Genomic DNA, 113,890 nt, shown 5'->3' on the forward strand with positions numbered 1-113,890 from the left:
GCTCCGCTACGCAGCCCATTGCTTCAACCGCGCTCATGCGCAACAAAACGGCTCGGCTCTAATCCCAGCTGGAGGAAAGCTGGGGGTCACGTCAGTTCCAAACCAACGTCTCTGCCAAATCAAATCCTAAATCCCGGCGCGCATGGTTTCAGCCATGCCGCATGTCTTCCGGCGAGGATGGGTTCTGTCGCAGAGTCAGGGAAGAGGCAGGACTACCCGGGGGCCGCGTTCACGATCTACACGATACGTGTGCCAGCCACGCGGCTATGAAAAAGAAACCTTGCCAATGATCGGGCGTTTGCTTTGGCCATGCCAACGTGCAGACAACGGCCCGCTGTCCTTAATGAGATGCTGGGCACTTGCTCGAAGTTATCCAACAAGTAGGCGACGCGATCGAAGATAGCCTCGGTCATTCATGCGCCGCTTAAAGCGAGCGCGATCTGACGAACGTTTGGATGGACGAAACCCTCGTTCAATTTTTCGATTAGCAACTCTCGGAGTTGGTCTTCGCAACCGTCTGCAACGAGTTTAGCTGCGCATTCGCCAAACGTTCGATAACGAAGTTCCAGCTCAACACCATCGGCTTGGAGGGCGTTTGGCAATCCTTCGTCAAATGCGTGGGCCACGAAGGTCACGACAAACGACCACCCCGGTAACGGGGCGATTGAATTAAGGTCTTGAATTCTTGCGGCAAGCACTGATCGAAAGCTGTCGATGTGATCTAGGACATATGGTTCTGTCAGACGGCCACCGTGAGACTCAAACGCCGCAATATTCGGATTATCTCGGTCAGCCTTTTCGAACTCGATGTCACCAAATTTCTTTCGAAATGTATTCGCTGCAAACACTGAGTCTCCCAACCCTCTTTGGCTCCATCCGTTTGCTGCCGGATGCAACGCAATGCCCAAGCAGTCGACCAACCTTTGCTCAAGTATGCCCGTTGTACCGGTATTTCCAACACCAATCGCGGTGACGAGGTCTCGCACCTGTGCGTCAGTGAGCACAGGAATAAGGTGCGGTATTGCGCCTTGGTTTCTCTCGTGCTCGACCCGCATGTACCTGTGCAGTAGGCCTCTGATTTGACTCGCTAGCTCGTCCTTGGCCAGGGCCCCAAGGTTCTCCAACGCACCAAGTATGTTCGCCAGAGCAGTGGCGGATCGAAGGTGGTCGGCCCGTCCCGACACCCAAACTTGGTCAAACCGCAACGTCGCCTTTGCGTTATTCAGGAAGGCGCTTTTCGCTACAGGGATGCCGTGGTCGATATAACACTGCGTCAGCCAATCGCCAAGTTGACCGCGTGGAGCGAACTCATAGGCGTATGTGACCGCGTGATCGTATTCAGCTTGGACCAGCAGTTGGTAGTGTAGCAGAAGCAAATAAGGCGGATGGAGGTCATTGATAAAAACATCTTCGAGCCAAGCGCTGAAATCTCCGATACAACCCAGTTCTTTAGCGATTTGCCCAATTCGTTGAATTGAATCGAGCAAGTCTAGATCGCCCAAAAGAAAAGGTTCTGCTTCGGTGTCAGAAGCAAATATCAACTGCGCTCTTTCGCGAGCTAGAGTCGGTGCGCAGCGGGCCACTTGCAGGATCGCGCGTACAACTCGCCAGTTCAGCGCGAAACGATTGTCGCGGGCTGCCGCAAGCCTACTGATCTCGGATGCAGTCATTCTCTCTTCGATGGCCAACCGAATAATCATCCCCGCGTGCGAGATAATCTGCCGTGCTTCGTCGTGCGTTAGCAGATGCTGATCGACCAGGTTGGCATGAAGATTGAAAAAGCGGCTAGCCAACCCATTGGCAGCATTCCGATAGGTATCCCCGTTTGGTCCCGCTAAATTCTCAAATACGAATGTCGGAGGTTGACGATTGTTATTGAAAAGAAGATCGCGAACGACACTCTTTAGCGCATTTGATGGTCTTCCATCTGCTTCCCATCGACGAAGCTGGACCGACAGCCATGAGGGTTTGTCATCCACAATTCCAATCTGATCGAGCGTAGCTTCAACTGCTGCGAAGTATTCCTCTTCCCGTGCAGGAACGACGGGAAGCAAGAGTGCACGAACTGCCGCGCGAAATTCGAAACTCATTCGGACCTCCGCAGGAGAAGGTCAGCCTCGATCTCCAAAGCATTTGAGAGCTTCTCTACAGACACGAGAGAAGGGTTCCGGGTTCCACGTTCACATCCGCTTACGTAAGTACGGTCCAAGCCTGCTTTTAACGCAAGGTCCTCTTGAGATAAACGAGCTCTATGCCTCGCTTCGCGGAGATTCCGCGCGAAGATTCCCACTAGTTCCGATGGCAGTCGCCCCATTTCAGCCGTCTAAGCCTGTGGATGATTATAAGTCTACGGACTATAAGTCACAGTTTGCTCTAGCTTTGTTCTTGTTGTTCAGCTACCGACTCAAGTTGAGCTGAAGGTAGCGTAGGTGCCAACGTGCAGGGAAACACACTCAAAGCGGTATCGCTTTTCTCGGGCGCAGGCGGGATGGATGTTGGGTTTCATCGCGCTGGATTCCGAACCGTTTATGCCAACGATATCGACCCGGATGCCTGCGCAACGTTTCTGAAAAACGATCTTGGCGACATCGCATGTGGCGGACTCGATCCTTCGAAGGCCATCGCGAGCGGCAAAGGGGTGGACCTAGTTTTCGGTGGACCGCCGTGTCAGGGGTTTTCCATTGCCGGAAAAATGGACCCAGACGACGAAAGAAGCGAACTCATCAACACATTCTTTGATGTCGTTGATGGCCTCGAACCGTCTGCGTTTGTCTGCGAGAACGTAAAGGCACTCGCCGTGCTTTCGCGTTGGTCGAAGGTTCGGGATTCTCTCTTCGAACGCGCCCGAAAAAAGTATCGTGTTGCAATGCTCGTATTGAAGGCTTCGGATTTTGGAATACCTCAAATTCGTGAGCGTATGTTTTTGATAGGAATCCGACGGGACGAATACTGGGGCGACGACGATGATTTGAGGTGCGACCTCGAAGCCCATATTGCATCACGCGAAGCGGAACCAAAAACTGTAGGCCAAGTTGTTCGTGAGCTTGGTCGCGCAGGCACGAATGGGAACCCGCGCATCTGCAAAGCGAAAATAACCTTTGCCCGCTCACCTATATTGCGGAGATCACCTTACGCGGGGATGCTCTTCAATGGCGCAGGGAGACCACTACCAGCCGATGGTTGTGCGACAACTTTGCCTGCGTCAATGGGAGGCAACAAGACCCCGATCGTAGACGAGAGCGTGATTTTTGAGAATGCTCCAAGCTTCGTCGAAGAGTACCACGGCCATCTTTGGAATGGTGGGAAGCCGCGTAGCGGGCTTGCTCCTGCCCAACTCCGGAGGCTTACAATCGATGAATGTTTGGCGATCCAGACCTTCCCGAAAGGGTATAGACTTGCTGGTTCGCAAAGCGCGCAATACCGCCAGATTGGGAATGCGGTCCCTTGCGATCTAGCCGAAGTTGTCGGCGCCTCTGTCCGAGGAATCCTAGCGGACGAAATTCCGAACGCACTGATCGCGGCAGAGTAGCGCCTCGCAACTGGTTCTCGGTTACTGGGGGAGCTTCGCTCTTTCTTCTGCGACGATTTGATCAACGCGCGACCGATTTTCAGTGTTTTGTTGACCCTCTAACTCACGAAGCATGAGCAGCCGCAAATTATCGAAGATGGAAGGTGCGGGATCGACGTCCACGGCGAATTCCTCAGACTGGATTAGTTGTTCGATTTCTGTCTGACGCGTCTGAGTGAGGCTCGCCCATAACGAGGGCGGCAGATACCAATGATCGGTGCCGTGTACCATCCACTGCTCGATCAAGTTCAACCCACTTAGACCAAACTTGAATTTGTTGTACCACCCGATCAGGAACTGTCGATGATTGCTCAGACTTGAAAGATAGACGACCGTCCTCCCGTTTTGTGGGATCACGCCAACGGCGATGGGCGCCGTGCGAATTTTCTCACTCCGCTTACGATACATTGGCAGCAAGGCTCCCGACAATGCTACCGGGATTTCGAGCGGCAAGTTCCAAGCGAGAATGTCGGCTTGCGCTTTTCGTCCTTCGATGATGTCAGCCAACCGCGCCTTCAAACTGCTCAGCTCGATTATCATCTCCCGAGCCTGTTTTAGAATTCGGAGAGGCTCTTCTTCTCTCGTGTCTCCTTCAATCGAAACCGATTTTAGTTCTGCACCAGGTATCGCTGCTTGAAGTCGATCTCTAAAAAACCGTGCGCGCGTCTCGTGATAAGCTGCTAAATCCTTTTCACCCTCTTCCATCGAAAATTTTCGGATAGCGATCTCACGACAGACGGTACGAAAGGCCTGTTTGGCAACGTGCTGTTCCTGAGAAATCTCGCCGACTTCCTCAAAATCGGTGAAGATTTGTTCGTGCTCTTCGCAGAACCCTGCGAAAGTCGAAGCCAAATTTATTCCCACCTTACCGACTCTAATGGTGCCATCTGGGCCGATCGCTGGAGCCACCACATGACCATTCTCTGCGATTAGTGCTAATGGCCCGTTGCGTTGTAACGTATGCGACTTAGGAATGCTCGCTTGAGTGCAACCAGGGTAGACACAGGTACCACTACGTTTCCACCCTTTGAAGCGACGATTGCGGGACGCATGGAGCAATTTTTTGCGCTGTTGCTCGGTTCCGAAAATGATCGAACTATCCGCTTCCCAATCGCCTGATATTTCATCGACGACCTGACGAATATGCTCCTCTTTTGAAGTCATCTATTCGCCGAACAGGACACTGAAGAAGGCTTGGTTGCGCTTCTTCGCATTTGCAATAAGCGTGTCATATCCCATTGCTTGAATAAAAATTTCTTCATTGTCGCGGTAGCGAACATAGATGCTCGGATTCCAGTCGTTCTTGAAGTCGTGCAGTGACAGCACCTTGGCAAGCGAAGGCTTTATGTCTGCAATGATATAGCCAAACCGGCGCACCACGCCGGAGAAGGCGAAGTGTGTTCCATCAGTTCGTGCTATCCCGCCCGCTGCAGTAGCGTCGTCCAAAGTTTTGAGCACCTGCATCACCGGGTCATGCTTGATGTCGCCAAATCGGTAGTCGTCGCGACTTGGCCTCTTGAACTCGACAATCGTAATTGTCGTGCCGTCATTGTCGCCGAGCACCAGGCTTTCGTCGAAGAAGGCCAGATCAGGGATCTTGTCTCCTTTCTTCCTGCCTTTGCCATGCATCGCGCGATCGCTCGAGATATACGGTAGAAAGGCGAGCGCATCGTCGATCAGCCAGAGGTTGTGTTCGAAATAGTCGCTCTCGACATTGTCGGAGAACCGCTTGAAGACGAGATCGTGGATGGTGTCTTCGGGGGCGTGTGTGCCCGAAACACCGTATTTTCGGGCCGCCTCGATGAGTTCGATCACCTTCTTTCGATGGACAACATATTCGGCCAAGGCCTCCTTATTATTCTCATCAATTTTATCGACGATCTCTTTAATCCTCGACATATAATCCTCGGGATTGTTCGCCGCGATCGTGATCGCTTTGGTGAGATCGCGCGATGCCCGATACCGCTCGATGGCCAAGTTAGAAACGAAGTCCTGGGCCTTCCAATTGTTTGGTTTCCCGGCAACGTATTCCGAGATTGAGCGTCCCTTTAGCCCGATCCTCAGGATCGGGTTTTCTTGAAGCGCGGCCTGCAATTCCTTTGACTGGGCCCTTTTGATCTTATTTATTTGTTCGTTCTCGGCCGACTGAATGACCGATCCGACCTTCCCAACGATCTCTTCAATTGTCGCCGGCGAGATATTTATTCCAGTCCGCGCATCGTTGAGGCGGGTTTCGAAGGCTGCCGAACGAACCACGGCGATCACAATATAGGCTTGGTTATTCTCATCGGGAAAAGCCGACTGGCCAAGCAAGTTGGTCAAGTCTCTCGGGTGACCAACGATGCGGTCGCCGGCAGCGAAAAGAAGGCAGTGATTTTTGAACGAGCGCGTGCGAGGAACCTTTGTCAGCGAATACTCTATCGCCTCACTCTTCCCGTCGATGACACAGTCGAAAGTTCCAGATTCCGACTGGACGAAAACGTCTTTGAAGTGGCTGGTGATGCTCTCCGGCTCACCGCCGTCGAAGCGCAGCGTGATCTCGGGAAGCCACTTGTACAAGAAATGTGGGAGGAAATGGCTCCCGATGTGATCGGCAATGTCGTTGCGATCGAGTCCGGCTACGAGTTCCGACCATTCCGGTAGCGGCTCGTCATAATCGACTCGCAAACCCAAGTGCTCAAAATCGGGTTCTCCATCATGGAAGATGAGTTCGTTTTCCCGCTTGATATCGAAACGGAACGTGCGTTTCGCTGCCTTTGGGAAAGAGTCATATCGGCTCGAATAGAGGACTCTGTTGAAAACCTTGAATGCGATAAAACGACCAAAGCCACGGCCATTCTGTTTAAGCTTATGACCGGAAAACGGCGTCTTGAACCATGTGTAATTTTCGTCATCGAGTCCGACGCCATTGTCCGTGACTGAGATCATGATCCGCGTCGGGTCGTTGATATTTTCGATGGAAATCTCAACTTTCCCATCATCCCTAGCGGTATCTGGGAAGCGGGCTTCGATCCCATGCATGGCGTTAGACACTGCTTCCAAGGTCGGAAGCAAAAAGCCATGTAGGTCCTTGCTCACATGTGTGCGTTCGAGAACCGCCACCATGTCAGGTTTGACCAGTGTATCCGTCTCGTTCGCCATTATCTCTTGATGCTCTTTTCGGGTATGTTGCCGTTTTTGTGGCTAACGGAGTTGGGACATACAAGCGTCCACCATTGATGGCTATGTGGTCCTCATTTTAGAACAAATCGAAAAATCGTACCCTCTAAACAAGCCTGAACTTGCACTAAACTTGTTACTCAATTGCCGTTTAGCGCTGCCATTCCTCCATGAAAAGAAAGCAGTTGTGCGGAAGAACGATTGTGTCAAAACGCTGATGCGCGACACGCATGTGAGAATGGGCTTGACCCCAGCACACCGTACGCCATGGTTGCCACCGACAACCACAACACCGCGATCCTGCTCAAGCTGGCCCTAGCCTAGCGCCCCTCGATCTGGTCGATGCGATCGTCCAGGTCGTCCCAGCCTGCTTTTCCAATTTGGCCTCCTGTTCGAACTGTCTTCATGGCTGCGCTACTCGCTCCGAAATACGCCTTGCTGACAATATGGCCAGCCGCGCTGGTGACGAGGAACATGACCACTCCGAAGAATATCTGAGTGCGCCGGCTCCAATTAGCGGAGGCTTCGACGCGCGGCAAAGCCTGAGTGTATGCGAAGCTCGCTAGGGAGCCAATCACGAATGAGGCGATCCAGATTTCCGTGTCAGTCATAGCAATGGCCCTAAGCCGCTCCTCCCTAACGTCCTGTAAATAGAGATATGAAGCCAAGACTCGGTCTTTCGCCTTTGCCCCCGCCCGAACGCACAGTGCACGAGCTGCGAGAAGGCGCGCACGCCGAGTTAGCACAGCACGTCTATTCCTCGCTCTTCCAGCCGATCAGGCTGTCCCTTCAACTTTAAAGTATCGGCCCGATTAAGAGCCTGCGCGAGCTAACGCGCCACGGACGCTATGAGGGCGCAAAGCTGCCGTCGCGCAAAGAGACTAAGAGCGCTGCGAAAGAGCGATCACAAGTCTGGCGGTTAGAGCCTCTTCCGCCTTCTCACGCCTCTCCTGCACTTTCGAGACGAGGTGGCGTTTGGAATGATCTGGCATGCTGACGATGGCAGCAAGTACGACAGCTTGCAGGAGGTCAGGGTGCGCGGTCATCATACTGTGCTACTTGCCTGCTTGGCGTCGGGACTTCGCAGCCGTTCCACCAGCGAACGCAGGCTGGCTGTGAGGACGAGAGTGGCGGCTCCCATTTTGATGACCTCGATCTCGCCTTTGCCGATAAGCACATAGAGTGTGCTGCGCCCAATACCGAGATAGCGACAGGCGTCTGGTACACGCATGACGATCGGTTCGATAGCCGGGCTCCCACGCTGCTCGCGAAGATGCTCTGTCGTGCCTGCAGTTGGCATACCGGTCGATCCTTTCATCTGTCGGGTGATGACGGACCGACCTAGGGAGCAGGGGAGGGGACAGACCGGCCCGCCATCGACACCGAGTATCGAACGAACAGGCCATTCAACGCCACATGACGTTCTTACGCTTTCGTTGCCGTTCTTACGCTGCAGCGCCGATCCTTAAGAGCGAGCTCACCATTCGCATGCGCCGAAGTTCAAGCGAACGGTGAGGGACGCGCACTTCAAGGCGGATTGTTTAGAAAAGTTGATATCCGAGGGTAAGTGCCGTCGCTAAGACAGTTGAGAACAAACGGAATTTCAACGAAAGCGCCGCGGGGTCAGTTCGAGTGCCGTCGCTTATTGCTCAACGAAACCAACCACCTGCAGCATGGCCGACGGCGCTGCTTTTATCTCGCCATCCTAAATTGCTAAATAGGTCAGACACCTACGGACAACTCTTGCTACGGCATAATGATAACTTACCAGATGCACTGCCCCTGCAATTCGATTGCAATAGCTCTGCAAACTAAATGTTATAAGGCTGCCTACGTGAGCGTTAAAACCTGCGCCAATCTCGTACTGATTTTGTCGCTGGGCAACATTGATGGCACGGTCAAACCGTCGACGGTGATCTTTCGCAACATCAACAACTGCGCTTGCGCGTGTGCCGAAAAGGTTGAGTCCGGTCTTCATAAACAGCAGCGGAGTAGTGCGCGAGCAGCGCACGAGGCGGTGCCCATCCTGATGCATCCTGGGCGGCAAAATTAGAGCAAAAGCAAACGAATTGTTATCGCGGTTGATTTCGCAACTGCTCCAAGGCTGCTCGAATGTCACAAATGCAAGATTTGCTTTCGTTTAGAACCGCGCCATGACGCAGCAGCTTTGCGCCCCAAACTCGACGATTCAGGTTATCCGCGGGCTTCCTGAAAGCGGACATCGTTCCACTTTAGGAGGGACGTTGTGGTGTGGTAGTTTGCGCTCGGTCGGCGTTGGAACGTTTGCGATTGGATGGCGGACCTACCTTACTAAGGGTATTGATCTCAGATCCCACCCTGATCACCATTTGATACTCGGGCGATAATGCCTGAAGGCAGTCGTCAAACTATACCGGTCTCGTCGGCCGAGGTTGGGACGTGGCTGCCCTACTCCAAGCATGCACTGTACGGTGTGTTCGGACCTGCGTCTCAACCAGTTTCATCGTCCTAATTTCTTGACCGTTTGTTAGCTTGTGCATACTTGGCTCAAGGCTTGCAGGCAGAATTGTTGCCCGGTTTCGAGGCATGTGATTCAACGTGGTGAGGCGCTTGTGCTCCTCAACATGCTTAATGCGATCGGATGTTACATGATGATCGACTGTTATACGCGTAGGAGTGCCTGCAAGCCGCTTACCAAGGCGGGGGCCATGTGTCGGTATTACAAAAGCTAAAAGAAGCCACGGCACTACATCAGATTGCAGATCTACTAGGCTACTCCGCTAAAGGGCTGAGCTATGTCCTGTATCAGCTCCCGATGTCAGAGAAGTATAAGGCCTTCCCGATCAAGAAGAAGGATGGCACCGACCGGATAATCAAAGCTCCAACGCTTCAGTTGAAGAAGCTTCAAAAACACCTTGCGAACCTCCTCTATGCCTGTCGTTCCGAGATGGAGAAAGAGGGTTTTAAGAACACCGTGTCACACGGATTCCGGCGCGGGCATTCTATCGTAACAAATGCGGAACAGCATCGGCAAAGCCGTTTCGTATTCAACCTCGATCTTCAGGATTACTTCCCTACATTCACCTTCTGGCGCGTTCGTGGTTTCTTCATGAAGGACAAGCAATTTGCTCTCCATGAGAAAGTTGCAACTATAATCGCGCAGATCGCATGTGATGGCACGGCTCTACCGCAGGGGAGTCCCTGTTCGCCAGTGATCTCGGACTTAGTCGGCCAGATCCTCGACCAGCGTTTGGTTCGCTTGGCAAAAAAATATCAGGTCACGTACTCAAGGTACGCGGACGACATAACCTTCTCCACGAGGCAGAAGGAGTTCCCTTCTGCGATAGCCTGCGAGGAGCCAGCGGGGAGTGGGGAGTGGCAAATCGGACTCGAACTGCTTGATCGCATCGAGAACGCTGACTTTGAAGTGAATCCCGAAAAAACGCGAATGAGCGTTAAAACATCCCGGCAGTCGGTCACCGGACTGGTCGTGAATTCCAAAGTAAATGTGCCCTCAGAATATTTTCGGAATGCGAAAGCGATGTGTCGAAACTTATTTAACGAGGGTAGGTATTACCGCTCACATCTGCCTCCCGAGGTCGAAGGAGGGGAGCCACAGCCGGAATGGACAACCAATACGAAGCCGCTACATGGGATCATTGGCCATGTTCACTATGTCAAATCCAAGGCGGTACGTCGCGACCTCGGCAACATTAAAGACTTGGGACCAGCGGACAAAAAGATAAAGCCGCCCGCCGCCCGAACCTTATTTCGAAAGTTTCTGTTTTATACGACGTTCGTCGCTCTCGACCGCCCTCTGATTGTAGCAGAAGGAAAGACAGACATCGTCTATCTACGGGAAGCGATAAAACGCTTGCCGCAATACCATCCAGTTCTAGGCCAATTTGTCGACGGAAAATTTGAGTCAGCAGTCAGGCTGTTTCGCTATCCGAAAGATAAGCCGAAACATGAACCAATAAACCGCATGAACGAGATACTGGAAATAACCGGAGGAGCGGCAGGTTTGCGTTCTATCGTGCTCGACTACGACCGCATTCTCCCAAAGATCATACATCGCCCTATGGCACATCCGGTCATTTTGCTTCTCGATAACGACGATGGTCTTAGTCATATAGACAAGGCGATTAAAAAGCATTTTGACGTGCAAATCTCTAAGAAGACGACGCTCCCATCATACCATCTCGCCCACAATCTCTATGTCGTGAAAACCCCAGAATCAGGCGAAGATGACACTTTCATCGAGCAACTCTTCCCGCAAGAATGGCTCGAAAAGCCGCTAGGCGACAAGAAGTTCAACCCCAATAAAAAACACGGCGCAGGGGGCGAGTATGGGAAGGCAGAATTTGCGGAGAAAATTGTCAGGCCGAACGCGAGCGATATTGAGTTCGGCGGCTTCTCCCCCCTTCTTGATCGCATTGTGGATGCCATCACGCATCATTACAACAAGTAAGTGTCAGTAGCGTCGACTCGCGGCATGCGCCCAGAAGGTGGTGGGTGCATTACCTTCGACGGGTTCGACGATCACGGTGTAGAGCATAGCACGTTCTCCGTTTTCAATAACGTGAGGAAAGATGTCGAAGTCCGGGATCGTTCCGCACCGATTGGGCGGGTAGATCGATGGTCCGCGCCGACCGCGCGATCGCCGATTACGACGCTCTGTTCGATCCGATCCGCGAAGCGCGTAAGGAAAAGGACGGCAACCAACTCGGCGATCCCAACAAGCTGGGGCAAGCGGTCTTGACCCTGGTGGCGTCGGATGACCCCCCGCCGCAATTGCTGCTCGGCAGTGATGCACTGACTTTGGTTCGCCAGCGCTTGTCGGCGATTGAGGCCGAGATTTCCAAGTGGGAACCGCTTACTCGTTCAACGGATGGCTGCTCCTCCTGACGGGACTGGGGGTGCCCTTTGGATGTGCGACATTGGGTCGTCTGCCGAATATCCGTTTTTTGTGACCGGTCCCCCAAGAAGAGACAGTCCGCAAATGCCCCCGGAGCTGTCGGTAGATTAGGATTGCATCGAACGGCTGAAATGGTGTTAACTTGCCGGACCGCTTTCAGCATGTTCGAAGCGCAAGCTGCTAAGCTTCTGCAGCAGAGATTATTGCTTGTCTGGTCTCGCGCGCGCTTCGGCCCGAAGCTTCTCTAGCCGTTCCGAACAAAGTTCGTGTACGACGCGACCAAGCTCTTCGACCTGCTCGCCAAGCCATTCAAGCTCTTCCTTCGTAATCCGGTAGTGCTTCGAGTAACGCGCTTTGACGTAGGCTTCCCTAAGCTTTTCGAACCTTGCGCGATCCTTGCGATTGTCGCGCGGCCAGACGAACGTCAGGCGATAATCGATCCGCTCAGCCTGCGTGCGTAGGAAACCCAGATTGTGCACGTGAGGCGTGTAAAAGGTGCAGACGAGAAGGACTGTATGATAGAGACGCTCGCACGCTTGATGCAGGTCGAACGCGGCCTTTTTTAGGTCGCCATCATTAACCGCATGGCTGTAGCCGCGCATGAAACTCTGAGCGCTCGGCAACCAGTCGTCAAAATACTCCTGCGCCATGGCGAGCGCCTGCGTCGGTGTCTTGGGCTTGGGCGTGTGTAGTTCGGTGTCGTCGAACTGGTAGAGCGCGACCCCGTCCTGTTTAACGTCCATGAAGAAGTAGCGGCCATGGGCAAGGCCGTCGTTCACTTCCTGCAATGTATGGACGATGAAGTTGACCGGCGTCTTCAGCGTTCCGGTCACACCGTATTCGCGCATCAGCCGGTCATCGAGCCTGGACCAGTATTTGACCCGGTCCGCCAGCCGCTTGTCATTGACGATGATCAGCAGATCGTAGTCCGACTGATAGCCCTTGGCGGTATGCGGCTCGTCGACCCAGGTGCCGCGGGCATAGCTGCCGTAGAGGATGACCTTGAGTATCCGTCCGGCCTTCTTCCACTCGTGCTTTGCAAGCGCGAAGGCATCGTCGAACTCTTCGAAGATGAGCTGCACGACGCGTTCGATCTCGCGCTGCTTTTGCGGGGGAAGATGATCGAGGTCGGTCTTCATCACTTAAGTTCTAGCAAGTTGCTGGGATGGTTGCACGCCCACATCCTCAATCGTTTGGATTCCGTATTCAGGTGCATCATCGATTCAGCACTGGTGGGCCGCGTCAATACCAAGAACTGGTGAGGAAGCAGCATCGCCTTTGCTCGGTCCGAGAATTTAGGTTCTAAACCATATCAGGCAGTGCCAGCACATGACCGATGCTGGCCTCCATCGCCCTCCAGAATCGCACACATCGCACCTTGAAAAATGCAACTATATTCATCTTTTTTGACGAAAAGATTAATCGAACTAGGCTTATATGAACAAAAATGTGGGGAGGGGTGTGGGGAAGATAGTTGGGCGACAAAGAGTACATCATTGAATTCAAAATGTTATTTCTTAGGTTCGAATCAAGCCCTGCCACCACCGCCATTTTCATTCTCGTGTAGAAGTCCAGGGGGCGTTGGGCCCTTTTCTTCGGGCCGGCCTATCCGGCGATATCTTGCAGTTCTTCGATCATATCGATCCTGATCTCGCGCCGAGATGAAAGCGTAATGATGCCTTTCGCCCGCAACTGGGTCAGCTGCCGGCTGACGGTTTCCACTGTCAAACCGAGAATATCTGCAATCTGCTGCCGCGAAAGTGGCAGGAGGACGGTCGTCGATCCATCTGCTTCACTCGTTCCAAGGCGATCTGCCATCTCGAGCAGAAAGCTGGCGAGTTTCTGTTCTGCGGTCATGCGGCCGAGTAACAGCATCCACCGGCGAGTCCGGTCCAGTTCGCCCAACGTGCGTTCCAGAAGCTTGTGTTCCAGCCGCGGATGTTCGCGGGCGAAGCGTTCGAAATCCCTTCGTTCGAACACGCAGATGTGGGAATCGGTCAGCGCCTCCACGCCATAGGGGGATGTTTCGCCGAATGGCCTGCCCAGGAAATCGGATGGATAGACGAGGCCGAGTATCTGTTCCTTCCCGTCTGCCGAATGGGAAGAAAGCTTCAAAATTCCCTCGATCACATTTGCGACGAGGACCGCTTCATGGCCCTCCCACATCAATTGCTCGCCCGCGGCAAGCCTGCGCCGACGGCCAATGCCGTTGAGAATGGCGATTTCCCGTGTATCGAGATCGGAGCAGATCGCCTTGTTGCGAATGGCGCAGGCCTGGCAAAGGTCATGTCGCGACGATGCGGGCGCTTCCTCCATAAATGCGGGGACTATCCGTTGTCGCATGAGATGCCAAGACATGGTGCAAGGCATCGGCGGGAGAGCTTGTCGGGATTGGCCAGTCGGCCTAGTCAGCTGCAATGACTCAGAGCGAAAAGCTGACCGGGCGTCCTGTCATCTCTGCCACAGGGCTGTTTACGCCATCCGACACCATCACGAACGAGGAGCTGGTTGAAAGCTTCAACCGCTATGTCGAGCGTCACAATGCCGACAACGCTGCTGCGATCGAGGCAGGGGATGTGGAAGCGCTGCAAACCAGTTCGGTGGAATTCATCGAAAAGGCGAGCGGGATAAAGGCGCGACATGTCATGGCGAAAGGTCCGATACTGAATCCGGAGATAATGGCGCCCCGCTGGCCGGAACGGTCCAATGAAGAGCTCTCGATGCTGGCAGAGATCGGGGTAAAGGCTGCCCGGCAAGCGCTAGAGCGAGCAGGGCGCGATGCTGCGGACGTCAATGCCGTCCTTTGCGCTGCCTCCAATATGGAGCGGCCCTACCCGGCAATGGCGATCGAAATCCAGCAGGAGCTGGGCATCGATGGTTTCGGTTTCGACATGAATGTCGCTTGCTCATCGGCGACGTTCGGCATCCAGACGGCTGCGGACTACATCCGCTCGGGCAACGCACGAAGCGTGCTGGTGATCAGCCCCGAAATAACCAGCGGCCACCTCAACTGGCGCGATCGGGACAGTCATTTCATTTTTGGCGATGTGGCAACGGCGGTGCTTGTCGAAGATGCTGGGATAGCACCGGCCACGCATTGGGACATTCTCGGTACGAAGCTGAAGACCGTCTTTTCGAACAACATCCGCAACAATTTCGGCTTTCTCAATCGTGCCTCTCCCGACGGCGAGGGAAAGGCGGACAAGCTCTTCGTTCAGGAAGGGCGCAAGGTGTTCAAGGAAGTCGTTCCAATGGTTGCCGAGATGATCGTGACCGAGGCGGAGAATTTCGGACTCGATCCACAAGGACTGCGGCGCCTTTGGCTTCACCAGGCCAATGCCGGGATGAACCGTCTTATCGCCCAGCGCGTGCTGGGACACGAGGCGACCGCCGATGAAAGCCCAACGGTACTCGATACCTACGCCAATACGTCCAGTGCCGGTTCGATCATAGCTTTCCATAAGCATAGCGACGATCTGGAGGCAGGCGATACGGGACTGATCTGCAGCTTTGGTGCCGGATATTCGGCAGGCGCGGTCTTCGTGCGCAAGGTGGCATAACACCTTGTGACTATTGGCCGTAGTCCCTAGGTGTTGAACATGCCTGGTGATCTTCTTGACAATCGTGGCCGCGGCGATGCTCGCTGGTCATGGCCCCCCATCCATCCCGAAGGACGCAAGTTCGGGATTATCGCAGTAATCGTTAGCCTCGTTTTCCTGCTCGGCCTCGACTGGGAAATCATTGGCTGGCCTCTGTTGCTGCTTTCTCTGGGCGTGTTCGCGTTTTTTCGCGACCCACAGCGCGTGGTGCCGCAGGACGACAGGTTCATCGTCGCGCCGGCCGATGGACTTGTCTCGCTGATTGCCGAAGTCGAACCCCCGGCAGAATTGATTGTCGATGATGGTAGCGAACATGCCGGGCTGGAAGCGGCCAAGGTCACGCGGATCTCGATCTTCATGTCGGTCTTCGACGTCCATATCAATCGCACGCCGATCGCGGGGACCATCCGCCGAGTCGTCTACATTCCCGGAAGCTTCGTGGACGCCGGCCTTGATAAGGCGAGCGAGGAAAACGAGCGTCAGCATATTCTGGTCGAGCGGACGGATGGGTTGAAGCTGGGTTTCACTCAGATAGCTGGCCTGGTTGCGCGGCGGATCGTTCCCTTCGTCAAACCGGGCGATACCGTGGGCGTAGGGCAGCGGATTGGCTTGATCCGGTTCGGTAGTCGGGTCGATGTCTACTTGCCGGCAGGTACCGATTCGAAGGTTCTGCTGGGTCAGAAGGTGATCGCAGGCGAGACCGTTTTGGCAGAAATTGGAACGCAGACGCTGATCGAGGGCGTTTCCCAGTGAGCATACTCCCGCCGCAGGCCCCCGCAGAGCCGGAAGAGCGCGCACGTTTGGGCCCGAAGGCGGCGGAAGATGAACGTCCGGTAATGGGCCGCTCGCGTGCATTGACGCTCAAGGCGATGGTACCCAATGCGATCACGGCTGCTGCTCTGTGTTCCGGCCTTACCGGCATCCGCTTCGCCATCGGCGGAAATTGGGGTGCGGCGGTTGTTGCGATCATTCTGGCGGGCCTGCTTGACGGGATCGATGGACGAATAGCGCGTGCCCTCAAGGCGCAATCGCGGTTCGGAGCAGAACTGGACAGCTTGGCAGATTCGCTGAGCTTCGGCACTGCGCCCGCGATCATCATTTACCTGTGGTCGCTGTCAGCCGAACCGAGGCTCGGCTGGTTCGCAGCGCTGGCTTTTGCGATATGTTGCGCTCTCAGGCTCGCACGGTTCAATGCTCAGATCGACGTGAAGGAGCAACCGCATAAATCTCTCGGTTTCCTGACCGGCGTTCCTGCGCCTTTGGGCGCGGGGCTGGCCTTTGCGCCATTCTATCTTTGGATGGCTACGGGGCTTGAAGAGCTTCGTCATCCGCTTCTGGTCGGCGTCTGGCTGGTCGCAGTGGCATTGCTCATGATCTCGAGCATGGCCACACCCGGTTGGACGTCACTGCGGCCACGGCGCGGAATCAGGCTCGAGATAATCGCCTTAGCCGGACTTCTGTTTGCCGCTCTGCTGGTCGAACCATGGTGGACCTTGAGTGCGATTTGCGTCGGCTATCTCTTGCTGCTGCCTTATACTCTGCTCCGCTATTCCCGGATCAAGCGGCGCAGTTAATTGTGCCCTTCGCGGCGCGGCCCGCGGCCGATCTATCGAACGCGGTATGACCTCCCAGCGAGATTCCCGGACGAAGTGACGGCAGAGTGGGGACGTTTCCGTTCTTCAAATCGCGGTGCAGTCTGCCGAAAGCGGACCACCACCGTAGACCGCTATCGGCGAGAACGCCCACTGCCGCCAGAGCGGTAGCGGCGAGAAGGATGACAAGAAACAGTGCGAACATTGCGATATCTCCAACCCCGGCTGCTGCCAGCTATGTTGACAGACTGGGGAAATCAGGTGGAAAACCCGTACTGACCACCGTCGGTTCCGGTGATTTGGGCAATGTTCTCTTTTTGTTCTTGCGAGTCAACTGCTTTTCGCGTCCGGATTCCCTTTTTTAGCGGTGAATCGAGGCTGGATTTCCTGCCCGAACAGCGCTAAGGGCGCCCGGTTCGCATCGGAATCGGTCGTTTCAATGACTGTTCTGGTCGGGCAAATCCACATGGAAGGCACACCATACCGGTGCCCTGCGCGGGACATGACCGCATTCGGGTTCCAGCTTTCCAGAGGCATAACCGGAAAGGAATATGATTATGGCGGCTCCTACCGTCACGATGCAGCAATTGATCGAAGCCGGATCGCACTTCGGCCACCAGACCCACCGTTGGAACCCGCGCATGAAGCCGTATATCTTCGGCGCGCGCAACGGCATCCATATCATCGATCTGTCGCAGACCGTACCGCTGTTTGCGCGCGCGCTTGACTTCATCCAACAGACCGCGCGTTCGGGCGGCAAGGTACTGTTCGTCGGTACCAAGCGCCAGGCGCAGGACGCGATCCGCGACGCCGCGCTCGCTTCGGGTCAGCACTTCGTCAACCACCGCTGGCTCGGCGGCATGCTGACCAACTGGAAGACCATCAGCGAACGCATCAAGTACCTCAAGACGCTCGACGAGCGCCTGTCGGGTGACACGGCTGGCCTGACCAAGAAGGAAGTGCTCGACCTTACCCGCAAGCGGGACAAGCTCGAAATGTCGCTTGGCGGCATTCGCAACATGGGCGGCATTCCGGACGTTATGTTCGTGATCGATGCGAACATGGAAGATCTGGCGATCAAGGAAGCCAATGTTCTCGGCATCCCCGTCGTCGCCGTGCTCGACACCAATGTCGATCCTGAAGGCATCGCTTTCCCGATCCCGGGCAACGACGATGCTGCACGCGCCATCCGTCTGTACTGCGATGCAGTCGCCAATGCAGCCAAGAGCGGCAAGGGCGAAGGCATCCAGGATTCGGGTGCCGACGTTGGCGCGATGGAAAATCCGCCGGAAGAAACTGCGGCGGCCTAAGCTCTTTAACGACCGGGCGCCATCACGCGCTCGTCACAAAGCGGAGTTACGCGCCGGGCCGCTATCCAGCTGGCCCGGTGCCCGCACATCATCTCTAGAAGGAAAATACCATGGCTGCATTCACTGCCGCTGACGTAAAAGCCCTCCGTGAAAAGACCGGCGCGGGCATGATGGACGCCAAGAAGGCACTCGAAGCCGCAAACGGCGATATCGAAGCTGCGGTCGACGCACTGCGCGCCAAGGGCCTCGCCACTGCTCAGAAGAAGTCGAGCCGTACCGCCGCCGAAGGTCTTGTCGGCATTGCCGTCGAAGGCACCAAGGGTGTTGCCGTCGAAGTGAACTCGGAAACGGACTTCGTTGCCAAGAACGACCAGTTCCAGGATTTCGTCCGCAAGACCACTCAGGTCGCGCTCGGCACGGCTGGTGACGACGTCGAAGCGCTGAAGGCTGCCGACTATCCGACCGGTGGCACCGTCGGCGACAAGCTGACCGACAATGTTGCGACCATCGGCGAGAACCAGCAGGTCCGCCGCATGAAGACCGTTTCGGTCGCCGACGGCGTCGTCGTGCCCTATATGCACAATGCAGTCGCTCCGGACCTCGGCAAGATCGGCGTGCTCGTCGCGCTTGAGAGTGAAGGCGACAAGGACAAGCTGGCCGAACTCGGCAAGAAGCTCGGCATGCACATCGCCGCCGCTTTCCCGCAGGCTCTGACCGCTGACGGTCTCGACGCCGAAGTGATCGAGCGCGAGCGCGCGATCGCCAAGGAAAAGGCTGCCGAAAGCGGCAAGCCCGAGAACGTCCAGGACAAGATGGTCGAAGGCGCTGTGTCCAAGTACGCCAAGGAGAACGCTCTGCTGAGCCAGGTCTTCGTCATGGATAACAAGACCCCCATCGCGCAGGTCGTCGAGCAGGCTGCCAAGGATGTCGGCGCCAAGGTCGAGCTGGTGGACTATGTCCGCTTCCAGCTGGGCGAAGGCATCGAGAAGGAAGAGAGCGACTTCGCCGCCGAGGTCGCCGCTGCCGTAGCCGGCTAAGCGTAACCGCTTCCTACAGGATTGGGCCGCCGGACCGTGCGTTCGGCGGCCTTTTTCGTGGGCGGGGTGCCGGGGTGGGCGGCATCTTGGCCAAGTTCATGCATGGGCATGCGGGTGTGGCCGAATCGGGGTTGGAGTGGCCCGCCGCGAAGTTAGCGGGACGGCGACGTGTAGGAAATCGGTTCGATCGAGTGGGCCGGCGCTAGAATTGCAGGCCCATTGTCGCGCCGCCCAGAAAGTAGCAGAACAGCGTTATCAGCACGACCCCGACGAGGTTGAGCACCAGGCCGCCGCGCGCCATTTCGGCGATGGTAACGGCGCCGGTACTGAACACGATCGCATTGGGCGGCGTCCCCACCGGCAGCATGAACGCACAGGTGGCGGCGAAGGCGGCAGGGACCAGAAGGCCCATCGGATCGACCCCGATACCCAATGCGACCCCGCCGAGGATCGGAATGAAGGTGGCTGCAGTCGCCGTGTTGCTGGTGACTTCGGTGAGGAAGAGCACGATCGCGACCACTGCCGCGATCAGTAGGATGAGCGGCAGTGCGCCGAGGCCACTGGCCTGCACGCCGAACCACGCGTCGAGACCGGTGGCGGCGACGGCGCTGGCGAGACTGAGGCCACCACCAAACAGCAGCAGCACGCCCCAGGGCAGACCGTCTTCCGCGTCTTTCCAGGTCAGCACCATTTCGCGCCGGCCCCGTCCGGGCAGGATGAACATGGCGATGCCGGCGGCAATGGCGACGGCGGTATCGTTCATCTGTCCGAACCAGCCGAGATTATCGCCAAGACCCGGAACGCTGGAAAGGAGGCCCGGTACGACCCACAGAAACGCGGCGCCGACGAAGACGGCCGCAACCATCTTTTCGCCCTGCGAGACAGGTCCGAGCTTGTGGATTTCCTTTTCGATCATGTCGCGGCCGCCCGGAATGTCGCTGAGATCGAAGCGATAGAGCAGCCGGGTCATCAACAGCCAGCCGACCAGGATGAAGGCGAGTGCAGTCGGCACGCCGAGCATCATCCAGTCGAGAAAGCCGATTTCGATACCCAGTTCCGTGCTGGCATAGCCGGCGATGATCGCATTGGGCGGGCTGCCGAGCAGCGTGCCCAGGCCGCCCATGCTGGCTGACCATGCGATGGCCAGCATCAGACAGATCGCGAAACGACGAATGTCGGAATCTTCCCCCAGATCCACGTGCCCGGGCCGGGGCAGGGCGGCGGTATTGTCCGCCGCGTCCGACGCCGTATTCGCGCGGTCGCCCATGAGCGCGATGACCGACAGGCCGATCGGCAGCATCATGAGCGTGGTGGCGGTGTTGGAAACCCACATGGAAAGAAAGCCAGTGGCGAGCATGAGGCCAAGCACGATCTGCTTGGGCGACGTGCCGACCCGGCGCAGTGTCCACAGCGCAATCCGCCGATGCAAGTTCCATTTTTCCATCGCGATGGCGATGAGGAAGCCACCCAGAAACAGAAAGACGATCGGGCTGGCATAGGGGGCAGTGCTGCCTGCCACATCCAGATCGGTAACCATCGGCATCAGCACGATCGGAAGAAGCGAGGTGGCGGCGAGCGGGATCGCCTCGGTAGTCCACCATACAGCCATCAATGTCCCAATTGCGGCAACGGCACGGGCATCCTGGCTCAAGTTCTCAGCGCCGCCGAGCGCCAGCCAGACCGCCAGCGCGGCAATCGGCCCCAAGGCGCGAAGCATCCAGGTCAGCCGTGCGGGGCGCAAGCCCGGCGTGGCCGGTGCGTCATAATCTTCGTACCGGCCCTGGTGGCGAATTTCATCCGACATGCATTCTCCCAATCCCATGCCCGCCATATCGACCCGATCCCCCAAGATCGACGTTGCCGGGCTGTCGGCCTTATCCGACACATTGCACGGCGTCACTAGGGTGGGTGGCTTTCTTGCCTGAGATTGCCGGGTCGGCAGGCGCACGGCTTTCCCTTTGCGCCTGTGCCCCTTCGCGGCTAAGGAGCCGCAACCTCTTGCGCAACACGGATTCTCCGCCTCCATGCCTCTTAAGACGATGAAGCGTGTCCTCCTGAAACTATCGGGCGAAGTCCTGATGGGCGATCAACAGTTCGGGATCGATCCTGCTTTCGTCCTTGAACTGGCCAAGGAAGTGAAGACTGCGCGGGAGACGGGCTTGGAGATCTGCCTGGTCATCGGCGGCGGCAATATTTTCCGCGGTATGGCCGGGGCGGCACAGGGGATGGACCGGGCGCAGGCCGATTACATGGGCATGCTGGCAACGGTGATGAACGCGCTGGCGATGCAGAGCGCGCTGGAGCAGCTTGGCGTGCAGACCCGTGTGCAGAGTGCGGTGCAGATGGATCAGGTGTGCGAGCCGGTGATCCGCCGCCGTGCGGAACGACACCTCGAAAAAGGGCGCATCGTGATTTTCGCCGCGGGCGTGGGCGCACCCTATTTCACCACCGACAGCGGCGCCGCCCTGCGCGCAGCCGAAATGAACTGTGACGCGCTGCTGAAGGGCACGAGCGTCGACGGGGTATACGACAGCGATCCCAAGAAGAACGCCGAAGCGAAGCGGTTCGACACCGTTACCTACGGCAAGGTTCTGGCCGACGACCTGAAGGTCATGGATGCCAGCGCGGTCGCGCTGTGCCGCGACAACAATATTCCGATCGTCGTTTTCTCGATCCGCGAGAAAGGCAATCTGGCCCGCGTGCTGAGCGGGCAGGGTGTGCAGACGATCGTCACGAACGAAAAGAAGTAAGAGGAAGCCGCCATGGCAAAGTACGACAAAGCCGACATCGAGCGCCGCATGAATGGCGCAGTGGAAAGCCTGAAGAGCGACCTTTCGGGTCTGCGCACGGGCCGCGCCAACACCAGTCTGCTCGACCCGGTCGTGGTCGAGGTTTACGGGGCGATGATGCCCCTGAACCAGGTGGCCACCGTCAGCGCACCCGAACCGCGCATGCTGAGCGTGCAGGTGTGGGACAAGGCCAATGTGACCGCGGTCGAGAAGGGTATCGCGAAGTCCAACCTGGGCCTCAACCCGATGATCGACGGTCAGAACGTGCGTCTGCCGATGCCCGACCTGACCCAGGAACGCCGCAAGGAACTGGCCAAGCTGGCGGGCGAGTATGGCGAGAAGGCGAAGATCGCCATTCGCAACGTGCGCCGCGACGGCATGGAAGCGCTGAAGGACGACGAGAAGAAGAAGGAAATCTCCGAGGACGACCGCAAGCGGTCCGAGGACGAGGTCCAGAAGCTGACCGACAAATACGTCGCCGATACCGATGCGGCGGTCGAAAAGAAGGTTCAGGAAATCCTGTCACAGTAAGCTGGCAGGACGGGGAGCGGAAAGATGAACGGGGAAGGGCAGCACGCCCGGCATGTAGCCATCATCATGGATGGCAATGGCCGCTGGGCGAAGCGCAAGCACCTGCCCCGGGTCATGGGCCATCGCAAGGGCGTGGAAGCCGTACGCGAGTTGGTACGCAGTCTGAAGGACACGAGCATCGAGTGCCTGACGCTCTATGCTTTCAGCAGCGAAAACTGGAAGCGGCCCGAGGAAGAAGTCGACGATTTGATGAACTTGATGCGCAAGTTCATCAAATCGGATCTGCCTGAATTCATTGCCAATGACGTGAAGCTGCATATTCTGGGCGACTGGAAGGGGCTGGCTCCCGACATCGTCGGCATGCTGGAAGACGCGCTGGCGCAAACGGCCAGCGGATCGCGCACTCTGGCCGTGGCGCTCAATTACGGATCGCAGGCCGAGATCGCCCATGCGGCGCAAGCCGCCGCGGCAGAGGGCGAGATCACAGAAGAGAGCATTGCGCGCCACCTTTACAGTGCCGGATTGCCACCGCTCGACCTGCTTATTCGCACAAGCGGCGAGGTGCGGTTGTCCAATTTTCTCTTGTGGCAGGCGGCTTACGCGGAGATGCTGTTCCTCGACGTGCTATGGCCGGACTTCACGCCTGACCATCTGAAGAGCGCGCTGATCGAATATGGGGAACGGGAGAGACGTTTTGGCGGGCGGTGAACCGCAGGTTGAATTGCGCAAACGCGACCGGATGAAAGCGACCGCAAGGCGTTATGTCCGCGTGCCTCTGGCGGTGCGCACATCCGACTTGCCGAAACGCGCCGCGTCAGCGGCAGTCATGCTGGCCGTGGCAGGCGGCGCGCTGTGGGCCGGCGGCATTGCGCTGACGCTGTTTATCGTCATCGTGGCGGCGGCGACCTATGCCGAACTGGTCAGGCTGGTCGTCAGGGCGACCGTAAGGCCGGGGTGGCGGGTCGCAGGGCTGATACTGGGCGCCATCTATATCGGCTTTGCCGCCTATTCGCTCGTCATCATGCCGCGTTTCTATCTCTATCTGGTGATCGGATCGGTCATCTTCACGGATACGTTCGCCTATTTCACCGGACGTACGATCGGCGGGCCCACCATCGCCCCGCGGATCAGCCCATCCAAGACGTGGGCGGGGCTGGGCGGCGGCATGGCCGGCGCGGCCCTGTTCGGCGTCATCCTGCTGCAGGCGATCGTACCGATGTCGGATAGCTGGCATCTGGGGATCGATGCCTATCCCTGGTCGTCGCTCGCCGCGATCGCGATCGGTGCGATTGCGGCTATCGCTGCACAATCGGGCGATTTCCTGGAGAGCTGGCTGAAGCGCAAGGCGCATATGAAGGATTCGTCCAATCTCATTCCCGGACATGGCGGGGTATTCGATCGCACCGACGGGATGCTGCCGGTGGCCGTGGTGGTCGGTCTGCTGGTAACAGGCATCGCATGACCCGCACGATTTCCATCCTCGGTGCGACGGGTTCGGTCGGCGAACAGACGCTAGATCTTGTCCGCCGCAACCGCGACGACTGGCGTGTGGTCGCGCTGACGGCGAATTGCCAGGTCGCCACGCTTGCTGCGGCAGCGCGCGAGTTCGGGGCCGAGATTGCCGTAGTGGCCGACGAGAGCTGCCTTGCCGATCTGCGCGAGGCGCTGGCGGGTAGCGGCATCGAGGCCGCGGCGGGCCGGACCGCCCTGTGCGAAGCGGCGGCACGCCCGGTCGATCTGACGGTGGCCGCGATCGTCGGCTGTGCCGGACTTGGCCCGACCATGGCTGCGATCGAGCAGGGCGGCACCATCGCACTGGCCAACAAGGAAGCGCTGGTTTCCGCGGGCGAGGTCATGACTGCTGCAGTGAGCCGCCATGGCGCCACGCTGCTGCCGGTGGACAGCGAACACAATGCAATTTTCCAGTGCCTTCAAGGCGGCCGGTTCGAAGATGTCCGCTCGATCACGCTGACGGCCAGCGGCGGACCCTTGCGGCTGGTAGAGGATCTGTCCGAGGTCACGCCCGAACAGGCGATCGCCCATCCGAACTGGGACATGGGCGCCAAGATCAGCGTCGACAGTGCCACCATGTTCAACAAGGGGCTGGAGCTGATCGAGGCGCATCATCTGTTCCCCGTCGGGCTGGAGCGGATCCGGATCGTCGTGCATCCGCAAAGCGTGATCCATTCCATGGTTGAATATCGCGACGGGTCCACGCTGGCGCAGCTTGGCCCATCCGACATGCGCGTACCGATCGCATCGTGCCTTGCCTGGCCCGCGCGGATGGATACGCCGATGGCGCCGCTGGATCTGGCGGCGATCGGCGAACTGTCCTTTTTTGCGCCGGACGAGAAGCGTTTTCCCGCTACCAGACTGGCGCGCGAGGCAGCCGAGGCGGGGGGAGCGGCCCCGGCCGTGCTGAACGCGGCGAACGAAATAGCAGTAGAAGCTTTCCTGAAGCGTAAGATTGCGTTCAGCAGGATCGCGGTATTGGTCGAGCGTGTTCTTGCGGACGGGAATCACCCCGATGCGCCGCGTTCCCTCAGCGACGTGCTGATGGTGGACGAGGCTTCGCGCAGACGCGCCACCGAAATGCTGGAGCTTGCCTGACCCGTGGAATTAAACCTGCCTCTCTGGCTTTACTATGTCATCGGTTTCCCGCTGCTGCTGGGCCCGCTGGTAACGATCCACGAGCTCGGCCACTATCTGGTGGGGCGCTGGTTTGGCGTTCACGCGGAAGCCTTCTCGGTCGGTTTCGGCAAGGAAATCTGGGGCTTTACCGACCGGCGCGGCACGCGCTGGAAGCTGAGCGTGCTGCCGCTGGGCGGTTATGTGCAGTTCAAGGGCGACATGAACCCTGCGAGCATTCCCGATCCGCAGGCGGCCAGGCATGCCAGCGTCGAGGAACGGCAGGGCAGTTTCCACCATGCCGCGCTGTGGAAGCGCGCGCTGATCGTTTTTGCCGGGCCGGCGACCAATATCCTGCTGACGCTGGCGATTTTCGCCGGCTTTTTCGCCTTTTACGGCAAACCCGTCCCGGCCGATGCCGAGCAGCAGCTGGCCGTGGCGGAATTTGCCGAGGTGTCCCCTGCACGCGAGGCGGGCATCGAGGTCGGCGACCGGATCGTTGCGGTCGAGGGCGAGCGGATGGACGATTTCCGCGATGTGCAGGATTCGATCATGCTCTATCCCGGCCGGACGCTCGACATAACGGTCGACCGCGACGGGACGGAGCGGACCTTTGCCGTCCCCGTCCGCAGTGTGGAGATGGAGGATCGGTTCGGCAATGTGTCGAAGGTGGGCCTGATCGGCATCGCCTCGGGCGCATCGGCCTTCGAGTTCGAGCCGCAGGGCGTGATCGCCTCGCTGGGGCTGGCCGTCGATCATTCGATCGGGATCGTCGACATGATGGTCACGGGAATCTGGCAGATATTCACGGGCGAACGGTCGGTTCAGGAACTTGGCGGGCCAGTGAAGATCGCGAAATTTTCCGGCGAACAGCTCAGTCTGGGCGGGATGGCCTTCATCAACTTCGTGGCCCTGATCTCGCTTAACTTGGCATTCATCAACCTGCTGCCAATTCCGGCCCTCGACGGCGGGCACCTGGCTTTCTATGCGGCTGAAGCGATCCGCCGGAAGCCGGTGGGCCCACGTGGAACCGAAGTGGCGTATCGCGCCGGTGTGGCCCTCGTGCTCATGCTGATGGTATTCGTCACGATCAACGATCTGGTGCACCTCCCGGTATTCGGGAATTAGCCGGGGAAACGGAGCGGGATACCGGCAAATCGCAGCAGCAAAGCTTGATTGGCGAGGGCGCTTGAGGCAGGGGGACGATTGGTCGCTCCGCACACGCGGCCCGATGCCGGATCGGGGACTGCGCCTGCCGGGTCTTCTGTAAGTGTAACGAGGACGGGAATCTCCTTGTCGATGACTGAATTTGCTTCTGCCGCTACGCGTCGCAAGAACTCTGCTGCGCGGCTGGCGATCGGCCTGCTGGCCGGGACCATGCTTGCCGGGATGCCCGCTGCGGCATTCGCGCAGGACGAAGATGCGGCAACGCCTTCCCCCGCGCCCGCTCCGGCGACGTCGCAGGACGGCGAGGCCTTCGTGCCGACGCTGGCGCCTGCAGCAACCGCGCAGCAGGACGTCGTCCAGACGATCGCGATCAGCGGTGCAGAGCGTCTCGAGCCGAACACGATCCTGTCGTATATCAAGCTGCGCCCGGGCGATGTGTGGACGCAGGCGGCCGGCGACCAGGTCCTCAAGGACCTGTCCGCCACCGAGCTGTTCTCCAATTACAGCGTGACGAACGATAACGGGAACGTGGTTATCACCGTGGTCGAGAACCCGGTCATCAACCGCATCATTCTCGAAGGCAACAAGCGGATCAAGAACGACAAGATCCTGCCCGAAATCAAGCTGTCGCCGCGCCAGATCTTCACCCGTTCCAAGGTGCGCGCCGACGTTGCCCGCATCATCGAGCTCTACAAGCGGCAGGGCCGCTTCGCCGCGACGGTCGAACCGAAAATGGTCGAGCTGTCGCAGAACCGCGTCGATGTCGTGTTCGAAATCAACGAGGGGCCCAAGTCCAAGGTCCGCCAGATCAACATCATCGGCAATGAAGCGTTCTCGGACGGTGACCTGCGCGGCGAGATGATCACCAAGCAGGCGCGCCTGACCAGCTTCCTGAGTTCCAACACCAGCTACGATCCCGATCGCCTCGCTTTTGACCAGCAGAAGCTGCGCCAGTTCTACCTGACCGAAGGCTATGCCGATTTCCGCGTGGTTTCGGCTGTTGCCGAGCTGACCCCGGACAAGCGCGACTTCATCATCACCTACGTCGTCGAGGAAGGCGAACGCTACAAATTCGGCGACGTCGGGGTCGAGTCGCGACTGCGCGATTTCGACGATAGCGCGATGACAACGCGCCTGCCGATGAAGACGGGCGATTGGTACGATGCCAAGCTGGTCGAAGACACTGTCGAGCAGATGACCGAACTGGCTGGTACCTTCGGTTACGCCTTCGCCGATGTCTCTCCCGAGTTCCGCCGGAACCCGGAAGATCATACGATGAGCGTTACATTCGTGATCCGCGAAGCGCCGCGCGTTTATGTCGAACGTATCGACGTGAACGGCAACACGCTGACGCAGGATAAGGTCATCCGCCGCGAGTTCCGTATTGCGGAAGGCGATGCGTTCAACTCGCTTTCCGTCGCGCGTTCGACGGCGCGCATCAATTCGCTGGGCTATTTCCAGGAAAACTTCGAGATCAACCAGGTCGAGGGCAGTGCGCCCGACCGCATCATTCTCGAAGCCAACGTGGAAGAGCAGCCGACCGGCGAACTACAGCTTTCGGCTGGTTTCTCGAGCATCGAGAACTTCATCCTTGCCGGCTCTATCCGCCAGCGCAACTTCCGCGGCCGCGGCCAGACCGTCGGGCTGAGCCTGAACTATTCGCGCTTCTCGAAGTCGGCTCAGGTCAGCTTTACCGAACCGTACGTGTTCGATCGCAATATTTCGGCCGGCGTCGATATCTATCGCCGCGACATCAACAGCTTCAATTTCCGTAACAATCAGCGCAACACCACTTTCCAGCAATCCACCACCGGTGCATCGCTGCGGGCCGGTGTGCCGTTGACGGAATATATCTCTGCGATCGGCAGCTACACCTTCAATTACGACGACGTGTCGCTAGACGAGTCGCTGTATTTCTCGGATCGCGATGGTGATGGGGTTGCGAGCTGTGACCCGCTGCTCGCCAGCCGTTATCTGTGCGAAGCGATCGGCAAGCGCGCCAGCTCGATCCTCGGCCTGACAATCAATTACAACACGCTCAACAGCCGGCTGCGTCCAACGCGCGGGGAAACGCTCAGTGTCACGGGCGAATTCGCCGGTCTGGGCGGTGACGCGAAATACGTGCGCGCGCGCGCCAAGGGCAGCAAGTTCTGGCCAGTGGGTGCCGGCTTCATCTTCTCGGTAACCGGTGAAGGTGGCTGGATCCACAGCTTCGAAAACAATGCCGTTCCCGGACAGGACAATGTGCGCCTGACCGACCGGTTCTTCCTCGGTGAGCCACAAATGCGTGGTTTCGACATTCGAGGCGTAGGCCCGCGTATTGTCCGTCTGCAATATCTGGATGACGATGGCGACGACAGCACGCCCCGCGTACTCCAGACGATCGACGAAGCGCTCTCGGGCGACCGGCGGGTCGACGATTCGCTTGGCGGGCGGGCCTATTATCTGGGCCGCGCAGAACTGGAAATCCCCTTGGGCAGCGGCGCCCGCGAGATGGGCCTGCGTCCGTCGATCTTCCTCGACGTCGGTTCGCTGTTCGACATTACGCAGCCGGTTCTTCAAGATTATCCCAACGGCCTCCAGGCGACCGACGGCAGCGGAAATCTGCTGTTCGTCCAGTCGGGCGTCGGCGCCGACGGGAACCCTACCGTCGAACTCGTGACCAGCCCGGTTGCGCCCGATGGCACCGTCAATCCTCCAAGCATCATTGGCGGGACCTACTTCAGGGAGGTCTTCGTTGGCGACAGCCCGTCGCCGCGTATTTCAGTGGGTGTGGGCGTGAACTGGAATTCGCCCTTCGGTCCGTTCAGGATCGATGTAGCTCACGTGCTTAAAAAGCAGGTTGGAGACGATACCAAAGTCTTCACCTTCAACGTAGGAACGCAATTCTGATGAAAATTTTCGCAAAAACCATCGTTGCCGCCTCGCTTGCCAGCGTGGCCGCCATCGCGACTCCTGCTGCGGCGCAGGTTGCAGGCATTGCCACCAGCAGCCCGGAAGCCGTGATCGTTCGCAGCCAGGCGCGCATCAACGCCTATCAGCAGATCGACCAGCAATTCGCGAGCCAGATCACTCAGCTCCGCACGATGCGTCAGGAAATGCAGACGCTTCAGCAGAGCCTCGATACGGACAGCAACGGTCAGATCAGCCAGGCCGAAGCACAGGCCAACCAGTCCGTGGTGCAGCAGCTGCAGCAGAAGGAGCAGCAGCTCCAGCAGGCATCGCAGCCGATCGTCCTCGCGCAGACCTATGCCATCGAGCAGCTGATCAACGATTATCAGAACGTTCAGCAGCAGGTCGTCCAGCAGAAGAAGATCCAGCTCCTGCTCAACCCCGATGCGATCCAGTGGGCGCCTGACGCAGTAAACGTGACCGACGATCTCGTCGCCGCGCTGAACCAGCGCGTTCCCAGCGTGCAGACGACACCGCCTGCCGGCTGGCGTCCGCGCCAGGAATCGCTGGCAACGCAGCAGACGGTTTCGCAGGTCCTGCTAAATGTCGCCCAACAGCAGGCAGCGCAGCAGCAGCAACAGGCCGGCCAGCAGCCTGCACAGCAGCAGCAGCCCGCACAGCCTTCGGGCCGCTGATTTCGGAAAATAGGGGCAGGGTGATGAGCGATTCCGGTTTCGACGTGGTCGAGGTGCTCAAGCGCCTTCCGCATCGCTATCCCCTGCTTCTCGTCGACCGGGTGAAGGAGCTCGTCCCTGACGAGCGCATTCACGCGGTCAAGGCCGTCAGCTTCAACGAAGATTTTTTCCAGGGCCATTTCCCCGGTGCGCCGATCATGCCCGGGGTTCTGCAGATCGAAGCCTTGGCACAGGCCGCCGGTGTTCTTGCGGTGGAAAGCCTCGGGCTCGCCGGATCGGGCAAGCTCGTGTATTTCATGGCCATCGAGAACGCCAAGTTTCGCGCTCCGGTGACGCCGGGCGTCCTGCTCGATCTGAAGGCCGAGTTCGTACAGAAGCGCGCCCGGGTCTGTAAATTCGCTGGCGCGGCATCGGTCGAAGGCAAAGTAACCTGCGAAGTGAGCTTCACAGCGATGATTGCCGACGCACCCGAATAAGGTTGCCAATATCGGTGCTCGCCGCTATGCGCGCGCCTTTCCCATTCACAGCTGGACCGGTCGGAACCGTTCCGAAGCTAGAAGGACGATTACCATGAAGGCCGAAGGTCACCCCGATTACCACATGATCACGGTCAAGATGACCGATGGTACCGAATTCCAGACGCGCTCCACCTGGGGCAAGGAAGGCGACACGCTTTCGCTGGATATCGATCCGACCAGCCACCCGGCATGGACGGGCGGCACCAAGCAGATTCAGGAAGGCGGCCGCGTCGCAGCCTTCAACAAGCGTTTCGGCGGCCTGTCGCTCAAGAAGAACTGAGCGAGGCGAGCCTCGAGGCTTTACGAAAGGGCGGTCCGGCAGGGCCGCCCTTTTTCATGCGCGATCTCGGCCGCCGGTTCGTTCGAACCGCATCATGCCTGCGTAAGTGTATTCTCCACCATCGGCCGGGTGGTCCTGTCCATCGAATACGGGGACTTCGGCCAGATCGTAGATTGTCATTCCATCGATGCAGGCAAGATTGAGTCCGTAGTGATCGGGTTCGGATCGTAACTGGTGAAAGGGATGGATGCCGCATCGAGCGCAGAACCTGTGCCGGGCCTGTCCGCTGCCGAATGTGTAAAGCGTCAACACATCCTCACCCGCCGTGATTTTGCAATCTGCGATCGGCACATCGAGCATGACGACGCCCTTCATCGCGCAGATAGTACAATTGCAGCGCCGGATCACCGGATCGGCGGGCATGGTGAAACGGAACCGTACCGTGCCGCAATGGCAACCGCCGTGATGAATCTTACCAGCTTCGATCATCTCACCACCCCCAAGGCTTTTCCCGGTACCATTTGGTAATCACGTATTTCAGCCCCTTCCTGACCTTCATGCCATGGTGGATCGTGTTGGGGTTTTCGCGCAGGTCGGGGCGGCGATTGTTCCAGCACACCAACTTCCCGGCTTCGGGCTGGAACATCTTCTTGGCAGCCTTGAAGCGCGTCGCGCCGCCGGCATCAACATCGTTGAGATAGATCATGAAGGTCCAGGTGCGCTGCCCAGCTACGGAGCAGTATCGCGTCCAGTCCTTGCCGCCCGGATTGAAATAGTCGCAGTGCGGCTTGAATTCCTGCCCCACATCGTAACGCTGTCCCTGCAACGGTTCGCCATGAGCCGGATCGATACCGTTCAGTGCATGGAGCAGGGTTTCCATCCGCATCACGGCCGGTAATCCGGCATCGAGATCGCAGGTCTCGCTGGTGCGGAAATAATTATCGTCGCCAGCATCGGCCAAGGTCGAGGGACGGCGATCCTGTTCAATCAAGGAAATCAGTTCCTGGCACAAATCTGGCGGCACGAAATCGCGTAACTGGAACAGTTCCAGCTTTTCGCTCGGAATGCGCTGCACGCCGTCCCGCGCAAGAAGTTTATCGGCTGAAGATTCGCCCGGATTCATCATCGGCGGAACATTAGCGTCCGAAAGTGCGGCATCAACCGCGAAAGATAATTGCGTGCAATGTGCGCAGGCGCGTTTTTCGCTTCCCAATTCCCGTTCATTGTGCAACAGGCACGCGCCGTTGTGCAGGGCCGCTTGACGCTGGCCCTTGCATGCGTAACAGGCCCCCTTCCCGGGCGGTTCCGGGGGCATGTGGCGATCGTAGCTCAGTTGGTTAGAGCGCCGGTTTGTGGTACCGGAGGTCGCGGGTTCGAACCCCGTCGATCGCCCCATTTTCTCCCGCTATCAGCCGTCCATAACACCTCTCTGGGGGCATACGGCGCATGACGGCATTCTGGACCGAAGCGGATTTCGACGACCACGAACTCGTACAGGTTGTACGTGACGCGAAAAGCGGTCTGACAGCGATCATCGCGCTCCATTCCACTCACCTCGGGCCGGGTGCCGGCGGCACGCGTTTCTGGCATTATGCCGATGCGTCCGACGCCATGCGCGATGCGCTGCGCCTGTCGCGCGGTATGAGTTACAAGAACGCGATGGCCGGTTTGCCCATGGGCGGTGGCAAGGCAGTAATCCTGGCCAACCAGGACAAGGCCAAGACGCCCGAAATGCTCGCCGCTTTCGCCGATGCGGTGGATGCACTGGGCGGTAAATACGTTACGGCCGAGGACGTCGGCATTTCGGAAGCCGATATGGCAGCCGTGGCCGAGCGCACGCAGTTTGTCTCCGGCCTTCCGGTCGAAGGTGATGACGCTGCTGGCGGCGATCCCGGTCCGTTCACCGCGCTGGGCATTTTTCTAGGCATCAAGGCCGCGGTCAAGCACAAGCTTGGCAAGGACAGTGTCGAAGGCGTGCATGTCGCCATCCAGGGCACGGGAAGTGTGGGCGGAGGCGTTGCCCGCCTGCTCGCCAAGGACGGTGCGAAATTGACGCTTTCCGATATCCACATGGACCGCGCCGAAGCGCTGGCCACGGAAATCGGTGCCGAAACCGCCGCGCCCGATGCGATCATGTCCATTGCCTGTGACGTATTCAGCCCGAATGCGCTGGGCGCGGTACTGGATGACGAAGGTATCGCCCGGCTCGACTGCCAGATCGTCGCCGGCGGTGCGAACAACCAGCTGCGCCGGGCCGAACACGGACCGATGCTGGCCAAGCGCGGTATTCTCTACGCGCCGGATTATGTCATCAATGCAGGCGGGATCATTTCGGTAACGCTGGAATATCTGTGCCGCAACGACAAGGCGCCGTGCGACATCAACGAGGTGCGCAAGCGCATCGCGCTGATCCCGGGCCGGCTCGAGCAGATCTGGCAGGAGAGCGACAGTTCCGGGGCCTCGCCCGATCAGGTCGCGGACCGCATGGCACAGGAACTTATCGGCCGCTGACACTGCGCCCTTGCGGGGGAGGGGCCGCGCTGTCAAAGCGGTGCCGGACGGTAAAATTCGATGCACGGCTTCGCCAATCCCAAACGCTTTCTGTCGCTTGCCAGCTTGCTGACGCCGATCTTCCTGATCGGTGGACTGCTGGTGAGTGCGGGAGCTTTGTGGTGGGGCCTTACCCAAGTGTCGCCCGATCGGCTGATGGGCGAAACTGTCCGCATTCTCTTCCTTCACGTACCGGCGGCATGGCTGGGCATGGGCGGATGGACGGCAATCGCCCTTTCCAGCCTGGTTTTCCTCGTCTGGCGGCATCCTCTGGCTGCGCTCGCCGCTCGTGCCGCGGCGGTGCCGGGGCTCGTCTTCACCCTCATCTGCCTCATCACCGGATCGATCTGGGGACGGCCCACGTGGGGAACATGGTGGGTGTGGGACGGCAGGCTCACCAGCATGCTGGTACTGGCCTTCCTCTATGTCGCTTATATCGCGCTGGCCCAGGCGGCCGAGCGCGAAGGCGTTTCCGCGCGCATTCCGGCGATCTTTGGTTTGCTCGGTGCAATCAACATTCCGATCATCAACCGCAGCGTGGTGTGGTGGAATTCCCTCCACCAGCCGCCCAGCATCACCATGGGCCAAAGCGCGATCGACGCCGAATTCCTGGTGCCGCTGCTCGTCGCGGTATTCGGTTTCTCGCTGCTCTTCGCGGGCGTCGTGCTGGCCCGGATGCGGGCGCTGCTGGCCGATGTTCAGGCCGAAGCCCGCCTGCGTCGCAGGGCGATGGAGGCAGTTTGATGCGCGAAGCGTTGGATCAGTGGGATTTCGTCGTAGCTGCCTATGCAGTCGGCATTCTGGGCACACTTGCCATGGTGGCATGGGCCTGGATCGACATGAAGCGTGCTGAAAAACGCCGCGAGGAAAGCAGACGCAAATGAGTGCATTCAAGCCAAAGCATCAGCGGCTCGTGCTGGTGGTGCTAGCGCTGGTGGCGCTTGTGGGGGCGGGCCTGCTGGCTGCCTATGCGCTGCGCAATCAGGCCAGCTATTTTTACCTGCCGGAACAGATGCTGGAGAATCCGCCTGCACCGGGACAGGCAGTCCGCCTCGGGGGCATGGTAGAACAGGGTTCTCTGCAAACCGCGGCGGACGGCGTGACGCTGACCTTCGCAGTGACCGGCAAGGACGATGCCCGTGTGCCCGTGCGTTTCAGCGGAATCGCACCGGACCTGTTCGTGGAAGGATCCGGCGTAGTGGCGGAAGGCCGGCTTGGCGCGGATGGCACCTTTATTGCGGACAATCTCCTCGCCAAGCATGACGAAAACTACGTACCTCGCGAATTGCAGGAAATGACCGAACATCAGGCCGCCAAGATGGCCGAGGAAACGACGGTCGGCCTGGAATGATTGCCGAACTGGGTCTTGCCGCGCTGTGGCTTGCCGCCGCGCTTGCCGCGACGCAGATGGTGGCAGGCTTCCTGGCGGTGCGCGACAATGGCACCAGCGAACTCGCCAAGCTGATCCGGCCCGCGGCCATCGCGCAGGGCGTGCTGGTCGCATTCTCCTTTGCCATGCTGGTGTGGCTCTTCGCGATTACCGACCTGTCGGTCAAACTGGTGGTGTCGAATTCGCATTCGATGAAGCCGCTTATCTTCAAGCTGTCGGGCACGTGGGGAAATCACGAAGGCTCGATGCTCTTGTGGGTCATGGTGATGGGTTTTGCCGGCGCCTTGATCGCGCTGGTGGAACGCCGCCTGCCCGAGCGCACGATGAATGCAACGCTCGCTGCGCAGGGTGTTGTATCCCTGGGCTTCTATGCCTTCCTGCTCCTGAGCTCGAACCCTTTCGAACGCCTGCCGACGCCGGCTGCGGAGGGGATGGGCCTCAATCCGTTGCTGCAGGATATCGGCCTCGCGTTTCATCCGCCTACGCTCTACCTCGGTTACGTCGGCCTGTCCGTTGCCTTCAGTTTCGCCGTGGGCGCATTGCTGACACGGCAGGTCACGCCGGAGTTTGCCCGCGCCATGCGGCCCTGGGTGCTGGGTGCATGGGTGTGGCTGACTGTCGGGATCACGGCAGGGAGTTACTGGGCCTATTACGAACTGGGCTGGGGGGGCTGGTGGTTCTGGGACCCGGTCGAAAATGCCTCCCTCATGCCCTGGCTGGCAGCGACAGCGCTTCTCCATTCCGCCAGCGTCTTGGCCAGCCGCGATGCGCTGCGGACGTGGACAATCATGCTCGGCGTCGTCGCCTTTTCAATGAGCATGGTCGGCACATTCCTTGTGCGTTCGGGTATTCTGACCAGCGTGCACGCCTTTGCCGTCGACCCGGAACGCGGGACCTTTATCCTTGTCCTGCTCGGCATATTCATCGGCGGCGCGCTGCTGTTGTTCGCCCTGCGCGCCAATACCATCAGCGAGGGCGAGCGCTTCCGGATTGCCAGCCGCGAAGGGGCGCTGGTCTTCAATAACGTGATGCTGAGCGCCATTCTGGCGATCGTACTGCTCGGTACCCTCTATCCGCTGTTGACCGAAGCTTTCGACGTGCGCGTGTCCGTGGGGCCGCCTTACTTCAACCCCGTGGGGGCGATCTTCGCCATTCCCATGCTGATTGTCATGGGGGTGGGGCCATTGCTGCGCTGGCGGCAGGACCGTCTGGACCGGATCGGCAAGGAAGTCGCGCTGTTCGGTGCTCTGGTGCTGGCCGCACTGATCCTCGCTAGCGTTCTCGCCGACATTGGCATTCTTCCGTTGCTGGGCTTGGCATTGGGTCTCGGCCTCGCCGTGGCGAGCCTGTTGCCACTGCGCCGCCGCAAGCTGTCGCGCACACCGCTTGCGACTTGGGGCATGGTGGTCGCGCATTTCGGGATCGCCGTCGCATTGCTCGGCATGTCGAGCGAAAGCGCGTTCACACAGGAACGCCTGGCCGCGCTCGAGGAAGGTGGTCGCACGACCGTGGGACCGTGGAGCATCGAGTTACAAGGGGTCGAGCCCATAGCTGGGCCGAACTGGACGGCCATGCAGGCGCGGATTTCGGCGCGTTACGATGGCGGCAAAGCCAACGTGCTGACACCGCAGGCACGCAATTTCTGGGCGCCGCCGCAGCAGACCACCGAAAGTGCGTTGCTGACGCGCTGGAATGGCCAGCTTTATGCAGTGGTCGGCGACCGTACCCCTGACGGCCGTTGGCAGCTCCGCCTGTGGTGGAAGCCCTTCGTGCCGCTGATCTGGTATGGCGGACTGCTGGTGGCACTAGGCGGTGTGCTCGCGCTGATCGGGCGGGTCATAACCGATATTCGCAACCGCCGCCTTGCCGTCCGCATCGCCGAGCGCCGGGCCGACCGGGAGGCACTGGCATGAACTGGCGCCTGTGGGTTCCCCTGTTCGCCTTTGCGCTGTTTATCGGCTTGGCGGCGTATCAGTTGACGCAGCCGAGGGACGATTTCGTCGAAAGCCGGATGGTCGGACAGGAGCTTCCCTATTTCGACCTGCCGCCGGCGATGGAGGGGGCAGAGGGCGTCGCCAATGTCGATTTCGCCGACGGCACGCCGCGCCTGCTCAATATCTGGGCGAGCTGGTGCCTGCCCTGTATCGCGGAAGCGCCGCATCTCGAAGCGCTGAAGGAGCAAGGTGCTGAAATCGTGGGTGTTGCCATTCGCGACCGGCCTGAGGACGTGGCGCGTTTCCTGGCACAGCATGGCAATCCTTACGTGCGTATCGGGCGGGACGACCTGTCCGAGGTGCAGCTGGCGATCGGGTCTTCGGGGGTTCCCGAGACCTTCGTGATCGATGGCAAGGGCGTGATCCGCTATCAGCATATCGGCGATATCCGCGAGAGCGATGTGCCGGTTCTGCTCGAACAGTTGGCGGAGGCACGTCAATGAGACGTATGATTTTGCTGCTGAACACCGTTTTACTGTTCGGCATGTTCGGTCCCGCGGTAGCTCAGGATTCCCTGCCGCCGGCGCCCTATGCCTATCGCCAGCTCGACGATCCGCAGCAGGAGGCCGCAGCGCAGGACCTGATGGAAACTCTGCGCTGCCTCAAATGCCAGTCCCAGTCCATCGCCGATAGCGATGCGCCGATGGCGGGCGACATGCGTCACCAGGTCCGCATCCGCATTGCAGCCGGCGAAAGCCCGGAAGAGGTGCGCGGCTGGCTGATGCAGCGCTATGGCGACTACGTCAGCTACAAACCGGCGGTCAGCGCCACGACCTGGCCGCTGTTTGCCATTCCCGTGCTGTTGATACTGCTGGCAGGGGGCATCCTGATCCGCCGCATGCGGGGCCGCGCATGAGTTGGTTGCCGATCCTGATCCTGACGGCGCTGGTCTTTGCGCTAGCCGTGTTCGTACTCAAGCTGCCACGCACGCTGTGGACGCTCTTCGGCTCGGCGCTGCTGTTCGGACTGGCGGGCTATGCGGCACAGGGAAATCCTGGCCAGCCGTCCGCCCCTGCATCGCCGGTACGCGACGATGCGGCGCAATCCGGCGAACTGATGGTCGAGGCGCGCCGCGAATTCTATCCCGAGGGACGGCTTCCGTCGCGGTTCGTGGTCACGGCCGACGCCTTCACCCGCCGTGGCCAGCACGATCAGGCCGCGAATTTCCTGCGCAATGCGGTTGCCGAGAACCCGAAGGATGGCGAAGCATGGCTGGCTCTTGGCAATGCATTGGTGGAGCATGCCGGGGGCAGGCTGACCGCCGCGGCCCTCTATGCCTATTCGCAAGCAGAGAAAGTCAGCCCGGAAAATCCGGCGCCGACCTATTTCCTCGGCCTTGCCTTCCTGCGCGCCGGCGAACCGGCAAATACGCTGACCCTGTGGCGCGAATTGCTGGAAAGCGCACCGGCAGATGCCGAGTGGCGGGGGCCGCTGGCGGCGCGACTCGAGCGGCTTGAGGCGATTCTCGGCGTGACCGAGCAGGAAGGCTCTGTAGAAACCGAAGAATAAACAGCATGTTGCGTCCCTTGTTGCGGGTGCGAATACATGCTGCTAATCGCGGCGACTTCGCCATACAGGCCGAGTGACACGAAGTTGTCGGAAACCCAATCCAGCATGAATGATCCCGTTCCCGCGCCGCCACCGCTGAACGAAGGAGTGCCGCCTGCGGATTCGCATGGCGGCCATGGCCATAGCGGATCGCGCACGGCGCTGGCCGTGGGCGCCATCGGCGTCGTCTTCGGCGACATCGGTACCAGCCCGCTTTACGCCTTTCGTGAAACCTTCGCGGGCGCTGCCAGCATCGCGATCGATCGCCTGCACGTGCTGGGCGTGGTCAGCCTGATCTTCTGGTCGATGCTGATCGTGGTCGCATTGCAATATGTCACCATCCTGATGCGCGCGGACAACAAGGGGCAGGGCGGTAGCCTGGCGCTCGTCGCACTGCTGAGCCGCCACATGGGCCGATCGAGCTATGGCTGGCTGGTCGTGCTGCTGGGCGTGTTTGCGACATCGCTGTTCTATGGCGACAGCATGATCACCCCGGCTATTTCGGTGCTTTCGGCCGTCGAAGGCCTGACGGTGGTCAATCCGGGGCTGGATCCGCTGGTCATCCCTATAGCGCTGGTGCTGCTGATCTTCCTGTTCTTCCTGCAGAGCAGGGGCACGGCCAAGGTCGGCGCACTCTTCGCGCCGGTGATGATCGTCTATTTCGTGACCATCGCCGGCCTCGGCCTCAATCAGATCATCCAGCATCCCGGCATCCTGTGGGCGCTCAACCCGTGGTACGCGGTGCAGTTCTTCCTGACCGACGGTGCAGTCGCATTCTTTGCGCTGGGCGCCGTGGTGCTCGCCGTGACCGGTTCGGAAGCGCTTTATTCCGACATGGGCCACTTCGGACGCGGGCCAATGCGCCTGTCCTGGTTCGGCTTCGTCATGCCGTGCCTGCTGCTCAATTATTTCGGGCAGGGCGCCATGATCGTGAGCCTGCCGGCCGAACAGGCCGCCGAAGTCGTGCGCAACCCGTTCTTCCTGCTGGCTGCCGAGGAATTCCGCCTGCCGCTGGTGATCCTTGCCACTCTGGCGACCTTCATCGCCAGCCAGGCCGTGATTTCCGGTGCGTTCAGTATCACGCACCAGGCAATGCAACTGGGCTTCATGCCCCGCCTGTCCATTCGCCACACCAGCGAAACCGAAGCGGGCCAGATCTATATCCCGGTCGTGAACTGGGCGCTGATGGTGGCTGTGATCATCCTCGTCCTGACGTTCCAGAATTCGTCCAGCCTCGCCAGCGCCTATGGCATCGCGGTGACCGGTGCAGTCACCATCGATACGCTGCTGATGGGCGTGCTGTTCGTGGGCGTCTGGAAGTGGAAATGGTTCCTTGCCCTGCCGGTGGTGCTGTTCTTCCTGATCGTCGATGGCGCCTATTTTGCCGCCAACCTCGCCAAGGTCCCCGACGGCGGCTGGTTCCCGCTGGTGGTTGGGCTCGTCGCCTTCACCCTGCTGACCACCTGGTCACGCGGCCGCAAGCTGATGCGGGACCGGATGAGCGAGACCGCGCTGCCGATCGAGATTTTCGCCAAGAGCGCGAAGAATTCCGCCACCCGCGTGCCCGGCACAGCCATTTTCATGGCCAGCCAGACCGCCGGTGTTCCCAGCGCGCTGCTGCACAACATCAAGCATAACAAGGTGCTGCACGAGCGGGTCGTCATCCTGACCGTGCTGATCGCCGATGCGCCCTATGTCGATGCGAACAAGCGCTGCGAAATCCACGATCTGGGCGACGGTTTCTACCGCGCGATCCTGCATTACGGTTTCATGGAAGAAACCAATGTGCCGCTGGGACTGAAAGAAATGTCCCGCTGCGGCGGCGCATTCGACATGATGCACACCAGCTTCTTCCTCAGCCGGCAGACGCTGCTGGCCAGCGACAAGCCGGGCATGCCCATATGGCGCGAGAAGATCTTCTCCTGGATGCTGCGCAACGCCGCGACCGCCATGGATTTCTTCCGCTTGCCCACCAACCGCGTGGTGGAGCTTGGCAGCCAGGTCGAGATTTAAGCCTGGGCAGGCGGCCCGGACATGTCGAGTTGTGCGCCCCGCGTGTGGCGCCTTAGTTACCAATGATCGCCGCGTCGCAATTTCATCTGAAGAGGGCCTGCGTCACCGGAGAGTGACACGGAATACAGCATTCTCTATCACGCTGTGATGAATTCGGATTTTTCCCGCGATGTCGAAGTGGTCGGCGCTATCAGCGTCGTACCTTCCATCCTCGAGGTGGTCTGTCAGTCGACCGGGATGGGTTTTGCCGCGGTCGCGCGGGTGACCGAAGATCGCTGGATCGCCTGCGGGGTTCGGGACGAGATTGCGTTCGGACTGGAGCCTGGCGGAGAGCTTCAGGTGGAAACGACGATCTGCAACGAAATCCGGGACCATCGGGACCCTGTGGCCATCGATGACGTCGACAACGATCCCACATATCAAAACCACAAGACACCGCAGATTTACGGCCTGAAAAGCTATATTTCCGTCCCGATCCTACTTTCGGACGGCAGCTTCTTCGGCACGCTTTGCGCAATCTCGCCAAAACCTGCGAAGGTCAGCGAACCCAAAACGCTGGGCATGTTCAACCTGTTTGCCGAGATGATCGCCTATCACATCGAGGCCGGTCACGCCGTAGAGCAGACCAACAAGGCGCTGCTGGACGAACAGGAAACGTCGGCATTGCGGGAACAGTTCATCGCGGTTCTCGGTCACGATTTGCGCAATCCATTGGCCAGCATCGCCAGCGGGATGCGGCTGATTGGCAAGGAGCCATTGAGCGAGAACGGGAAATCGATTGTCGGCCTGATCGAGGGAAGCGTGGCACGTATGGCGGGGCTGATCGATAATGTCATGGATTTCGCGCGCGGCAGACTGGGTGGCGGCTTGACGCTGACGCGGTCGCGAAAAAATATCGCGGAAACGCTCGATCAGGTGATTTCCGAGTTGGCAGCCAGTCATCCGGATCGCATTATCCATAAGTCCGAATGGACCGACCTGGAGGTGGATGGCGACCATGATCGCCTTGGTCAGGTTTTCTCCAACCTGATCGGGAATGCCCTGATGCACGGCGATCCGAACGAACCCGTCAGGATCGCCCTGGCCAGAGATGGCGAGAACCTCGTATTTCGAACTGTGAATATGGGAGACACCATTCCCCCCGAAGCGATGGAGCAGCTATTTCAGCCATTCTCACGTGGCGAGGTGCGCTCGAGCCTCCAGGGTCTCGGGCTTGGTCTTTATATCTCTGCCCAGATTGCTGCCGCGCATGACGGTACGCTAAGTGCCGTATCAGCGAATGGCAAAACCACGTTTACCTTCGAACTTCCGTCCATGTGAGATGGCTTGGCCCAAACGTCAGCAAGCCAATCCCGTCGGTTTGTGAAATCGTTGGCGGGGATCGCTCCTGAACCCTGCGACTGACGGGGGCCCCGTTTTACTGAAGTACGCTCGCCGGACACTTCCCATCCGCTACGAGCTTCGCCCGGTAGCTGTGACCATGTTCGGCGCGCCAGGCATCTGCGGCAGCCTTGCCGTTTGTCCGTAAGCGGTTTTTGTATTCCGTTTCCATGGCGCGCCGCTCGGGCCCTGGCCCGGAATCGGCGAAACAGCGGGGGGAAATGGAAGCGGCTGACGAGTTACCATCCGCGATGTCGCCTGAGATCTTGTTGGCCATGACGCTGGTTACAGCATTGCCCATAGGTATCGGATCAGTCGGCGCATATTGGCCAAACGCCGGCACGGCGCTGGAGAGAAGAACCGTTACACTGAGTATGCCAAGACCGGTGCGTCTCATTGCCATAAAAATCCTGTTCTGCAGCAGGCACGATAGCCCCGGGGGTGATGAACGTCCAATTTATCCCGAGACGGGTTCACCAATATCCGAGGTCGACGGGATGTCCATCGAATGATCCAAGACGAAGAGAAAGGTCCCATGAACTCTTGCCACGTCGTGCTGTCCGGTTGCTCAAGCGGCGGGAAATCGACGCTTCTGGCAGAACTCGGGCGGAGGGGCTTTGCGATCGTGCCCGAACCGGGTCGCCGGATCGTCGAGGAAGAGCTGCGAGGCGACGGGAGCGCGCTTCCATGGGTCGATCTGAAGGCCTTCGCCAATCGGGCGTTGAGCCTTGCCGCTAACGACAGGCACGATGTGCCAGAGGAGGCCGGCTGGGTCTTTTTCGACCGCGGTCTCGTGGACGCAGCGGTCGCGCTGCAACATGCGACGGGACGAACTGCCGCCGGGGTGCTGACAGCGTATCGGCGCTATCATAAACGCGTATTTCTGGCGCCTCCCTGGCCCGAAATCTTCGAGACAGATGGCGAGCGCCGCCACAGTCTAGCGGAGGCGAGCGCCGAGTACGATCGCCTGCTAAAGGCCTACCGCGAACTGGATTATGACACAGTCATCCTGCCGAAGGTGAGCGTCGAAGAACGAGCCAATTTCGTTCTTCGAACGCTTCGCTGATCGCGCCGAGACTGCGCTGACATTGGTGCTCCAAATCGTCGGCAGACGGGAAGGTGGCCGGTTACGCCATGTCGTCATCATCGCGACTGTATCCAAACAGCTCGCCGGGCACACAAACACCTCGACCTTTACGCGTCATTCCCGCTACGCAGGCGGCTATTGGTTCAGGACGGTGATGGGGTTAGGCTTCCGGATGCTCTTTACAGATTGTGATGCCCTGATTTTCGATAGCGACGGTGTGCTGGTCAATTCGGAGGTGATTAACATCGCTGTCGAGCAGGAGTATCTTGCCGAACTCGGGCTCACGTATGATTACGCTACCTATGTTTCCCGGTTCGTTGGCCTGGCGAATGCGGATTTCCATGCACAACTTGCGGCGGATTTCAACGAGCGCGTCGGGGGTGAATTCCCGCAGGACTTTGGTTCGCAGTTGGATGATCGCATCTGGCCCAGGATCGAAGCCGAGCTGAAGCCACTCGAGGGCGTGGAAAAACTGGTGGCTGCATTTGGCGGGCGCGTGGCGGTCGGTTCTTCGGCTTCAATCGATAAGCTTGTCCGGAAACTGGAACTTACCAAGCTCGACCGTTTATTCGCCCCTCATATCTATTCAGCCGATCACGTTCAGCGAGGAAAGCCAGCTCCCGACCTTTTTCTTTACGCGGCGAGACAGATCGATGTGCAGCCCGAGCGGTGCGTTGTCATAGAGGATAGCGTGAATGGGGTGCTGGCAGCGCGAGCGGCGAACATGACGGCTATCGGGTTTGTCGGCGGAGACCATGCGGACTCCGGACTGGCCGAGCGTTTGAAAGCCAGCGGAGCTGCAACGGTGGTTTCCAGTCACGCCGAGATTCTGGGAATGCTCTGACCGCCGCGTCAAAGACGGATCGTCCCCCTCCGTCCTCAGGCGGTTGGCGGTTCGTCCTTCACGACTTCGTCCCTGTCTTCCAGCGCCAGCCCGTGTTTCAGCAGCATCGGGATCTGGGTGAAGGTGAAGATGAAGCTGAGCGGCATGAAGACCCACAGTTTCGCCCACAGCCAGCTTTCGAAGGTGAGCTGCATGCGCAGCACCTCGTTCAGGACGGCCATGAAAACGAAGAAGAAGCCCCAGTTGCGCGACAGCTTGAGCCAGCCCTGGTGGTCGACACCTTCGAAGGCCGCTTCCAGCAGGATCTGCAACAGTGCCTTGCCGCGGAGCCAACCGCCGATCAGCAGGGCGCCAAACAGGAGATAGATGGCCGTTGGCTTGATCTGGATGAATTTCTCGTCCTGCAGCCAGATGGTCAGCCCGCCGAAACCCACGATCAGTGTTGTCGAGAGGATCAGCATCGGGCTGACATGACCGAATTTCAGCTTGCTAAAGACCAGCGCCACGACGGCTGCGACCATGAAGGCGATCGTGCCGTAGATCACTGCCGCGATCTCGCCGAAGGTCGATGTCTCGGGCGGCTGGTAAAACTTGTAGACGCCGAGGAAAACCAGCAGCGGGCCGTAATCGACGAGGATGTTGAGCCAGCCGGATTTGGGCTTGGGTTTCGCTTGTTCGTTCATCAGGCCACTCCCGCGATCACGCGCGCCACAAGATCGGGATCGAAGGGGCGCAGATCGTCGATCTTTTCGCCGACACCGATCGCGTGGATGGGCAGGCCGTATTGTTCGGCCGCCTGCACCAGCACACCGCCGCGCGCCGTGCCGTCGAGCTTGGTCATGACGAGGCCGGTGACGCCTGCAACCTCTTTGAACACGTCGATCTGGGACAGGGCGTTCTGGCCATTGGTGGCATCGAGCACCAGCACGACGTCATGCGGCGCTTCGGGATTGAGGCGGCCGAGGACTTTCCTGATCTTGGCGAGTTCGTCCATCAGTTCGCGCTTGTTCTGAAGGCGGCCCGCCGTATCGACGATCAGCACGTCGGTGCCGATCTCGGTTGCCTTCTTTACCGCATCGAACACGATCGAAGCCGGGTCGCCGCCTTCTGGCCCGCGCACGAGCGGCACTCCGACCCGCTCCGCCCAGGTCTGCAGCTGACCGATGGCGGCTGCGCGGAAGGTATCGCCCGCCGCCAGCATCACGGCGTAATCGTCTTCCTGGAAGAGGTGCGCGAGCTTGGCGATGGTCGTCGTCTTGCCGCTGCCGTTCACGCCGATAACCAAGAGTACCTGGGGGCGGGGAAAGGCAGTGATTTCGAGCGGTATGGCAACGGGACGCAGGATAGCGGCGATTTCCTCTGCCACGGCTTCCTTCAGCTCCCGCTCGGTAATCTCGAGGCCGAAGCGCTTTTCGCGCAGCTTTTCGCGAATACGCGCGGCTGCCGACGGGCCGAGGTCGGAGAGGATCAGTGCATCCTCGACATCGTCCAGCGTGGCATCGTCCAGCCGCGCAGTGCCCACCACCTCGGTCAGGTTGCTCGTCAGTTTCTCGGAAGTCTTGCGGAAGCCCCCGAACAGCCGGTCGGTCCAGCTTTGCTTGTCACTCATTGCAGAAGGCCATTCTCGAAACGTGTCGGCGATACGGTGATCACGCTGCCGGCGGGTGTGCCCTCGGGTAGGGATACCCGGGCGAAATGCGGCGTGTAGCCGGTCCCGTCGCGTTCGGCGAGGACGGCGTGCGGATTTTCGACGAGCGATCCAAGCCATGCGTCGCGCGTCGAGCTGGCCAAGGCACGCAATTCGGCAGCGCGGCGCTTGACCGTTTGACGCTCGACCTGCGGCATGCGGGCGGCGGGCGTGCCGGGGCGGGGCGAATAGGGAAAGATGTGACCATGCACGATGCCAAGTTCGCGGACGATCGACAGGTTGGCCGCGTGATGGTCCTCGGTTTCGGTGGGGAAACCGGCAATCAGATCCGCGCCGATGGCGCAATCTGGGCGGAGGTCCTTGAGCCGCGTGACGAGGTCCATCGCATCGCGGCGCAAGTGCCGGCGCTTCATGCGCTTCAGGATGAGATCGTGACCGTGCTGCAGCGAGAGGTGAAGGTGCGGCATGAGACGCTGTTCATGGGCGAACAGTTCGAACAGCTGCGGATCGATTTCCACCCCGTCGAGCGACGACATGCGTAGCCGCTGAAGGGTCGGGAAGCGATCAAGCACTGCGCGCACGAGTTGGCCGAGGGGCGGCGTATCGGGCAGGTCGTGGCCCCAAGACGTGACGTCCACGCCGGTCAGCACGATTTCGGGCGCGCCGTGGTCGAGATGCCGTTCCACCTCGGCCAGAACCTCGGCGATCGTCAGGGAGCGGCTGGGCCCGCGTCCCTGCGGAATGACGCAGAAGGTGCAGGCATGGTCGCAGCCGTTCTGTACTGCGATAAAGGCGCGGGTGCGATCCTGCGGGGCCGGGGCTGCATCGGCCGGGACGTTCCAGGCGCGTGCATCAAGCTTGGCCGTATTGGCAACAAGCCCGTCGACCTCGGGCATGGCGGAAAGCTGATCACGCTCGATATCGGCAGCGCAACCGGTAACCAGCAGGCGGGCATCGGGATTGGCGCGACGCGCGCGGCGGATCGCCTGCCGTGTCTGGCGTACCGCCTCGCTGGTCACTGCGCAGCTGTTGACGACCACCAGGTCCCGTTCCCCGGCCAGCATGGCGCGGATCTGCTCGCTTTCGGAAATGTTGAGACGGCATCCGAGTGAAATGACCTGCGCTTCGCTCACGCGAAATCATCCCATTCGAAGCTTCCGCGATAAGCTTCCGTGGCGGGACCGGTCATGCGGATGCGGTTGTCTTCGCCCCAGGCAATGGTGAGATCGCCGCCGGGGAGGGTCACGGTGACCTCGCGTTCGACCAGCCCGCGGCGCATGGCGTGGACGGCGGTTGCGCAGGCACCAGTACCGCAAGCCTGTGTAAGTCCGGCGCCGCGTTCCCAGACGCGCAGGCGGATGTGGTCGCGGTTTTCAATGGTCGCGACATTGACGTTTACACGCTCGGGAAAGAGCGGATCGTTCTCGATTTCCGGACCCAGCACATCGAGCGGCACGGCACCGAAGTCCTCGACGAAAAATACTACGTGCGGGTTGCCGACATTGACCGCGCCGGGCTGGTCGAGGCCATCCCAGCCGACCGGCATCGCAGCCGTGTCCATGCCATATGCAAGCGGGATCGCGTCCCATTCGAAACGGGGTTCACCCATATCGACACTGGCGCCGCCTGCCGCCGGTTCGATGCGGATTGTGCCACCTGCCGTTTCGACATCTGCTGGCGCGCCATGGAGGAGCGCAACGGCGCGGCTGGCGTTGCCACAGGCTTCAACCTCGCTGCCATCCTGATTGAAGATCCGCATGCGGAAATCGGCAGCACTGCTTGGCTGCAGAAGGATCAGTTGATCGCACCCGATCCCGGTGCGACGGTCGGCGAGCGCCCGGGCGATGCTGCCATCGATTTGCGGCAAGTCCTTCGCACGCGCATCAAGCACGACAAAGTCATTGCCCAGTCCATGCATCTTGGTGAAATCGACGCGCATCGTGCGGCGCATCTATGCATTTGGCGCCGCAGCGTCCAGTGCATGCGTCAGACGGCGCGAGTGCCGCCTTCGCGACCGGGCTGACGCTTGCCGAAATCAATCTCCGTCACATTGGCTGGCAGATCCTTCGCGAGGAGATCCTGCTCCTCCAGTCGGCGGAGAACGTCGGCAGCCGGTTCGGGTCGCCCATAGTGGTACCCCTGGCCCTTCATTTTCCCCATCCGCTTCAGCGTTTCGAGAATGATTTCGTTCTCGATGCCTTCGGCCGTCACCGGAAGTTTGAGCCCATCGCTCATGGCGAGGATGGCATCGACCAGCTTGGCGCCGTTTTCCTCGTTCTTGAGTTCGGCAATGAAGGCACGGTCGATCTTGAGATTGTCGAACGGGAGGCTGCGTAGCTGGGCCAGACTGGAATAGCCGGTTCCGAAATCATCGAGACTGATATGGACGCCCTGATTGCGCAGAGAGGTGATCATCGAACGCACCATGCCGACATTTTCCAGTAGGCAGCTTTCAGTGATTTCGATGACAAGGCGATTGGCGGGGAAGTTATGCTGCACAAGTAGCTTGAGCAGTTTCTGCGCAAACCAGGGATCGCGCATCTGGACGGGCGATATGTTCACCGACAGGGTCAGGCTTGCGTCCCATGCGAGCGCATCCTGGAAAGCCTGCGCGATAAGCTTCTCGCTCATCTCGCCGATGACCGCGATGTCTTCGGCAATCGGAATGAAAATGTCTGGTCCAACCAGGCCCATCTCGGGCGATTCCCAGCGTGCGAGCATTTCGAAGCCGACAATCCTGCCGGTTTCGAGATCGATCTGCTGTTCGTAATAGGGACGAAATTCGCCGTTCAAGATGCCGCGGCGGATGCCGGCCTCCAGTTCGTTGCGGAAACGGAGTTCATTTTCCATCGACGGTTCGAACCAGTAGAAGCGGTTCTTTCCCTGCTTCTTGGCGTGGTACATGGCGATATCCGCCTTGTGCATCAGGCTTTGAGCAGAAGTGGTCCCATTGCGCATATCGTCCAGCTGCCGGCTGGATGCGATACCGATCGATATGGTGATATCGATCATTGCTGTTTCACACTTCACCGGGCGCGCAACCTGTTCGGCCATCCGGGCGGTTAGCTGATCGACCCGATCGGGGACCTCAGGGTGATAGGGCACGACGCATACGAACTCATCCCCACCGAGCCGCGCGAGGATCGCCCCGTCCGGTAGCAGGCGATCGATCCGATCGGCCGTATTGCGCAGAACCTCGTCGCCCGCCTGATGCCCGTACAGGTCGTTGACCTGCTTGAAGTTGTCGAGGTCGAGGGCGATTGCGGCAAGCGCATGTTCGCGCCTTTCCAGATGCGTCAGGCGATCGCCGAGCAGCGTCGTAAAGCTGCGGCGATTGAAGCAGCCGGTGAGATGATCGATGTCGGCGAGCCTTCGTGCCTCTTCTTCGGATTTCCGGCGTGCCTTGAGTTCGGCAGAAAGCGATTTGTAGCGCTGCCACCCCAGAAGGATGAGCGCCACATTGAGCAACAGGGCGTTCGTGAGCGCCACATCCGGAGATGCTGCTTCGCCATTCCACGCCTTGAACAGGGCGGGCAGAACGACGCCTGCCGTGCCCACGAAGAGGATAACGGCGGCAAGAGCGATGCCGAGGGAGACGAAATCGCGTTCACCGACGCCAGTGTTCTGCCGGGCAGAGCCAGGTCGACGATCGATTTCAGATGAGGTCTCAACGACCAATGCCACCCCCTGGCGTCCGGTTACGTTTCCCCAAATATACTCATTGCACCTAAGAACCGGTTAATTGCCGGGCACGACGGGAAGGCGGGTGGCAATACTGTGCATGGATCGCTAACCGCGGCGCCAAGGCGAAAAAATGGAGAAGACCCGCGATGCGCTACTGGCTCATGAAATCCGAACCCTTCAAATATAGCTGGGACGATCTTGTTAGCGAGGGCGAGGGTACATGGGACGGGGTGCGCAACCACCGGGCCAAGAACAATCTCGCCGCAATGGAGGTGGGGGATCAAGCGTTCTTCTACCACTCGCGCGAAGGGCTGGAGATTGTCGGCATATGTGAAGTGAGCGTGGCCGGGATCACCGACCCGACCGATCCAGAAGGAAAGTGGGCTGCGGTAAAGGTGAAACCCAAAACGAAATTGCCATGCCCGGTGACCCTGAAGCAAGTGAAGGCCGAGCCGAAACTGGCCGACTGCGAGCTCGTGAAATATTCACGCCTATCGGTGGCGGAAATCAAGGCCGACGAGTGGTCGATGATTTGCTCGATGGCTGGCATCTGATCTTCGTCGCAACCCCGGTTCGCCTGGTCGCGAGGGCGAGGAACGTAATTCGCTATCAGATCGTTATGTCCCTGTAGCCGCGCGATTATCCGCGCGATCGAAAAGGAGACGTATCATGGGTGAACTTACAGACAAAATCAAAGGTAGCGCAAACGAAGCAGCCGGCAATGTAAAGCAGGCCGTTGGCAAAGCGACCGACAATGAGCGTATGGTTGTCGATGGCAAGACCCAGGAACGCAAGGGTGAAGCCCAGCAGGTCAAGGGTAAGGTCAAAGGTGCTTTGGGCGACGACGTCTGACGATAGCGCTACGCTGAGATAACAGCGAGGAAGGCCACCTCCCCATCCGGGGCGGTGGCCTTCTCTTTTTTCGGTTATCGATTGCGAAGGGCGCTGACGCTTGCTCCGCTGGCAGCAAGCTGTTCGATGTCGATGGTGCAGTGAATGAGGCGGAGACCATTCCGTCCATGTGCCGCAGCAAGTGCATCCTTGAATTCATCCGTCGTCGCTGCCTTGGCCGACCAGCCGCCATAGGCTTCCGCCAAGGCCGCAAAATCCGGGTTGACCAAGCGCGTGGCGCTGATCCGGTCTTCGCCAGGGAATTCGCGCTCCTGATGCATCCGGATGGTGCCGTACGCGGAATTGTCCACCACGATCACGATCATGTTCGCATCATGCTGTACTGCGGTCGCAAGCTCCTGCCCGTTCATCAGAAAATCGCCATCACCAGCCACCGCGACGACCGTTCGCTGAGGAAACCGCAAGGCGGCAGCGACTGCGGCTGGAACGCCGTAACCCATGGCGCCGCAGGTGGGAGCGAGCTGAGTAGGGAACCCCTCGTAGCGCCAGTAACGGTGCCACCAGCCCGAGAAATTGCCAGCACCGTTACAAATGATCGTATCTGCGGGGAGGGTGTCGCGCATGAATTGCACGGCCTGACCCATATCCAGCGTATGGCCGTTGGGATGCGCCGTAGCCCATTCCTCCCATTCGGCGTGGGCCTGCATTCCGGCATCGAAATCGATAGCCTCACCATCATCCCAGAGTGCCGCGCTCTCGGCAAATTCGTCCATCGAGGCGCAGATTGCCAGATCGGCCGGATAAACGCTGTTAAGCTCGTTTGCATCCGGATGAACATGAACCAGTTGGCGATCGCCATCGATCAGCGGGGGTACGGTATAGCCATCCGTCGTCGCTTCCCCGAGCCGCGCACCGATCGCGAGTATCAGATCGGCGTTCTTGACGCGTTCGACAAGCTTCGGATTGGGACCGTAGCCGAGGTTTCCGGCATAAACCTTACTTGAACTTGAGATTGCATCCTGCCGACGAAAAGCCGTTGCAACGGGAATGCCCAAACGCTCTGCGAAAATCTGGAAATGTTCGCGAGCCTTGGCATTCCATCCGGCTCCACCGATGATTGCAATGGGCGAGGCGGCATCCGCGATCATCGCGATCATCGCCTGCATGGCATCGGGGCAGGGGGCCTGCGCCGCGCGTTCCACCCGCGGGCGCGGCTTTGCGGACGAATCCCGGCCCAGCATGTCTTCGGGAAGAGCAAGGACGACGGGGCCAGGCCGACCCGAAACCGCCATGGCATAGGCGCGCGCGACATATTCCGGAATGCGATCCGCCGAATCGATCCGCGCGGCCCATTTGGCGATCGGGCCGAAGAAGGCCGCGAAATCGACTTCCTGAAACCCTTCGCGGTCGCGCATCTCACTGTCCACATCGCCAACGAACAGGATCATCGGCTGGGAATCCTGCATGGCCACGTGAACGCCGATGCTGGCATTGGTCGCGCCGGGACCGCGGGTTACAAAGGCGACACCCGGGCGGCCCGTCATCGCCCCGTCGGCGCAGGCCATGAAAGAAACCCCGCCTTCCTGCCGACACGTTACGACGTCGATGATGCTTTGTTGGCCCAGCCCGTCGAGAACCTGCAGGAAGCTTTCGCCGGGAACCGTGAAGACCCGGTCGCAGCCCTGTTCGATCAGGCAGTCGACAAGAAGCTGGGCGGCTTGCGGAGTGTTAGGTGCTTTCATGCCACTGCGGTTAGCCCGCGTAGGTTGCGCGCGCAATCGCGCCAAACATGGTTAATTTCCGGCAAACCGTTTCAACGGGGGACAGCGCTTATCTGACCGGAGACCAAATGGTTAAAAAAGCATTAATCCCGCATGATGAGACGCGCACTTGTATTGACGAGCGAAGGGTCGCGGCACTGGTTCAGAGCCAGCCTCCCGCAACGCCGTGCCGCATTTGCCGATATTCCGGCGAACACGCCAATCGATTGGCGGCTGACAGCAGACGATGTGCGCGGGGTGGCAACGACCTATTTCGCGACGGTCGCAGCCGTGCTCGCGTTTATCATCTAAATTGCGCCGGCGGCGATTTCCGCCGCTTCGTTCTCAGCCGCGATCAGTCTCTTGGCGAGCCACGCGGAGAACAGGCACATGGCGGCGCACAAAAGAATCTGTTCTGTGATCGGGACACCGACAGCGCTCAGTGCCATGGCCAGAAGCGATCCGCCCACCATAGCGCCCGAATTCACGATATTGTTCGCCGCGATGGTCCGCGATGCCTTGTCCGGTGATACACGCGTGGTCAGAAAGGCGTATAGCGGGACTACGAACATGCCGCCTGCCACTGAAATGCCGAGCAGGCACAACATAAGCAAAGACGCCATCGGCCACGCGATGAATTCGCTCACGTCCAGCAAGTCCGCCGGTTGGTCAGCTTCCCACAGTTTGGCGACAACGTAAAAGGCGACCACGAACAGGCCCATCACTATGACCGACGCTGGAGAATAGCGCGCCGATACTTTGCCCTTGAGCAGCGCGTTCACCGCCACTGACCCTATTGCGACGCCAATCGAAAATACCACGAGGAAGAGACTGGCAACTTCCGGACTGGCCATGATCGTGTTCTTTGCCAGCGGCGGAAACTGGATGAACAGCACGGCGCCGATCGTCCAGAAGAAGCTTATGGCAAGGATCGCGTAATAGACTTCCGCATTGTGCATCGTGTCCCGCACCAGCTTCACCGATGCGCGAAGGACATGCCAGTCGAGCTTTTCGATTTCGCCAAGAGGCGGTGCGGGGGGTATCTGGCGGCTGATCATGTAACCGATACACGAGATGACGATGATCCCCATCGCGGCCCACCCGGTATAGTCGACCGCCAGGGGACCTGCCAAGATCGTACCCATCAGGATGGCGATGTAAGTACCAGCCTCGACCAGTCCGGTCCCGGCTAGTACTTCGTCCTTCTTCAGATGCTGCGGCAGGATTGCATATTTGATGGGGCCAAGGAAAGTGGACTGCACGCCGGTCAGGAATAGCGCGAGCAGCAGCAGCGGGATCGCCACCGTGTGAACCATTATCCCGCGCCATGCCATGTACAGGCCTGCGGCCCCGATCATCATGAGCCCGATCTCGCACATCTTTACCGTGCGGATGATCTTTGCCTTGTCGCGCATATCGGCCAGTTGTCCGGCGAGCGCGGAGAGAATGAAAAACGGGAGGATGAACAAGGCGGAAGCCAGACTGCTGAAGCTGGATTCTGTCGTTTCGTCGTTATACACCGCATAGACGACGAACAGGACCATTGTGGTCTTGTAGAGATTGTCGTTGAATGCGTTGAACAACTGCGTGACGAAGAGCGGCAGAAACCGCCGGCGGCGCAGCAAATGCGTGGCTGTAAACATGACCCCCCGGGTAGAAACCCATTCTTGCACTGCTGTGTAGTCCTATCGCGCCAGCGGACAAGGCCATTCGGCGGCTTTTGCGATGCACCGATTGCCGCTAGAGCGGAGTGGTAATGCTCAATCTGCCGAACATCCTCACCCTGTCACGAATCATGGCCATTCCGCTGCTTGCCTGGTTCCTGTGGTGGCCGGGGTGGGAGATGGGCTATCTGATTGCCTTCGCGCTGTACTGCCTCATGGGGATTACCGACTATTTCGATGGCTATCTCGCGCGGACCAGCGGGACGGTATCGAAGCTGGGTATCTTTCTCGACCCGATTGCCGACAAGATCATGGTTGCTGCCGTCATATTGGTCCTGGCGGCGCAGGGTGTTCTGAACGGGCCCTACGTTGGCGACATGCATGTCGTCGCGGGACTTATCATCCTCATGCGCGAGATTGCGGTATCGGGCCTGCGCGAGTTTCTGGGACCTCTGCAGGTATCCGTTCCAGTGAGTAAACTGGCGAAATGGAAGACGACGTTCCAAATGGTCTCGCTCGGAGCTCTGATACTCGGGGAAGGGCTGCCACGCTGGACGATGATGATCGGCGCAGTCGATGCGAACATTCCGCACACCGTCGGGCTGGTGACGCTATGGGGGGCAGCGGTGCTGACGGTCATAACGGGTTGGGACTATCTGCGGGTTGGCCTGAAGCACATGGACTGAAGCTCCCGGAGCGGGGGACGGAACTGACAGACGCAGTCACCTCCGCGGGCAAATTTCTTTGCCATCGCGCCGCAAGAATGCTGGCGTAACTCCGCAGGCTCTCTAGGTAACAGACGAACTGCAAATTTCGGAGACGGCGCCAAGACGCCTGCTTTCATGGCCCTACTGATTTTCTACGTTTCGCTCGCGCTGATCGTGTCGTTCTTCTGTTCATTACTGGAGTCTTCGCTGCTGACGATAACTCCGTCCAGCGTTCGCTCCGCGGAAGAGCGCGGTGCGAAATGGGCCGCGAAAATGAAAGGGCTGAAAGACGACGTCGAGCGCCCGCTTGCTGCGATCCTGACGCTAAACACAGTGGCGCACACTATGGGGGCAGCGGGGGCGGGTGCGCAGTATGCCGCGCTCTACGGAGCGGGACGCGAAGCTGTTTTCGCCGGTGTCCTGACCGTGGCGGTTCTGGTGGTGACAGAGATTATCCCCAAAACCATTGGTGCGCGTTATGCGACCAGCCTGGCACCGTTCACAGCTTCCCTGCTGCCCGTGCTGATCACCGCGCTCGCGCCGCTGGTGTGGGCGTCACGGCAGATCACGCGACTGATAACGTCCGGCAAGCCCGCGGATCCGCCGCAGCACCGTGATGAACTGCTGGCTATCGCAAGTCTGGGGCAAGCTTCCGGCCAAATCGATAAGGTCGAAGTACGGTTTATGAAAAATCTTATCCAGCTCAACGCGGTCAAGACTTCGGATATCATGACGCCGCGCACGGTTGTGTTCGGTCTGAGCAAGTCGGATGATCTTGGCAAATGGGCGGAAAAGGTCAGCGCCTCGCCCTACAGCCGCATTCCCGTTCTCGATGGGGACAGCGACAAGCCGAGCGGCTTCGTGTTGAAAAGCGATCTGCTTGTGTGCCTCGCCAAGGGCGAAGCGCAATGCGATGTCGACGGTATCATCAGGTCTCTGCCCGGTGTCCTCGACGAAGTGCCGGTGAACAAGCTGTTTCATCGCATGGTCACCGATCACAACCATATTCTGGCCGTGCTCGACGAATATGGCACCTTCGTAGGCTTGGTAACACTGGAGGATGTGCTCGAAACCATTTTCGGCTTCGAGATTGTCGACGAGCTCGACGAAAAACCGGATCTGCAGGAGTACGCCCGCGAACTGGCGCGCCGCCGCAATACGGAACGCGCAATGCCCGATGGGTTGACGCCAGACTAATGCTCGAGGTCTGGCTCGGCGCGACGAGCCCTTTGAATGTCTAGTTGCGGCGTCCCAAAAGGCGCTTTGCCCTGGAGCGGAGGGAAGCGGGTTCATTGGATTTGGCGCTAGCTAACACCTCGCCGAGATATGTATTCGGCTTTGGTGTCTGGTCGGAGACCGAGACAAGATTTCGGAGCGCCAACTGGCCGAGCGCTTCATCGGAGAAGGCAGGCGTGTAATAGATACAATCGTCGAAGAAATAATGGGTGACCTGTGACCACCGCGTGAGCGTGGGATCGGTTTGACGGCTACCACCGTGCAACAGATTTGCGGTCCAAATTAACGCTTGCCCTTTGCGGGCCAGGAACGGTTCTTGCTTTTTGCCGTGTGTCTCGCACAGAGCTTGCCATGCGTCGGCGTAGGGTGCCTGTGCCGAGTGCAGGTCACTGCCATAACCGCGTCGACCAATCATGGCGTTCGAGATAATCGGCCATCGATGTGATCCGCGCACATAGAATAGTGGCCCCGCTTCGGCAGCAATGTCTTCCATTGCCAGCCACACGCCGCACATGAATCTTTCGGGAAGGCTGGAAAAGTGCACTGAATCCGCATGGGGCGCCTGCTGTGTTCCCACCGGAAAATTCAAAGTCTGAAAGGGAAAGGCACGACGGCCATAGAGTTTGGACAACAAATCGAGAATGGCGGGATTTGATGCAATGGCATGCACATCTTCGTCAGTTGTCCACGCATCCTGAACCCGTCGCTCGCCCTTGGTCTTGTCGGCTCCAAGATCGTCAAGTGGGATGCCGAAACCGGGACCCAGATTGCTTTTGATACGGTCGATCCGCGCGTTGATATCAGGGTCGGGAAAATCGATGACTCCGAAGCCATCGGTATTCAACTGCCGAGCCAATGTCTTTTCCTGGTCGGAAAAGCCCGCAAGGTCTTCGCTGTCAAAGATCGGCGATTCGATCAAAGGCACACCGGGGAATAGCGCTGCCGTTTTCGTATCGGGTAGGGTAGTCGGATCTGCCACTCGAAGCTGCCTTTTTGTATCGCTGCCGACCTGCCAACAGGCAGATCAAATCATCGCTATTTGAATATCTCTTTTTTGAGAATCTCCAGTAATCTCGTCAGCGTCTCATGATAAAGGACGGGAATGTCTTGCCCGCTTTGGTAGAATGCGGTTGAGCGCATTGGTATCGAGTGTGCCCCGCGTACCAGCCAATCGATTAAGCTGTCGGACCAGACGTTTAGGTCGCTTCACTTCTAATTCCCCCGGAAAATATCCGCCTAGACGTTTAGACAGCCATGTATATTCCGCAAGTGGCAGTGCTCGGTTCCATTTCGGACTAAGTTCCCGAATTGCCGGTGATATTGGAAAATCACACGAGTAGTTCAGCGGCGCGCATATGCCCGCGTCAGCCCTCGCGTAATTCCTGTGCCAGAAGTTCGAAATCGTCCCGTCTTGGCGAGTTGCGGCGCCAGATGAGGGCGATCTCGCGCGTGGCGTTTTTCGACTTGAGGGGGCGCGCGACGACTTCCGTCCCATTTAGAATGCCGGCGTCAATTGCCATCTTGGGCAGCATCGTCAGTCCCAGATCGTTGTCCACCATCTGGACAAGTGTATGTAAGCTCGTGCCGATCATGGTAGCCGAAGCCCGCAGTTCTGGTCGGTTGCAGGCGGCCAAGGCGTGATCTTTGAGGCAGTGTCCGTCTTCAAGCAGTAGCAGACGTCCTTCATCGATCATGCTTGGAGGAATGACATCGGGTGGGTCACGCGGGTCGCCTTTTGGAAAGGCGACGTAAAGCTCGTCGTCCGCAATATGGGCCTGTTCGATCTCGCCCGTGGCGAAGGGAAGGGCGAGGAGCACACAGTCGACGCGACCGTGCTGCAGCGATTCAACGGCGTCCTGACTGGTCTCCTCACGCAGTAGTAATTGCAGATCGGGACGTTCGCGACGCAGGCGCGGAAGAAAGCGTGGCAGCAAGAACGGCGCAATAGTGGGAATTACGCTCATCCGCAGTTGGCCGGCGAGAGGCTTTCCCGCAGCCTGTACCAGATCCGCCAGTTCCTCCGCTTCGCGCAGAATCCGGTGAGCCTTCTCCACCACCTGATTGCCGAGCGCTGTAAAGCGCACGACCCGGCGACTTCGTTCTACCAGTGTTACACCAAGGAGCGATTCCAGCTCGCGTATCCCGGCGCTGAGCGTCGACTGAGAAACGAAGCTCGCCTCCGCAGCGCGGCCGAAATGGCCGTGCTCGTGCAACGCGACGAGATACTGCAATTGCTTCAGCGTCGGCAGATAGGTGGACACTCGGCCGGCCTATTCTGCAGCTTGCGTTTCGACCATGCCGGCGTGGAGGTCATCGATGTGCGTCATGAGCAGGCGGCCATCCTTGACCGCGAAGGCAAGCCGGCCCTCGACGAGTTCGAGCGCGTCCTTGCCGAATACCTCGTAACGCCAGCCATCGAGGATTTTAAGATCGCGAACACCCGCGGCAAGGGCTTCCATTTCATCCGCCTTGGTCAGCAACCGGGATGCAACATCGATTTCGCGGGCGCGGATCTTCAATAGCAGCTTCAGAAGGTCGGCAACGAGAGCGCCTTCTTTGCCCAGCGGCGCGCCGCGCTTGGGCTTTTCGGGCATTTCCTCTTTCGAAAGCGGTTCCGCCTTGTCGAGCACTTTCATCAGACGTTTGCCGATGTCGTTATCTTTCCAGGCGTTAGACAAGCCACGAACCTTCGTAAGGTCGGGCTGTTTTTTGGGGGGGTGGCTGGCGATATCGGCCAGTGTTTCATCACGCATGATGCGGCCGCGCGGAATGTTCTTGTGCTGAGCTTCGCTCTCACGCCAGGCGGCGAGCGCTTTCAGGCGCCCAAGTACCTGTGCATTGCGGCCGGGCGATCGAATGCGGTGCCAGGCGATATCGGCATCATTGGCATAATTCGCAGGATCTGCGAGCCGCTCCATTTCGGCATCGAGCCATGCACCACGCCCGGTCTTGATGAGCTTCTTCAGGATACGCGGGAAGATCGTGGCGAGGTGGGTTACATCGCCGATCGCATATTCGATCTGCCGATCGGTCAGCGGGCGACGGCTCCAGTCGGTAAAGCGGGCGCCCTTGTCTATCGTCAGCCCGAGCCAGCTCTCGACGAGATTGGCGTAGCCGATCTGTTCGGACTGGCTGATCGCCATCATCGCGATTTGCGTATCGAAAATCGGTTGCGGCGTCTTGCCGGTAAAATTGTAGACGATTTCCACATCCTGCCCCCCTGCGTGGAAGACCTTCAGAATGTCTTCATTTTCACAGAGCAGGTCCCACAGCGGTGTCAGATCGATCCCGTCGGCAAGCGGGTCGATGGCGGCCGCTTCTTCCTCATTGCCGATCTGCACCAGGCAGAGTTCAGGCCAATAGGTATTCTCGCGCATGAATTCGGTGTCGACACAGATGAATTCGTGTTTTGCCAGGCGCTCGCACAGTTCGGCCAGCGGTTCTGTCGTCGTAATCAGTTCGTGTATTTTCATCGTACTCGTTTCTGGTTCGGGCGGAGTGCCGCCCACGGGCCGGACCGGCCCAAGACAACAGGGCGTGCGCAACCTTGACAAAAAGCCGTGCTTGCCCTGTTAGCGCGCGCGATTCCTGCTAGAGGAGCGCAGCCCTTCGCGCCCCTAGCGCTATAGCTCCGAAAATGGAAAGATTTTAGATGCACGCCTATCGTACCCACAACTGTGCCGCGCTGAACAAAGACGATGTCGGCGAAACCGTTCGTCTGTCGGGCTGGGTGCATAACAAGCGCGACCATGGCGGCGTTCTCTTCATCGATCTCCGCGATCATTACGGCATCACGCAGATCGTTGCCGACGAGGATAGCGACGCGCTGCCGGATCTTGACAAGATCAAGCTGGAATCGGTCGTCACGATCGACGGTGTCGTGAAAGCGCGGGCCGATGTGGCGGTGAACAAGAACCTGCCAACGGGGGAGATCGAAGTCTTCGCGCGCTCGGTCAATGTCCAGAGCCGCGCAGACGATCTTCCGCTGATCGTCAATTCGGCGGAGGATTACCCGGAAGAAACGCGCCTCAAATATCGGTTCGTGGATCTGCGCCGCGAGCGGGTGCACGCCAATATCATGCTGCGTAACCGCGTAATCACTTCGCTGCGTCGCCGGATGATCGACCAGGGGTTCAGCGAATTCCAGACCCCGATCCTGGGGGCGTCGAGCCCGGAAGGCGCACGGGATTACCTCGTGCCGAGCCGTCTGCACCCGGGCCGCTTCTATGCGCTTCCGCAGGCCCCGCAGATGTTCAAGCAGTTGCTCATGGTTGCCGGTTTCGACCGTTACTTCCAGATCGCCCCTTGCTTCCGCGATGAAGATCTGCGCGCCGATCGCAGCCCCGAATTCTATCAGCTCGATTTCGAAATGAGCTTCGTGACGCAGGAAGATGTCTTCCAGACGATCGAACCGGTTCTGGCGGGCGTTTTCGAAGAATTCGCGAACGGCAAAACTGTGACCCCTGCAGGTGAATTTCCGCGCATCGCATATGCCGACGCCATGCTGAAGTATGGCAGCGACAAGCCCGATCTGCGTAACCCACTGCTCATCAGCGACGTGACCGAACACTTCACGACCAGCGGTTTCGGCCTGTTCGAAAAAATCGTCGGGACCGGCGGCAAGGTCCGTGTGATCCCAGCGCCGAGAACGCATGAAAAGAGCCGCAAGTTCTTCGACGAGATGAACGACTGGGCCCGCCGCGAAGGCTTTTCCGGTCTCGGCTACGTCACCCGCAAGGGCGGCGAATTCGGCGGTCCGATCGCCAAGAACCACGGTACCGAGGGCATGGAGAAACTCTATGCAGAATTGGGCCTGGGCGAAAACGACGGTCTGTTCTTTGCTGCAGGCAAGGAAAAGGACGCGGCCAAGCTCGCGGGTGCTGCCCGCACCCGCGTGGCCGAGGAACTGGGCCTGATCGAGGAAGGCTGCTTCAAGTTCTGCTGGATCGTCGACTTCCCGATGTTCGAATATGACGAGGATCTCAAGAAGGTCGATTTCAGCCACAACCCGTTCTCGATGCCGCAAGGTGAGATGGAGGCGCTCGAAACCCAGGACCCGCTGGACATCAAGGCGTGGCAGTACGACATCGTTTGCAACGGATACGAACTGTCCAGCGGTGCGATCCGTAACCACCGGCCCGACATCATGTACAAGGCCTTTGAGATTGCCGGTTACACGCAGGCCGATGTCGACGAAAACTTCTCGGGCATGATCGAGGCGTTCAAGCTCGGCGCACCGCCGCACGGCGGTTCGGCCCCGGGTATCGACCGTATTGTCATGCTGCTTGCGGATGAACCCAACATCCGCGAAGTCATTGCCTTCCCGTTGAACCAGAAGGCACAGGACCTTATGATGGGCGCACCGAGCCTTGTTTCGCCGCGCCAATTGCGTGATGTCCATATTCGCACCGTTGATGCACCCAAGCCGCAGGGCGCGGAAGCGACGCGGGTCGATCAAGCAGGGGAGTGAGCGGGCCCCGAGCTACCGTCCGCGCTCTGTCAGAACGATTCCTAGACCCTTGCCTAAGCCTTCAGCGTTCATTAGGGCGACAGGCAATTCAATAACCCCCAGATCTGAGAGGGATTACAATGAGCGATACTGCCGACCGCGTGCAGAAGATTGTCGTCGAGCATCTCGGCGTCGAGGCCGACAAGGTCACCCAGGAAGCCAGCTTCATCGATGATCTCGGTGCGGACAGCCTCGATATCGTCGAGTTGGTCATGGCGTTCGAAGAAGAATTCGGTGTCGAAATCCCCGATGACGCTGCCGAAAAAATCACCACCGTTGGTGATGCGACCAAGTACATCGAAGAGCACAAGGGCTAAGCCTTCAGCTGCCTTCATGCCCGCCGAGTGCGGGTTCGGACAGGCCCGACCCGGTAACTGGGCCGGGCCTGTTGTCTTTTTGCGGAGAATAGCATGCGTCGTGTGGTCGTAACCGGACTTGGCCTCGTCACCCCCCTGGGTGGTGATGTGGAGACTTCATGGAAAAACCTTATCGCTGGTAAAAGCGGGGCGGGGCAGATCACCCGGTTCGATACGACCGGGCAGAAATGCACTATTGCCTGCGAAGTGAAACCCAAGGACCACGAAGACGGTTTCGATCCCGACAAGCGGGTGGATCACAAGGTTCAGCGCCAGGTCGATCCGTTCATCATATATGGGATCGATGCAGCTGGCCAAGCGCTGGAAGATGCCGGTCTTGTCGACATGGATGACGATCTCAAACTGCGCGCGGGCGTATCGATCGGTTCGGGCATCGGCGGTTTGCCGGGCATTGAAAGCGAATCGATTGTTCTTCACGAGCGCGGCCCTGGGCGGGTCAGCCCGCATTTCGTTCATGGGCGGTTGATCAACCTCATCTCCGGGCAGGTTTCCATTAAATACGGCCTCATGGGCCCCAATCATGCCGTCGTCACGGCCTGCTCCACCGGCGCGCACTCCATCGGCGATGCCGCGCGGATGATTGCGCTCGACGATGCTGATGTGATGCTGGCAGGTGGCGCAGAATCGACCATCAATCCGCTCGGCGTAGCCGGCTTCGCACAAGCGCGGGCCCTGAACACGAGCATGAACGATCGCCCGACCGAAGCCAGCCGCCCGTACGACAAGGACCGCGATGGTTTCGTCATGGGCGAGGGGGCTGGCGTCGTCGTGCTCGAAGAGTATGAACATGCCAAGGCTCGCGGTGCGAAAATCTACGCGGAAATCGTCGGCTACGGCCTTTCTGGCGATGCCTATCATGTGACCGCGCCTCACCCTGAAGGCAAAGGCGCTGAGCTCGCCATGCGCATGGCCTTGAAGAAAGCCGGTATGCAGCCGAGCGACATCGATTACGTAAATGCGCACGGTACATCGACCATGGCCGATACGATCGAACTTGGCGCCGTGAAGCGTGTTCTGGGCGATGATCTTGGCGGCGCATCCATGAGTTCGACCAAGTCTGCCATCGGCCATCTCTTGGGCGGTGCCGGCGCTGTGGAGGCGATTTTCTGCATTCTCGCCATTCGCGACCAGATCGTCCCGCCGACGCTTAACTTGCATAACCCCGACGAGGGCACGGAAGGTGTCGATCTTGTGCCTTTGAAGGCGAAACAACGCGAAGTGAATGCCGCTCTCAACAACAGTTTCGGCTTCGGCGGCACCAATGCGTCGGTAATCATCAAGAAGGTAGACTGACGTGAAGAAGGCCGGGTGCCTTCTAACCAGCGTATTGGCGCTCGTCCTGGCAATTGGCGCTATCTGGTTCCTGTCGGGCTGGTGGGGCAGTGCCCAGGTCGAGGATGATACGAATTTCATCGTCCCGTCTGGGGCCAGCCTGACGTCCGTGGCTGACAAGTTGGCGGATGAAGGGCTGATCTCCGACCCTCGCGGCTTCCTGCTGCGCGCTAAGATATTCGGATCGTCCGATCCGATCATGGCCGGCGAATTTCTTTTGCCCGCAGGCGCCAGCAATTCGAAGATCCTCGATACGTTTCAGCATGGCGAGGTAATAAGGCGCTTCGTGACCATTCCCGAAGGATTGCCTTCCGTCATGGTTCACGACCGGCTGATGGCAGAAGAAAATTTAACCGGAGAGATCCCTGTCCCGGTCGAAGGCTCGGTGCTTCCTGATACGTACGACTATGAACGCGGCGAATCCCGCGGCGCCGTGCTGGCACGCATGCAAGCTGCAATGCAGAACTATCTCGCCGAAGCCTGGCCCAAGCGCGCCGACGATATCGCTGTCGATACCATTCAGGAAGCCGTGACACTTGCCTCCATAGTCGAGAAAGAAACCGGCGTCGCCAGAGAACGACGGATGGTCGCCGGCCTCTACTCCAATCGCGTGAAGGATGGGATGTTGCTGCAGGCTGACCCCACCATCATCTACCCGATTACGAAGGGTCGACCGTTGGGCCGACGGATCAAGCAATCCGAAATTGCCGCGATCAACGACTATAATACGTATTCGATGGTGGGATTGCCGAAGGGGCCGATTACAAATCCGGGCCGCGAGTCCATTGCCGCCGTGCTCAATCCGGCAAAGACGTCTGCGCGTTACATGGTGGCTGACGGCACAGGTGGGCACGCATTCGCCCAGACGCTGGACGAGCACAATCGCAATGTAGCCAGGTGGTTCGAAATCCGCCGTCAACGTGGGGAAATGTGAGCACCGAAGGTGAAGCGCCTCTGATTGTCACGGCCCGGCTGCCGCGTGATCTGCACGCCCTATATACGGCCCTGCGCAAGGCCCATTTTCCTGCAGAACGCAATTATCTCGAAGCTCATGTCACGCTGTTTCACGCCTTGCCGGCCATGTGCGAAGCGGAAGCGTGCACGTACCTCAGGCGCCTCGCAGCAGAGTTTGCGCCCATCGACGGCCATGTCGAAGGCATAATGTCATTGGGCCGGGGAACGGCCGTCAAACTGATCAGTGCGGACATGCTTTTACTACGCGAACTGATTGCCGACCATTTTCATGGCCTGTTGACGCAACAGGATCAGCATCGCCCACGCTTGCATGTGACGATCCAGAACAAAGTCAGCGGCAAGGAAGCAAAGGCACTGCAAGCAGCCTTGGCGGGCACGATCGAGCCCCGAGCCTTCCAGTTCACGGGGGTTGACCTCTTCCGGTATCGAGGGGGACCCTGGGAGAAGGTGAAAGGGTTCGACTTCCGCGGACATGGCCGTCTCTAGCTGGTAAACAGATGGCTTGCCGGCCCGTTGTGACCGAAGATAAATTGTTTGCGTGAGGCCCATTCCGGAAATCGCACATGTAGCACATTTGCGCGGTTGACCCGGTGGCCGGACCGCCCTAAACGCGCCGCCTGCCGAGCGAGCAAATGCCCCGGCATGCCTTTCGGGGCGGAGTAGCTCAGGTGGTTAGAGCAGCGGAATCATAATCCGCGTGTCGGGGGTTCGAGTCCCTCCTCCGCTACCATTTATCCAGATTGAATGGTTTTGGGACGCTTGGCGAAGGCTAGGAAAGCGGATACGCAGTTGTATGCGTAGAATTGCAATTGGTTCGCTATTGGGTTTGTTGTTAGTGGCTTGCTCACCTGAGGCTGATGATGCGACCGAGGCAAGGAAATTTCCAGCGCCTCGCGCAGACAGCCAGACTGATCGATTTGCCTTGCTTGCACTTGATTGCGTCCATCGCGAATACCCCAACAAGATATCGCACGTTCTGGAAAGCGACGCCGACGCGCTTCCACCCAGCCAACTCACGCCGGCATTCTACGGATGTTTCGATTGGCACAGTTCGGTGCATGGGCATTGGCTGCTCGCCAGATTAGCGCGCACTGACCCGGACACGCCCATGCGCGAAGCGATCCTTGCCGCGCTCGATCGCAGCTTGACCGAACAGAACATCGCCGGTGAGCTAAGGTATTATACCAACGGCGATCGCGCGTCGTTCGAGCGGCCATATGGCGTGGCGTGGTTTCTGCAATTGGTGGCCGAGCTCGACGAGAGCGACGATCCTCAGATGAAGAGGTGGCGGGAGAATCTTCGGCCACTCGAAAATTCGATCGTAGCCAACATGATGAATTGGCTTCCCAATCTCGCTTATCCCATTCGTGTCGGGACCCACAATCAAAGTGCGTTCGCGTTCGGCCTTATGCTCGATTACGCCCGTCAGGTCGGCAATACCGAACTGGAGCAGTTGCTGGTCGCGAAATCGCTGGAATTCCACGAAGGGGATCGCGATTGCCCGATCGGATATGAACCTTCTGGCGAGGATTTTCTTTCTCCCTGTTTGATGGAAGCAGATCTGATGCGCAGGGTCATGCCATCCGACCGCTTCGCCGAGTGGCTCAGCGGATTTTTGCCAGACATACCCACGGATGGTTCGGCGGATTGGCTGGAACCCGGCATTGTGCGTGATCCTACCGACGGCAAACTCGTCCATCTTGATGGTGTCAACCTGTCGCGCGCCTGGGCGATGGAAGGGATCCTGTCGGCTCTGCCTCCAGAAGACCTGCGGCGCGCCGCACTCCAGGCTTCTGCCGATCGGCATCGTGAGGTTGGCATCGCCGCGATCAGTGCAAAGAATTACGAAGGCAGCCACTGGCTGGGAAGCTTTGCAACCTATCTGACCACGAAACGTGGCATTTCCGAGCACACGGCGATCGGACCAGGAAACCAGAGCTAAGGGTCATCATAACTGTAGGTTTTTGAACGCAATTCGGAGGCACTAAGCGTTTCCGTGCATGCCAAACAAAGCTGCCCGCTTCGAAGGTCAGTCAGCGATGCTCACGTCGATGAATGTCGTATGCGGCGCATACTGGTCGACCTCTTGAGAATAGGTGATCGATCCGTCATCGCAGCGTTCCACAATATCGAAACCGAAGGCGGGGAAGTACTGCGAAACCATTCCGTTTCGATCTGTGGGAACATATCGCGCATGTATTGTTGACGCGCCGGCTCGCCTCGCCGTGTCGAAGAGGGCATCCATGACGGTCTGCTCGACACCGCGTTCAAGGACCCGGCACGATTGCAGCCAAGTGTCGATCGTCCAAGCCGCATCATCTTTGCGCACGATGACCACACCGATCATGCCATGCTGCGCGAACTTGTCCTCCAGGCGAACCTGCCATGCGAGCTGATCCGGATCCTCTTCTATTCTTTGAACATCCTGTTCGCCATAACGTTTGGTCGTCAGGTTGAACTGGTTGGATTTATTGATCAACTGGGTGACGCGACTGCGCCCGGCATCGTCGAAGGGCTTGATCGTCATGCGCATTTCAAGCGACGACAGATAGTCGCTGTAGTTTCCGATTTTTGCGCGCACTTCGGCTGCAGCCGCTCGGCCCCCATAACTTTCGGCCCGCGAAATATCTTCCGTGTTCAGCGGCAGGTGGTCGAACAGTCCCGACCGCGAAATCCTCTCGATAAAGAAGGAAGGATCTTCGCCGACCTCAATGGTCGATACCATCGGCAATTCCTGTCTCACTCGCTCGCGTTCGGCAGGATTGTCGTCAACGAAGACCAGCGATTCAAGTCCCAGACCGAGGGTCTCGGCAATCGACCGGATATTGGTAGCTTTGTCGTTCCAGTTGGCTTGGAAGACCGCAATGTGACTTTCTTTGAGGACCATTTCCGAATGATTTCGAAAAGGCTCGCGCGCAATTTCGTCAGTATTTTTCGAACAAACAGCCAAAACCACACCACGATCGCGTAAGGCCAAAATGAAGTTCTGAAAGGCGACGAATGCCTCTCCCTCAGGCGAATTCTGGCCAAGCCTAATGCCTGCCAGCCCATCATCGCCGATCACTCCGCCCCACAGGGTGTTATCAAGATCAAGGACAAGCGCTCGGGCGGACTTGCCTTTCATTGCAGCTAATACCGCGGCGATGCTGTCCGATGCTAAAGGACACATTTCGATACGAAACGGTATTTTGGCTGCATGGTAACGGATCGGATCGAGCCAGTTTTCAATTCCTACGCGGCTGGCCAGTGCGGCCTGATCCCATATCAGCCATTTGCCGAGCATCGCCCCTTCGGCAAGCTTGAGGTTGACCAGATGTCTGAAGCGCGCGCTGGTACCAGGTGTGGCCAGTTCAGCCGATGAAACCTGTTGTGCGGCTGGAAGGGTTGCAAAGATTGGCCGACATCGTGACTTTTCCAAGGTGGCGGCGGCAAGCGCAGAAAAGAGGTCTTCAGCGGCTGCGACAGCTTCCTCCTCTGCGGCGCGGTCGAGAATTGGACGCTTGTTCGCGAAGGCGGTTTCATCGAGTACAACGAGCACAGCATCCAGAGGCTTACCGAAGCAGTCCGAAGGGGAATAAGCGTAACTTGCAACGCTGTCGTAGGGCGCCTCGACTGACGATATGGCAAGGCCCCGCGCCAGACCCGCAGCGGCCAGGGGGGCAGGTAGATAGCTTAGTGTCCGATTTCCAAGCAGACCTATCGAAACAGGGGCAAAAGTCGGGCTCGTTATGTCCGACTTGAGCAGTTTGTTCGCAAACCGTTCAAGCCGCAGTTGCTCACGGGTGGTAAGTCGCTGACCCGCTAGCGATCTGACCGCGTGAAAGTCGAGATCGCGGCCCTCGATGAGCGCAGCCTCGAAAATTTCGAGCCGTTCCGCCCAGTTAGAAGAAAGAGGAGGTCGCCAAGGGAAATTTTCGGAGGTCATCCGACCTGCTTCGCGGCTGCGTTGACCAGATCCCCCAGATTCTTGAAGCTTTGCATCTCCGATGTGCTGAAATGTACTCCTAGCTCCATTTCGATCATCACCATCAGGCGAACATGCGACAGGCTATCCCACTGCGCCACATCGTTCGCAGTAGTCTCCATGGTTACCGGCCCGTCATACTCGTCGAACAGGTCACGAATAATGGCTGTAATCTTTTCGAGAATGACATTCTGCTCGGACATCTGGGAAACCTTTTCGTGACGATCTGGGCCTAATTTTCGTGGATCGGAAAGCTGTTCGCGATGCGATATTCTTTTACCGCATTGCGGATATCGCGCTCGTAGGTTGCAAAATTTGCCCGAGTTATCCGGTCTTTTCCGGTTTTCATCGCAGAAACAAATCGCTGCAAAATCGCTGGATCATACGCGTGGCCAACTTCACGAAAGTTCGCGAGGTCCCCCGCCACCGTGGGGTCGCCATCTAATGCAAAGACCCTGACGCCAGATAAATCACTGACGGCATTTACCAGACAGCGCCGCGCAATCATTTGCTCATCGAGAAGTGTAGGACTGATGTCGTTCTGCCTTACATAATAAAAAGCGTAAGACTCTATCGGGAACAGGATATCGACCCTGACTCCTCTTTCAGAAAGAGACCGCACGTCGGGGATGAGTTGTTCGTTCACAGACCGAAAGCTGTGGCAGTCTTTTCCGCTTTTCGCGTCGATGTCTTTGCGGTTGCGCTCAATCATGCGACCTAGCTTGGCAATCTCGCTCGGCCGCTGGAATTTGACATACATGTTCTTCACGTAAGTCTGATATTCCGCATCGTCCGGATTATCGTAGGTCAGCTTCCCGCTCATGATATCGAACGTTTTTCGAATTGTCGGAAGGTTCACCATCCGTAGATCGTTGGTGATGTCCCCGTCGTACAGGAATGTCGGGAAACCCGAGTTCGCAACGTCGGGCCCCACCATGTAAGTCCAGTCAAACGTAAGGATGACGTGTTGTACGCTTGGGTTGTCGATTAACCGATCCAAAACCAGGTCGCGATCTTTGGGGCGAGGGCCGCCATAGCTCAGGTTTACGGCGCGCGTCTCAGGCCCGAGAATTGCCTTGAGATATTCCGGCGAATACATCGCCGTGATTGAGCTCCCTACGAGGAACGTGTTGAAAGAAGGATCCTTCGTAGCAACGTCGATCCAGTCGATGACCATGTCTCTGGGCGTGTCGTCAGGCTCAATTCGAGGATTTGCGCCCCAACGATAAACATTATGCGGATCGACTGCGATGACGACGGTCGCAAGCAATAGATATAGAAAAGTAATGAGAGCGGCAGCCAGAATCATCGGTCGCGCTGCTCGCCAGCGAATATCTGTCAGCCTGAACCCAGCCGAGTGCGGAGGCGGCGATTCAGCGACGCTTGCGAAGTGTTCTGGCCGGGCCATGGTTCAGAACCCCTGATACAGGAATGGTGGCTGCCGTGACACGTAGTAGAGCGACGCGAGGACAAGTCCGGAAATAGCCGCCGCCTGTATCCATCCGGGACGCCACAGCTCGCGAAGAAAGGCTGGCCCATAGCTCTTATTGTCGTAGGTCATGATCGCAGGGCGATATCGGCGCATCAGTTCTACGCTGTTTGGACAAAGATAGATGATCGAAAACGCCACGGCGAGTGTGACGACAGGTTCGCGCATGTTGAAAGCGGAAGGGGCATCGAACGATGCACCAAACATTTGCCCGAACAGATGAAAGCCGCCCGCGACGCTTTCCGAACGAAACATCGCAAGGCTAAGGCAAAGTGGCAAGAAGAAGACTGCCCTTTCGATGAACCCGATGACTAGCGGCGAAGTGGTTTTGCGAACGCTCTTGTACCATTTCGACGCCCGAACTTCGGTTTCGAGCGCGTACCAGAATCCGTGCATGAGTCCGAAAACGGAAAAGGTCCACAATGCACCGTGCCATAGGCCGATGATCTGGAAGTTGACGAGCATTGGAAGCCACAGGCTGAGCAAGTGAGCCGGAATGGGCGCAAGCCGGTTGAACATGCTGTAGCGCGTTCCCGCGACCGATAGGGGCGTGTAGAGAAATCGAGCGATCACGCGCGTGAGGGTCATGTGCCATCGGCGGTAGTAATCGATGATCCCGTTGGCTTTGAACGGCGAGAAGAAGTTTATCGGGTATCGCAATCCGAACATGCGGGCGAGGCCAAGCGCCATGTCCGAATAGCCGGAGAAATCGAAGTAGAGCTGGGCCATATAGGCAAGTGCACCGATCCAGGCCTGAACCGGGTGAATTTCCGCACCTACATTCGCTGCGCTGAAGACGACGTCGACCGTCGGTGCAAGATTGTCAGCCAGAACTACCTTCTTGAACATTCCGATCGAGATGAAGGTCAATCCAACGGCGAGATCGATCGGGTTGAGCCTCAAGAACCGCTTCGACTGAATTTGCGGATTGAACTCGCTGAGATAGGTGATCGGACCGATGATCAGCTGGGGGAAGAAGCTCACAAAAGCGCCGTAGCGGCAAAATGCTGAAAATACTGACTTGATCGATCCAAGTCTTCCCAAGAACTGGGTAACATTCTTCTCGCGGGCATATGCATCGGCCAGGAATGCTGCCTGGTGGAATGTGTAAAAGGATATTCCCGCAGGAATTGCTATGCCTGCGATGTCTACGATGAGTCCGGATTTCGTCCCCAACAAAAGGGTGACAATCTTGTATTTGAAATAGCAGAGGGAGGCTATGTTATAAAATTGGCCGAACAAGTATGTTGAACGCCTGTTTTTATCCAGATCATCCATCTTCGTTATGATCAATGCTACCGAGAAGTTTACCGCCAGCGCGATCAGCAAGAGGATGACCGAAGTCATCGAGTGAGGGATATAAAATATTATCGACGCTACGAAGAGTAAGGCGAGCGCGTAATTTCGTCCGAAGTACGAAGCTGTCGCATAGAACGCGACCAATACGATCGGCAGGAATACAAATAAAAATATCGGATCGGTAAATATCAAAGCAAATCCGCCCTATTTTTATATTCCCAAAGCGATAGCGATTGGCCGGTCGTCCGCCAGACGGTGTGCCGACACTGATGCCGATGCGATGCCCAACTTCATTTCGTTGAGAAAGAGGTGCATCGGTATATCGCGTTGGTCACGATGAATGGCGTGGGTTCATCAGAGGTACTGCAAACGGGTCAGACCACGATTTCGAAGCCTTAAGCGGCCAAACCATAAACCAAGATCGAAGGCTTCGGCCCACTGAGAAGGGGTATAAAAATGCCACTTCTCAACTGCTTAGGAAAGTGATGCGCTGATCGGCGCGGATGCTCCTGAGCATATCTTTTGGGCCGGGCGCGGGTTGGCGGGTCAGCCGATGTGCCAGGATCGCCATTGCCCTGCCTTGATCGGGTTTCTGCCCATGACTAGCGTTAATGGCGCATCTTCCTGGGAAGGTGCGGCGCCAGTGGCATATGAAGGGTGCAGTCTGTCTTTCCGTCGGAAGGCTCAGGTTGCACTTCCATAGTCTCGTCGAATGCGTTGGCCTCCAGCGGCCAGCGCGATGGGCAAAGGTTAGGGCAGGCAATGCAGTTAAAGGACATCGATTTCGTCATTATCGGCGCCGCAAAATCGGCGACGACATGGCTGCAAACACAGCTGCAGTCCGATCCTTCGGTCTACATGCCGGACCCGGAACTTCATTATTTCTCGAGGGAATATGCTCGCGGAACAGACTGGTACCTGTCGCAATTCGCCGAAGGACGGCGGGACAAGCTTGTTGGCGAGAAATCGAACTCGTATCTCTATGTCCCGGAGGCCGCTGCACGACTTCACCGTGACGTCCCGCAAGCGAAACTGATCGCGCAGCTTCGGCATCCGGTAGAACGGGCTTACTCAAGTTATTGCATGCTGTATCGCCGGGGGCAGGTCGGGGGCGATATAGAGAAATATCTGAACCCCGCTCTCGGGGAGAGTGAGCAGATTCTGAAGTCCGGAAGATACGCTTCCCACCTCGAGCGGTTCATCGATTTATTCGGGCGTGAAAGGATGCTCATCCTGTTTTTCGAAGGCGTCTCGAAAAGCCCGAAGGCACAGCTGACACAGGTGCGCGCCCATCTTGGGCTTTCGCCACGTCCGCTCGCTGTAAAGTCGCAATCAAAGGTGAAGGACAAGACGACCCCGCTCGTACCGGGGCGCCTGCGCAAGCGGCTGGATTGGCTTAAGCCGATCGTTCGTCCATTGCGGGGCGCGCCCGCGTTCGAGGCGGCGAGAGGCCTCATCGCAACCGAGATCGAGTATCCACCGCTCACCGACGAACTCAGACAGCGTCTGAGCGATTATTACGCACCCTCCATTGAAGCTCTGGAGCGGATGAGTGGCCAGCCGCTCAGCCATTGGTACAGCTCTCCGGATCAGGCGAAAGTGGCGTGAGAGTTCGGGCGGCCGCCAATGTATGCCGGCGGCTATAAAGGACTAATCGCTTTTCCCAAATGTGATCGGTCAAAGCGATTGGTAGCTCTGGCTGTGCCAGTTTCACGCCCGCCGGAATACCCCAGCTCTGTAATCGTAGACGGAGCCGGATGGTGCCGAGGCCAGCTGGCTGAAATCGAGCAGAAGTTGCTCGTCACGAGAACACTTCGGTCGGTGGAAGCACGCCCGAACCCTCATCTCTCGGGATGAACGGAATTTTGAGAAGGCCTTCAATCAATATGAAAAAGTTCATCGTGACTGGCGTTCAGATGCGAAACAAGGGCTCTCAAGCCATGTTCCTGTCGCTCTGTTACGGGCTCAAGTCCATATATCCGGGCTGTGAGGTTGTCGGGTTTGCCAATAAGTACGACGACCCCGCTCAGTATCAGTTCGAACTACTTCCATATGACGATTTCACGCGTCTGGTTTTCAAATACCGGCTCAACCGTGTGCCTTGGCTAGGGGATGTCCTGGCAATGTTCGCAGGCATGTGGCGGAAGACTGGAAAGTGGTCCGGTAAGATTACCGAGATGGACAGCGCTCTGCGAGACGCTGACGCTATCTTCGATGCGAGCGGGTACACGTTGGGATCCGGCTGGGGGAAGGGTGGGGGCAGGCTGCTCCTTCAGACGATCCGTATCGCCAGGGAATATAAGAAACAGATTATCCTGATGCCCCAGAGCTTCGGCCCTTTCGACTGGGGTGAGGACGATGATGCGGCATTCCTCGAGGAGGTTCGGGAGGAACTGGACTACTGCACGCGCATCTACGCGCGAGAGCGTGAGGGACATGGGTGTCTACGGTCTCTCGGGCTTGGCAATGTCGAGTTGTCGGCAGATATGGTGATCCGCGAGAAAGTATTTCCGCAAGCGCGCGACATCCTCAGTACTTACGACGCCGCGACAGTAAGCTATCCGCCCCCGGGATCCGTGGGCTTCATCATCAACGAAAATGTATTCAGGATTGGAAAGCCCGAAGCGGTGCTGGACCTCTATTCGCGCATGCTGGACCGTCTGATCACTGCAGGCGAGCGGGTGTTCATTCTCAACACCTCCACTGCCGACTTCAGACTGGTCGAAAGCGTCCTCGGCAAAACGGAAAACAGAGACAAGGTAGGTCTGATAAGTGGGGAATACTCCAGCCCGGAATTGATCGATATAATCGGTCGTTTCAAATACGTCGTTGCCTCCCGCTATCATTCGGTGGTGTTCGCCTACCGGAGCGGTGTACCGGCCATCATCCTCGGCTGGGCAAGCAAATATATCGACTTGGCGGCTCACTTCCAGCAGGACGAATATGTGTTCGACATCAGGGATCCGGATGCAGGAAGGATCATTGAGCAGGTCGACCGGATGAGCGTGAATTACGCCGCAGAATCCCGGCAAATCTTGGCTTGCCTGGAAGAGATTCAAAGGACGTCGGTCATCGGCGAAGCTGCAAGTCTCCTGCGATCTCCGCCCTCGCTTTAGCCGCGGAAGCACATCTCACCGCTTGTTCCAATTTCTCCCCTTTCAATACCCATTTTCGCACTCGCAACGTAGATATGCGCACCTAAGCTAGCGGTATGTGCGGAATTGCTGGCTTTCTGGATTTTGATCGTCAGCGATGTGCTGATCCTCTCCGCCTGCTCGACAGCATGAGGGATACCCTGACGCACCGTGGACCGGACGCCGGCGGCTCCGCACTGGAAGCGGAAGGTCGGATTGGACTGGGGCATCGCCGCCTTGCGATCATAGATCTATCGCAAACCGGTGCGCAGCCGATGGAATCGGCGTCCGGTCGCCATGTCATCGTTTTCAATGGCGAAATTTACAATTTTCAGTCCATACGAAACGAACTGACCGCGCTCGGTGTGGATTTCCGGGGAACGTCCGACACGGAGGTTCTACTCGAGGCGATCGAGCGTTTCGGTCTTCAGGAGGCGCTCGGGCGGGCCAACGGTATGTTCGCGTTGGCTGTCTACGACCGAAAGAAGCGGCAACTGGCCTTTGCGCGCGATCGCCTGGGAAAGAAGCCGCTTTATATCGGCATCAGTGGCAGCACGCTTGCTTTCGGATCGGAATTGAAGGCGCTTCGCTGCCATCCGAAATTCAGCCATTTGCAAATCGATCCACGCGCCGCAGCGCAATATATGCGGCTGGGTTATGTGCCGGCGCCATTGTCGATTTACCGCCATGTCGGAAAGTTACCGGCTGCGAGCTATCTCGTTTTCTCGATCGATGAAAAGGCGCCTGATCCGGAGGCAATTCACGAAGAAGCAGTCCAGTACTGGAGCATGTACGACGCGGCACGAGAAGGGGCAGAAGCTCGGTTCGGAGATGAGGCCGAGGCTTTGACTGCGCTCGAAGATCAACTGGGCGCGGCGGTTGAAAGGCGCTTGGTCTCAGACGTCCCCGTCGGCGCCTTCCTCTCTGGCGGGGTGGATTCCAGTCTAGTATGCGCCGTCATGCAGGAACAGCTCGGTGGTCGCGCAAAAACCTTTACGGTCGGCTTTGCGGAAAGCGAGTTCGACGAGACAGCCGATGCGGCAGAACTTGCCGCGTATATCGGATCGCATCACACCGAACTGCCTGTTGACCCTGACGCGGCGCTCGGCGCTGTTGGTGAGCTGCAGGAAATTTTCGACGAACCATTTGCCGATCCTTCCCAGATCCCGTCCTTACTGATCTCGCGCCTGATCCGGTCCGAGGTCACGGTCGCAATTTCCGGTGATGGTGGTGATGAATTCTTCGGCGGCTATAAACGTTACTCGCGAATGCTTGCGATGGAGCGGCTGGCAAAGCGGTTGCCAAACGCAGCGTGGCAGGCGTTTGACAAAGCTCCGTTGTGGCTCGTCGATGCCGGTTCCAAAGCGGCCCGGCGGCTCACCTCCGCAGGTCACGCGGAAGAACTGAGCGGTGACCGGATGAAGAAAATACTCGCGGTTGTCGGTCAGCACGACTTCCGCCATCGCTACGAACAATTCAACTCGCAATGGACGGGCAAGGGAGCGGCAAGTTCCAGCCCTTTGACCACAAGCGCTGTGCCTCCAGGGCTCGGCCAGTTGGAACAGATGATGTATCTGGACGCGATCTGTTACCTGCCGGATGATGTTTTGGTGAAGGTGGATCGCACGTCGATGGCGGCAAGCCTGGAAGTTCGCGCGCCGCTATTGGATTATGAGCTCATTTCGACCGCATGGAGAATGCCTGCGAGCCTGCGGATGCAAAATGGCGAGATCGGGAAAATGGCATTGCGAAAGCTGCTTGCGCGGCGCGTTCCGGAACACATGATCAACCGGCCGAAGCGTGGCTTCGGGGTGCCTCTCAACGAATGGCTACGAGGCCCACTTCGCAACTTGGCCGACGAACATCTGGCCGCCGCCAAGGTTGATCAGGTAGGTTATTTCGACAGCGATGAGGTAAGCAAGCTGTGGACTGAACATCGTTCGGGCCGGCGCAACTGGGGCTTCCATCTTTGGAACTGCATCTGTTTCAGCATATGGCATGGCCGTTGGATGACGCACTAGGCATATTCGATAATTCAGGAGGCCTCCGGCGCAACCTGTGAAGCGGAAGCCCGCCTCAGGCTTCGCCACATTGCGACATCCAGCATGATCGCATTGACTGCACCGAACCCGATATGCGCAAAGCTTGCGCCAATCGCACCGTAAGCCGGAATTGTATTGATGGCGATGGCAAGGAACACAGCCGTCGAACATGCCGACGCTCCAAGTGCATATTGCGGGCGGTTCATTGCCAGTAAGGCCGACCGGGATGGGGCCGAATGCATGATGAGAAACACCGCGAACAGCTGGGCGACCAGGATCGCATAGGCTGGTGTAAACGCAGACCCGAATGCCAGTCCGATAATCGGTTTGCCGACCACTATTGTAACCAGGATCACGCCGCCCAGGATCACAGCAAGCAGTCCTTGAACGCCGACAACCGTCCGGCGGAAGCTTTCGGTGATTTTTCCGGCCCACATTCGTGCAAGATCCGGATAGACAACCATCTGTATCATCTCGCCAGAGCTCATGGCGACTTTCGCCATTCGCTTTGCGATGTGGTAGAAACCGGCCGCTTCCGTGCTGTCAGTCAGCGCACCGACGATCAGCGTATCTGCTTCATGGGTAATCGTGCGCAAAGCGCTCGATGCGTTCGTGGTAAAGGCAAAGCCCAGAAAACCGGGGAAGTCCTTGTGCAGATTACCCATGCGCGCACGAAACGGGGATGGAGTGCCTTGCCGGGCGAGCTGGCGAAACCCGATGAAGTTGTAAATCAGGGCATCGACCACCTGGCAAATGGTCCAAACCCAGACGAACGTCATCAGTCCGCTTCCCATCCAATAGAAAATTGCCGCTAGAAGCAGGCGAAGCAAACCAGCCAGAAAGACGATGTACGCCATCGTCCGGAACATGCCTGCCATGCGCAGGACGGCCGATGACATGCCGCGCAGGTTCAAGGCGATCGCGATCGCATAAATCGCCACCAACGGAACCATTTCCGGAGGAAAGTCGAAAAACGATGTCAGAATGAAGCCTGCAAGGACGGTCAGCAATGCGGCCACCGCCGCGCCGACCACGTCGAGAAGCAGGCCGAACAGATAAAGGCGTGACATTCTTTCCGGGTCGGACGCGCCTTCTTCTGTAGCGGCGTACCGAACCAGCGGTTGCCAGGATTCAAAACGCACAACCCTTTCGCACACGCGCCCGACGGCCAATGTCAGTGCGAGTACGCCGAAGGCCTCCGGTCCCAGCGCGCGTGTGGCAAATGCGATGCTTCCGATCATGACCAGAGCATTGCCGAGATTTCCGGTCAGCAGATGGAGCACGCTTTTCACACGTGATCGCAAGACCGACTTTTCCGAAGGAGTGGGCACAGCAACACGCTTGTTCATGAAGGCGATCCCCAGGTCGCGCTGGCATCGGATTTCTGGACTGGCGCCGGGCTTGCCTGAAGCTCGTCGCGATGCCGTGGCCGAGCGCGCGGAATTTCAACGCGCGTGCAAGTCAGTATGGCAAGGAATACCGGAGCTACCCACAGCCGCGCGTACATGTGCGGAACGGTCAGCGTGAACAGCGTGAAGATCAGCAGGACTCCCACGCAGATGATCCCGCGGCGCGGATCGACCGACATGTTGGTCAAGGCCCGGAACCACAGTATCGCAAGCAGTCCCAGGAAACCGATCAGTCCCGATAACCCGCCCTCGGTCAACAGCAGCAGAGGAAAGACGTGGACTGGCGCCTGATGGATGCTGACGACCCTGAAGCTGTCTACGCCGAGCCCCAGGAACAGCGTATCGCCGGACATGCGCCAAGCCTCCTTTGCCAGCTCCATGCGTCCGGCAAAGGTGCCCGCTTCCTGGAGCCCGCCTCCCGCAAGTGCTCCATAGACGCGCTGCTCGAATGGCGCAGGTAAGGGGAAACCGCTGGCGAAATACGCTGCACCCAGTCCCACTAACGTCATCAACGCGAGGATCGCCCATTGCGGCGATCGAATGATCATAACGAGCGATACCGCGCTCAGGCATATCACGAAGCCGCCGAAACTTGCCGAGGCGATGATACCCCACAACAGGAACACGCCGCACACTAGCGCGAGCAGCCGGTTCATCAGGCCCCGATCGATCGCATAAAGCAGCAGTACCAACGCGAAGCCAGCCATGGCGCAATTGTTGTTGGCGTTCCCCGAAAACGCCCCCAGCCGGCCCATGCCCGTGATGAAATTGTTGCCGAATATCGGCGCGGTATCGGCGTAGTCGAAGAAGATATTGGCGATGTTCCCGAACGCTTGCGAGAACGTGACGCCGAGGATGTAGAACACCACACAGTGCTGCAGCGTCTTCTGATTGAAACTGGCGAACATCATCGGCAGCAGCAGATATGCGAAGCTGTATTGCAGTGCGACGACGAGCCATCGCATCACCTCGCCGTTGACGACCGTGCTGACGAACAGGCTCCCCAACATCAGGATTAATGCAAAGATCCAGGCCGGCGAAAACCCCTCCATCGGCGTCAGATTGAAGCGCGATGTGGCCACCAGACCCAGGATGACGACTAGAAACGCGCCGTCGGAGATCGTGAAGTTCAGGTCTCCCGGCCGCGCGATCTGCCAGGATACGGAGAAGATGCCGACAAGCAGGAAACCGTAAAGAACGCCTGAGATCGAGAGCGGGGCCCCCTGCCGGGACCTCCTTTCGGCTGCGCGTCTGGTCGCGGCCGGCGCGTCGAGGCGCGCATCTTCGAAGACAGTGCTCATCACACCGAAATGTACTGTATCGCTTTTCCGCAGCCAAAGACGGGTTTGGCTATCGCCGCGGCTCTCTAGCGTCTCGGACCGGCAATTTTGGGTCGATGCCTACGCCCTATGGGGGAGTACCCCTCGGCGGCAGCGAAACTTCGCCGACGCGCTATCCGGGTGAGCGATGGACACTCGCCCCGGCAGGCTGCAGCGTCTGCCCTTGGCTAACCACATTTGCGGGCGAGGTCTCAGGCTCAGTAATCATCATGCGACCGGGATGGACACTCTGTGCGAAACTGTCGGGGCTGGCCTTCGCGGCGAGCCTGGCCTCCTGCGCGGATTCCGCCGAAAGCGGCACTCAGCCGGACGCCGAACAGGAGGTCTGGCAAAAGCCCGACGTCCCCGCCTTCCCGGGCGCCGAAGGCTATGGCGCACGGAGCAAGGGCGGCCGCGGCGGGCGGATCATTCGGGTGACCACACTGGCCGATTCCGGGCCGGGCAGCCTGCGCGATTGCATCGAAACTCTGGGGCCGAGGGTCTGCGTCTTTCGCGTCTCGGGCCTGATCCGTTTTACCGGCGCTCCGCCTCGCATCCGCCATCCCTTCATAACCATCGCTGGCGAGAGCGCGCCGGGCGAAGGCATTACCCTTGCGCACGGCGGCGGCAGCGTTGGGCGCACGCCCCTTGTCATCAAGAATACGAATGATGTGATCGTGCGCCATCTTCGCATTCGCAACGACCGGGTCGGCGATGAGCGCGGAAGCGAAGATGGCATAACCATCGAGAATAGCTCTCACGTGATCATCGATCATGTCAGCGCATCATGGGCGCGTGATGAACTGGTGAACGGATTTGGTAACAACAACTTCATTACCATAAGCAATTCGCTGTTTTCCTGGGGCATTCCCAAGCACGACAAATGCGCCTTGCTCGCTTCCGATCCGGAAAGGCCGCAGCATTTCAGCTTCCTAGGCAATTTGTGCGCCCATAATGGCGATCGCAATCCCGACATCAACTTCCCGCCGCTCTCCTGCGTCGAGGTCGTCAACAACGTATTCTACAACGCCCAGTCTGAATTCGCCGAGGTCTGGGAATCCTATGGCGGCACGCCCGTGGCGATTGTCGGAAACACCTTCATCGCCGGCCCCGATACGAAATCCAACGCGATCGGCGTCGTACGACAAAGGATCGCCAGCACCGGGCCTGCGCGCGTGTTCGTTGCCGACAACGACTTCATCGGGAAATTCCTGCTGAAGGATCGCGATCTGGCGGAGATCACGCTGGAACGGCCGGATTGTCCATTGACCGTCGCCCCTGCTTCGCCGCAAGCCGCCTATGCCCGCGTTTTGGCTTTGGCCGGCGCATTTCCGCGCGACGCGCTCGACCGGCAGGTCGTCGGCGAGGTGGAGCGGCGCGAGGGATCGATCGTCCATTCGCCGGGAACGATACCGGCAATCGCGGCGTCTCGCGCGCCTGCCGATACGGACAGGGATGGTATGCCGGATGACTGGGAAGACGCTCACGGTTCAAATCCGGACCTGCCCGATGCCTGGAAAGATGCGAACGGGAATGGCCTGGCGAACATCGAGGAATGGCTCGAGGAACGCCATCGGCAGCTGACGGGCGGCGTCCGGTCATCGAGCACGTCCTGATGCTCGACCGAATGCGAAGTCGGCAATCATGAAAGTTCTCCACGTCATCACCGGGCTCAATGTCGGCGGGGCGGAGAACATGCTTGCCAAGTTGATAGAACGGGGCGGGGCGGACCAGCCCGAAGTCCTCTCCCTCCTCTCGCCCGGGCCGATTGCCGAACGTATTACCGCGCGGGGTGTCCCGGTGCATTCGCTCGGAATGCGGCGCGGCATGGCGGGTCCAAAGGCAATGCTCCGCGTGCGGCGACTGGTCGATCGAATTCGCCCCGACCTGATCCATGGCTGGATGTACCACGGCAATCTCGTCGCGAGCTATGCGCGTTTCGGGCTCGGGCGCAGAGTGCCTCTGGTGTGGAACGTCAGGCATTCCATTCCAGATCTCGCGAAGGAATCCTTCAAGACAAGGGCCATTCTAAGGCTTGGCGCAGCCATCTCGGCAGGGCCCGAAGCGATCGTGTACAACGCACATGTGTCCCGCTCTCAGCATCAGGCCGTCGGCTATTCCTCCGGTCGATCCGTTGTGATTGCCAACGGCTTCGACACCGCCCGCTTCGCGCCGAAACTGTCTGCGCGCGATGCGGCTCGGGCGGCGTTCGGGTTCGCTCCAAGCGTTTTGCGGGTCGCATGTGTTGCAAGGCTGCATCCCATGAAAGATCACGCGCGTCTGGTACGCGCGATCGGCCGGGTGCGAAACGCGGGATGCGATGTGCATCTCGTCATGGTCGGGCACGGACTGGCCGATCCGCCTCGCGATCTCCAACAGGCGATCGAGGCCAATATTCCGTCTGATCGGATAACCGTTTGCGGCGCGCGTTTCGACGTCGCCGATTGGCTTTCGGGGATGGATCTTCTCGCCGTACCGTCTGCTTGGGGGGAGGCATTTCCGAATGTCATCGGCGAGGCACTCGCCTGCGGCGTGCCGGTGGTTGCCACCGATGTCGGTGACAGCGCGCGGATCGTGGGGGCACAGGGCATCGTCGTGCCGCCCAACGACACGGCAGCGCTGGCCCAGGCCATACTGGCGTTTGCCGCGCGCCCTGCTGCGGAACGTGCGGCCATGGGTCGGGCAGGGCGAGAGCGCGTGGTCAGAGATTACGCGCTCGAAAAGATCGGCGCTGCTTATGAGGAACTGCATGCATCGTGCCTGGATATGGCGCTGTACGATGATCACTCGGGTGAAACAGCTATTGCGCCCCACCATAATGCGCGATGATCGCATCCGGACCGACAGCCTGGTCCGATTTCGTGCCCAGGAAATAAACTCCGCTGGCACCGTCGATGGCATAGTCGGCAGGGATGATCGCGTCGAAATAGACTGCCCAGAAAAAGGCCAGCTTGGCGATCTTGCCGGCAGAGCGTGAGCGAAAGACGCTGCGCGCGAAATAATCGACTGCCCACATCAACTGTCTTCCCGGCCCACCGGAAGAACCTGAATCGATCAGGGCAAATCGGCGGAACAGATAGCGGTGGCCGCTCTCGGTAAATCTCGTGAAGTCGTAAGCCCCTTCGTGGACCTGCTGCATGAAGGGGGTCTCGGCATAAACCAGCCCTCCGGGCTTCAGTACGCGCCGGATTTCGTCGGCCACTCGCTGCGGCTCCAGGACGTGTTCGAGCACAGCCTGCACCACGACCCCGTCGAAATAGCCATCGACGATCGGAATATGGTGCGCATCGGCGACGAACTGCACCTGCGGCGTCGAATAGATGTCGAAGGCGAAAATTTTCACATCGGGATCGGCATAGAGCGCCTTCATTCCCTGTCCCTCGCTCCCGCCACCGATCACGAGAACCCTGGGACGATCGGACCGGCGCTTGAGTTCGGAAATCAGGCGACAGACATTTCTGCGCGTCGATTTCTTTTCGGGCGACAGCAGGGATTTGATCAGTTTCGAGGCGAAGGAATATCGTGGCCGCGCGATCGCGCTTTCTGCATTCGTTGTTTCAAGATCTTCGCGGCGGATTACCGAATTCGCAAAATCGATAAGCACGGGTTTTTCACGGGCTACTGGAAAGTCGCAAGGCTCGCTTGCGTCGGCCGCGGTCCGCATGCTCACACGCCCGTTTTCGAATTTAAGGGCTTTTCCAGTCAGGGGACATCGGAGTGCAACGTCGAGATCTTCGATTGAAGCAAGCATGATAAGAATGCGCTCTAAAGCGGGGTAGTGCGCGAAGCGCGCCCGCTATTGAGACGAGAGGCTACTCCTGTCTGTTATGTTCACGGCAGGCTGCGCTTCCTTAGCCAGTTCTCGGTAGATCAGCGTCATCTGCTCGACGTGCCTTTCTCGCGAGAACCGCTTCTTTGCCATCGTTTCGGCACGGCGAACGAGGTCGGTGCAGCGCTCCGGCGAGCCAAGCAAATCCAGGACGGCCGTTGCCATCGCATGGGGATCGTCAGGTCGAACGATAATGCCGCAATCAGGGGTCAGGGCTTCCGCATTGCCCCCCGATTGCGTGGCCACAACGGGTGTGCCCACCAGCATGGCTTCTACCAGGGTGCGTCCAAGAGGTTCGTTCAACGCTGTCACAAGCAGCGCGTCGCAAGCCGCAATCCAGTCATGCCCCGGTTCTCGATAGCCCATCAGTCTGACCAATGACCCAGCGTGGCTCGACGCCAGCCGATCCTGCATCTCCGCGAAAAGTTCTGCGTCCTCCGGCTCGCCGAACATGACCCCCATGACCGGCCGATCGGCAATCTTTGCCAGCTCCTCTATGGCGTCGATGAACTTTATGGGGCGCTTGCGAACGATATATTGGCCGCAGTAGCAGCAGATGATCGTATCATCCGGGCAGCCCAGTTCGGCGACCAGACGCTTGCGCATGGCCGCGCGGTCGATGTTCAGATTGACGTCGAACGGGCTGTGGATCACGCGGGCCGTCTTCAACTTGCCCCAGCGCCGCGGAGGAAGCGAATATTCCGAAACCGCGACGATCTGGTCGGCAAGAACAGGGGCGACGAAACCCGTTCCGCGGGCATCCGGGTCGCCCCGGTGGTGCCACAGGACCTTCGCTCCCGCCAACTTTGCTGCCAGCGCCCAGCTCGCATGACTTCGACCATCGTTCGTATGGACTATATCGGCCTGCAATTCTTTTAGCAGGCGAGCGCGGCCCGCGATGCGAGGTACGGTGCGGAGAGTACTTCCTAGGCCGAACCTGCTGCCGACCGTAAATGGCTCCTCCAGAGCGCAGGGATCGATGACCTGCTCGAAATGGCTGAAATACTGCGCAATCCGGCCATCGGGAACTTCGACGATGACGATGATACGATAGAGGTGCTCGGAGAGCGCATCGAGGAGGCCGCGGAGGGAAATATGACTGCCTCCCAACCGATCACCGGCAAATGCGAGGCAGATGGTCGTTCTTCGCCGGGTAGCCATATTGCTAAGCTCGCTCCTCACCGGTTGCGCATTGGCCGACTGGGAAAAGGCAGGGTCACGAAACACGGCGTGACAGGGCCGATCGGCATCGAAAGGGCGCAGCATCTGAAAGCGGGACAGTCGGCGCTGGCGGCCGGAAACTCAATTTCTCTTAGGTATACCCTCCACCTGATTTGCCGCGGCTTGCCAATGTGGATCGCGCCTTGTGCCCACGACGGGCATGGCTTTCCGCCCAGTCACCGACCGCAGTTCGGCGCTGGCAATTGCCGGGAACTGTTGAACAGGTTTTCGTAACGGACATCGTCCTTTGCCAGCATATTCAGATATTCCTCGATGTTGGGATAGCCGTCGCCGTCCGCATCCTCGTTTGCATCTGGACGGTTCGCATCTGTGTTTGCGTAACGGGCTTCCCATTCATCGGGCATGCCGTCATTGTCCCCGTCAGGCAGTGGATCGTATCCGGCCGTGATGCGAGCGAAGCCGCCGTAATCTGCAGGGTCTCCGCTCGTGAAGCCACCCTGAAAAAGGTAGGGTGCACGATCGCACGTCTGAAGATCTTCGATGTACAGCGCATCGACATTGTCCCGGCAACCGCCCCCTCGGCAAAGTATCGCTCCCGCCTGATCCAACACCGTACGCTGCGACGTTCGGGCATCGGTCAGCATCCAGGGGCGAAGGTAATTCTGGCTGATGCCGGGCGCGTAGGTCATGGCATCGACAAACATGCTCGAATTGATCGTCGTGCCGGGATAGGCGCCGAACCCGCGTCGTGCCTCGTTACCCGATCGATAGATCGAGAAGCCGAACGATGCGATCGTCGCGCGATTGAAGATGGCTGGAAAGAACGACTCCGGGCGGTCCTGTGAAAGGACACCCTCCATGTGGGTGTTGTTGATCCAGTTGAGGTAGACGCTCCCGAACTGATTTGAAATCAGGCCGGGCTCGCTGATGAAATTGTAGACCGTGTTGCCAATGTAATCGACCTGCCCGGTGTTGCCTGTGGCTTCAGGCGTCGTACCCGCCGCGATATTGGCGCCGCGCTCGTCGCCGTGCTGCGAAAGGTTGTAAGCGATCGTGGCTCGGTTGACGGGCTTCATGAAGAAGGTCTTGCAGTGATAATTGCCTGGGTCATGGCCAGCGTCGCGGCAAAGGTTCGGGCCGACCATGGAAAACTGCACCGTGCAATCGGTGCAAACCGCATCCAGACTTTCATCCGTGCCGAACATGGCGGTCACATGGTCGAGTATCTGCCGGCTGCTACTGCCGATGCGGACGGAATCTCCATTGCTGCTCGGCGCATCGGTGTGATTGCCATAGCGGAACCTGATATGGCGAACGATCGCGTTGGCCTGGCTCCGCGTATAAAATAGTGGTGCGTCGACCAGTCCCTTGCCGCGAACGACCTCGATACCGTTCGGCGATGTCTGACCGGCGATGTAAATGCCGTCCACGGTGATCCGCATTTCCGAATTCACCACGATCTGCCCGCTTACATCGAACACGCAGTAACGCGGGCGCCCTGCGGGAATTGCATATGGGGAGGACACCGCCAGAGCGAGTGCGCATTCGCGCAATGTGATAAGGCCATCGTCGGGGTCTGCTGTGTCGGCGAGGCTATTGATCCGGTAAACGACCGCATTGGAGCCACGGGCACTTGCCTGCGCTCCAAATCCAATCGCGGTCGGAAAGGCAAGGGGGTGGCGGCTTGCCTCGGGAATGGCCCCGTCGTCCGGGTTAGCGAAAGCGGAACCGGCACCGGTTCCCGGAGTGGGCGTGGGCGTTGGGCTCGGCGTCGGTGAAGGCGCTGGTGACGCAGTCGGTGTCGGGGTCGGCGGAGCGCTGTCGCCGGAGCCACAAGCAGTCAGCAGCATTAAAGCTACCGGGCTCACGACCTTCCCGGCAATTATGCTTCTGGTTCTGCTGAGCGAGTAAATCTTGGACATGCGGGCCATCGTCTCGTCACCTGAAATGGACTTCGAGTCTGCGGCCCTTTTGGCATGTATCCATACACGCGTTCTCGCGGTGGGTATCTATCAGAGGCTGCGGTCATGCGGATGAATTGGACGGGATGTGCAGGGAAAGCGCCGGGATGTGACACATTCTCCCATCAGTGCGTCATGCTCGAAGGATTGATCGCACATGCATGAAAGCCTCTGCTGCCGGCAAATAGACGGCAGAGCCCCGTACCTTTGCCAACGCACGCAATGTCTCCGGGCTGCGCTCATCGGGAAAAGCGCGGCACTGGCTTTCGAACGCAGCAAAGGCATCCAGCTTTCGGTCGAGCGTTGCCGAGATGTCGATAAAAACGTTCGGAACGAACGCCGGTGTAATGGGCGCGGCGTACCAGTTGGTTTCACTCACCGTTTCGTAACAGAGTATCTGGCTGGGTGCCTTCGCCTGCCGCGGCCGTGCGGCAACCATCGCCGCCAAGAATGTCAATTGATGATCCAGATGGATGTCACCAACGAATGGCAAGAACAGGGTATCGGGCTGTAGGGTTTCGACCAACTCGGCAAACGGGGCGTTGCAGTCCCGCGCCGAGAGAGTGTCCATCTCGGCAGCGGGAAGATCGAGCAGCCGCGTATCGGTCACCCCCAGAATGGCGTGCGCTCGCCGCATCTCCGCATGTACTTGCTGAACTTGCTCTGCGGGAAAAGCCGGTGACCGGCCCGTTGTGGCCACTGCGATAGTAACGTCGCCACCTTCATCTGCCAGCCGCGCGAGCGTACCTCCACACCCCAGAATCTCGTCATCGGGATGGGGGGCGATTACCAGCACCCGGCCAAATCGCTCGGCAAGCGTCATCGTCATAGACTTCCCAGGATTGAATGCAGCCTCGGCCTTTTGTTCGCCCCCGATTCCCAATCCTCAACCCGGAGCAGTCCGTCGCCTGTCATGACCGTAAAGTGCTCTTCAGTTTGATCGACAACCTGGCCCTCGGTGCCGTGATAACGGCCAGCATCAGGTAAAAACGTGCTGCGCCACACGGTCAGTCGCTCCCCCCGATCATATGTAAATGCGCCAGGATAGGGCTTCCCGACGGCACGTACCAATCGCTCGATGTCAGCTGCAGTAGTGCGCCAGTCTATCACGCCATCGGCCGGTGTCCGTTTGGCTGCATAGGTCGCGTATTGCTCATCCTGCTGCAGACGAGGCGCATGGCCTGCGGCAAGGAGTTTCAACGACCTTTCTAGCATTACCGCGAGCGCTGCTTGGTGCCTGGCATAGAGCGATTCCGCAGTCTCATTCGGCGCCACGTGGAAGAACTGTTGGTCAATCAAATCGCCATTATCGACATCGTCACCGAGCCACATGAGAGAACCCGCGGTAATCGGTTCGTTCAGGAGGATCGTCCACGGCAGTGCAGCGCGGCCGCGCAGACGTGGCAGAGGAGAGGGGTGATATCCGATTATCTTGCCGGGCTTGAGGTTCATGAATTCCTCACGGCAAATTTGAGACCAGCCAATTACAAAGATGAAGTCCGCACCGGATTGCGCAATTGCATCGAGGCAATCGACACTGTTCGAATTGATCGTTCGAAAAATTCTTGCGCCTGCCGTACTGGCGATGTCGTTGAGATCAACGAAATCCGAATGTCTGCCAGCCGCTTCGAGTTCGAGAGTGACAATCAACTCGAGCGACCAGTCTGCCGAACGAGCGATCATTTCTGCCGCCAACGCAGTACTGCCAACGCATCCCACGAGAGCCGCCTTCAACATCGCGCATCAGGCTCCACTGCTCGCAGCTATCTGATGGGGAGGAATCTTGCTGGTACTGGGGCGCCTCTCCTGCGGATGTACACCGCTGCTGTTTATCAGGCCCATTTCACCGAGCAGCTGCAAATTGACTTTGTCCACGTCGTAAACGTCCCGCGCTAACGCAAGGGATGCCTTGCCCATCAAATTTGCGCGTTCGGGCTCCGCAGCGAAACGCATCATGGCCATCGCCAGGTCGTTTTCGTCCCGCGGGCGGACAAGATAGCCGTTGATGCCGTCAACGACCGCATCGCGACATCCGGGCAAATCGGTGGTTATCACCGCACGCGCGCTGGCGAGGGCTTCCAAGATAGTGCGGGGCAGACCTTCGCGATAATAAGATGGCAATACGAATACAGAACATGCTGCGAGATATGGTCGCACATCGTCCGTACCGGGTACGAAATCGACCTCGTACTCTGCCGCCAGTCTCTCGCTTTCGGCGCGCGATATGCCCGACGGATTTTCATCTTCGCAGCGGCCTACAATCTGAAATTCGCAATGTGGAAAGTTCTTGCGAACAAGCCGCGAAGCTTCGAGAAATTCGACGATACCCTTGTTCCGCATCAGCCGTCCGATCATCAGAAAACGTGTCGGTAGGACGACAGGAGCGCAGGGTGGAAACCGCGCCAGCGAAACGCCGGATCCGGGAACCTGGATCACCTTCTGATGATGGCTGATAATTCCAAGCGCGATCATATCCTTCCGATCGTCGGCATTAAAGACGAAGGTAGCCTGAGATTTCGCGATCGCTGCGCGATATAGCCGTGCCACAGCAATCCGCAGCCAACTGGCGTAGCCGGCACCTTCGGTGAAAACCTGGCCCAGCCCGGACATCAGGGCGAAGAATTTCGCACGCGAACCAACAAGGTGGGCGAGGCGAGTGGCAAGGCCGCCGTAGATTATCGGCTTCTGGGTGTAGGCCAAGACGATGTCAGGCTGTTCGCGTCGTATCAGGCGAAAGTAGTCTAATGCCAAGACGAGGTCTGACACGGGATTGGTTCCTGTACGCTGCATCGGGGTCACCACGAACTCGACGCCCATATCGGTCAATTTGTTCTGAGTGACGAGGTCGCGATCCGGGGCGCAGGCTATAACCGTGTGGCCATTGTCGATCATGGCTTTGAGCAGGTCGCCGCGAAAATTCACGAGCGAGTACGCGAGGCTCGAGAGAACAATAATCTTCATCGGAACGCGACTGCAGTGGATGGCAGCCATACTTTACTGCAATATCCACCTTGGTGCCGATAGACCGACAAACGGTATTTGTTTCGACAAAACACGTTCGCGGTATGCGGTCGATTGCAAGGACCGACAACCGAACAAACGGCGATTACCCTTTCGATATGTTCCGTTGGCGCATTTGGAAAAGCCCGCTGCGCTGTGGACAGTGCCGGTTAGCCAAATTGTCGCTCAGCTATCTGGTCGGGCGTTTCTGATCGACCCGCGACTACTCCGGCTATTGCCTGCTTGCTCATGCTTCACCTTCTGTAGGGGCGGGTATCGTGTGGCACGCCATCATGATGTGCTGTTCGCCACAGGGCCGCAACATCGGGGCAAAGAAGCGAGCCGAAGTCGATGAACAAGCCCGAGAGGATCATGCAAAGCGACGGTGAGCTGGCAGCCGGAAAGGGCGTCAGCGCCCTGTTTGGCGGAAAGGTGAAACTGCGCCGCGTGCTGCGTGACATAGCGGTGATCGGCATCGATTTTGCGGTCGTTGCAACAACGCTCAACGCGGCGCTTCACGTGGCGCACGTTCGTCCGTTTCCTCCATTTTCAAGCAACGCCTCTTTCGCCCTGAGCTTCGCATTCGTCGCAACAGCGGTCTTCGCGCTTGCGGGCCTGTACAAACGTAGCTGGCGATATGTGAATTTCACGCAATCAGGCTTTCTCGTCGCGGTAATACTTGGCGGGACATCCCTGGCGTGGCTCATCACATCGGTTTTTCCGCAAGCTCGAGCAGAGGCTTCCTCGCTAACAGAGGTTGCAGTGGTCCATTGGGCTTTTGCGATACTCGGGCTGCTTAGTGTGCGGATGCTGCGGCGAGGCGAGCGCCAATTTTCAGAGCGGCGAAAGTCGGCAAGCCGCGTGGGCCCAAAAGCTGCAGTCCGGAAGAATGCAATCCTCGTCGGGTCTTGGCAGTGGGCACGCGTATCGATCGATCTGGCAAAAACCGATCATGGTTCGTCTGTTGAAATCCAAGGTGTCCTGCTGCCGCGCCAGGAAGATTCGCTTGTTCGTGGATGTGGAGTTCCGATCCTGGGCAGCCAGCATGACATTGCCAGCGTGCTGCGACGGCTCGAGTTCGAAGAAAAGCTGCCCGACCATGTCATCGTCTGCGATGACGGGACCTTCCTCAGCAATCGCGATGTTACCCGCATCATACACGCTTGCCGGGAGCGTGGCGTAGAAGTCTGCCGTATAAGGGATCCCTGGGCGCAGCTGTTGCAGCACTCGTCAGACCCCAATGGTCAGCGCCTCCCGATTGAGGAACTGCTCGGCAGGAGCGAATACAAACTGGATAGCCAGACGGTGCTGCGCCAGATCGCGGGTCGAAGCATTCTCGTCACTGGGGCAGGGGGCACCATAGGGTCAGAGCTGTGTCGGCAGATCGCTCAGATCAGGCCAGGGACGTTGGTTCTGGTCGATTCGAGCGAATACAATCTCTATCAAATCGAGATGAGCCTGAGAGAGCTCTACCCCGATCTCAATATAGTGTCCGAGATCGCCTCGATCTGCGATGCGCCCGCAATCAACCGGGTTTTTGCAACCTACCGACCTTCCATCGTATATCACGCTGCCGCGCTCAAGCATGTGCCGATCGTGGAAGTGAACCCCTGCGCCGGCGCGATGACCAACATCATCGGTACCCGCATCGTGTCCAACGCGGTCTGTGAATACGGTGCACGGGCGATGGTTCAGGTTTCGACCGACAAGGCCGTCAACCCAATCGGTTTGATGGGCGCAACGAAGCGTGTCGGCGAACTTTACTGTCAGGCTCTCGACATGTGTGGTGTCGACGACACCAAGGCACCCCGCTTCATGACGGTCCGCTTCGGCAATGTGCTCGGATCCAGTGGCTCTATCGTGCCGCTGTTCGAGCGACAATTACGCGAGGGGAGGCCCCTGACGGTCACTCACCCGGACATCGAGCGATTTTTCATGACCGTCCGCGAAGCGGTGCAATTGATTCTGCAGAGTAGCTCGAGTGCCCTCGAAACCGAGACACAGCGAGGATCGATCTTCGTGCTCGATATGGGCAATCCAGTCCGGATCGTCGATCTCGCTCGACGCATGATCACGCTCTACGGTCTCGAGCCGGACGAGGACGTTCCCATTGAGTTCGTTGGATTGCGACCCGGCGAGAAGCTTTATGAAGAGCTGTTCGACATCTGCGAGGAGCAAATCGAATCCGGCATCGAAGGTATCTTCGAGGCCCGCTCTCGCCCGATCCCCCTGCCGTTCATTACCATGGCCATCAATCGCATTGCCGAGCTTGCGGTAGGCGGGGAAGATGAGGGGATCGTGCGGCTGGTCCATGGTCTTGCGCGCTATCCCGCCAAGGGCAATCACAAGGATCTTCTGGACTATTCATCTGCGGCAGAACTGGTGACCAAGTTCGAAAGCGCGAGCTTAACCGAGACAGCGAATGACCGCTGAAGCCGTGTCCATGAGCGCTCGACCGCAAATCGGTGTCCAGTCGGCCTGGCCGCGGTTTGAAGCAGACGAACGCGAAGCGGCGCTGAAGGTTCTTACCTCGGGAAAGGTCAACGCGCTCGTTCACGGGGGCGAGTGCGATGCCTTCGCTGCTGAATTTTCGGAATTTCTCGGTGTTCCGCACGCAATTTGCATGGCGAACGGCACGGTTACCTTGGAAATCGCTCTGCGTGCACTCGGAATTGGTGCCGGTGACGAGGTGATCGTGCCGGCACGCAGTTTCTTTGCGACAGCGAGTTGCGTTGCGGCGGTCGGGGCGATGCCGGTATTCGCTGACGTCCTATCACCGTCTCAGAATATCGACCCAGCCTCGGTTGAACGAATGATCACCTCGCGGACAAAGGCGGTGATCTGCGTGCATTTGGCAGGGTGGCCATGCGATATGTACGCGCTTGCCGAACTCTGCGACCGGCATGAGCTGTTCCTGATTGAGGACTGTGCCCAGGCGCATGGGGCAGCAATCGACGGACGCAAGGTAGGCACATTCGGCGATGCGGCGTCCTTCTCCTTCTGCACCGACAAAATCATGTCGACCGGAGGGGAGGGCGGACTTCTGGTGATGCGCGATCACACTGCGCACGAGCGCGCCTGGTCATTGAAGGATCATGGCAAGAATCCGCACAAACTATCCGACGGGCAAGGGGCCCCCGGTCAATTCCGTTATGTCCACGACAGTTTGGGGACCAATGCCCGGATGACAGAAATGCAGGCTGCGATCGGCCGTGTGCAATTACGCAAGCTCCCCGATTGGTTGGCAGTTCGCAGCGCCAACGCAGGCTATCTGTCAAATGCACTGGCGGACCACCCATTGGTCGAAGTCCCCGAACCGCCCGCCGGCGTGACCCATGCCTGGTACAAATATTATCTGATGATCCGGTCGGAAGTTTCCGATCCAGCCGCACGGCGGGGCCGAGTCATTGCTGACCTTATGGCAAGCGGGATTCCTTGTGGTTCGGGATCCTGCCCTGACATGAGCCAGGAACTGGCTCTGAAGCCATTTGGATGTCCGCGCGATGGCGAACTGGCTTCCGCCCACGCGCTTGGCGAGCGTACGCTTGCACTTCAGGTGGATCACACACTTGATCAGAACGACATGAAGAGCATCGCGGATGCGGTTTTGCGGATTTCCCTATGAGGCAGGTGACACTCTTCGGACCCCCGCTGCGAAATCAGAGGAGCGAGGCCAATCTGCTCCTGATGCGATCAGGCAGCAGCGCCAGGGCCGACCGGCGACACTCTTCAATTCTTCCGAATTTACTATCGAACACCGTAATGATCGGGGAGCCGTGACATGATGCAACGATCGAAAGAACTCGTACTGACAATGACCTGCTTGCCAGCATTTGCGCTGCTCAACGCTTGTTCGTCCCCTTTGGGGAGCCTGCCGCCGGTATCCGCCGCTTCGGCATCCGAGTATAGGCTCCAGCCTGGCGACGAACTCCTTGTGACGATCCAGGATGTTGCGCAAGCAGACCGGTCCTACATCATCGACAGCAGCGGCACGATTTCTCTTCCACTGCTGCAAGAGGTGAAAGTTGCTGGGCTCAGCGTGCGGGAGGTCGAAAACCGCATCGCTGAGGGGTTCCGGGCGCGGGAACTCCTGAAGAACCCGATCATCTCGGTGCAACCGGGGGCGCTGCGTCCCTTCTACGTGATCGGCGAGGTGAACTCGCCCGGCGAAATCAATTATCGGCAGGGTATGACCGTACTCTCGGCAATTTCGGCGGCCGGTGGCTACACCTATCGCGCGCAAGAGGGCCAGGTCGAAGTCGTCCGCACCGTAAATGGTCAGGAGGTTCGCTCCAAAGCGAGTGAGGATACTTTAATTCAGCCTGGCGATCGTATCAGGGTCTATGAACGGTGGTTCTGATGCGAAATGGCAGGTTCTGGGTTACCCTGACGGCAGCGTGCGCAGTCTCGGGCATCGCTAGCCCTGTCAGCGCCCAGGAGATCGGTTCGACGGCCCCGGCGATCCTTGCGAAGGATCCCGAATATCGCCAGTCGCCAATCCGCGTCGGCCCTTTTACCCTCAAGGCCGGTGCCGAGGCTGAAGGTGAATACAATAGCAACGTGTTTGCGGAACCGGTCGCTGCTCGGAGTGACTTTATCGCGCGAATTCGGCCTTACGCTGAGATCGAACATGCTGCTGGCTCCTTCACCACGTCTCTTTCGGGGAAGTTGGACGCTCGTCGTTATGCCGATTTCACCAACGAGAATGCCGAGGCATATAATGCGATACTGACAACCCGGTTTAGCCCACGGGAAGGTGAAGCACTTTTCCTGACCGGATCGATCGACCGCGCAATCGAAGATCGCGGCGATCCCGAAGCGAGAAGGGTTCAGGGTATCGGCCCGCGTATTTATCGCATTGCAGGCGGTAGTGCGGGATACACGCGGCAAGGCTCGCGCTTTCTGATCGAGGCGGTGGGAGACGCACGAAACGTCAATGCACTCGATCCCATCGACGATGATCGCGATTACTCAAGCTACTCTGCCAGACTGACGGTGGGGTATCGCCCTGGCGGGCCGTTCTACTTCACCGGCACCGGCTATTATAATCGGCTGAATTTCCGCCTGCCCGAGGCTGTCACGAACGTCGACCGTGACGTGTCGACCATTGGCGGTATGGTTGGAATCCGATTTGCTGATGGTGGCCTGATCAGCGGCGGTGTCAGTGCGGGTGTTTTTCGCCTTAAAGCCGACGATGACTTACGCCCCGACCGGACCGGCTTTTCGATGCAGGGCCTTTTGACCTATCGGCCGCGAGAGCGAACGGCACTTAATCTCAATCTGTTCAGCGGCGACGTCGCATCATTCCGAGCAGGCGGCTCGACGCGCAACGAGACGAGAATCGGTTTGTCGGTCGATCAGGAGATTCGCCATAACCTTCTTGGATCAGCCGAGATTAGTTGGGAACGAACGAAGTTCGTTGGTTCAAATATCAGGCAGGACCGCGTTCGCGTTGGCGGCGGCCTGGAATATCTCGTTAACCGTCGGCTGTCGGTGTTTGGAAGGGCAAGCTACGGGACCCGCAGCAGTGACGATCCGCTCGATGAGTACAATCGGTTTCAAGCGGGGGTGGGCGTGAGAGTTCGTTTGTAAGATCGAACGAAGGTCTTGACGTCATTTCGTACGCGCAAAGCACCGGTGATGCTTTGCGGTCTACATATCAAAATGGGCTAACCTGAATAACTCTGCTTCAATACCGATGGTCAGATGACAACCGGTCGCCTTCCAGCGCAATATTGACCGTCGAATTTCCTCGGAAAGCCGCCTCTGCACGAGGCGTAACAGGCTGTTGATCATGGCAAATCTTGTAGAAGTCAGCGAGTTCGAAAACCATCCGCCTGCGAAACGAAGGCTCCCATGGACCTACCGTCCGGAGGCCGCGACGCATCACGCGTTATCCCTGCGCGATTTTGTGCGTCTGCTGGAGCGTCACAAGAAACTGATTGTGGTGACGATCGCCGCGGTCACAATTTCGGTTCTGGTGTATCAGCTCTTGTCACCGAACCTCTACAGCTCCTCCGCGCAGGTACAGGTGCAGCTGCTCGACGAAGTGGGGATCAATCAGGCCGACATCAGCAATCGCAACGAAGTGCGCGTGGTCAATGCGGTTCGCCTTTATCGTTCGCGGTCGTCGGCTGAATCGGTAGTGGAAGATCTAGATCTTCTCAGCGATCCGGATTTCCGTGCGGAGGTCGGAGAATTTCCGGAAGAAAAAGCGGCGCAAATGCATCAGGCCATCAATACGCTTCTGAGCGCCTTGACCGTCACGAGCGAGCCGAGTTCCGATCTTATCGAAGTCACCGTTACGACAAAATCTCCCCAGCTTTCCGCACGGATTGCCAATCAATATCCCGAATCTGTCGCTAAGGTGCGAACGCGCCGTGGAACCGAGCAGAGGGAAGAGTTGCTGCAATCGCTGCTTGCCGAGCGCGCGGATCGTGAAGAGGCAGCCCGAAATGCCAAGACCGAACTTGCTGAGTTCCGCCGGGATGCGCGTATGCCGTTCGGTTTGGGGACGAATGAAAATCTATCGTATATGAACCAAATTGCCGCAGAGGCGGCGTCGGCAAGCGCCAACAGCGCAGGCTCTTCTTCCCGAAGCGCCGTCATCGCGAATGCAGCCGGCCTGCGCAGTACGGCACAGGCGACATCGGCCGCGGTGGAGCAACTTCAGCGTCAACAGGCGACGCTAGTTGCCGAACGTGCCCGGTTGGGCGCGACCTTCGGATCTAACCATCCTGACGTCGTGCGCGTGACTTCCGAATTGTCGTCAGTCGAGTCCGCGCTGGCGCAGCAGCGAGCCCAAGCCCAGGCAGCTGCGCAGGCGGTTGCCAATGCCGATGCGGCACAAATGCGCGAGGTTGCTCGCAGTCAGGCCGCGCAGGATGCGGCGCGGGCCGGCCGATTGCAGGGCACGCTTGCTGCGGTTCAATCGCAGGCTTTTCAAAACAACGAAAATTCGGTCCGTCTGTCCGAGCTTGAGCGCAACGATGCACTTGCGAACGCGGCATTTTCCGCGATCGTCGAACGCATCGAGCAGGTTCGCGCGCAGATGCAACTCGAAGGAGTGAACACAACCGTCGTTTCACCGGCCGTGGCGAACTTTGACCGCATATCGCCAGAACCACTGAAGCTTACGCTGCTCGCAATGCTGGGGTCGGGTGCATTGGCGGTGATGATGGCGCTCGGACTGGAACTGGCCGACGGCCGCGTGAGGACTTCGGCCCAGGTCGCGCGCCACTTCGGGCTGCCGACCCTCGGAATGCTACCGCGCATCGATTCAGGGCTATCCGACCAAATCGGCGAGAGCCCGGTTATCCAGAGCCCGCAATCGCTCTTTGCGGAAGCTGCGCGGGCTACCTATTCGGAGATGCGGGCATTGCGCACGAAGAGCGGTTCTCAATCCGTGCTCATCACGAGCCCGCTTCCAAACGACGGCAAATCGACCGTCTCCCTAACCTTGGCCGCTGCGGCCAAGGTCATGGGGCAAAGCGTGGTGCTGGTCGATCTCGACCTTCGCGCCATGGGTCTGCTGAAGAACGTCCAGAGCAATCTCGATACACCCGATATTGTCGACGTACTTTCGGGCCATGCGAGCCTCCAAAGCCTGCTGGATGATCACTCGGCGCTGCTCAAGGCACCAGACGGTATCGATCCGTCTGTGGGTCAGAGTGAAGGGCCGGAGGATGAGGGGCGGATCGTACTGCTCAGCGCCAAGCAGCCGGTGGATAACCCGGCCGCCCTTCTGAACGCACAGAGCTTGCGGCACCTTCTGGCCGAGCTGAAGAACCACTTCGACCTCCTGATCATCAATGCTCCTGCCGCCCTTGCTGTGCGGGATGCCCGGGCAATGTGCGACTTTACCGATCACACCTTGGTCGTTTCGCGCTGGGGACGCACGACGATCGAGCAGATGAACGCAACCCTGGAAACCCTTTCCGGGCGCGCCGATGGCGTCGTCTTCGATCATGTCGATTACAAAGAACATGCGCGCCGGCAATATGGCGATGCGATCCAGTTTTACGTCGATGCGTCGGATTACTATTCCGACACCCTGTACGCGCCGCCTTCGATCAAAGACCGGATCATGCGGATTTTCCGCAAAAAGCGGGTCCTGGAAAATGAAATGGCTTGATATGGTCGCTGTGCGATCATGATCTCGCGTATCACGGCTCTGGCACTGCTTGTCCTGCTGTTGCCGCTGCTCTTGTGTCTCGGGGTGCTGGTGGCTCTGACGATGGGGCGTCCGGTTATTTTCCGGCAGACCCGCGCCGGCGCAGGGGGTAAGCCGTTCACACTCCTGAAGCTCCGCTCAATGAACGAACAAAGAGATAGTGGAGGGGAGCTTCTGTCCGACAGCGAGCGGACTACGCCTGTCGGACGGTTTCTGCGGCGATCCCGTCTTGATGAGCTGCCGGGGCTTCTCAATGTGGTGTGCGGCGACATGAATTTCGTCGGACCGCGACCGCTCCTGCCCGAGACGATCAAAATGAAGGGCGAAGCCGGACAGGCGCGTGGCGAGGTTCGACCGGGAATTACCGGTTGGGCGCAAGTAAACGGTAACACCTTGCTCTCGCTCGACGAGAAGATCGAGCTTGATCTCTGGTACGTTAAAAACCGCAGTGCCTTGCTCGACGCGAGGATACTCTTTCGAACAATCCTAGTAATGATCGCTGGCGAGCGGCTTACGGCTTCTCCAGTTCGGGAAACTCCGACTTAGTGGGTTAATTCAATCGCCTTCGACAGGTCGTCGAACGTGTTTATTCGAAGTTCCGCACCGTGTTCGGATGATGTGGCGTCGGGAGAGTGTATTCTTCCAACCCGATCTATCTGCACTGTGCGCCAGCCGAGCGCGCGCGGCGCAATGAAGTCCTTTGCTGGGTTGTCGGCGATGTAGACGTGCATTTCTCCAAGTTCACCAGACCATTGCATTATTTGCTCGAACGCCATCGGATGCGGCTTTCCCATACCTTTCGCCAGTTCGCCGGTCGGTATGATGCAATCGAAACTCTCCTCGATCCCGAGCGCCGCGATCTTGGATCGCTGCATGTCTGCTGGCCCGTCGGTGATGATAGCACGCCGTCTCCGATCGCTTGCGAGGAACCTGTAGGCATCCGGGCAGAGCCGTATTTGAGGGGGGTGGCTGCGGTAAACCTGAACCAGTTCGTCAAGAAGTGAAGGGGTGGCTTCAATGCCGAAGCTTTCCAGCGCGAGGTCGAAGATTTTGCCTCGCGCGCCTTCGACAAAAAGCCGCCAACAGGTCCCGTGGCTAACCCTATTGCCATATTTGTCGGTTAAGTGCGTCTCTACTGCCGTAAATCCACCTGAAGCGAAATCGCGCTCGAGATACAGCGTGTCGTCTAGATCGAAGACCAGGACATGGGCAGGTGGCGATTCACAGGAAGACAGCACTGTCGTATCGCAACATGGTGAGGCCGTCTTGCCAGTCGTGGCAGGCAACCAGCGGCATGCCGATGGCAGTACGCAGGACATTCTCGGCAAAATGTCCGCCCGCGTGATCAGCAAGCGGATAGCCGCCGCCGAACCGGGCGTTGATCTCGAATACGCGCGGACCGAGTTTAGGGTCGTCGAATAGCTGGAAACACAGAACGCCGCGTGCCCCAGGCAGGGAGACGGCGAGATTGCGAGCAATCGCATCGAAGTCAGCGCGGCGAACGGTACGTCCCTTTTCGACTTCCCCTGCGCGGACCGATATTCGAAGGTGCGGGATTGCACCGCGCATCACACCGCCCTCATCGACGAAGATGTTGATCGTATATTCATCGCCTTGGAGCGCTTCTTGAACGAGCATGGGCTCGTCATATTCGTGCTTCAAATCCGCAGGACTGCAGATCAGCGCGACGCCGCGGCTCGCACTGCCCGCCACGGGCTTGACGAATAGTGGCCATTTCCAGCCCTCCTGGCATTGTCGAAAATCTTCGAGCGTAGCGGTGTGAGGGACGGGAACGCCGGCGTTCGCGAGAACGTCCATTGTGCGCTTCTTGTCTCGCACGATGTCGATCACATCCGAAGACGACACGTGGACATAGATACCAAGAGCAGCAAAGTCGGCCCGCCGTGTCGCGAGGGGCTGCAATTCGGTGTCGATGGTAGGCACGACAAGGACGATGTCGTTCTGACGCGCGTAGTCCAGCAGGGCCGGAATATACTCCGAATGGGTACAGGGAGGTGCTGTGAAGTGCTGATCGGCCAGAGCACAAGCAGCGCTCAGTTCGGGATGCAGATCACAGGCGTGAAGCTCAAGCTTCACTCCCATACGTTCTGCAGAACGGCGGAAGCTTTCGACAAGTCCAGCGCGCCTACCGGCCGAGGTGAGCAGCATCTTGATGGGCAACCCGGTCACGCGGTCGGCTCTTTCGCTTCGGTGATATTGTGATGCAGCACCGGCGCTGCCGATAGAACTTCACTCAGGACTTCGTCCCACATTCGCATCACGCGCTGTGGTGAGAAGGCACGGACCGCCCGGCTCGCTTCACGTCCGAGCCGGTCCCGCAGCGCGCTGTCGTCAATACATTCTTGAATGGCAACGCTCAGTGCGTTCGCATCTTCGGGCGCCACAAGCAGACCCGAGTGACCATGATCGATCATCTCGGCGGGTCCGAAGTCGCATCGGGTGGCGATGACTGGCAATCCGGCTGCCATTGCTTCGCCTAGCACATTGGGGAAGCCTTCGTAACGCGATGAAAGAACAAATAGGTCCGCTTTACGTGTCCAGTCGCCAGGCACGACACTGTTTCCCACCAGCCTTGCTTTTCTCCCAAGCCCGAGCTGGGCAATTTTATCTTCAAGAGAACTTCGCTGAGGACCCTCGCCGAAGATGTAGAGTTGCCAATCTTTCGTTTCGGCCCTCGCATATGCATCGAGAAGCAGATCGAAGCCTTTCTGCTCGGTCAGTCGGCCAACCGCGACGATACGCGGTGGCTTCGCCGGAATTCGCCGCATTGGCCAGGCGCTGACGGGGTTCGGAATGATGCGCGCCCGATCCGCAACGGCCTTGGGAAAGCACCTCTTAACCGCAACCGTTTGGCAGACGATCAATTTTGCTCGCCGGTAAGCGATTGCGAGCAGGCGGTTCCAGGTCGGGTTCTTTTCCTGCCGCTCTGGATTGTTCCGCTCGCTACAGACGACGGGGATCGAAAGGCCCATGGTTGCGCAGAGAGCGAGCAGGTTATTCTTGGTAAGGAAAGAAACGACCAAGTCCGGTCGCCTGTGGCGTAACAACCGCCTGAGGCGGCGCAGGTCGCCGAGTTTTGTCAGCTTGCGTCTCTTCGTTACCGTATCTCCTGCGCCGATACGATGAAGTCCGATGCCGGGGTCGAAGTGATGAAAAACCGGATCGAAAGGCGTGTCGAAGCTGGCAATCTCTACGGCGAAGCCGCGGCCATTCCAATGAGAGGCGATCTGCGAAATAACGCGCTCCGCGCCGCCAGCGCCGAGGCCAGAGATGACGAACATTACTTTCGGCATCGGCGAGGCTCCAGCGATCCTATTTGCGGAAAGCGCCTCCCGGTATGGACGGTGACGCTGTCGGAACTTCTCATAGCAAACCGCCTAGGCGTGAAGACCGCCTTGAAACTCGCGTCATCGAAGTTCAGGTTCCTAACGACCGACAGCGACATACTTGATACCAAGCATTTCCAGCTCGCCGCGATCATAGATATTCCTGAGATCGACCAAGACGAGGCCTTTGAGCAGCGATTGAACCTTGGTGAGGTTTAGCGCTCTGAACTCATCCCATTCAGTCACGATCGCGAGCCCTTCGGCATCCTTCATGGCCGCATAAGGGTCATCGAAGTACACCACATCTTCGAACATCTGGCTGGCATTGGGCATACCTTCCGGATCATATGCATGAACCACGGCGCCTGCATCTTGTAGTGTTTGCACGATCGCAATTGCAGGGCTGTCACGCATATCATCGGTGTTCGGCTTGAAGGTGAGCCCGAGCACGGCCACTACTTTGCCGCGTACGTCCCCGCCGATCGCTTGAATGACTTTCCGGCCCATTGCGCGTTTGCGCTTCTCATTCGTCTGGACGACCGCTTCGACAATGGTTTGTGGGGCTTCGAAGTCTTGAGCGGTCTTGAGCAGTGCGAGCGTGTCCTTAGGAAAGCAGCTACCGCCATAACCGGGGCCGGCATTGAGGAATTTGCTGCCTATCCGCTTGTCGAGGCCCATGCCGCGAGCCACCTGCTGCACATCAGCGCCCGTCTTTTCGCAGAGATCGGCGATTTCATTGATGAATGTGATCTTGGTCGCCAGAAAAGCATTGCCGGCATATTTGGTGAGTTCGGCCGAACGACGGTTCATTTCGAGGATCGGCGATTTGTTCAGGCTTAACGGACGATAGGCTTCGCGCATCACACCGAGTGCTCGCGTGTCTTCGCTACCGATTACGATGCGGTCGGGCCGCTTGAAATCCTCGATCGCGGCGCCTTCGCGGAGGAATTCGGGGTTCGAGACAACCGCAAATTCGCCATCCGGCCGGGTTGTGGCAATGATCCGCTCCACCTCGTCGCCGGTCCCGACCGGAACCGTCGACTTTGTGACGACAACGGTAAAACCGTCCATCGCGCGCGCAATATCGGCGGCGGCGGCTTCGACGAAACTCAAGTCGGCATGACCGTCCCCGCGGCGCGACGGAGTGCCGACAGCGATGAATACGACCTCTGCACGAGCAACGGCAGGGGCCAGCTCAGTCGTAAACGAAATTCGTCCGGCCCGCGCATTGCGCTCTATCAGATCGGCAAGTCCGGGCTCGAAAATCGGAACCTTACCGCCTCGCAACGCCTTGATCTTAGCTTCATCGAGATCGACGCAGACAACGTCGTGCCCGAAATCGGCGAAGCATGCGCCGGAAACGAGGCCGACATACCCGGATCCGATCATTGTGATCTTCATCGCATTTCCACTTCGCTATTCGCGTACGAGAGGCAGGGCACGTTAGACGTACTCGCCCAGGGCCTCAGTCGGGTGGCAAAGACCAGCAACTGACGCTTGGAGGTGAAGCCGGAATCTCCGGATTTCCTTGACGCCAGGGCGGCCAAGCGAATGGTGATTGCATCTCCACCAGGCCTCTCAAGAGCAAGCGTCCGGTGAGGTTCAGGCCTTTACCGCATGCTCCACGGGACGCGTCTCGGCCAGCATGAACGGGCGTGGCGTGCCGGTGTCACACGTGTCGGCAGGCTTGCTCGGCGCGTCTATCGCCGCGACGGGGGAGCGTACCTTAATTTCGGGCATGGCAGCCTGCACCCCATGATTGACGGCGCAGATCGCGGCTTGCGTACGATTCTGCACATTAAGCTTGCGCAGAATTGCCTTCACATGAACTTTCACGGTCGCTTCGCCGATATCGAGACGGCGAGCGATCACCTTGTTGGGGTAACCCATAACGAGGCATCGCAGAGTAGCGATCTCGCGTTCGGAAAGAAGGTTCGAAAGGTCGCCTTCAGCCTTTGTCCGGTCGGCTGTTGCCAAGGTGAAGTGCGGCAGTTGTTTGACCAGCTCTCCCGGAACAACTTTCTCACCACGCGCTGCCAATTGAAGGCAGTTAACGAGGGATTCGCACGAGATTTCCTTGAGGATATAACCGTCCGCGCCGGCTTCGAACACGTCCACGAGGCAATCGACTTCGAGACCTTCGTGCAAGACGACTAGGCGCGAATCCGGAAACGCCTGACGCACGGCATGAACATCTTCGGCGATATTGCGTGATGCATCGGCGTCAAAGACTATCATTCCGACAGGGACTGCAGCGTGATCCTTGGCTGAAATCATGGCGGAACAGGTTTTGTGTAAACCTACAACCGAAAATTCTTCATCATACAGGATGGACTTTAGTCCTTCACTGACGATCGGGTTTGAGCAGATAAGTGAAACACTCGTTGATACCGTACGCATGATACGTACCCCCCAAGTTGTTTAAACTATGCTTCCCTTTTCTTATTCTTCATCTATGGTTCTACACAGAAATCGCACACCACCTGACCCCTCGCTTAAAGCGAGATGAGGCCTTTTGATTGTGGGTGCGACTGGCCGGTTAATCGATTCGTTAACCTATTCTCTTTGGTAAAACACAATCATACTGATTACCAGTGGATTCACCTGCACTCTTTCCGCCTGTCCTAAATTTGGACATCCTGGACGATCAGACACAAACGTTAGCGTGTCAGCGCAAACAATCTCTGATTTTCGGATCCACCATGCTTGTATCGAATTCGGCCGCATGCGAATTCTGGCGGGATATTTCAGCACGAACCAGCGTCGGTTCGAAGGATCACCGGCGAGCGGGGGACATGGTGGCGCGTAATTGACTAAACTGAATGCAGCCATCTGGGTAATCATCGCGGCGCTCCACCTCGCTGTCATCGCCCGGGCAATCCTGCTTGCGGGGCGCGACCCCTATGCGCGCGCGGCGTGGCTGCTGCTGCTGATCGCTTTACCCTTCGTCGGGCTGATACTGTATGTTTTGTTCGGAGAGCCGTGGACGTCGAAGAGGTTCAGGCAGCGCGGACGGCTTGTATATGAAGAGCTGCTCCCTTTCGCACCTTCGCCAGCGATCCATTCAGGCGGGGAGGGACCGAATGCAAATGCCTTCCGCACTTTCGAGGGGGCATCGCGCTGGCCCACTTCCACCGGCAACCTCGCGCGCCTCACGCCTGATTCAGATACTGCCATCGCGATGCTCGTGGAGGACATCGACGCCGCAGCGCAATCGGTTCACTTGTCATTCTATATATGGCTCGACGATAACAACGGCAGAAAAGTCGTCGAGGCGATCTGTCGCGCTGCCCGGCGGGGGGTGGTCTGCCGCATTTCAGCGGACGCAATAGGGTCGCGCGCGCTCATCAACTCCGATTTGTGGACGATGATGCGCCAGGCGGGCGCCCGACTTTGCAAATCGTTGGAAGTGCCGTTCGGAATGGCCTTCCTTGCCGGGCATCGCACCGACCTGCGCAACCATCGCAAGGTTGCCGTGATAGATGGACGCGTAACCTATTGCGGAAGCCAGAACTGCGCCGACCCGGCATTTCTTATCAAACGGAAGTTCGCGCCCTGGGTCGATGTCCTCGCTCGTTTCGAAGGGCCGGTGGCGCGCCAGGCGGATATCATTTTCGCATCTGCGTGGACTGTCGAAACAGGAGAGGATCTTAGCGCGATAATGTCTGCGCAGCCGCCTCGGCCTTCGTCGGCGGGCATTCCCGCAATTGCGACGGGGACGGGCCCGCTCTCACCTCGCGGAACTATGAGCGAGATGTTTGCTGCCGTGCTCGCCGCAGCACAGAGCAGCGCGACTATCACCACACCCTATTTCGCGCCCGATCCTCCGCTACTGGCTGCAATAGTTGCCGCGGCCCGACGGGGAGTCGCGGTTCGTATCGTATTTCCCCATCGTAACGACAGCCGGATCGTCGGCGCCATTGGCCGCGCCTATTATCCGTTACTTGTAGAGGCTGGTGTAAAAATCTTCGAATTTCGTGGCGGGCTGCTGCACGCGAAGACAATGGTGATCGACGATACGCTGGCCTTGATCGGATCGTCGAATATGGACCGGCGCAGCCTGGACCTTAATTTTGAAAACAACATTTTGTTCGAGTCCCCAGAGTTCGCAACTCAATTGAGCGACCGGCAGAATCTCTGGTTGGACGATGCTATCGAGATCGATTCCGATAACGCTACCCGGCGCCCCTTGGCACGCCGCCTTGCGGACAATCTCCTGACGATGATTGCGCCCCTGTTTTAAGTCGAGGGTGCAACGACTGCGTCCGCGCGGCAAAGCGCATCGGGCGGGTCAAGAATGCGATGAAATGGCTTGGGGCCAAGGGGCTGCCCATTTGGGCCGGGCCGACTTTCAGGCTTCGATGGTGGGCGTAGCAAGGATTGAACTTGCGACCCCTACGATGTCAACATAGTGCTCTACCACTGAGCTATACGCCCGCACCATCGAGCGCCCCTTTCCGGGGCAGGCGGGCCCTTTAGCGAGGCTGATCTGGCCGCGCAAGGGCAATTCGCCAGTTATTGCAGACGGGCGCTCACGCGGTCGTCCAAGACCCGCTCGACTTCCAGTACGAGGTCACGCAAATGAAAGGGTTTTGACAGAACCTTGGCATGCGGCTGCTCACGGCTCGCCTTCAAGGTAACCGCGGCAAATCCGGTGATGAACATCACCTTTGTATGCGGGCTCACCTCATTGCATTTCTGGGCAAGTTCGATGCCGTCCATTTCCGGCATGACGATATCGGACAGCAACAGGTCGTAATCGCTTTCCACCAGGAGGGGAACGGCAGCGGTGCCGCGATCAACCGAATCCACCTTGTATCCAGCATTGACGAGGGCGCGTTCGAGATAAACGCGCATTGCATCGTCATCCTCTGCAAGCAGGATCCGCTGAGTCGCTGTGTTCGTCATAGGGCCTTGTAGCCCCGTCGCTTTAAAAAAGCATGTATCGCAAACGGGTAATGTAAATATGGGACAGTTTTTGCGCACCGTAGCCGGGGCTTGGCAATTCCGGTCTTGATTAATGATCTTTCGCGGACAACGCTCGTTCGATGCGGGAGATTCAGTCAGAATCGGCGACGGAAATCGAGCTTTCGAGTGGCGGGCAGATTGCCGGATGTGCCGGACCGGCCTATCGGCTTTGGCGCTCGGCGCAATGCAGCGTTCCGGTTCTTGTATCAGTTCCACATAGCGGGAGGTGTTATCCCGAGGCGGTCGTTTCGGCACTTCGAGATCCCGCGCAGGCAATGCTTCGGCTCGAGGATCGCTATATCGACGTCGTCGCCCGGCCAGTTGCGGCGTCGGCGGGGGCTAGCCTGATGGTGGCAGAAGCGCCTCGCGCAATGATCGATTTGAACCGGTCGGCAGACGATATCGATTGGTCGATGGTCCGAGGCGAAAAGCCGCGTGCGGTTCGGCACTCGCTTGCCAATCGTCGCTCACGCAATGGATTGGGCCTCGTACCGCGCCGCATTCCCGGAATGGGGGAAATCTGGCGGCAGCCACTTGCGAAGGGCGAACTCGTTAGCTGGATCGAAGGGATTTACAGGCCCTATCACATGGCTCTGGCCAGTGAATTGGAAAGGCTGCGCGATCGGTGGGGCGTTGTGCTTTTGATTGACCTGCATTCGATGCCGCCGCTACGGAAAACCCATCCGGAGGACCGACCGGCCGAATTCGTGATCGGCGATCGGTTCGGCGCTTCTTGTGATCCCGGATTGGTCGATCTGGCCATTCGCTATCTTTCGGCACAAGGTCGGCGTGTTGCGCACAACCGTCCGTATTCGGGAGGATACGTCCTCGATCGATATGGGCAAACCGCGCGCGGCATACATGCTATGCAGATAGAGGTTTGCCGCGCCTCCTATCTCGATGCCAATCTCGATCAGCCGAGTTTTCGGGCAGGGGCGATCGCTAAATTGCTGACAGGGCTTGTCGAGACGATGGCTGCAGAGGTGGAGGCCATCAGTGGCAACCGGCAGATGCCACAGGCAGCGGAGTAGGCAGACGATAAAAAACCACCTCGCGCAGTTGCGCGAGGTGGCCAAGGTTCAGGGAGGAAATGCACTCACGTGCATCTGCCGGAAGAGCCATGAGGGGAAGCCCTGCCGGCATCACCAAAATAGGTGGGTATGAAGCCGTTTCAAGCGGTTCGGAGAGATTCGGCGCTGACTTAAAACAGTTCGCCGCAATGCGCCTCGTCAGAGGCGAGATGCCGAAGAATGTCGGCAAGAGCGCGGTTCTCAAAAGTGGTGTGATCGGTAAATAGAAAGAGGGCGCAACCCGCATGCGGGCGCGCCCTCGATTTGCTGGGTTTTGAGGCCTTACGCAGTAGGCACAGCCGCGGTTGCGGCGTCGGGCTGGGGGACTTTGCCTTGCTGGATCTGACGACCGAAGATCGTGCGCATCATGTCCATCGAAAAGATCTGCGCCCAGATGAGCGGCAGCAAGCCATTCTCGGTCCACTTGCGCAACTGATCGCCGCGAAGTTCGCGCAGCTTTTCCTGATTGATCATCTGGAAACCGCGATAAACGAAGGGCTTGTCATTACCCTGTTCCGTGATGGCGACTTCGCCTTCCATCAGCAGGTCGTGGTCCTTCAATTCCTTCATGAAATTCTGCGTGCGTTGACCGGCATGCTCGAACTGTTCGCAGAAGTTGAGGATTTCCTTGGTGCCTTCGCTGGGCTGGCCATCTTCGAAAAGAGGCTGGCCATCTTCGAACTCGCCGATGTTCTCAGCAGTCGGATCGAAGCACAGCGAAAGATCGTCGCTGGTCTGATTCAGCCGAGCAAGCATGAACGGGTAACGACGGACATAGGCAGGAATGTAAACCTGCTCGGTGACGGTGCCTTCATCGTCGCAGAAGGTGTTTACGCCATCGTTGAGGCCCATCAGTGCCAGCGGCACGGCATCGGGGCCGGTGGAAAACACGATCGGCATGTCACGCTGTGCCTGCACGAATTCATCGACTGTCAGCGGGATGGCATGTTGCTTGGCAAGCCATGGCGCCTTGGTCATCGGACGCGAGCGATAGTTCGCATGGTCCTTGCTGTTGAGCGGCATGAGGTCTTTGAAAAACAGGGGCAGGTTGGGCTGCGGCGCGCTGGCCATGGATCTCTCCGAAATTCAGTTGGATTGTCGACAAGCCGGCAGGCAAGCGTTCGAAGCGGGCGCTTTACGGTGTTGGCGCGTCGGGTGCAAGCGGCACGAGTTTGCCAGGATTGAGTATTCCCTGTGGGTCGAGCGCCTGTTTTATAGTCCGCATTAGTCCTAGCGCCACGGGATCGCCAAGCCTGCTTAATTCGTCACGCTTCATCTGACCGATCCCGTGTTCCGCGCTGATCGATCCGCCAAACTCGGTGACAAGATCATGCACAAAGGCGCTGATGATTTTGCCGTCAGTCATTTCCCACTCGCCTTGGACGGCACTTGGGGGGGCAAGTACGTGATAATGGATATTGCCGTCGCCAAGGTGCCCGAATCCAATTGCTGTCGTGCCGGGGAATCGTTTTTCGATTTCGGGAGAGGCGGTTTCGACGAACTCGGCCATGCGCGTCACAGGGACGGAAATGTCATGCTGCATCGCCGGGCCGATGGCTCTTTCTGCAGGAGAGATGCTCTCGCGCAGCAACCAAAAAGCTTCCGCCTGCGCTTCGCTCGCAGATATCACTGCATCTTCGATGAGGTCACGTTCCATAGCGCTGTGCAGCACGTCTTCGGCGAGCCCGTCGATAGCATCTGCCTCAGCAGCTGCGGCGACCAGTTCGACCAATGCGTACCATGCGTGGTCACTGGACAAGGGACTTCGCGAATCGGGCAGATGTGCGAGCACCGACTGAAGGCAATGGTGAGGCAGCACTTCGAAGCCTTCTAGCGCATCGCCTGCACGTCTCTCACAGTGAAGGAGCAATTCGCGGGCCGCTGAAATGCTTGGCAAGCCGATCCATGCGACCCGCCGCTGTGCCGTTTGCGGCAAGAGACGCAATGTGGCGGCCGTGACAATTCCAAGCGTGCCTTCCGAACCGATCAGCAATTGTTTGAGATCGAAACCGCGATTGTCTTTCTTGAGCGGGACGAGGTTCGACAAAACGGAACCATCCGCCAGTACACCTTCCAAGCCGAGAACCTGCGCACGCATGGTACCGTGGCGCAGGACCTGCGTGCCCCCGGCATTCGTTGAAACAAGGCCGCCAATCGTGGCCGACCCCTTCCCGCCGAGGGTCAAGGGAAACCGAAGGCCTTCCGCTTCGGCGGCCTCGTGCAGCGTTTGCAAGACCACACCGGCGTCGCAGGTGACCTGCTGGGCAGCGACATCCAGTTCGCGGATTGTGTTCATTCGGCGAAGTGAAAGAATCACGCTGTCGCCCCCGTCGTCTGGCGTAGCACCGCCCGACATTCCGCTGTTACCGCCCTGTGGTACGATCGGTACGCCATGCGCGCTGCACAGCGTCACGAAGCGCGACACTTCATCGGTCGACACGGGAGAAGCCAGCCCGACAGCCTTGCCGGTGTAGCGACCGCGCCAGTCGGTCAGCCACGGTTCCACAAGATCTTTGTCATATGTGAACCCTCGCGGCCCCAGCAACTCTGCCGCTGCGCTTCGGAAAGTATCTCTGTCTCTCATGATGCGGCGTCTTTGCCACATCCTGACAAGTGATTACCAGCACTTGCCAATCTATGCCGAACAATTAAGCCCGCATTCAAGCGTGGGGGCGCATCGGCATTCTCTGGATTTCCGCACGTCCCCAAAACCTGCGGGCAGAGGAGCTTTCGTACCAACCCCATGTCCTTGCTTTCCCCCCTGGCTGCCATGCTTATCGCATTGGGCACTCCGCAGGGGATGGGATCTGACATGGCCGCACATCATGCCCATGATAGCGAGGCTGGGTCGGTCGATCTGAAAGCGCTGTCTGCGCGTAGGCCGGTATGGCGCGGATTCGTCGACACGACGATAATACCGATCGTCAATCAGGTCAGGATCGAGCGGCGGGTCATCATGCGTGTCAGCCCGCGGCCGAGCAGTATCAGCCGTAGCATGTTGAGCGAGTTGCCGCAGCAGGCGGTTCCCCCACGGTTGGTCGAGCGTCCGCACGGGAAATGTGTCGATGCCGGCGACATCGTGGGTGTTTCCGATCGCGGTAGCAGGTTGATGATGTACATGCGGGACCGGCACATCATTTCGGCCGAGTTGGAAAAGTCCTGCAGCCCCCGCGACTTCTACCTCGGGTTTTATGTCGAGCGTAGCGAGGACGGGAAACTTTGCGTGGATCGCGACCGGCTGATGTCGAGGGCCGGAGCGAAATGCAGGATTTCCCATTTCAGCCGCCTCGTAGCGGTGGGCGGGGATCGCTGAAGGGCGACTAACGCCGTTTTCTTGACTTTTACCGCATTTCCAGCGAATGGCGGCGCCAGCCGATGCTGCGCATGCGCAATTTCGCATCGGCGTATGTTCCAGGGACAATTTCGAACCACATGACTTTTGCCGATCTCGGCCTTTCCGAAGACTTGCTCAGGGCAGTAAGCGAAGCCGGCTATACCGAGCCGACCGACATCCAGCGCGAGGCCATTCCGCCGGTGCTGATGATGAAGGACATCATCGGTATTGCCCAGACGGGTACGGGCAAGACGGCGAGTTTCGTGCTGCCCATGATCGACATCATGGCAAGTGGCCGCCGGCGGGCGCTGATGCCGCGTTCGCTGATCCTGGCACCGACCCGCGAGCTGGCAGCCCAGGTCGCCGAAAACTTCGAGAAATACGGCAAGAACCACGATCTCAAGCTCGCCTTGCTGATCGGCGGCGTGCAGATGGGCGATCAGGTCAAGGCGCTGAACGAAGGCGTCGATGTGCTGATCGCGACGCCGGGCCGCCTGATGGATCTGTTCGAGCGGGGCAAGATCCTGCTGAATGGCTGCGAACTGCTGGTTATCGACGAAGCGGACCGCATGCTCGACATGGGTTTCATTCCCGACATCGAGTTCATCTGTTCGAAACTGCCGGAAACGCGGCAGACGATGCTTTTCTCGGCGACGATGCCGCCCCCGATCGAGAAGCTGACGAAGAAATTCCTCAATAATCCCAAGCGGATCGAGGTCAGCCGCGCCGCGACCACGAATAAAGACATCACCGCTTTCAAGATTCCGGTGAAGAGCCGCCAGAAGCGCGAGACGCTGCGCTGGCTGCTCAATCACGACCAGGTCGAAACCGCAATCGTCTTTGCCAACCGCAAGACGACGGTGCGCGAGCTCAACAAGAGCCTGCAGCGCCACGGATTCCGCAGCGGCGAAATCCACGGGGACATGGATCAATCGAATCGCCTGAAGGAACTCGACCGGTTCAAGAAGGGCGAGATCAACATTCTCGTTGCTTCGGACGTTGCAGCGCGCGGCCTCGACGTGAAGGGCGTGAGCCACGTGTTCAATTTCGACACGCCCTGGCACCCGGACGATTACGTTCACCGCATCGGGCGCACGGGCAGGGCGGGCGCCAAGGGCCGCGCGTTCACCTTCGTGGCAGAAGAAGACGCCGAGGCGATCGCCAACGTCGAGAAGCTGACCGGTGCGAAAGTACCCGTGTTCGGCAAGAAAGACGTACGCGTCGATCTGGTCGAGAACACGCCGAAGCCCGAAGAGACGGCGGAACCGGAAGAGCAGCCCAAGCGCAGCCGAAGGAAGCGCGAGGACGACAAGGTTGCACCGCGGACCAAGCCGGAGCGCGCGCCGAAGGCCAAGCGCGAACCCCGCAAAAGCCGTAACGAAGACGAAGCGCCGGTCGCAGCGGGCGAATGGAACGGGCCGCGTCCGGGCTTTCTCGACATCTCCGCCACCTGATTTACCGATCGTCCGACCGACATTTCTTTCTGGCGAAATGCAAAACTCAGGCTGATCGAGGAATTCGGCAGTCGATAAGTTCCGGCGCCCATTCGAGAGGCGATACTGGAAGCGTGAAAGTGCGCCGCTTGAGCCGAAACGCGATGAGGCGGTCTAGTCGGCCAGGGTGACGAAGCTGTCGAGCACGCGTTTTTCGCCGGCTTTTTCGAAATCGATCGTCAGCTTGTTGCCTTCCTGGCCGGTTACGGTGCCGTAGCCGAACTTGTCATGAAAGACTCGGGCGCCGTCGGCGATGTCGCTACGGGGCTTGGCGGCGAAGCTGGCGGCGCTGCGGCCCGGTTCGGCTATACGCTTGGGCGTCGCATCGTATTTCGTCGACAGGGCCCGCTGCCATCCGGGGCCGCGCGCGCCCGAGCGATCCGGGCGGTTGGAGGACACGTGAGCGAAGGGGTCGTCAGTCTCGCTCCAGTTCGCGCGCCAGAGCGAGGCACCACCGGTCATGGTAGTTTCGCTCTTCACGTGTTCTTCGGGCAGTTCCTCGATAAAGCGGCTGGGTATCGAACTGGTCCACTGGCCATAGATGCGGCGGTTTGCGGCGTGAAAGATCGAGCAGCGGCGCTTGGCGCGCGTGATCGCGACATAGGCGAGGCGGCGCTCTTCCTCGAGGCTGGCCAGCCCGCCTTCGTCGATAGCGCGTTGGCTGGGAAAGACGCCTTCTTCCCAACCGGGGAGGAAAACATGATCGAACTCCAGCCCCTTGGCCGCATGCATGGTCATGATAGTGACTTTCTCACCGTCATTGGCCCGTTCATTGTCCATCACCAGGCTGACATGTTCGAGGAAATCGCCGAGCGTGTCGTATTCTTCCATGGCGCGGGCGAGTTCGGTCAGGTTTTCGAGACGACCCGCGCTCTCGGCGCTGCGATCCTTCTGCAGCATGTCCTCGTAGCCGCTTTCGGCGATCACCGTGCGCAACAGTTCGGACGGCGTGATCTGTTCCGATAGCTCCCGCCAGTGAACGAACTGGCCCAGCAGGCCGATCAGAGTGTTGCGTGCGCGCGCCGGCAATTCGTCCGTATCGCACAGGTCGAGACTGGCGGCGGCCAGCGGCGTCTGCGTGCGGCGCGCATGGCGGCGCATGGCTTCCAGCGTCTTTGCGCCAAGGCCGCGCTTGGGCTGATTGTAGATCCGTTCGAATGCCAGATCGTCTGCCGGTTGGGCAATGGTGCGCAGATAGGCGAGCGCATCGCGGATCTCGGCCCGTTCGTAGAAGCGGAAGCCGCCCACAATGCGGTAGTTGAGCCCGATCTGGATGAAGCGGTCTTCGAATTCGCGCGTCTGATATTGTGCGCGAACGAGAATGGCGACCTCGTCCAGCGGAGCGCCTTCGGCTTCCAGCCGCTCTATCTCTTCACCCACACGGCGCGCTTCTTCGGGCGCATCCCAGACGCCGATAACCCGGACCTTTTCGCCGGCGGGCAGTTCGGTCCACAGCGTCTTGCCGAGCCGTTCGCTATTGGCATCGATAAGCCCCGATGCCGCGGCAAGGATCTGCGGCGTGGAGCGGTAGTTCTGTTCAAGCTTGATCACAGCTGCGCCAGGAAAATCCTTTTCAAACTTGAGGATATTGGCGACTTCTGCGCCGCGCCATGAATATATGGACTGATCATCATCGCCTACCACGCAGATGTTCTTGCGCGCCTGGGCAAGCAGTCGCAGCCATAGGTACTGGACCTGATTGGTATCCTGATATTCGTCGACGAGGATGTATTTGAAGCGCTGCTGATACTGTTCCAGCACATCGCGGTGATCGCGAAAGATGTTGAGGATATGCAATAGCAAATCGCCGAAGTCGCAGGCGTTAAGGGTCTTGAGGCGGTCCTGATACAGTTTGTAGAACTGCGTTCCGCGGCCATTGGCATAAGCTTCATTTTCGACCGCATCGAGATCGCCGGGATTGAGCCCACGGTTCTTCCAACGGTCGATCAAACCGGCCAGTTGGCGGGCGGGCCAGCGCTTTTCGTCGAGATCGTTTTCCTGGATCAGCTGCTTGAGCAGACGAAGCTGATCGTCGGTATCGATGATCGTGTAATTGCTTTCCAGTCCCACCAGTTCGGCGTGACGGCGCAGCATGCGTGCGCCGATGGAATGGAACGTCCCCAACCACGGCATGCCTTCGACCGCATCCCCGATGTGACGGCCCACACGCTCGCGCATTTCGCGCGCTGCCTTGTTGGTGAAGGTGACGCACAGGATTTCGCTTGGCCATGCGCGCCGGGTTGCGATGAGATGTGCCAAACGTGCGGTGAGTGCCGCGGTCTTGCCGGTGCCCGCCCCAGCAAGCATCAACACCGGTCCTTCCGTGGTCAATACGGCATCGCGCTGGGGTGCGTTCAACTGGGCCGCATAGGCGGGAATCTGCGCCTTTTCGAGCGCGCCGGACGAGGGTGATGGGTCGGACATGAAGTCCGGAACAGCTAGGGAACGCCAAGGCAGAACACAAGCCCTGCGCATGGCCCCCCTCTGGAACCGACGACCCGTTTCCTGCGTAAGACGGGCAATGGCAACGATAATGGAGACTTCTCCTATGCGTAATCTTATCTTCGCCGGCGCCGCAGCAATCGCCTTTACGGCCGTTCCTGCCATCGCGCAGGACGTGGCAGTAGGTGCCGACGGTACGGTCTATGTGCTGACAGACGAGCAGCAGACCATGTATGACGGCTGGCCTGCCGACCGGCAGACGACCTATGACGCCTGGCCTGACGAGGTGCAGGAATATTACTGGACGCTAACCCCGGCGCAGGTCGAAGGCTGGTGGGTGCTGACGGACGATCAGCGCGTGCGCATCTATGAAATGACGCCTGAAGCCCGCACGCAGGCGTGGACGCAGATTTCTTCGCAGATGAGCGCTGCCCCGGCTGCGACCACTTCTGCCCCGTCCAGCACGGCAACGGCGCGTACTGCGACGACCGCCGGTGCGTCCACAAGTTCGGCCACGCCGCGGTTCGTGAGCAAAGAAGTCACGCAGGCAACCCCTTCGGGTTATGCGGCTGCATCGGGTGAAGACGTGCCCGTCTGCCGCGGCGATCAGCAGGACGGTTGCATCAACAGCTGGGAAAAGAACAAGACCGGCACCCGTCCGCTCGAATACTGGCCGGGCAAGCCCGCGAGTGAAATCGACGAGCCGCTGCCTGCGACCAAGCCAGGTTCATAACAACAGGCTTTCCGCTCGCGCGCCCGAAGCTGGCAGCGCGACGCTTGGAGGGGGCGGGGACACCATGGTGTTCCCGCCCCTTTTCGTATTCTCATCATGGTGTTAGCGGGCTTTCCTCGAAATGATCTTACAGGGCGAGGCGCAGCTTGCCGCATTTTGAGCACATTTTACGACAAACCGGTCCGCGGCTGCGTTCGAGCCGCATCCAAATCCCTGCACCGTCCGTTGATCCTCCATAATCGAGCACATGCGAATTGTGCCTCAGGACGGCCCAGTGGCCAAACGAAAGGACCAATGATGCGTAAGACATTCTATTACATAGCAGGCGGCGCACTTGCTGCCGTATCTCTCCCGGCTGTTGCACAGGACATGACTGCAGCGGAAACCGACACTGCCGATGCTGCGACGACCCCGGCGACGGCTATGACGGCCGAACAGCAGGTTTCCTATGATGGATGGCCGACCGAACAGCAGACCCAGTTCGACGCCT

The 113,890-nt window shown here is 58.7% G+C and carries 104 protein-coding genes and 3 tRNA genes (1 of these 107 cut by a window edge); 61 read left to right on the plus strand and 46 right to left on the minus strand.

Annotation, left to right across the window (positions count from 1 at the left end; genetic code table 11):
• Positions 1-413: 413 nt before the first annotated feature.
• Both ACIGGE_RS13600 and ACIGGE_RS13605 read right to left on the minus strand, forming a co-directional pair.
• Complete coding sequence (locus ACIGGE_RS13600) at positions 414-2,090, minus strand: hypothetical protein (protein WP_397490775.1); 1,677 nt, start codon at positions 2,088-2,090, stop codon at positions 414-416.
• Entirely contained in the window at positions 2,087-2,314 is a 228-nt protein-coding gene (locus ACIGGE_RS13605) for a helix-turn-helix domain-containing protein (protein ID WP_397490776.1), read from the minus strand. The genes ACIGGE_RS13600 and ACIGGE_RS13605 overlap by 4 nt, the downstream gene beginning before the upstream one ends.
• Positions 2,315-2,437: 123 nt before the next feature.
• Here ACIGGE_RS13605 and ACIGGE_RS13610 point away from each other — a divergent pair, with 123 nt between their 5' ends.
• Positions 2,438-3,529, plus strand: coding sequence for a DNA cytosine methyltransferase (locus ACIGGE_RS13610; protein WP_397490777.1), 1,092 nt, complete (start codon positions 2,438-2,440; stop codon positions 3,527-3,529).
• Between the two features lie 21 nt (positions 3,530-3,550).
• On the opposite strand, the gene ACIGGE_RS13615 is transcribed toward ACIGGE_RS13610, so the two are convergent.
• From ACIGGE_RS13615 to ACIGGE_RS13635, 5 genes are all read right to left on the minus strand, one after another.
• Complete coding sequence (locus ACIGGE_RS13615) at positions 3,551-4,732, minus strand: hypothetical protein (protein WP_397490778.1); 1,182 nt, start codon at positions 4,730-4,732, stop codon at positions 3,551-3,553.
• Positions 4,733-6,709, minus strand: coding sequence for an ATP-binding protein (locus ACIGGE_RS13620; RefSeq protein ID WP_397490779.1), 1,977 nt, complete (start codon positions 6,707-6,709; stop codon positions 4,733-4,735).
• Between the two features lie 338 nt (positions 6,710-7,047).
• The gene (locus tag ACIGGE_RS13625) at positions 7,048-7,338 is read right to left on the minus strand and encodes a hypothetical protein (protein ID WP_397490780.1); all 291 of its coding nucleotides are present in this window, start codon (positions 7,336-7,338) and stop codon (positions 7,048-7,050) included.
• A gap of 270 nt (positions 7,339-7,608) precedes the next feature.
• Positions 7,609-7,776, minus strand: a complete 168-nt coding sequence (locus ACIGGE_RS13630; RefSeq protein ID WP_397490781.1) for a hypothetical protein — start codon at positions 7,774-7,776, stop codon at positions 7,609-7,611.
• Positions 7,773-8,027 carry a helix-turn-helix domain-containing protein gene (locus ACIGGE_RS13635; protein WP_397490782.1) on the minus strand — a complete coding sequence of 85 codons (255 nt, stop codon included), beginning with the start codon at positions 8,025-8,027 and terminating at the stop codon, positions 7,773-7,775. Before ACIGGE_RS13635 ends, ACIGGE_RS13630 begins: the two co-directional genes overlap by 4 nt.
• Positions 8,028-8,561: 534 nt before the next feature.
• On the opposite strand from ACIGGE_RS13635, the gene ACIGGE_RS13640 reads away from it, so the two are divergent.
• The 3 genes from ACIGGE_RS13640 to ACIGGE_RS13650 all read left to right on the plus strand — a co-directional run bounded on the left by ACIGGE_RS13640 (position 8,562) and on the right by ACIGGE_RS13650 (position 11,614).
• Complete coding sequence (locus ACIGGE_RS13640; RefSeq protein ID WP_397490783.1) at positions 8,562-8,780, plus strand: hypothetical protein; 219 nt, start codon at positions 8,562-8,564, stop codon at positions 8,778-8,780.
• A 636-nt stretch (positions 8,781-9,416) separates the two neighbouring features.
• Positions 9,417-11,177: a retron Ec67 family RNA-directed DNA polymerase/endonuclease gene (locus tag ACIGGE_RS13645; RefSeq protein WP_397490784.1), complete on the plus strand. Its 1,761-nt coding sequence runs from the start codon at positions 9,417-9,419 to the stop codon at positions 11,175-11,177.
• Positions 11,178-11,344: 167 nt separating this feature from the next.
• On the plus strand, positions 11,345-11,614 hold the full coding sequence (locus ACIGGE_RS13650; RefSeq protein WP_397490785.1) for a hypothetical protein: 270 nt from the start codon (positions 11,345-11,347) through the stop codon (positions 11,612-11,614).
• Positions 11,615-11,824: 210 nt separating this feature from the next.
• On the opposite strand, the gene ACIGGE_RS13655 is transcribed toward ACIGGE_RS13650, so the two are convergent.
• Both ACIGGE_RS13655 and ACIGGE_RS13660 read right to left on the minus strand, forming a co-directional pair.
• Positions 11,825-12,763, minus strand: coding sequence for a HEPN domain-containing protein (locus ACIGGE_RS13655; RefSeq protein WP_397490786.1), 939 nt, complete (start codon positions 12,761-12,763; stop codon positions 11,825-11,827).
• Between the two features lie 466 nt (positions 12,764-13,229).
• The gene (locus tag ACIGGE_RS13660; protein ID WP_397490787.1) at positions 13,230-13,940 is read right to left on the minus strand and encodes a Crp/Fnr family transcriptional regulator; all 711 of its coding nucleotides are present in this window, start codon (positions 13,938-13,940) and stop codon (positions 13,230-13,232) included.
• 101 nt (positions 13,941-14,041) lie between these two features.
• Here ACIGGE_RS13660 and ACIGGE_RS13665 point away from each other — a divergent pair, with 101 nt between their 5' ends.
• The 3 genes from ACIGGE_RS13665 to ACIGGE_RS13675 all read left to right on the plus strand — a co-directional run bounded on the left by ACIGGE_RS13665 (position 14,042) and on the right by ACIGGE_RS13675 (position 16,797).
• Positions 14,042-15,184, plus strand: a complete 1,143-nt coding sequence (locus ACIGGE_RS13665) for a beta-ketoacyl-ACP synthase III (protein WP_397490788.1) — start codon at positions 14,042-14,044, stop codon at positions 15,182-15,184.
• A gap of 39 nt (positions 15,185-15,223) precedes the next feature.
• A complete protein-coding gene (locus ACIGGE_RS13670; RefSeq protein WP_103023493.1) occupies positions 15,224-15,976 on the plus strand; it encodes a phosphatidylserine decarboxylase in 753 nt (250 codons plus the stop codon).
• A gap of 83 nt (positions 15,977-16,059) precedes the next feature.
• Positions 16,060-16,797 (plus strand): CDP-alcohol phosphatidyltransferase family protein, encoded by a 738-nt coding sequence (locus tag ACIGGE_RS13675; RefSeq protein WP_397491002.1) that lies wholly within the window; start codon positions 16,060-16,062, stop codon positions 16,795-16,797.
• On the opposite strand, the gene ACIGGE_RS13680 is transcribed toward ACIGGE_RS13675, so the two are convergent.
• On the minus strand, positions 16,781-17,020 hold the full coding sequence (locus tag ACIGGE_RS13680) for a hypothetical protein (protein WP_397490789.1): 240 nt from the start codon (positions 17,018-17,020) through the stop codon (positions 16,781-16,783). The two genes, ACIGGE_RS13675 and ACIGGE_RS13680, sit on opposite strands and share 17 nt — an antisense overlap.
• 352 nt (positions 17,021-17,372) lie before the next feature.
• Here ACIGGE_RS13680 and rpsB point away from each other — a divergent pair, with 352 nt between their 5' ends.
• Positions 17,373-18,125, plus strand: coding sequence for a 30S ribosomal protein S2 (gene rpsB / locus ACIGGE_RS13685; RefSeq protein ID WP_103023794.1), 753 nt, complete (start codon positions 17,373-17,375; stop codon positions 18,123-18,125).
• A 110-nt stretch (positions 18,126-18,235) separates the two neighbouring features.
• Positions 18,236-19,162 carry a translation elongation factor Ts gene (gene tsf / locus ACIGGE_RS13690; RefSeq protein ID WP_397490790.1) on the plus strand — a complete coding sequence of 309 codons (927 nt, stop codon included), beginning with the start codon at positions 18,236-18,238 and terminating at the stop codon, positions 19,160-19,162.
• A 202-nt stretch (positions 19,163-19,364) separates the two neighbouring features.
• On the opposite strand, the gene ACIGGE_RS13695 is transcribed toward tsf, so the two are convergent.
• Positions 19,365-21,047, minus strand: coding sequence for an SLC13 family permease (locus ACIGGE_RS13695; protein WP_345725385.1), 1,683 nt, complete (start codon positions 21,045-21,047; stop codon positions 19,365-19,367).
• 139 nt (positions 21,048-21,186) lie between these two features.
• Here ACIGGE_RS13695 and pyrH point away from each other — a divergent pair, with 139 nt between their 5' ends.
• From pyrH to rpmE, 10 genes are all read left to right on the plus strand, one after another.
• Entirely contained in the window at positions 21,187-21,912 is a 726-nt protein-coding gene (gene pyrH, locus ACIGGE_RS13700) for a UMP kinase (protein ID WP_103023496.1), read from the plus strand.
• Between the two features lie 12 nt (positions 21,913-21,924).
• Positions 21,925-22,482: a ribosome recycling factor gene (gene frr, locus ACIGGE_RS13705; RefSeq protein ID WP_103023497.1), complete on the plus strand. Its 558-nt coding sequence runs from the start codon at positions 21,925-21,927 to the stop codon at positions 22,480-22,482.
• Positions 22,483-22,506: 24 nt separating this feature from the next.
• The gene (uppS, locus tag ACIGGE_RS13710) at positions 22,507-23,190 is read left to right on the plus strand and encodes a polyprenyl diphosphate synthase (protein ID WP_196845881.1); all 684 of its coding nucleotides are present in this window, start codon (positions 22,507-22,509) and stop codon (positions 23,188-23,190) included.
• Positions 23,177-23,944 (plus strand): phosphatidate cytidylyltransferase, encoded by a 768-nt coding sequence (locus tag ACIGGE_RS13715; RefSeq protein ID WP_397490791.1) that lies wholly within the window; start codon positions 23,177-23,179, stop codon positions 23,942-23,944. Before uppS ends, ACIGGE_RS13715 begins: the two co-directional genes overlap by 14 nt.
• A complete protein-coding gene (gene dxr / locus ACIGGE_RS13720) occupies positions 23,941-25,092 on the plus strand; it encodes a 1-deoxy-D-xylulose-5-phosphate reductoisomerase (protein WP_397490792.1) in 1,152 nt (383 codons plus the stop codon). Before ACIGGE_RS13715 ends, dxr begins: the two co-directional genes overlap by 4 nt.
• Positions 25,093-25,095: 3 nt before the next feature.
• Positions 25,096-26,238: an RIP metalloprotease RseP gene (gene rseP / locus ACIGGE_RS13725; RefSeq protein ID WP_397490793.1), complete on the plus strand. Its 1,143-nt coding sequence runs from the start codon at positions 25,096-25,098 to the stop codon at positions 26,236-26,238.
• A gap of 171 nt (positions 26,239-26,409) precedes the next feature.
• Positions 26,410-29,169, plus strand: coding sequence for an outer membrane protein assembly factor BamA (bamA, locus tag ACIGGE_RS13730; RefSeq protein ID WP_397490795.1), 2,760 nt, complete (start codon positions 26,410-26,412; stop codon positions 29,167-29,169).
• On the plus strand, positions 29,169-29,864 hold the full coding sequence (locus tag ACIGGE_RS13735) for an OmpH family outer membrane protein (RefSeq protein WP_196845885.1): 696 nt from the start codon (positions 29,169-29,171) through the stop codon (positions 29,862-29,864). The genes bamA and ACIGGE_RS13735 overlap by 1 nt, the downstream gene beginning before the upstream one ends.
• A gap of 23 nt (positions 29,865-29,887) precedes the next feature.
• Entirely contained in the window at positions 29,888-30,340 is a 453-nt protein-coding gene (fabZ, locus tag ACIGGE_RS13740; protein WP_103023502.1) for a 3-hydroxyacyl-ACP dehydratase FabZ, read from the plus strand.
• Positions 30,341-30,434: 94 nt separating this feature from the next.
• On the plus strand, positions 30,435-30,662 hold the full coding sequence (gene rpmE / locus ACIGGE_RS13745) for a 50S ribosomal protein L31 (RefSeq protein ID WP_103023798.1): 228 nt from the start codon (positions 30,435-30,437) through the stop codon (positions 30,660-30,662).
• Positions 30,663-30,716: 54 nt separating this feature from the next.
• Here rpmE and ACIGGE_RS13750 read toward each other — a convergent pair whose 3' ends face one another.
• A complete protein-coding gene (locus ACIGGE_RS13750) occupies positions 30,717-31,151 on the minus strand; it encodes a GFA family protein (protein WP_397490796.1) in 435 nt (144 codons plus the stop codon).
• A 1-nt stretch (position 31,152) separates the two neighbouring features.
• Positions 31,153-31,788 (minus strand): prolyl hydroxylase family protein, encoded by a 636-nt coding sequence (locus ACIGGE_RS13755; protein ID WP_397490797.1) that lies wholly within the window; start codon positions 31,786-31,788, stop codon positions 31,153-31,155.
• Positions 31,789-31,980: 192 nt separating this feature from the next.
• Here ACIGGE_RS13755 and ACIGGE_RS13760 point away from each other — a divergent pair.
• From ACIGGE_RS13760 to ACIGGE_RS13810, 11 genes are all read left to right on the plus strand, one after another.
• Positions 31,981-32,057, plus strand: a tRNA-His gene (locus ACIGGE_RS13760).
• Positions 32,058-32,108: 51 nt separating this feature from the next.
• Positions 32,109-33,173, plus strand: a complete 1,065-nt coding sequence (locus tag ACIGGE_RS13765) for a Glu/Leu/Phe/Val dehydrogenase dimerization domain-containing protein (RefSeq protein WP_103023505.1) — start codon at positions 32,109-32,111, stop codon at positions 33,171-33,173.
• Positions 33,174-33,233: 60 nt separating this feature from the next.
• A complete protein-coding gene (gene ccmC / locus ACIGGE_RS13770) occupies positions 33,234-33,956 on the plus strand; it encodes a heme ABC transporter permease CcmC (protein ID WP_397490798.1) in 723 nt (240 codons plus the stop codon).
• The gene (locus ACIGGE_RS13775; protein WP_173830011.1) at positions 33,956-34,096 is read left to right on the plus strand and encodes a hypothetical protein; all 141 of its coding nucleotides are present in this window, start codon (positions 33,956-33,958) and stop codon (positions 34,094-34,096) included. Before ccmC ends, ACIGGE_RS13775 begins: the two co-directional genes overlap by 1 nt.
• Positions 34,093-34,563: a cytochrome c maturation protein CcmE gene (gene ccmE, locus ACIGGE_RS13780; RefSeq protein ID WP_397490800.1), complete on the plus strand. Its 471-nt coding sequence runs from the start codon at positions 34,093-34,095 to the stop codon at positions 34,561-34,563. The genes ACIGGE_RS13775 and ccmE overlap by 4 nt, the downstream gene beginning before the upstream one ends.
• A complete protein-coding gene (locus ACIGGE_RS13785) occupies positions 34,560-36,515 on the plus strand; it encodes a heme lyase CcmF/NrfE family subunit (RefSeq protein WP_397490801.1) in 1,956 nt (651 codons plus the stop codon). The genes ccmE and ACIGGE_RS13785 overlap by 4 nt, the downstream gene beginning before the upstream one ends.
• Positions 36,512-37,039: a redoxin family protein gene (locus tag ACIGGE_RS13790; RefSeq protein WP_397490802.1), complete on the plus strand. Its 528-nt coding sequence runs from the start codon at positions 36,512-36,514 to the stop codon at positions 37,037-37,039. Before ACIGGE_RS13785 ends, ACIGGE_RS13790 begins: the two co-directional genes overlap by 4 nt.
• Positions 37,036-37,452 carry a cytochrome c-type biogenesis protein CcmH gene (locus ACIGGE_RS13795; protein WP_397490803.1) on the plus strand — a complete coding sequence of 139 codons (417 nt, stop codon included), beginning with the start codon at positions 37,036-37,038 and terminating at the stop codon, positions 37,450-37,452. Before ACIGGE_RS13790 ends, ACIGGE_RS13795 begins: the two co-directional genes overlap by 4 nt.
• Positions 37,449-38,105, plus strand: a complete 657-nt coding sequence (locus ACIGGE_RS13800; protein ID WP_196845892.1) for a tetratricopeptide repeat protein — start codon at positions 37,449-37,451, stop codon at positions 38,103-38,105. Before ACIGGE_RS13795 ends, ACIGGE_RS13800 begins: the two co-directional genes overlap by 4 nt.
• Positions 38,106-38,210: 105 nt before the next feature.
• Complete coding sequence (locus ACIGGE_RS13805) at positions 38,211-40,157, plus strand: potassium transporter Kup (RefSeq protein ID WP_103023512.1); 1,947 nt, start codon at positions 38,211-38,213, stop codon at positions 40,155-40,157.
• 147 nt (positions 40,158-40,304) lie between these two features.
• Complete coding sequence (locus tag ACIGGE_RS13810) at positions 40,305-41,477, plus strand: ATP-binding protein (RefSeq protein WP_397490804.1); 1,173 nt, start codon at positions 40,305-40,307, stop codon at positions 41,475-41,477.
• A gap of 97 nt (positions 41,478-41,574) precedes the next feature.
• Here the strand turns inward: ACIGGE_RS13810 and ACIGGE_RS13815 are convergent, their stop codons facing one another.
• Positions 41,575-41,934, minus strand: a complete 360-nt coding sequence (locus ACIGGE_RS13815) for a hypothetical protein (protein WP_397490805.1) — start codon at positions 41,932-41,934, stop codon at positions 41,575-41,577.
• 138 nt (positions 41,935-42,072) lie between these two features.
• On the opposite strand from ACIGGE_RS13815, the gene ACIGGE_RS13820 reads away from it, so the two are divergent.
• Both ACIGGE_RS13820 and ACIGGE_RS13825 read left to right on the plus strand, forming a co-directional pair.
• Positions 42,073-42,603 (plus strand): AAA family ATPase, encoded by a 531-nt coding sequence (locus ACIGGE_RS13820; protein WP_397490806.1) that lies wholly within the window; start codon positions 42,073-42,075, stop codon positions 42,601-42,603.
• A gap of 25 nt (positions 42,604-42,628) precedes the next feature.
• Positions 42,629-43,468, plus strand: a complete 840-nt coding sequence (locus tag ACIGGE_RS13825; RefSeq protein ID WP_397491003.1) for an HAD family hydrolase — start codon at positions 42,629-42,631, stop codon at positions 43,466-43,468.
• Between the two features lie 35 nt (positions 43,469-43,503).
• Here the strand turns inward: ACIGGE_RS13825 and ACIGGE_RS13830 are convergent, their stop codons facing one another.
• Genes ACIGGE_RS13830 through ACIGGE_RS13850 form a run of 5 tightly spaced genes read right to left on the minus strand, consistent with a single transcriptional unit; the run spans position 43,504 to position 48,794 of the window.
• The gene (locus tag ACIGGE_RS13830; RefSeq protein WP_103023519.1) at positions 43,504-44,151 is read right to left on the minus strand and encodes an inner membrane-spanning protein YciB; all 648 of its coding nucleotides are present in this window, start codon (positions 44,149-44,151) and stop codon (positions 43,504-43,506) included.
• Complete coding sequence (gene ftsY, locus ACIGGE_RS13835; protein ID WP_375246515.1) at positions 44,151-45,077, minus strand: signal recognition particle-docking protein FtsY; 927 nt, start codon at positions 45,075-45,077, stop codon at positions 44,151-44,153. Before ftsY ends, ACIGGE_RS13830 begins: the two co-directional genes overlap by 1 nt.
• Positions 45,074-46,249 (minus strand): MiaB/RimO family radical SAM methylthiotransferase, encoded by a 1,176-nt coding sequence (locus ACIGGE_RS13840; RefSeq protein ID WP_397490807.1) that lies wholly within the window; start codon positions 46,247-46,249, stop codon positions 45,074-45,076. The genes ftsY and ACIGGE_RS13840 overlap by 4 nt, the downstream gene beginning before the upstream one ends.
• Positions 46,246-47,055: a diaminopimelate epimerase gene (dapF, locus tag ACIGGE_RS13845; protein WP_397491004.1), complete on the minus strand. Its 810-nt coding sequence runs from the start codon at positions 47,053-47,055 to the stop codon at positions 46,246-46,248. Before dapF ends, ACIGGE_RS13840 begins: the two co-directional genes overlap by 4 nt.
• A gap of 47 nt (positions 47,056-47,102) precedes the next feature.
• Entirely contained in the window at positions 47,103-48,794 is a 1,692-nt protein-coding gene (locus ACIGGE_RS13850; RefSeq protein WP_397490808.1) for a putative bifunctional diguanylate cyclase/phosphodiesterase, read from the minus strand.
• Positions 48,795-48,946: 152 nt separating this feature from the next.
• On the opposite strand from ACIGGE_RS13850, the gene ACIGGE_RS13855 reads away from it, so the two are divergent.
• Positions 48,947-49,354 carry an EVE domain-containing protein gene (locus ACIGGE_RS13855; RefSeq protein ID WP_397490809.1) on the plus strand — a complete coding sequence of 136 codons (408 nt, stop codon included), beginning with the start codon at positions 48,947-48,949 and terminating at the stop codon, positions 49,352-49,354.
• A gap of 115 nt (positions 49,355-49,469) precedes the next feature.
• Positions 49,470-49,652 (plus strand): CsbD family protein, encoded by a 183-nt coding sequence (locus ACIGGE_RS13860; protein ID WP_196845899.1) that lies wholly within the window; start codon positions 49,470-49,472, stop codon positions 49,650-49,652.
• A 74-nt stretch (positions 49,653-49,726) separates the two neighbouring features.
• Here ACIGGE_RS13860 and ACIGGE_RS13865 read toward each other — a convergent pair whose 3' ends face one another.
• On the minus strand, positions 49,727-51,394 hold the full coding sequence (locus ACIGGE_RS13865; RefSeq protein WP_397490810.1) for a thiamine pyrophosphate-binding protein: 1,668 nt from the start codon (positions 51,392-51,394) through the stop codon (positions 49,727-49,729).
• A gap of 132 nt (positions 51,395-51,526) precedes the next feature.
• On the opposite strand from ACIGGE_RS13865, the gene ACIGGE_RS13870 reads away from it, so the two are divergent.
• Positions 51,527-51,724, plus strand: a complete 198-nt coding sequence (locus ACIGGE_RS13870) for a hypothetical protein (protein ID WP_397490811.1) — start codon at positions 51,527-51,529, stop codon at positions 51,722-51,724.
• Here ACIGGE_RS13870 and ACIGGE_RS13875 read toward each other — a convergent pair.
• A complete protein-coding gene (locus ACIGGE_RS13875; RefSeq protein ID WP_397490812.1) occupies positions 51,721-53,055 on the minus strand; it encodes an MFS transporter in 1,335 nt (444 codons plus the stop codon). The genes ACIGGE_RS13870 and ACIGGE_RS13875 overlap by 4 nt on opposite strands.
• Before the next feature lie 113 nt (positions 53,056-53,168).
• Between ACIGGE_RS13875 and pgsA the strand changes: the two genes are divergently transcribed.
• Positions 53,169-53,762, plus strand: coding sequence for a CDP-diacylglycerol--glycerol-3-phosphate 3-phosphatidyltransferase (pgsA, locus tag ACIGGE_RS13880; RefSeq protein ID WP_103023527.1), 594 nt, complete (start codon positions 53,169-53,171; stop codon positions 53,760-53,762).
• Positions 53,763-53,918: 156 nt separating this feature from the next.
• Positions 53,919-54,980 (plus strand): CNNM domain-containing protein, encoded by a 1,062-nt coding sequence (locus tag ACIGGE_RS13885; protein WP_397490813.1) that lies wholly within the window; start codon positions 53,919-53,921, stop codon positions 54,978-54,980.
• 40 nt (positions 54,981-55,020) lie between these two features.
• Here the strand turns inward: ACIGGE_RS13885 and ACIGGE_RS13890 are convergent, their stop codons facing one another.
• The 3 genes from ACIGGE_RS13890 to rnd form a co-directional block, all read right to left on the minus strand.
• Positions 55,021-55,998 carry a phytanoyl-CoA dioxygenase family protein gene (locus ACIGGE_RS13890; protein WP_397490814.1) on the minus strand — a complete coding sequence of 326 codons (978 nt, stop codon included), beginning with the start codon at positions 55,996-55,998 and terminating at the stop codon, positions 55,021-55,023.
• Positions 55,999-56,383: 385 nt separating this feature from the next.
• On the minus strand, positions 56,384-57,280 hold the full coding sequence (locus ACIGGE_RS13895) for a hydrogen peroxide-inducible genes activator (protein WP_103023529.1): 897 nt from the start codon (positions 57,278-57,280) through the stop codon (positions 56,384-56,386).
• Between the two features lie 9 nt (positions 57,281-57,289).
• Positions 57,290-58,492 carry a ribonuclease D gene (gene rnd / locus ACIGGE_RS13900; RefSeq protein WP_397490815.1) on the minus strand — a complete coding sequence of 401 codons (1,203 nt, stop codon included), beginning with the start codon at positions 58,490-58,492 and terminating at the stop codon, positions 57,290-57,292.
• Positions 58,493-58,671: 179 nt separating this feature from the next.
• Here rnd and aspS point away from each other — a divergent pair, with 179 nt between their 5' ends.
• The 7 genes from aspS (at position 58,672) to ACIGGE_RS13935 (ending at position 65,154) form a co-directional block, all read left to right on the plus strand.
• Complete coding sequence (gene aspS, locus ACIGGE_RS13905; protein ID WP_397490816.1) at positions 58,672-60,489, plus strand: aspartate--tRNA ligase; 1,818 nt, start codon at positions 58,672-58,674, stop codon at positions 60,487-60,489.
• A 119-nt stretch (positions 60,490-60,608) separates the two neighbouring features.
• Entirely contained in the window at positions 60,609-60,845 is a 237-nt protein-coding gene (locus ACIGGE_RS13910) for an acyl carrier protein (RefSeq protein ID WP_006834437.1), read from the plus strand.
• Between the two features lie 93 nt (positions 60,846-60,938).
• On the plus strand, positions 60,939-62,198 hold the full coding sequence (gene fabF / locus ACIGGE_RS13915; protein WP_103023531.1) for a beta-ketoacyl-ACP synthase II: 1,260 nt from the start codon (positions 60,939-60,941) through the stop codon (positions 62,196-62,198).
• A 1-nt stretch (position 62,199) separates the two neighbouring features.
• Positions 62,200-63,171, plus strand: a complete 972-nt coding sequence (mltG, locus tag ACIGGE_RS13920) for an endolytic transglycosylase MltG (protein WP_397490817.1) — start codon at positions 62,200-62,202, stop codon at positions 63,169-63,171.
• Positions 63,168-63,698 carry a 2'-5' RNA ligase family protein gene (locus tag ACIGGE_RS13925; RefSeq protein WP_397490818.1) on the plus strand — a complete coding sequence of 177 codons (531 nt, stop codon included), beginning with the start codon at positions 63,168-63,170 and terminating at the stop codon, positions 63,696-63,698. The genes mltG and ACIGGE_RS13925 overlap by 4 nt, the downstream gene beginning before the upstream one ends.
• A 167-nt stretch (positions 63,699-63,865) precedes the next feature.
• Positions 63,866-63,942: transfer RNA gene (locus ACIGGE_RS13930), tRNA-Met, on the plus strand.
• 63 nt (positions 63,943-64,005) lie between these two features.
• A complete protein-coding gene (locus ACIGGE_RS13935; RefSeq protein WP_397490819.1) occupies positions 64,006-65,154 on the plus strand; it encodes a DUF2891 domain-containing protein in 1,149 nt (382 codons plus the stop codon).
• Between the two features lie 87 nt (positions 65,155-65,241).
• On the opposite strand, the gene ACIGGE_RS13940 is transcribed toward ACIGGE_RS13935, so the two are convergent.
• From ACIGGE_RS13940 to ACIGGE_RS13955, 4 genes are read right to left on the minus strand one after another with little or no spacing between them, the layout of a single operon-like run.
• On the minus strand, positions 65,242-67,137 hold the full coding sequence (locus ACIGGE_RS13940; RefSeq protein WP_397490820.1) for an HAD-IIIC family phosphatase: 1,896 nt from the start codon (positions 67,135-67,137) through the stop codon (positions 65,242-65,244).
• Positions 67,134-67,379 carry an acyl carrier protein gene (locus tag ACIGGE_RS13945; protein WP_234036339.1) on the minus strand — a complete coding sequence of 82 codons (246 nt, stop codon included), beginning with the start codon at positions 67,377-67,379 and terminating at the stop codon, positions 67,134-67,136. Before ACIGGE_RS13945 ends, ACIGGE_RS13940 begins: the two co-directional genes overlap by 4 nt.
• A gap of 29 nt (positions 67,380-67,408) precedes the next feature.
• The gene (locus tag ACIGGE_RS13950; protein WP_397490822.1) at positions 67,409-68,584 is read right to left on the minus strand and encodes a hypothetical protein; all 1,176 of its coding nucleotides are present in this window, start codon (positions 68,582-68,584) and stop codon (positions 67,409-67,411) included.
• A 3-nt stretch (positions 68,585-68,587) separates the two neighbouring features.
• Positions 68,588-70,156: an MBOAT family O-acyltransferase gene (locus ACIGGE_RS13955; protein WP_397490823.1), complete on the minus strand. Its 1,569-nt coding sequence runs from the start codon at positions 70,154-70,156 to the stop codon at positions 68,588-68,590.
• A 570-nt stretch (positions 70,157-70,726) separates the two neighbouring features.
• Between ACIGGE_RS13955 and ACIGGE_RS13960 the strand changes: the two genes are divergently transcribed.
• The 3 genes from ACIGGE_RS13960 to asnB all read left to right on the plus strand — a co-directional run bounded on the left by ACIGGE_RS13960 (position 70,727) and on the right by asnB (position 75,119).
• Positions 70,727-71,572, plus strand: coding sequence for a sulfotransferase (locus ACIGGE_RS13960; RefSeq protein WP_103023574.1), 846 nt, complete (start codon positions 70,727-70,729; stop codon positions 71,570-71,572).
• A 278-nt stretch (positions 71,573-71,850) separates the two neighbouring features.
• A complete protein-coding gene (locus ACIGGE_RS13965) occupies positions 71,851-73,080 on the plus strand; it encodes a polysaccharide pyruvyl transferase family protein (protein ID WP_397490824.1) in 1,230 nt (409 codons plus the stop codon).
• A 95-nt stretch (positions 73,081-73,175) separates the two neighbouring features.
• Positions 73,176-75,119 carry an asparagine synthase (glutamine-hydrolyzing) gene (gene asnB / locus ACIGGE_RS13970; RefSeq protein ID WP_397490825.1) on the plus strand — a complete coding sequence of 648 codons (1,944 nt, stop codon included), beginning with the start codon at positions 73,176-73,178 and terminating at the stop codon, positions 75,117-75,119.
• Positions 75,120-75,133: 14 nt separating this feature from the next.
• On the opposite strand, the gene ACIGGE_RS13975 is transcribed toward asnB, so the two are convergent.
• Positions 75,134-76,489, minus strand: a complete 1,356-nt coding sequence (locus ACIGGE_RS13975; RefSeq protein WP_397490826.1) for a lipopolysaccharide biosynthesis protein — start codon at positions 76,487-76,489, stop codon at positions 75,134-75,136.
• A complete protein-coding gene (locus ACIGGE_RS13980) occupies positions 76,486-77,850 on the minus strand; it encodes an O-antigen ligase family protein (protein WP_397490827.1) in 1,365 nt (454 codons plus the stop codon). The genes ACIGGE_RS13975 and ACIGGE_RS13980 overlap by 4 nt, the downstream gene beginning before the upstream one ends.
• Before the next feature lie 248 nt (positions 77,851-78,098).
• Here ACIGGE_RS13980 and ACIGGE_RS13985 point away from each other — a divergent pair, with 248 nt between their 5' ends.
• On the plus strand, positions 78,099-79,484 hold the full coding sequence (locus tag ACIGGE_RS13985; protein ID WP_397490828.1) for a polysaccharide lyase family 1 protein: 1,386 nt from the start codon (positions 78,099-78,101) through the stop codon (positions 79,482-79,484).
• A 28-nt stretch (positions 79,485-79,512) separates the two neighbouring features.
• Entirely contained in the window at positions 79,513-80,697 is a 1,185-nt protein-coding gene (locus tag ACIGGE_RS13990; protein ID WP_397490829.1) for a glycosyltransferase, read from the plus strand.
• Here the strand turns inward: ACIGGE_RS13990 and ACIGGE_RS13995 are convergent.
• The 6 genes from ACIGGE_RS13995 to ACIGGE_RS14020 all read right to left on the minus strand — a co-directional run bounded on the left by ACIGGE_RS13995 (position 80,669) and on the right by ACIGGE_RS14020 (position 87,801).
• Positions 80,669-81,532: a class I SAM-dependent methyltransferase gene (locus ACIGGE_RS13995; RefSeq protein ID WP_397490831.1), complete on the minus strand. Its 864-nt coding sequence runs from the start codon at positions 81,530-81,532 to the stop codon at positions 80,669-80,671. The two genes, ACIGGE_RS13990 and ACIGGE_RS13995, sit on opposite strands and share 29 nt — an antisense overlap.
• Before the next feature lie 132 nt (positions 81,533-81,664).
• On the minus strand, positions 81,665-82,858 hold the full coding sequence (locus ACIGGE_RS14000) for a glycosyltransferase family 4 protein (protein WP_397490832.1): 1,194 nt from the start codon (positions 82,856-82,858) through the stop codon (positions 81,665-81,667).
• A 236-nt stretch (positions 82,859-83,094) separates the two neighbouring features.
• Entirely contained in the window at positions 83,095-84,729 is a 1,635-nt protein-coding gene (locus ACIGGE_RS14005; RefSeq protein WP_397490833.1) for a hypothetical protein, read from the minus strand.
• Positions 84,730-84,973: 244 nt separating this feature from the next.
• Positions 84,974-85,669 carry a PIG-L deacetylase family protein gene (locus tag ACIGGE_RS14010; protein WP_397490834.1) on the minus strand — a complete coding sequence of 232 codons (696 nt, stop codon included), beginning with the start codon at positions 85,667-85,669 and terminating at the stop codon, positions 84,974-84,976.
• Positions 85,666-86,523 (minus strand): methionyl-tRNA formyltransferase, encoded by an 858-nt coding sequence (locus ACIGGE_RS14015; protein WP_397490835.1) that lies wholly within the window; start codon positions 86,521-86,523, stop codon positions 85,666-85,668. The genes ACIGGE_RS14010 and ACIGGE_RS14015 overlap by 4 nt, the downstream gene beginning before the upstream one ends.
• A 60-nt stretch (positions 86,524-86,583) precedes the next feature.
• A complete protein-coding gene (locus ACIGGE_RS14020; RefSeq protein ID WP_397490836.1) occupies positions 86,584-87,801 on the minus strand; it encodes a glycosyltransferase family 4 protein in 1,218 nt (405 codons plus the stop codon).
• A 390-nt stretch (positions 87,802-88,191) separates the two neighbouring features.
• Between ACIGGE_RS14020 and ACIGGE_RS14025 the strand changes: the two genes are divergently transcribed.
• From ACIGGE_RS14025 to ACIGGE_RS14050, 6 genes are all read left to right on the plus strand, one after another.
• The gene (locus ACIGGE_RS14025; RefSeq protein WP_397490837.1) at positions 88,192-90,273 is read left to right on the plus strand and encodes a polysaccharide biosynthesis protein; all 2,082 of its coding nucleotides are present in this window, start codon (positions 88,192-88,194) and stop codon (positions 90,271-90,273) included.
• Positions 90,263-91,465 (plus strand): DegT/DnrJ/EryC1/StrS family aminotransferase, encoded by a 1,203-nt coding sequence (locus ACIGGE_RS14030; RefSeq protein WP_397490838.1) that lies wholly within the window; start codon positions 90,263-90,265, stop codon positions 91,463-91,465. The genes ACIGGE_RS14025 and ACIGGE_RS14030 overlap by 11 nt, the downstream gene beginning before the upstream one ends.
• A 156-nt stretch (positions 91,466-91,621) precedes the next feature.
• Complete coding sequence (locus tag ACIGGE_RS14035; RefSeq protein ID WP_397490839.1) at positions 91,622-92,200, plus strand: polysaccharide biosynthesis/export family protein; 579 nt, start codon at positions 91,622-91,624, stop codon at positions 92,198-92,200.
• The gene (locus ACIGGE_RS14040) at positions 92,200-93,432 is read left to right on the plus strand and encodes an outer membrane beta-barrel protein (RefSeq protein ID WP_397490840.1); all 1,233 of its coding nucleotides are present in this window, start codon (positions 92,200-92,202) and stop codon (positions 93,430-93,432) included. Before ACIGGE_RS14035 ends, ACIGGE_RS14040 begins: the two co-directional genes overlap by 1 nt.
• A 202-nt stretch (positions 93,433-93,634) precedes the next feature.
• On the plus strand, positions 93,635-95,974 hold the full coding sequence (locus ACIGGE_RS14045; protein ID WP_397490841.1) for a GumC family protein: 2,340 nt from the start codon (positions 93,635-93,637) through the stop codon (positions 95,972-95,974).
• A gap of 18 nt (positions 95,975-95,992) precedes the next feature.
• Complete coding sequence (locus tag ACIGGE_RS14050) at positions 95,993-96,559, plus strand: sugar transferase (protein ID WP_301641209.1); 567 nt, start codon at positions 95,993-95,995, stop codon at positions 96,557-96,559.
• Here ACIGGE_RS14050 and ACIGGE_RS14055 read toward each other — a convergent pair.
• The 5 genes from ACIGGE_RS14055 to ACIGGE_RS14075 all read right to left on the minus strand — a co-directional run bounded on the left by ACIGGE_RS14055 (position 96,556) and on the right by ACIGGE_RS14075 (position 101,760).
• Positions 96,556-97,251 (minus strand): HAD family hydrolase, encoded by a 696-nt coding sequence (locus tag ACIGGE_RS14055; RefSeq protein ID WP_397490842.1) that lies wholly within the window; start codon positions 97,249-97,251, stop codon positions 96,556-96,558. The two genes, ACIGGE_RS14050 and ACIGGE_RS14055, sit on opposite strands and share 4 nt — an antisense overlap.
• Positions 97,235-98,203 carry an ATP-grasp domain-containing protein gene (locus ACIGGE_RS14060; RefSeq protein ID WP_397490843.1) on the minus strand — a complete coding sequence of 323 codons (969 nt, stop codon included), beginning with the start codon at positions 98,201-98,203 and terminating at the stop codon, positions 97,235-97,237. The genes ACIGGE_RS14055 and ACIGGE_RS14060 overlap by 17 nt, the downstream gene beginning before the upstream one ends.
• Positions 98,200-99,327 (minus strand): glycosyltransferase family 4 protein, encoded by a 1,128-nt coding sequence (locus ACIGGE_RS14065; RefSeq protein ID WP_397490844.1) that lies wholly within the window; start codon positions 99,325-99,327, stop codon positions 98,200-98,202. Before ACIGGE_RS14065 ends, ACIGGE_RS14060 begins: the two co-directional genes overlap by 4 nt.
• Positions 99,328-99,459: 132 nt before the next feature.
• The gene (locus ACIGGE_RS14070) at positions 99,460-100,761 is read right to left on the minus strand and encodes a UDP-glucose dehydrogenase family protein (protein ID WP_397490846.1); all 1,302 of its coding nucleotides are present in this window, start codon (positions 100,759-100,761) and stop codon (positions 99,460-99,462) included.
• A gap of 201 nt (positions 100,762-100,962) precedes the next feature.
• Entirely contained in the window at positions 100,963-101,760 is a 798-nt protein-coding gene (locus ACIGGE_RS14075) for a LuxR C-terminal-related transcriptional regulator (protein WP_397490847.1), read from the minus strand.
• A 409-nt stretch (positions 101,761-102,169) separates the two neighbouring features.
• Here ACIGGE_RS14075 and cls point away from each other — a divergent pair, with 409 nt between their 5' ends.
• Positions 102,170-103,603 carry a cardiolipin synthase gene (gene cls, locus ACIGGE_RS14080; RefSeq protein WP_397490848.1) on the plus strand — a complete coding sequence of 478 codons (1,434 nt, stop codon included), beginning with the start codon at positions 102,170-102,172 and terminating at the stop codon, positions 103,601-103,603.
• Between the two features lie 119 nt (positions 103,604-103,722).
• On the opposite strand, the gene ACIGGE_RS14085 is transcribed toward cls, so the two are convergent.
• Positions 103,723-103,797: transfer RNA gene (locus ACIGGE_RS14085), tRNA-Val, on the minus strand.
• A 78-nt stretch (positions 103,798-103,875) separates the two neighbouring features.
• A complete protein-coding gene (gene cpdR / locus ACIGGE_RS14090) occupies positions 103,876-104,268 on the minus strand; it encodes a cell cycle two-component system response regulator CpdR (protein WP_103023597.1) in 393 nt (130 codons plus the stop codon).
• A gap of 140 nt (positions 104,269-104,408) precedes the next feature.
• Here cpdR and ACIGGE_RS14095 point away from each other — a divergent pair, with 140 nt between their 5' ends.
• Positions 104,409-105,359, plus strand: coding sequence for an N-formylglutamate amidohydrolase (locus ACIGGE_RS14095; RefSeq protein ID WP_397490849.1), 951 nt, complete (start codon positions 104,409-104,411; stop codon positions 105,357-105,359).
• Positions 105,360-105,680: 321 nt separating this feature from the next.
• On the opposite strand, the gene ACIGGE_RS14100 is transcribed toward ACIGGE_RS14095, so the two are convergent.
• Both ACIGGE_RS14100 and ACIGGE_RS14105 read right to left on the minus strand, forming a co-directional pair.
• The gene (locus tag ACIGGE_RS14100) at positions 105,681-106,469 is read right to left on the minus strand and encodes a SapC family protein (RefSeq protein ID WP_397490850.1); all 789 of its coding nucleotides are present in this window, start codon (positions 106,467-106,469) and stop codon (positions 105,681-105,683) included.
• A gap of 64 nt (positions 106,470-106,533) precedes the next feature.
• Positions 106,534-107,982 (minus strand): FAD-binding oxidoreductase, encoded by a 1,449-nt coding sequence (locus ACIGGE_RS14105; protein WP_397490851.1) that lies wholly within the window; start codon positions 107,980-107,982, stop codon positions 106,534-106,536.
• Between the two features lie 228 nt (positions 107,983-108,210).
• Between ACIGGE_RS14105 and ACIGGE_RS14110 the strand changes: the two genes are divergently transcribed.
• Positions 108,211-108,711 carry a hypothetical protein gene (locus tag ACIGGE_RS14110; RefSeq protein WP_397490852.1) on the plus strand — a complete coding sequence of 167 codons (501 nt, stop codon included), beginning with the start codon at positions 108,211-108,213 and terminating at the stop codon, positions 108,709-108,711.
• Positions 108,712-108,830: 119 nt separating this feature from the next.
• Positions 108,831-110,186: a DEAD/DEAH box helicase gene (locus ACIGGE_RS14115; RefSeq protein WP_301643060.1), complete on the plus strand. Its 1,356-nt coding sequence runs from the start codon at positions 108,831-108,833 to the stop codon at positions 110,184-110,186.
• Positions 110,187-110,339: 153 nt separating this feature from the next.
• Here the strand turns inward: ACIGGE_RS14115 and ACIGGE_RS14120 are convergent, their stop codons facing one another.
• Complete coding sequence (locus ACIGGE_RS14120) at positions 110,340-112,649, minus strand: ATP-dependent helicase (RefSeq protein WP_397490853.1); 2,310 nt, start codon at positions 112,647-112,649, stop codon at positions 110,340-110,342.
• 124 nt (positions 112,650-112,773) lie between these two features.
• On the opposite strand from ACIGGE_RS14120, the gene ACIGGE_RS14125 reads away from it, so the two are divergent.
• Both ACIGGE_RS14125 and ACIGGE_RS14130 read left to right on the plus strand, forming a co-directional pair.
• The gene (locus tag ACIGGE_RS14125; protein WP_397490854.1) at positions 112,774-113,400 is read left to right on the plus strand and encodes a hypothetical protein; all 627 of its coding nucleotides are present in this window, start codon (positions 112,774-112,776) and stop codon (positions 113,398-113,400) included.
• A gap of 294 nt (positions 113,401-113,694) precedes the next feature.
• On the plus strand, positions 113,695-113,890 hold the start of the coding sequence (locus ACIGGE_RS14130) for a hypothetical protein (RefSeq protein ID WP_397490855.1). It continues 305 nt past the right edge of the window; 196 of the gene's 501 nt are visible here — the first part of the coding sequence; the start codon lies at positions 113,695-113,697; the stop codon falls past the right edge of the window.

It is taken from the genome of Qipengyuania sp. NPDC077410 (genome assembly GCF_044543405.1).
In the GTDB taxonomy this organism is placed as follows: domain Bacteria; phylum Pseudomonadota; class Alphaproteobacteria; order Sphingomonadales; family Sphingomonadaceae; genus Qipengyuania; species Qipengyuania pacifica.

What these genes read in the sequence shown, in the direction of transcription:
- fabF (WP_103023531.1), top strand. Translation starts at nt 60,939, where the DNA reads ATGCGTCGTGTGGTCGTAACCGGACTTGGCCTCGTCACCCCCCTGGGT.
- cpdR (WP_103023597.1), bottom strand. Translation starts at nt 104,268, where the DNA reads ATGACGAACACAGCGACTCAGCGGATCCTGCTTGCAGAGGATGACGAT.
- ACIGGE_RS14035 (WP_397490839.1), top strand. Translation starts at nt 91,622, where the DNA reads ATGATGCAACGATCGAAAGAACTCGTACTGACAATGACCTGCTTGCCA.
- ACIGGE_RS13950 (WP_397490822.1), bottom strand. Translation starts at nt 68,584, where the DNA reads ATGGCCCGGCCAGAACACTTCGCAAGCGTCGCTGAATCGCCGCCTCCG.
- ccmE (WP_397490800.1), top strand. Translation starts at nt 34,093, where the DNA reads ATGAGTGCATTCAAGCCAAAGCATCAGCGGCTCGTGCTGGTGGTGCTA.
- ACIGGE_RS14000 (WP_397490832.1), bottom strand. Translation starts at nt 82,858, where the DNA reads ATGGCTACCCGGCGAAGAACGACCATCTGCCTCGCATTTGCCGGTGAT.
- ACIGGE_RS13630 (WP_397490781.1), bottom strand. Translation starts at nt 7,776, where the DNA reads ATGATGACCGCGCACCCTGACCTCCTGCAAGCTGTCGTACTTGCTGCC.
- ACIGGE_RS13790 (WP_397490802.1), top strand. Translation starts at nt 36,512, where the DNA reads ATGAACTGGCGCCTGTGGGTTCCCCTGTTCGCCTTTGCGCTGTTTATC.
- ACIGGE_RS13680 (WP_397490789.1), bottom strand. Translation starts at nt 17,020, where the DNA reads ATGTTCGCACTGTTTCTTGTCATCCTTCTCGCCGCTACCGCTCTGGCG.
- ACIGGE_RS14070 (WP_397490846.1), bottom strand. Translation starts at nt 100,761, where the DNA reads ATGAAGATCACAATGATCGGATCCGGGTATGTCGGCCTCGTTTCCGGC.
- ACIGGE_RS14110 (WP_397490852.1), top strand. Translation starts at nt 108,211, where the DNA reads ATGGCCGCACATCATGCCCATGATAGCGAGGCTGGGTCGGTCGATCTG.
- uppS (WP_196845881.1), top strand. Translation starts at nt 22,507, where the DNA reads ATGAACGGGGAAGGGCAGCACGCCCGGCATGTAGCCATCATCATGGAT.
- ACIGGE_RS13785 (WP_397490801.1), top strand. Translation starts at nt 34,560, where the DNA reads ATGATTGCCGAACTGGGTCTTGCCGCGCTGTGGCTTGCCGCCGCGCTT.
- ACIGGE_RS13945 (WP_234036339.1), bottom strand. Translation starts at nt 67,379, where the DNA reads ATGTCCGAGCAGAATGTCATTCTCGAAAAGATTACAGCCATTATTCGT.
- ACIGGE_RS13775 (WP_173830011.1), top strand. Translation starts at nt 33,956, where the DNA reads ATGCGCGAAGCGTTGGATCAGTGGGATTTCGTCGTAGCTGCCTATGCA.
- dxr (WP_397490792.1), top strand. Translation starts at nt 23,941, where the DNA reads ATGACCCGCACGATTTCCATCCTCGGTGCGACGGGTTCGGTCGGCGAA.
- ACIGGE_RS13605 (WP_397490776.1), bottom strand. Translation starts at nt 2,314, where the DNA reads ATGGGGCGACTGCCATCGGAACTAGTGGGAATCTTCGCGCGGAATCTC.
- ACIGGE_RS13675 (WP_397491002.1), top strand. Translation starts at nt 16,060, where the DNA reads ATGGGCCGCTCGCGTGCATTGACGCTCAAGGCGATGGTACCCAATGCG.
- ACIGGE_RS13635 (WP_397490782.1), bottom strand. Translation starts at nt 8,027, where the DNA reads ATGCCAACTGCAGGCACGACAGAGCATCTTCGCGAGCAGCGTGGGAGC.
- bamA (WP_397490795.1), top strand. Translation starts at nt 26,410, where the DNA reads ATGACTGAATTTGCTTCTGCCGCTACGCGTCGCAAGAACTCTGCTGCG.
- pyrH (WP_103023496.1), top strand. Translation starts at nt 21,187, where the DNA reads ATGCCTCTTAAGACGATGAAGCGTGTCCTCCTGAAACTATCGGGCGAA.
- asnB (WP_397490825.1), top strand. Translation starts at nt 73,176, where the DNA reads ATGTGCGGAATTGCTGGCTTTCTGGATTTTGATCGTCAGCGATGTGCT.
- ACIGGE_RS13650 (WP_397490785.1), top strand. Translation starts at nt 11,345, where the DNA reads ATGGTCCGCGCCGACCGCGCGATCGCCGATTACGACGCTCTGTTCGAT.
- ACIGGE_RS14045 (WP_397490841.1), top strand. Translation starts at nt 93,635, where the DNA reads ATGGCAAATCTTGTAGAAGTCAGCGAGTTCGAAAACCATCCGCCTGCG.
- dapF (WP_397491004.1), bottom strand. Translation starts at nt 47,055, where the DNA reads ATGCGCGTCGATTTCACCAAGATGCATGGACTGGGCAATGACTTTGTC.
- ACIGGE_RS13985 (WP_397490828.1), top strand. Translation starts at nt 78,099, where the DNA reads ATGCGACCGGGATGGACACTCTGTGCGAAACTGTCGGGGCTGGCCTTC.
- ACIGGE_RS13855 (WP_397490809.1), top strand. Translation starts at nt 48,947, where the DNA reads ATGCGCTACTGGCTCATGAAATCCGAACCCTTCAAATATAGCTGGGAC.
- ACIGGE_RS14040 (WP_397490840.1), top strand. Translation starts at nt 92,200, where the DNA reads ATGCGAAATGGCAGGTTCTGGGTTACCCTGACGGCAGCGTGCGCAGTC.
- ftsY (WP_375246515.1), bottom strand. Translation starts at nt 45,077, where the DNA reads ATGAGTGACAAGCAAAGCTGGACCGACCGGCTGTTCGGGGGCTTCCGC.
- ACIGGE_RS14020 (WP_397490836.1), bottom strand. Translation starts at nt 87,801, where the DNA reads ATGAAGATTATTGTTCTCTCGAGCCTCGCGTACTCGCTCGTGAATTTT.
- frr (WP_103023497.1), top strand. Translation starts at nt 21,925, where the DNA reads ATGGCAAAGTACGACAAAGCCGACATCGAGCGCCGCATGAATGGCGCA.
- ACIGGE_RS14025 (WP_397490837.1), top strand. Translation starts at nt 88,192, where the DNA reads ATGAACAAGCCCGAGAGGATCATGCAAAGCGACGGTGAGCTGGCAGCC.
- aspS (WP_397490816.1), top strand. Translation starts at nt 58,672, where the DNA reads ATGCACGCCTATCGTACCCACAACTGTGCCGCGCTGAACAAAGACGAT.
- fabZ (WP_103023502.1), top strand. Translation starts at nt 29,888, where the DNA reads ATGAGCGATTCCGGTTTCGACGTGGTCGAGGTGCTCAAGCGCCTTCCG.
- ACIGGE_RS14005 (WP_397490833.1), bottom strand. Translation starts at nt 84,729, where the DNA reads ATGCTGCTGACTGCTTGTGGCTCCGGCGACAGCGCTCCGCCGACCCCG.
- ACIGGE_RS13830 (WP_103023519.1), bottom strand. Translation starts at nt 44,151, where the DNA reads ATGAACGAACAAGCGAAACCCAAGCCCAAATCCGGCTGGCTCAACATC.
- ACIGGE_RS13815 (WP_397490805.1), bottom strand. Translation starts at nt 41,934, where the DNA reads ATGAGACGCACCGGTCTTGGCATACTCAGTGTAACGGTTCTTCTCTCC.
- ACIGGE_RS13665 (WP_397490788.1), top strand. Translation starts at nt 14,042, where the DNA reads ATGACTCAGAGCGAAAAGCTGACCGGGCGTCCTGTCATCTCTGCCACA.
- ACIGGE_RS13910 (WP_006834437.1), top strand. Translation starts at nt 60,609, where the DNA reads ATGAGCGATACTGCCGACCGCGTGCAGAAGATTGTCGTCGAGCATCTC.
- ACIGGE_RS13885 (WP_397490813.1), top strand. Translation starts at nt 53,919, where the DNA reads ATGGCCCTACTGATTTTCTACGTTTCGCTCGCGCTGATCGTGTCGTTC.
- ACIGGE_RS13655 (WP_397490786.1), bottom strand. Translation starts at nt 12,763, where the DNA reads ATGAAGACCGACCTCGATCATCTTCCCCCGCAAAAGCAGCGCGAGATC.
- ACIGGE_RS13865 (WP_397490810.1), bottom strand. Translation starts at nt 51,394, where the DNA reads ATGAAAGCACCTAACACTCCGCAAGCCGCCCAGCTTCTTGTCGACTGC.
- rpmE (WP_103023798.1), top strand. Translation starts at nt 30,435, where the DNA reads ATGAAGGCCGAAGGTCACCCCGATTACCACATGATCACGGTCAAGATG.
- ACIGGE_RS13615 (WP_397490778.1), bottom strand. Translation starts at nt 4,732, where the DNA reads ATGACTTCAAAAGAGGAGCATATTCGTCAGGTCGTCGATGAAATATCA.
- ACIGGE_RS13820 (WP_397490806.1), top strand. Translation starts at nt 42,073, where the DNA reads ATGAACTCTTGCCACGTCGTGCTGTCCGGTTGCTCAAGCGGCGGGAAA.
- ACIGGE_RS14095 (WP_397490849.1), top strand. Translation starts at nt 104,409, where the DNA reads ATGCGGGAGATTCAGTCAGAATCGGCGACGGAAATCGAGCTTTCGAGT.
- ACIGGE_RS13765 (WP_103023505.1), top strand. Translation starts at nt 32,109, where the DNA reads ATGACGGCATTCTGGACCGAAGCGGATTTCGACGACCACGAACTCGTA.
- ccmC (WP_397490798.1), top strand. Translation starts at nt 33,234, where the DNA reads ATGCACGGCTTCGCCAATCCCAAACGCTTTCTGTCGCTTGCCAGCTTG.
- ACIGGE_RS13795 (WP_397490803.1), top strand. Translation starts at nt 37,036, where the DNA reads ATGAGACGTATGATTTTGCTGCTGAACACCGTTTTACTGTTCGGCATG.
- ACIGGE_RS13600 (WP_397490775.1), bottom strand. Translation starts at nt 2,090, where the DNA reads ATGAGTTTCGAATTTCGCGCGGCAGTTCGTGCACTCTTGCTTCCCGTC.
- ACIGGE_RS14030 (WP_397490838.1), top strand. Translation starts at nt 90,263, where the DNA reads ATGACCGCTGAAGCCGTGTCCATGAGCGCTCGACCGCAAATCGGTGTC.
- ACIGGE_RS13990 (WP_397490829.1), top strand. Translation starts at nt 79,513, where the DNA reads ATGAAAGTTCTCCACGTCATCACCGGGCTCAATGTCGGCGGGGCGGAG.
- ACIGGE_RS13625 (WP_397490780.1), bottom strand. Translation starts at nt 7,338, where the DNA reads ATGACTGACACGGAAATCTGGATCGCCTCATTCGTGATTGGCTCCCTA.
- ACIGGE_RS14105 (WP_397490851.1), bottom strand. Translation starts at nt 107,982, where the DNA reads ATGAGAGACAGAGATACTTTCCGAAGCGCAGCGGCAGAGTTGCTGGGG.
- ACIGGE_RS14115 (WP_301643060.1), top strand. Translation starts at nt 108,831, where the DNA reads ATGACTTTTGCCGATCTCGGCCTTTCCGAAGACTTGCTCAGGGCAGTA.
- ACIGGE_RS13805 (WP_103023512.1), top strand. Translation starts at nt 38,211, where the DNA reads ATGAATGATCCCGTTCCCGCGCCGCCACCGCTGAACGAAGGAGTGCCG.
- ACIGGE_RS13670 (WP_103023493.1), top strand. Translation starts at nt 15,224, where the DNA reads ATGCCTGGTGATCTTCTTGACAATCGTGGCCGCGGCGATGCTCGCTGG.
- ACIGGE_RS13810 (WP_397490804.1), top strand. Translation starts at nt 40,305, where the DNA reads ATGAATTCGGATTTTTCCCGCGATGTCGAAGTGGTCGGCGCTATCAGC.
- ACIGGE_RS14050 (WP_301641209.1), top strand. Translation starts at nt 95,993, where the DNA reads ATGATCTCGCGTATCACGGCTCTGGCACTGCTTGTCCTGCTGTTGCCG.
- ACIGGE_RS13860 (WP_196845899.1), top strand. Translation starts at nt 49,470, where the DNA reads ATGGGTGAACTTACAGACAAAATCAAAGGTAGCGCAAACGAAGCAGCC.
- ACIGGE_RS14010 (WP_397490834.1), bottom strand. Translation starts at nt 85,669, where the DNA reads ATGACGATGACGCTTGCCGAGCGATTTGGCCGGGTGCTGGTAATCGCC.
- tsf (WP_397490790.1), top strand. Translation starts at nt 18,236, where the DNA reads ATGGCTGCATTCACTGCCGCTGACGTAAAAGCCCTCCGTGAAAAGACC.
- ACIGGE_RS13960 (WP_103023574.1), top strand. Translation starts at nt 70,727, where the DNA reads ATGCAGTTAAAGGACATCGATTTCGTCATTATCGGCGCCGCAAAATCG.
- pgsA (WP_103023527.1), top strand. Translation starts at nt 53,169, where the DNA reads ATGCTCAATCTGCCGAACATCCTCACCCTGTCACGAATCATGGCCATT.
- ACIGGE_RS13620 (WP_397490779.1), bottom strand. Translation starts at nt 6,709, where the DNA reads ATGGCGAACGAGACGGATACACTGGTCAAACCTGACATGGTGGCGGTT.
- ACIGGE_RS14065 (WP_397490844.1), bottom strand. Translation starts at nt 99,327, where the DNA reads ATGCCGAAAGTAATGTTCGTCATCTCTGGCCTCGGCGCTGGCGGCGCG.
- ACIGGE_RS13965 (WP_397490824.1), top strand. Translation starts at nt 71,851, where the DNA reads ATGAAAAAGTTCATCGTGACTGGCGTTCAGATGCGAAACAAGGGCTCT.
- ACIGGE_RS13755 (WP_397490797.1), bottom strand. Translation starts at nt 31,788, where the DNA reads ATGATGAATCCGGGCGAATCTTCAGCCGATAAACTTCTTGCGCGGGAC.
- ACIGGE_RS14100 (WP_397490850.1), bottom strand. Translation starts at nt 106,469, where the DNA reads ATGGCCAGCGCGCCGCAGCCCAACCTGCCCCTGTTTTTCAAAGACCTC.
- ACIGGE_RS13735 (WP_196845885.1), top strand. Translation starts at nt 29,169, where the DNA reads ATGAAAATTTTCGCAAAAACCATCGTTGCCGCCTCGCTTGCCAGCGTG.
- ACIGGE_RS14015 (WP_397490835.1), bottom strand. Translation starts at nt 86,523, where the DNA reads ATGATCGCTCGTTCGGCAGACTGGTCGCTCGAGTTGATTGTCACTCTC.
- rnd (WP_397490815.1), bottom strand. Translation starts at nt 58,492, where the DNA reads ATGAAAATACACGAACTGATTACGACGACAGAACCGCTGGCCGAACTG.
- ACIGGE_RS13975 (WP_397490826.1), bottom strand. Translation starts at nt 76,489, where the DNA reads ATGAACAAGCGTGTTGCTGTGCCCACTCCTTCGGAAAAGTCGGTCTTG.
- ACIGGE_RS13870 (WP_397490811.1), top strand. Translation starts at nt 51,527, where the DNA reads ATGATGAGACGCGCACTTGTATTGACGAGCGAAGGGTCGCGGCACTGG.
- ACIGGE_RS13660 (WP_397490787.1), bottom strand. Translation starts at nt 13,940, where the DNA reads ATGGAGGAAGCGCCCGCATCGTCGCGACATGACCTTTGCCAGGCCTGC.
- ACIGGE_RS13935 (WP_397490819.1), top strand. Translation starts at nt 64,006, where the DNA reads ATGCGTAGAATTGCAATTGGTTCGCTATTGGGTTTGTTGTTAGTGGCT.
- ACIGGE_RS13940 (WP_397490820.1), bottom strand. Translation starts at nt 67,137, where the DNA reads ATGACCTCCGAAAATTTCCCTTGGCGACCTCCTCTTTCTTCTAACTGG.
- ACIGGE_RS13995 (WP_397490831.1), bottom strand. Translation starts at nt 81,532, where the DNA reads ATGCGGACCGCGGCCGACGCAAGCGAGCCTTGCGACTTTCCAGTAGCC.
- ACIGGE_RS14125 (WP_397490854.1), top strand. Translation starts at nt 112,774, where the DNA reads ATGCGTAATCTTATCTTCGCCGGCGCCGCAGCAATCGCCTTTACGGCC.
- ACIGGE_RS13800 (WP_196845892.1), top strand. Translation starts at nt 37,449, where the DNA reads ATGAGTTGGTTGCCGATCCTGATCCTGACGGCGCTGGTCTTTGCGCTA.
- ACIGGE_RS13750 (WP_397490796.1), bottom strand. Translation starts at nt 31,151, where the DNA reads ATGATCGAAGCTGGTAAGATTCATCACGGCGGTTGCCATTGCGGCACG.
- ACIGGE_RS14120 (WP_397490853.1), bottom strand. Translation starts at nt 112,649, where the DNA reads ATGTCCGACCCATCACCCTCGTCCGGCGCGCTCGAAAAGGCGCAGATT.
- rpsB (WP_103023794.1), top strand. Translation starts at nt 17,373, where the DNA reads ATGGCGGCTCCTACCGTCACGATGCAGCAATTGATCGAAGCCGGATCG.
- ACIGGE_RS14075 (WP_397490847.1), bottom strand. Translation starts at nt 101,760, where the DNA reads ATGCGTACGGTATCAACGAGTGTTTCACTTATCTGCTCAAACCCGATC.
- ACIGGE_RS13980 (WP_397490827.1), bottom strand. Translation starts at nt 77,850, where the DNA reads ATGAGCACTGTCTTCGAAGATGCGCGCCTCGACGCGCCGGCCGCGACC.
- ACIGGE_RS13875 (WP_397490812.1), bottom strand. Translation starts at nt 53,055, where the DNA reads ATGTTTACAGCCACGCATTTGCTGCGCCGCCGGCGGTTTCTGCCGCTC.